The 112,862-nt window shown below is 57.4% G+C and carries 115 protein-coding genes, 1 tRNA gene and 1 pseudogene (1 of these 117 running past the window's edge); 57 read left to right on the top strand and 60 right to left on the bottom strand.

Annotated elements, in window-relative coordinates; genetic code table 11:
• Positions 1–136, bottom strand: partial view of a L,D-transpeptidase gene (locus tag CU102_RS00590; RefSeq protein WP_106709410.1) — the start only. 578 nt of this gene lie to the left of the window's left edge; the window shows 136 of its 714 coding nt (coding positions 1–136); the start codon lies at positions 134–136; the stop codon falls past the left edge of the window.
• Between the two features lie 463 nt (positions 137–599).
• Here CU102_RS00590 and CU102_RS00585 point away from each other — a divergent pair, with 463 nt between their 5' ends.
• Together CU102_RS00585 and CU102_RS00580 are read left to right on the top strand one after the other, a co-directional pair.
• Entirely contained in the window at positions 600–1,478 is an 879-nt protein-coding gene (locus CU102_RS00585) for a branched-chain amino acid aminotransferase (RefSeq protein WP_106709027.1), read from the top strand.
• A 164-nt stretch (positions 1,479–1,642) separates the two neighbouring features.
• The gene (locus CU102_RS00580) at positions 1,643–2,242 is read left to right on the top strand and encodes a superoxide dismutase (RefSeq protein WP_106709026.1); all 600 of its coding nucleotides are present in this window, start codon (positions 1,643–1,645) and stop codon (positions 2,240–2,242) included.
• Between the two features lie 182 nt (positions 2,243–2,424).
• On the opposite strand, the gene CU102_RS00575 is transcribed toward CU102_RS00580, so the two are convergent.
• From CU102_RS00575 to CU102_RS30185, 5 genes are all read right to left on the bottom strand, one after another.
• Positions 2,425–2,778, bottom strand: a complete 354-nt coding sequence (locus tag CU102_RS00575; RefSeq protein WP_133624371.1) for a hypothetical protein — start codon at positions 2,776–2,778, stop codon at positions 2,425–2,427.
• Positions 2,779–2,789: 11 nt separating this feature from the next.
• Entirely contained in the window at positions 2,790–3,506 is a 717-nt protein-coding gene (locus CU102_RS00570) for a hypothetical protein (protein ID WP_106709024.1), read from the bottom strand.
• Complete coding sequence (locus tag CU102_RS00565; RefSeq protein WP_133624373.1) at positions 3,503–3,934, bottom strand: hypothetical protein; 432 nt, start codon at positions 3,932–3,934, stop codon at positions 3,503–3,505. The genes CU102_RS00570 and CU102_RS00565 overlap by 4 nt, the downstream gene beginning before the upstream one ends.
• 299 nt (positions 3,935–4,233) lie before the next feature.
• Positions 4,234–4,551, bottom strand: coding sequence for a GNAT family N-acetyltransferase (locus CU102_RS00560; RefSeq protein ID WP_245425086.1), 318 nt, complete (start codon positions 4,549–4,551; stop codon positions 4,234–4,236).
• A complete protein-coding gene (locus tag CU102_RS30185; protein ID WP_245425085.1) occupies positions 4,517–4,657 on the bottom strand; it encodes a hypothetical protein in 141 nt (46 codons plus the stop codon). Before CU102_RS30185 ends, CU102_RS00560 begins: the two co-directional genes overlap by 35 nt.
• Positions 4,658–4,894: 237 nt before the next feature.
• Between CU102_RS30185 and CU102_RS00555 the strand changes: the two genes are divergently transcribed.
• The 5 genes from CU102_RS00555 (at position 4,895) to CU102_RS00530 (ending at position 9,219) form a co-directional block, all read left to right on the top strand.
• Positions 4,895–5,344, top strand: coding sequence for an SRPBCC family protein (locus CU102_RS00555; protein WP_106709409.1), 450 nt, complete (start codon positions 4,895–4,897; stop codon positions 5,342–5,344).
• Between the two features lie 778 nt (positions 5,345–6,122).
• Positions 6,123–6,503: a hypothetical protein gene (locus CU102_RS00545; RefSeq protein ID WP_106709021.1), complete on the top strand. Its 381-nt coding sequence runs from the start codon at positions 6,123–6,125 to the stop codon at positions 6,501–6,503.
• Between the two features lie 169 nt (positions 6,504–6,672).
• Positions 6,673–7,125: a c-type cytochrome gene (locus CU102_RS00540; protein WP_106709020.1), complete on the top strand. Its 453-nt coding sequence runs from the start codon at positions 6,673–6,675 to the stop codon at positions 7,123–7,125.
• A gap of 48 nt (positions 7,126–7,173) precedes the next feature.
• Positions 7,174–8,100, top strand: a complete 927-nt coding sequence (locus CU102_RS00535; protein ID WP_106709019.1) for a c-type cytochrome — start codon at positions 7,174–7,176, stop codon at positions 8,098–8,100.
• Between the two features lie 150 nt (positions 8,101–8,250).
• Positions 8,251–9,219, top strand: a complete 969-nt coding sequence (locus CU102_RS00530; RefSeq protein WP_106709408.1) for an aliphatic sulfonate ABC transporter substrate-binding protein — start codon at positions 8,251–8,253, stop codon at positions 9,217–9,219.
• Between the two features lie 84 nt (positions 9,220–9,303).
• Here the strand turns inward: CU102_RS00530 and CU102_RS00525 are convergent, their stop codons facing one another.
• The 3 genes from CU102_RS00525 to msrB all read right to left on the bottom strand — a co-directional run bounded on the left by CU102_RS00525 (position 9,304) and on the right by msrB (position 12,662).
• Positions 9,304–9,642, bottom strand: coding sequence for a metallophosphoesterase (locus CU102_RS00525; protein ID WP_106709018.1), 339 nt, complete (start codon positions 9,640–9,642; stop codon positions 9,304–9,306).
• Positions 9,643–9,906: 264 nt separating this feature from the next.
• Positions 9,907–11,994, bottom strand: a complete 2,088-nt coding sequence (locus CU102_RS00520) for a S9 family peptidase (protein ID WP_106709407.1) — start codon at positions 11,992–11,994, stop codon at positions 9,907–9,909.
• Between the two features lie 263 nt (positions 11,995–12,257).
• The gene (gene msrB, locus CU102_RS00515; RefSeq protein WP_106709017.1) at positions 12,258–12,662 is read right to left on the bottom strand and encodes a peptide-methionine (R)-S-oxide reductase MsrB; all 405 of its coding nucleotides are present in this window, start codon (positions 12,660–12,662) and stop codon (positions 12,258–12,260) included.
• 395 nt (positions 12,663–13,057) lie between these two features.
• Here msrB and CU102_RS00510 point away from each other — a divergent pair, with 395 nt between their 5' ends.
• Entirely contained in the window at positions 13,058–13,495 is a 438-nt protein-coding gene (locus CU102_RS00510; protein WP_106709016.1) for a Ros/MucR family transcriptional regulator, read from the top strand.
• A 46-nt stretch (positions 13,496–13,541) separates the two neighbouring features.
• Here CU102_RS00510 and CU102_RS00505 read toward each other — a convergent pair whose 3' ends face one another.
• Positions 13,542–13,850 carry a cytoplasmic protein gene (locus tag CU102_RS00505; protein ID WP_106709015.1) on the bottom strand — a complete coding sequence of 103 codons (309 nt, stop codon included), beginning with the start codon at positions 13,848–13,850 and terminating at the stop codon, positions 13,542–13,544.
• Between the two features lie 66 nt (positions 13,851–13,916).
• Between CU102_RS00505 and CU102_RS00500 the strand changes: the two genes are divergently transcribed.
• Entirely contained in the window at positions 13,917–14,246 is a 330-nt protein-coding gene (locus tag CU102_RS00500; RefSeq protein WP_106709014.1) for a helix-turn-helix domain-containing protein, read from the top strand.
• The gene (locus tag CU102_RS00495) at positions 14,243–15,055 is read left to right on the top strand and encodes a DUF6456 domain-containing protein (RefSeq protein ID WP_106709013.1); all 813 of its coding nucleotides are present in this window, start codon (positions 14,243–14,245) and stop codon (positions 15,053–15,055) included. The genes CU102_RS00500 and CU102_RS00495 overlap by 4 nt, the downstream gene beginning before the upstream one ends.
• Here CU102_RS00495 and CU102_RS00490 read toward each other — a convergent pair.
• Both CU102_RS00490 and CU102_RS00485 read right to left on the bottom strand, forming a co-directional pair.
• The gene (locus tag CU102_RS00490) at positions 15,052–15,492 is read right to left on the bottom strand and encodes a SufE family protein (RefSeq protein WP_106709012.1); all 441 of its coding nucleotides are present in this window, start codon (positions 15,490–15,492) and stop codon (positions 15,052–15,054) included. The two genes, CU102_RS00495 and CU102_RS00490, sit on opposite strands and share 4 nt — an antisense overlap.
• Before the next feature lie 97 nt (positions 15,493–15,589).
• Complete coding sequence (locus tag CU102_RS00485; protein ID WP_133624375.1) at positions 15,590–16,072, bottom strand: DUF5330 domain-containing protein; 483 nt, start codon at positions 16,070–16,072, stop codon at positions 15,590–15,592.
• A gap of 382 nt (positions 16,073–16,454) precedes the next feature.
• On the opposite strand from CU102_RS00485, the gene CU102_RS00480 reads away from it, so the two are divergent.
• The 3 genes from CU102_RS00480 to CU102_RS00470 all read left to right on the top strand — a co-directional run bounded on the left by CU102_RS00480 (position 16,455) and on the right by CU102_RS00470 (position 19,589).
• The gene (locus CU102_RS00480; protein WP_133624377.1) at positions 16,455–18,266 is read left to right on the top strand and encodes a sensor histidine kinase; all 1,812 of its coding nucleotides are present in this window, start codon (positions 16,455–16,457) and stop codon (positions 18,264–18,266) included.
• Positions 18,241–19,098 (top strand): peptidoglycan-binding domain-containing protein, encoded by an 858-nt coding sequence (locus CU102_RS00475; protein WP_106709009.1) that lies wholly within the window; start codon positions 18,241–18,243, stop codon positions 19,096–19,098. The genes CU102_RS00480 and CU102_RS00475 overlap by 26 nt, the downstream gene beginning before the upstream one ends.
• A gap of 143 nt (positions 19,099–19,241) precedes the next feature.
• Positions 19,242–19,589 (top strand): DUF1491 family protein, encoded by a 348-nt coding sequence (locus tag CU102_RS00470; protein WP_106709008.1) that lies wholly within the window; start codon positions 19,242–19,244, stop codon positions 19,587–19,589.
• A gap of 11 nt (positions 19,590–19,600) precedes the next feature.
• On the opposite strand, the gene CU102_RS00465 is transcribed toward CU102_RS00470, so the two are convergent.
• On the bottom strand, positions 19,601–20,560 hold the full coding sequence (locus CU102_RS00465) for a DUF2336 domain-containing protein (RefSeq protein ID WP_133624379.1): 960 nt from the start codon (positions 20,558–20,560) through the stop codon (positions 19,601–19,603).
• Between the two features lie 460 nt (positions 20,561–21,020).
• On the opposite strand from CU102_RS00465, the gene CU102_RS00460 reads away from it, so the two are divergent.
• Together CU102_RS00460 and CU102_RS00455 are read left to right on the top strand one after the other, a co-directional pair.
• Positions 21,021–21,212: a hypothetical protein gene (locus CU102_RS00460; protein WP_133624381.1), complete on the top strand. Its 192-nt coding sequence runs from the start codon at positions 21,021–21,023 to the stop codon at positions 21,210–21,212.
• A gap of 58 nt (positions 21,213–21,270) precedes the next feature.
• Entirely contained in the window at positions 21,271–21,558 is a 288-nt protein-coding gene (locus tag CU102_RS00455; protein ID WP_106709005.1) for a YciI family protein, read from the top strand.
• Here CU102_RS00455 and CU102_RS00450 read toward each other — a convergent pair.
• The 3 genes from CU102_RS00450 to CU102_RS00440 are packed head-to-tail and all read right to left on the bottom strand — an operon-like array spanning position 21,555 to position 24,867.
• On the bottom strand, positions 21,555–22,100 hold the full coding sequence (locus tag CU102_RS00450) for a DUF1254 domain-containing protein (protein ID WP_106709004.1): 546 nt from the start codon (positions 22,098–22,100) through the stop codon (positions 21,555–21,557). The genes CU102_RS00455 and CU102_RS00450 overlap by 4 nt on opposite strands.
• The gene (locus CU102_RS00445; protein ID WP_106709003.1) at positions 22,093–22,677 is read right to left on the bottom strand and encodes a DUF1214 domain-containing protein; all 585 of its coding nucleotides are present in this window, start codon (positions 22,675–22,677) and stop codon (positions 22,093–22,095) included. The genes CU102_RS00450 and CU102_RS00445 overlap by 8 nt, the downstream gene beginning before the upstream one ends.
• Before the next feature lie 36 nt (positions 22,678–22,713).
• Positions 22,714–24,867, bottom strand: coding sequence for a transglycosylase domain-containing protein (locus CU102_RS00440; protein ID WP_106709002.1), 2,154 nt, complete (start codon positions 24,865–24,867; stop codon positions 22,714–22,716).
• A gap of 268 nt (positions 24,868–25,135) precedes the next feature.
• Here CU102_RS00440 and CU102_RS00430 point away from each other — a divergent pair, with 268 nt between their 5' ends.
• The 5 genes from CU102_RS00430 (at position 25,136) to CU102_RS00410 (ending at position 29,925) form a co-directional block, all read left to right on the top strand.
• The gene (locus tag CU102_RS00430) at positions 25,136–25,768 is read left to right on the top strand and encodes a LysE family translocator (protein WP_106709000.1); all 633 of its coding nucleotides are present in this window, start codon (positions 25,136–25,138) and stop codon (positions 25,766–25,768) included.
• A gap of 326 nt (positions 25,769–26,094) precedes the next feature.
• Positions 26,095–26,448 (top strand): hypothetical protein, encoded by a 354-nt coding sequence (locus CU102_RS29600; RefSeq protein ID WP_166648300.1) that lies wholly within the window; start codon positions 26,095–26,097, stop codon positions 26,446–26,448.
• Complete coding sequence (locus CU102_RS00425) at positions 26,369–28,525, top strand: baseplate multidomain protein megatron (protein WP_245425083.1); 2,157 nt, start codon at positions 26,369–26,371, stop codon at positions 28,523–28,525. The genes CU102_RS29600 and CU102_RS00425 overlap by 80 nt, the downstream gene beginning before the upstream one ends.
• Positions 28,526–28,927: 402 nt before the next feature.
• Positions 28,928–29,314 carry an excalibur calcium-binding domain-containing protein gene (locus tag CU102_RS31040; protein WP_106709406.1) on the top strand — a complete coding sequence of 129 codons (387 nt, stop codon included), beginning with the start codon at positions 28,928–28,930 and terminating at the stop codon, positions 29,312–29,314.
• A gap of 269 nt (positions 29,315–29,583) precedes the next feature.
• Positions 29,584–29,925, top strand: coding sequence for a hypothetical protein (locus CU102_RS00410; protein ID WP_106708997.1), 342 nt, complete (start codon positions 29,584–29,586; stop codon positions 29,923–29,925).
• A 173-nt stretch (positions 29,926–30,098) separates the two neighbouring features.
• Here CU102_RS00410 and CU102_RS00405 read toward each other — a convergent pair whose 3' ends face one another.
• Positions 30,099–30,338, bottom strand: coding sequence for a hypothetical protein (locus CU102_RS00405; RefSeq protein WP_133624383.1), 240 nt, complete (start codon positions 30,336–30,338; stop codon positions 30,099–30,101).
• Between the two features lie 353 nt (positions 30,339–30,691).
• Here CU102_RS00405 and CU102_RS00400 point away from each other — a divergent pair, with 353 nt between their 5' ends.
• The 10 genes from CU102_RS00400 (at position 30,692) to CU102_RS00355 (ending at position 39,549) form a co-directional block, all read left to right on the top strand.
• Complete coding sequence (locus CU102_RS00400) at positions 30,692–30,946, top strand: hypothetical protein (RefSeq protein WP_425351500.1); 255 nt, start codon at positions 30,692–30,694, stop codon at positions 30,944–30,946.
• A 305-nt stretch (positions 30,947–31,251) separates the two neighbouring features.
• Positions 31,252–31,923, top strand: coding sequence for a response regulator transcription factor (locus CU102_RS00395; RefSeq protein WP_106708995.1), 672 nt, complete (start codon positions 31,252–31,254; stop codon positions 31,921–31,923).
• Between the two features lie 262 nt (positions 31,924–32,185).
• Positions 32,186–33,487, top strand: coding sequence for an ATP-binding protein (locus CU102_RS00390; RefSeq protein WP_106709404.1), 1,302 nt, complete (start codon positions 32,186–32,188; stop codon positions 33,485–33,487).
• Between the two features lie 84 nt (positions 33,488–33,571).
• Positions 33,572–34,000, top strand: coding sequence for an RT0821/Lpp0805 family surface protein (locus CU102_RS00385; protein WP_106709403.1), 429 nt, complete (start codon positions 33,572–33,574; stop codon positions 33,998–34,000).
• A gap of 115 nt (positions 34,001–34,115) precedes the next feature.
• A complete protein-coding gene (locus tag CU102_RS00380; RefSeq protein WP_106708994.1) occupies positions 34,116–34,838 on the top strand; it encodes a hypothetical protein in 723 nt (240 codons plus the stop codon).
• A 72-nt stretch (positions 34,839–34,910) separates the two neighbouring features.
• The gene (locus CU102_RS29305) at positions 34,911–35,183 is read left to right on the top strand and encodes a hypothetical protein (protein ID WP_133624385.1); all 273 of its coding nucleotides are present in this window, start codon (positions 34,911–34,913) and stop codon (positions 35,181–35,183) included.
• 301 nt (positions 35,184–35,484) lie between these two features.
• The gene (ccmI, locus tag CU102_RS00370) at positions 35,485–36,654 is read left to right on the top strand and encodes a c-type cytochrome biogenesis protein CcmI (RefSeq protein WP_106708992.1); all 1,170 of its coding nucleotides are present in this window, start codon (positions 35,485–35,487) and stop codon (positions 36,652–36,654) included.
• A complete protein-coding gene (gene ccmE, locus CU102_RS00365; protein ID WP_106708991.1) occupies positions 36,654–37,097 on the top strand; it encodes a cytochrome c maturation protein CcmE in 444 nt (147 codons plus the stop codon). The genes ccmI and ccmE overlap by 1 nt, the downstream gene beginning before the upstream one ends.
• Positions 37,094–39,076, top strand: a complete 1,983-nt coding sequence (locus tag CU102_RS00360; RefSeq protein ID WP_106708990.1) for a heme lyase CcmF/NrfE family subunit — start codon at positions 37,094–37,096, stop codon at positions 39,074–39,076. The genes ccmE and CU102_RS00360 overlap by 4 nt, the downstream gene beginning before the upstream one ends.
• On the top strand, positions 39,073–39,549 hold the full coding sequence (locus CU102_RS00355) for a cytochrome c-type biogenesis protein (RefSeq protein ID WP_106708989.1): 477 nt from the start codon (positions 39,073–39,075) through the stop codon (positions 39,547–39,549). Before CU102_RS00360 ends, CU102_RS00355 begins: the two co-directional genes overlap by 4 nt.
• Before the next feature lie 3 nt (positions 39,550–39,552).
• Here CU102_RS00355 and CU102_RS00350 read toward each other — a convergent pair whose 3' ends face one another.
• Entirely contained in the window at positions 39,553–40,446 is an 894-nt protein-coding gene (locus CU102_RS00350; protein WP_342588729.1) for an MBL fold metallo-hydrolase, read from the bottom strand.
• 602 nt (positions 40,447–41,048) lie between these two features.
• On the opposite strand from CU102_RS00350, the gene CU102_RS00345 reads away from it, so the two are divergent.
• The 5 genes from CU102_RS00345 to CU102_RS00325 all read left to right on the top strand — a co-directional run bounded on the left by CU102_RS00345 (position 41,049) and on the right by CU102_RS00325 (position 48,511).
• Positions 41,049–41,630, top strand: coding sequence for an invasion associated locus B family protein (locus CU102_RS00345; protein WP_106708988.1), 582 nt, complete (start codon positions 41,049–41,051; stop codon positions 41,628–41,630).
• Positions 41,631–41,758: 128 nt separating this feature from the next.
• The gene (locus CU102_RS00340) at positions 41,759–43,291 is read left to right on the top strand and encodes a Do family serine endopeptidase (protein WP_106708987.1); all 1,533 of its coding nucleotides are present in this window, start codon (positions 41,759–41,761) and stop codon (positions 43,289–43,291) included.
• A 161-nt stretch (positions 43,292–43,452) separates the two neighbouring features.
• The gene (locus tag CU102_RS00335) at positions 43,453–44,145 is read left to right on the top strand and encodes a response regulator transcription factor (protein WP_106708986.1); all 693 of its coding nucleotides are present in this window, start codon (positions 43,453–43,455) and stop codon (positions 44,143–44,145) included.
• Complete coding sequence (locus tag CU102_RS00330; protein ID WP_106708985.1) at positions 44,142–45,542, top strand: sensor histidine kinase; 1,401 nt, start codon at positions 44,142–44,144, stop codon at positions 45,540–45,542. Before CU102_RS00335 ends, CU102_RS00330 begins: the two co-directional genes overlap by 4 nt.
• Positions 45,539–48,511 (top strand): bifunctional [glutamine synthetase] adenylyltransferase/[glutamine synthetase]-adenylyl-L-tyrosine phosphorylase, encoded by a 2,973-nt coding sequence (locus tag CU102_RS00325; protein ID WP_106708984.1) that lies wholly within the window; start codon positions 45,539–45,541, stop codon positions 48,509–48,511. The genes CU102_RS00330 and CU102_RS00325 overlap by 4 nt, the downstream gene beginning before the upstream one ends.
• 6 nt (positions 48,512–48,517) lie before the next feature.
• On the opposite strand, the gene CU102_RS00320 is transcribed toward CU102_RS00325, so the two are convergent.
• Positions 48,518–50,872, bottom strand: coding sequence for a PAS domain-containing sensor histidine kinase (locus tag CU102_RS00320; protein ID WP_106708983.1), 2,355 nt, complete (start codon positions 50,870–50,872; stop codon positions 48,518–48,520).
• 250 nt (positions 50,873–51,122) lie between these two features.
• Positions 51,123–53,771 (bottom strand): aminopeptidase N, encoded by a 2,649-nt coding sequence (gene pepN / locus CU102_RS00315; protein WP_106708982.1) that lies wholly within the window; start codon positions 53,769–53,771, stop codon positions 51,123–51,125.
• A 212-nt stretch (positions 53,772–53,983) separates the two neighbouring features.
• Between pepN and CU102_RS00310 the strand changes: the two genes are divergently transcribed.
• Complete coding sequence (locus tag CU102_RS00310) at positions 53,984–54,280, top strand: hypothetical protein (protein WP_133624387.1); 297 nt, start codon at positions 53,984–53,986, stop codon at positions 54,278–54,280.
• Between the two features lie 163 nt (positions 54,281–54,443).
• A complete protein-coding gene (locus CU102_RS00305; RefSeq protein WP_166648312.1) occupies positions 54,444–55,358 on the top strand; it encodes a DMT family transporter in 915 nt (304 codons plus the stop codon).
• 26 nt (positions 55,359–55,384) lie between these two features.
• Here the strand turns inward: CU102_RS00305 and CU102_RS00300 are convergent, their stop codons facing one another.
• The 3 genes from CU102_RS00300 to CU102_RS00290 all read right to left on the bottom strand — a co-directional run bounded on the left by CU102_RS00300 (position 55,385) and on the right by CU102_RS00290 (position 58,515).
• The gene (locus CU102_RS00300) at positions 55,385–56,632 is read right to left on the bottom strand and encodes an MFS transporter (RefSeq protein ID WP_106708979.1); all 1,248 of its coding nucleotides are present in this window, start codon (positions 56,630–56,632) and stop codon (positions 55,385–55,387) included.
• Between the two features lie 390 nt (positions 56,633–57,022).
• The gene (locus CU102_RS00295; RefSeq protein ID WP_106708978.1) at positions 57,023–57,847 is read right to left on the bottom strand and encodes a uracil-DNA glycosylase; all 825 of its coding nucleotides are present in this window, start codon (positions 57,845–57,847) and stop codon (positions 57,023–57,025) included.
• A 56-nt stretch (positions 57,848–57,903) separates the two neighbouring features.
• Positions 57,904–58,515, bottom strand: coding sequence for a hypothetical protein (locus CU102_RS00290; RefSeq protein WP_245425081.1), 612 nt, complete (start codon positions 58,513–58,515; stop codon positions 57,904–57,906).
• A gap of 296 nt (positions 58,516–58,811) precedes the next feature.
• Here CU102_RS00290 and CU102_RS00285 point away from each other — a divergent pair, with 296 nt between their 5' ends.
• Positions 58,812–60,479, top strand: coding sequence for an electron transfer flavoprotein-ubiquinone oxidoreductase (locus tag CU102_RS00285; protein WP_106709400.1), 1,668 nt, complete (start codon positions 58,812–58,814; stop codon positions 60,477–60,479).
• A gap of 328 nt (positions 60,480–60,807) precedes the next feature.
• Here CU102_RS00285 and CU102_RS00275 read toward each other — a convergent pair whose 3' ends face one another.
• Entirely contained in the window at positions 60,808–61,815 is a 1,008-nt protein-coding gene (locus tag CU102_RS00275; RefSeq protein WP_106708976.1) for an endonuclease/exonuclease/phosphatase family protein, read from the bottom strand.
• 165 nt (positions 61,816–61,980) lie between these two features.
• Complete coding sequence (locus tag CU102_RS00270; RefSeq protein ID WP_106708975.1) at positions 61,981–62,427, bottom strand: MarR family winged helix-turn-helix transcriptional regulator; 447 nt, start codon at positions 62,425–62,427, stop codon at positions 61,981–61,983.
• Positions 62,428–62,516: 89 nt separating this feature from the next.
• On the opposite strand from CU102_RS00270, the gene CU102_RS00265 reads away from it, so the two are divergent.
• Positions 62,517–63,284, top strand: a complete 768-nt coding sequence (locus CU102_RS00265) for a VOC family protein (protein WP_106708974.1) — start codon at positions 62,517–62,519, stop codon at positions 63,282–63,284.
• 70 nt (positions 63,285–63,354) lie between these two features.
• On the opposite strand, the gene CU102_RS00260 is transcribed toward CU102_RS00265, so the two are convergent.
• On the bottom strand, positions 63,355–64,863 hold the full coding sequence (locus CU102_RS00260; protein ID WP_106708973.1) for an AMP nucleosidase: 1,509 nt from the start codon (positions 64,861–64,863) through the stop codon (positions 63,355–63,357).
• A gap of 45 nt (positions 64,864–64,908) precedes the next feature.
• Entirely contained in the window at positions 64,909–65,073 is a 165-nt protein-coding gene (locus tag CU102_RS29595; protein ID WP_166648301.1) for a hypothetical protein, read from the bottom strand.
• A gap of 188 nt (positions 65,074–65,261) precedes the next feature.
• Here CU102_RS29595 and CU102_RS00255 point away from each other — a divergent pair, with 188 nt between their 5' ends.
• Entirely contained in the window at positions 65,262–65,963 is a 702-nt protein-coding gene (locus CU102_RS00255) for a glutathione S-transferase N-terminal domain-containing protein (protein ID WP_106709399.1), read from the top strand.
• Between the two features lie 551 nt (positions 65,964–66,514).
• Here CU102_RS00255 and chrA read toward each other — a convergent pair.
• From chrA to CU102_RS00235, 4 genes are all read right to left on the bottom strand, one after another.
• Positions 66,515–67,924, bottom strand: coding sequence for a chromate efflux transporter (gene chrA / locus CU102_RS00250; protein WP_106708972.1), 1,410 nt, complete (start codon positions 67,922–67,924; stop codon positions 66,515–66,517).
• 1 nt (position 67,925) lies between these two features.
• Positions 67,926–68,744 (bottom strand): chromate resistance protein ChrB domain-containing protein, encoded by an 819-nt coding sequence (locus CU102_RS00245; RefSeq protein WP_106708971.1) that lies wholly within the window; start codon positions 68,742–68,744, stop codon positions 67,926–67,928.
• A gap of 258 nt (positions 68,745–69,002) precedes the next feature.
• On the bottom strand, positions 69,003–69,476 hold the full coding sequence (locus CU102_RS00240) for an NUDIX hydrolase (RefSeq protein WP_106709398.1): 474 nt from the start codon (positions 69,474–69,476) through the stop codon (positions 69,003–69,005).
• Between the two features lie 522 nt (positions 69,477–69,998).
• On the bottom strand, positions 69,999–70,406 hold the full coding sequence (locus CU102_RS00235; RefSeq protein ID WP_425351499.1) for a GFA family protein: 408 nt from the start codon (positions 70,404–70,406) through the stop codon (positions 69,999–70,001).
• A 222-nt stretch (positions 70,407–70,628) separates the two neighbouring features.
• Between CU102_RS00235 and bla the strand changes: the two genes are divergently transcribed.
• Complete coding sequence (bla, locus tag CU102_RS00230; RefSeq protein WP_245425079.1) at positions 70,629–71,516, top strand: class A beta-lactamase; 888 nt, start codon at positions 70,629–70,631, stop codon at positions 71,514–71,516.
• 399 nt (positions 71,517–71,915) lie between these two features.
• Here the strand turns inward: bla and CU102_RS00225 are convergent, their stop codons facing one another.
• Positions 71,916–72,263, bottom strand: a complete 348-nt coding sequence (locus CU102_RS00225; RefSeq protein ID WP_106708970.1) for a DUF2147 domain-containing protein — start codon at positions 72,261–72,263, stop codon at positions 71,916–71,918.
• 455 nt (positions 72,264–72,718) lie between these two features.
• Here CU102_RS00225 and CU102_RS00220 point away from each other — a divergent pair, with 455 nt between their 5' ends.
• Complete coding sequence (locus tag CU102_RS00220) at positions 72,719–72,985, top strand: SEL1-like repeat protein (RefSeq protein ID WP_099999652.1); 267 nt, start codon at positions 72,719–72,721, stop codon at positions 72,983–72,985.
• 4 nt (positions 72,986–72,989) lie between these two features.
• Here CU102_RS00220 and CU102_RS00215 read toward each other — a convergent pair whose 3' ends face one another.
• Together CU102_RS00215 and CU102_RS29300 are read right to left on the bottom strand one after the other, a co-directional pair.
• A complete protein-coding gene (locus tag CU102_RS00215; protein ID WP_106708969.1) occupies positions 72,990–73,862 on the bottom strand; it encodes a LysR family transcriptional regulator in 873 nt (290 codons plus the stop codon).
• Positions 73,863–73,939: 77 nt separating this feature from the next.
• Entirely contained in the window at positions 73,940–74,134 is a 195-nt protein-coding gene (locus CU102_RS29300; protein WP_133624389.1) for a hypothetical protein, read from the bottom strand.
• Between the two features lie 416 nt (positions 74,135–74,550).
• Between CU102_RS29300 and CU102_RS00205 the strand changes: the two genes are divergently transcribed.
• A complete protein-coding gene (locus tag CU102_RS00205; protein WP_106708967.1) occupies positions 74,551–74,787 on the top strand; it encodes a hypothetical protein in 237 nt (78 codons plus the stop codon).
• Positions 74,788–74,835: 48 nt separating this feature from the next.
• Here the strand turns inward: CU102_RS00205 and CU102_RS00200 are convergent, their stop codons facing one another.
• The 5 genes from CU102_RS00200 to CU102_RS00180 all read right to left on the bottom strand — a co-directional run bounded on the left by CU102_RS00200 (position 74,836) and on the right by CU102_RS00180 (position 81,099).
• Entirely contained in the window at positions 74,836–75,363 is a 528-nt protein-coding gene (locus CU102_RS00200) for a Dps family protein (RefSeq protein WP_106708966.1), read from the bottom strand.
• Between the two features lie 105 nt (positions 75,364–75,468).
• Positions 75,469–77,466 (bottom strand): acetyl-CoA carboxylase biotin carboxylase subunit, encoded by a 1,998-nt coding sequence (locus tag CU102_RS00195; RefSeq protein WP_106709395.1) that lies wholly within the window; start codon positions 77,464–77,466, stop codon positions 75,469–75,471.
• 33 nt (positions 77,467–77,499) lie between these two features.
• On the bottom strand, positions 77,500–79,107 hold the full coding sequence (locus CU102_RS00190; protein WP_106708965.1) for a carboxyl transferase domain-containing protein: 1,608 nt from the start codon (positions 79,105–79,107) through the stop codon (positions 77,500–77,502).
• A 206-nt stretch (positions 79,108–79,313) separates the two neighbouring features.
• Positions 79,314–80,477, bottom strand: coding sequence for an isovaleryl-CoA dehydrogenase (locus tag CU102_RS00185; protein WP_106708964.1), 1,164 nt, complete (start codon positions 80,475–80,477; stop codon positions 79,314–79,316).
• Positions 80,443–81,099 (bottom strand): TetR/AcrR family transcriptional regulator, encoded by a 657-nt coding sequence (locus CU102_RS00180; RefSeq protein ID WP_106708963.1) that lies wholly within the window; start codon positions 81,097–81,099, stop codon positions 80,443–80,445. Before CU102_RS00180 ends, CU102_RS00185 begins: the two co-directional genes overlap by 35 nt.
• 141 nt (positions 81,100–81,240) lie before the next feature.
• Between CU102_RS00180 and CU102_RS00175 the strand changes: the two genes are divergently transcribed.
• Both CU102_RS00175 and CU102_RS00170 read left to right on the top strand, forming a co-directional pair.
• Positions 81,241–81,744: a hypothetical protein gene (locus CU102_RS00175; RefSeq protein ID WP_106708962.1), complete on the top strand. Its 504-nt coding sequence runs from the start codon at positions 81,241–81,243 to the stop codon at positions 81,742–81,744.
• 14 nt (positions 81,745–81,758) lie between these two features.
• Positions 81,759–82,214 carry a hypothetical protein gene (locus CU102_RS00170; protein WP_106708961.1) on the top strand — a complete coding sequence of 152 codons (456 nt, stop codon included), beginning with the start codon at positions 81,759–81,761 and terminating at the stop codon, positions 82,212–82,214.
• A gap of 15 nt (positions 82,215–82,229) precedes the next feature.
• On the opposite strand, the gene CU102_RS00165 is transcribed toward CU102_RS00170, so the two are convergent.
• The 3 genes from CU102_RS00165 to CU102_RS00155 are packed head-to-tail and all read right to left on the bottom strand — an operon-like array spanning position 82,230 to position 84,618.
• Positions 82,230–82,589 (bottom strand): DUF423 domain-containing protein, encoded by a 360-nt coding sequence (locus CU102_RS00165; RefSeq protein ID WP_245425077.1) that lies wholly within the window; start codon positions 82,587–82,589, stop codon positions 82,230–82,232.
• 14 nt (positions 82,590–82,603) lie between these two features.
• On the bottom strand, positions 82,604–83,713 hold the full coding sequence (locus tag CU102_RS00160; RefSeq protein WP_106708959.1) for a pyridoxal phosphate-dependent aminotransferase: 1,110 nt from the start codon (positions 83,711–83,713) through the stop codon (positions 82,604–82,606).
• 50 nt (positions 83,714–83,763) lie between these two features.
• Positions 83,764–84,618, bottom strand: coding sequence for a protein-methionine-sulfoxide reductase heme-binding subunit MsrQ (locus CU102_RS00155; RefSeq protein ID WP_133624391.1), 855 nt, complete (start codon positions 84,616–84,618; stop codon positions 83,764–83,766).
• Positions 84,619–84,823: 205 nt separating this feature from the next.
• Here CU102_RS00155 and CU102_RS00150 point away from each other — a divergent pair, with 205 nt between their 5' ends.
• Positions 84,824–85,330: a DUF1236 domain-containing protein gene (locus tag CU102_RS00150; RefSeq protein ID WP_106708957.1), complete on the top strand. Its 507-nt coding sequence runs from the start codon at positions 84,824–84,826 to the stop codon at positions 85,328–85,330.
• Positions 85,331–85,398: 68 nt separating this feature from the next.
• On the opposite strand, the gene CU102_RS00145 is transcribed toward CU102_RS00150, so the two are convergent.
• The 4 genes from CU102_RS00145 to CU102_RS00135 form a co-directional block, all read right to left on the bottom strand.
• Entirely contained in the window at positions 85,399–85,647 is a 249-nt protein-coding gene (locus tag CU102_RS00145; RefSeq protein WP_106708956.1) for a hypothetical protein, read from the bottom strand.
• 589 nt (positions 85,648–86,236) lie between these two features.
• Positions 86,237–86,362, bottom strand: a complete 126-nt coding sequence (locus tag CU102_RS30760) for a hypothetical protein (protein ID WP_280951857.1) — start codon at positions 86,360–86,362, stop codon at positions 86,237–86,239.
• Between the two features lie 248 nt (positions 86,363–86,610).
• The gene (locus CU102_RS00140; RefSeq protein WP_106708955.1) at positions 86,611–89,832 is read right to left on the bottom strand and encodes an efflux RND transporter permease subunit; all 3,222 of its coding nucleotides are present in this window, start codon (positions 89,830–89,832) and stop codon (positions 86,611–86,613) included.
• Positions 89,833–89,868: 36 nt separating this feature from the next.
• Complete coding sequence (locus CU102_RS00135; RefSeq protein ID WP_106709394.1) at positions 89,869–91,092, bottom strand: efflux RND transporter periplasmic adaptor subunit; 1,224 nt, start codon at positions 91,090–91,092, stop codon at positions 89,869–89,871.
• Between the two features lie 169 nt (positions 91,093–91,261).
• On the opposite strand from CU102_RS00135, the gene CU102_RS00130 reads away from it, so the two are divergent.
• From CU102_RS00130 to CU102_RS00120, 3 genes are all read left to right on the top strand, one after another.
• A complete protein-coding gene (locus tag CU102_RS00130; RefSeq protein WP_106708954.1) occupies positions 91,262–91,849 on the top strand; it encodes a TetR/AcrR family transcriptional regulator in 588 nt (195 codons plus the stop codon).
• Between the two features lie 137 nt (positions 91,850–91,986).
• Positions 91,987–93,726, top strand: coding sequence for a SulP family inorganic anion transporter (locus CU102_RS00125; protein WP_106708953.1), 1,740 nt, complete (start codon positions 91,987–91,989; stop codon positions 93,724–93,726).
• A gap of 450 nt (positions 93,727–94,176) precedes the next feature.
• Positions 94,177–94,680 carry a hypothetical protein gene (locus tag CU102_RS00120; protein ID WP_106708952.1) on the top strand — a complete coding sequence of 168 codons (504 nt, stop codon included), beginning with the start codon at positions 94,177–94,179 and terminating at the stop codon, positions 94,678–94,680.
• A 130-nt stretch (positions 94,681–94,810) separates the two neighbouring features.
• Here CU102_RS00120 and CU102_RS00115 read toward each other — a convergent pair whose 3' ends face one another.
• Genes CU102_RS00115 through CU102_RS00100 form a run of 4 tightly spaced genes read right to left on the bottom strand, consistent with a single transcriptional unit; the run spans position 94,811 to position 99,876 of the window.
• On the bottom strand, positions 94,811–95,932 hold the full coding sequence (locus tag CU102_RS00115) for an ABC transporter permease (RefSeq protein ID WP_106708951.1): 1,122 nt from the start codon (positions 95,930–95,932) through the stop codon (positions 94,811–94,813).
• Between the two features lie 7 nt (positions 95,933–95,939).
• Positions 95,940–97,085 (bottom strand): ABC transporter permease, encoded by a 1,146-nt coding sequence (locus CU102_RS00110; RefSeq protein WP_106708950.1) that lies wholly within the window; start codon positions 97,083–97,085, stop codon positions 95,940–95,942.
• On the bottom strand, positions 97,082–98,836 hold the full coding sequence (locus CU102_RS00105) for an ATP-binding cassette domain-containing protein (protein WP_106708949.1): 1,755 nt from the start codon (positions 98,834–98,836) through the stop codon (positions 97,082–97,084). Before CU102_RS00105 ends, CU102_RS00110 begins: the two co-directional genes overlap by 4 nt.
• Positions 98,833–99,876, bottom strand: a complete 1,044-nt coding sequence (locus tag CU102_RS00100) for an HlyD family secretion protein (protein WP_106709393.1) — start codon at positions 99,874–99,876, stop codon at positions 98,833–98,835. The genes CU102_RS00105 and CU102_RS00100 overlap by 4 nt, the downstream gene beginning before the upstream one ends.
• A 92-nt stretch (positions 99,877–99,968) precedes the next feature.
• Here CU102_RS00100 and CU102_RS00095 point away from each other — a divergent pair, with 92 nt between their 5' ends.
• Positions 99,969–100,652: a CerR family C-terminal domain-containing protein gene (locus tag CU102_RS00095; RefSeq protein ID WP_166648302.1), complete on the top strand. Its 684-nt coding sequence runs from the start codon at positions 99,969–99,971 to the stop codon at positions 100,650–100,652.
• Here the strand turns inward: CU102_RS00095 and CU102_RS29590 are convergent.
• Both CU102_RS29590 and CU102_RS00085 read right to left on the bottom strand, forming a co-directional pair.
• Entirely contained in the window at positions 100,646–100,813 is a 168-nt protein-coding gene (locus CU102_RS29590; protein ID WP_166648303.1) for a hypothetical protein, read from the bottom strand. The two genes, CU102_RS00095 and CU102_RS29590, sit on opposite strands and share 7 nt — an antisense overlap.
• A 212-nt stretch (positions 100,814–101,025) precedes the next feature.
• On the bottom strand, positions 101,026–101,397 hold the full coding sequence (locus CU102_RS00085; RefSeq protein WP_106708946.1) for a hypothetical protein: 372 nt from the start codon (positions 101,395–101,397) through the stop codon (positions 101,026–101,028).
• Between the two features lie 199 nt (positions 101,398–101,596).
• Between CU102_RS00085 and CU102_RS00080 the strand changes: the two genes are divergently transcribed.
• The 5 genes and pseudogenes from CU102_RS00080 (at position 101,597) to CU102_RS00060 (ending at position 106,164) form a co-directional block, all read left to right on the top strand.
• Positions 101,597–101,687 (top strand) — tRNA-Ser (locus tag CU102_RS00080).
• Between the two features lie 97 nt (positions 101,688–101,784).
• Positions 101,785–102,220 (top strand): annotated as a pseudogene (locus CU102_RS00075) (transposase); the annotation flags it as partial.
• Between the two features lie 305 nt (positions 102,221–102,525).
• The gene (locus CU102_RS00070; RefSeq protein WP_106708945.1) at positions 102,526–103,671 is read left to right on the top strand and encodes a TRAP transporter substrate-binding protein; all 1,146 of its coding nucleotides are present in this window, start codon (positions 102,526–102,528) and stop codon (positions 103,669–103,671) included.
• 106 nt (positions 103,672–103,777) lie between these two features.
• Complete coding sequence (locus CU102_RS00065; RefSeq protein WP_166648304.1) at positions 103,778–104,422, top strand: TRAP transporter small permease subunit; 645 nt, start codon at positions 103,778–103,780, stop codon at positions 104,420–104,422.
• A complete protein-coding gene (locus CU102_RS00060; RefSeq protein ID WP_106708943.1) occupies positions 104,419–106,164 on the top strand; it encodes a TRAP transporter large permease in 1,746 nt (581 codons plus the stop codon). The genes CU102_RS00065 and CU102_RS00060 overlap by 4 nt, the downstream gene beginning before the upstream one ends.
• A 159-nt stretch (positions 106,165–106,323) precedes the next feature.
• Here the strand turns inward: CU102_RS00060 and CU102_RS00055 are convergent, their stop codons facing one another.
• Positions 106,324–107,118 carry a DUF1194 domain-containing protein gene (locus CU102_RS00055; protein ID WP_106708942.1) on the bottom strand — a complete coding sequence of 265 codons (795 nt, stop codon included), beginning with the start codon at positions 107,116–107,118 and terminating at the stop codon, positions 106,324–106,326.
• Positions 107,119–107,322: 204 nt separating this feature from the next.
• On the opposite strand from CU102_RS00055, the gene CU102_RS00050 reads away from it, so the two are divergent.
• A complete protein-coding gene (locus CU102_RS00050) occupies positions 107,323–107,835 on the top strand; it encodes an OsmC family protein (RefSeq protein WP_106708941.1) in 513 nt (170 codons plus the stop codon).
• 206 nt (positions 107,836–108,041) lie between these two features.
• Here CU102_RS00050 and CU102_RS00045 read toward each other — a convergent pair whose 3' ends face one another.
• From CU102_RS00045 to CU102_RS00015, 7 genes are all read right to left on the bottom strand, one after another.
• Entirely contained in the window at positions 108,042–109,091 is a 1,050-nt protein-coding gene (locus CU102_RS00045) for a calcium-binding protein (RefSeq protein WP_106708940.1), read from the bottom strand.
• Between the two features lie 356 nt (positions 109,092–109,447).
• Positions 109,448–109,774: a hypothetical protein gene (locus CU102_RS00040; RefSeq protein ID WP_106708939.1), complete on the bottom strand. Its 327-nt coding sequence runs from the start codon at positions 109,772–109,774 to the stop codon at positions 109,448–109,450.
• Between the two features lie 151 nt (positions 109,775–109,925).
• Positions 109,926–110,165, bottom strand: a complete 240-nt coding sequence (locus CU102_RS00035) for a hypothetical protein (RefSeq protein ID WP_106708938.1) — start codon at positions 110,163–110,165, stop codon at positions 109,926–109,928.
• Between the two features lie 10 nt (positions 110,166–110,175).
• Positions 110,176–110,502 (bottom strand): hypothetical protein, encoded by a 327-nt coding sequence (locus CU102_RS00030; protein WP_106708937.1) that lies wholly within the window; start codon positions 110,500–110,502, stop codon positions 110,176–110,178.
• A 62-nt stretch (positions 110,503–110,564) separates the two neighbouring features.
• A complete protein-coding gene (locus CU102_RS30180; protein ID WP_106709392.1) occupies positions 110,565–110,768 on the bottom strand; it encodes a hypothetical protein in 204 nt (67 codons plus the stop codon).
• 341 nt (positions 110,769–111,109) lie between these two features.
• Positions 111,110–111,424, bottom strand: coding sequence for a DUF982 domain-containing protein (locus tag CU102_RS00020; RefSeq protein ID WP_106708936.1), 315 nt, complete (start codon positions 111,422–111,424; stop codon positions 111,110–111,112).
• Between the two features lie 110 nt (positions 111,425–111,534).
• A complete protein-coding gene (locus CU102_RS00015) occupies positions 111,535–111,780 on the bottom strand; it encodes a YMGG-like glycine zipper-containing protein (RefSeq protein WP_106708935.1) in 246 nt (81 codons plus the stop codon).
• A gap of 422 nt (positions 111,781–112,202) precedes the next feature.
• On the opposite strand from CU102_RS00015, the gene CU102_RS00010 reads away from it, so the two are divergent.
• Positions 112,203–112,589 carry a hypothetical protein gene (locus tag CU102_RS00010; protein ID WP_106708934.1) on the top strand — a complete coding sequence of 129 codons (387 nt, stop codon included), beginning with the start codon at positions 112,203–112,205 and terminating at the stop codon, positions 112,587–112,589.
• Positions 112,590–112,862 lie beyond the last annotated feature (273 nt).

The following is a 112,862-nucleotide window of genomic DNA, read 5'->3' as shown; positions in this document are numbered from 1 at the left end:
GCCTGAGCGGATTGCCGTAATCGTCGACCTGGATCACCGGCAAATCGCCGGGGATCTGGGCGCAGCCTGCGAGACCGGCTGCCGCTGTAGCAGCCATTGCAGCAAGAAAGCCGCGGCGGGAGATTGTGTTTTGCATCATTGAACCAAATTCGTGGCGGAGAGGACTGCGGAAATTGACGAGCCCTAATCGCACAATGCATATGGCGGCTAACCGTTTACAATAGGGCTCAAACAAGGCGGGGCGGCGACTGTTGCACCGCAGCAACAGAAAGCCGGGGTGCAAGCGATTATGCCCGTTCAACTGCGGATAAACACTTTGTGAGGCAGCATATTGCGGATCGCTGCAGCCTGCCGAAAGCAGAATCAGGTTAGTCGAATCGACAGAGGCCATTGACCTAGCCGTCGAATGGTCTTTCGATAAGAGTCCGTCTTGAAAGTCTACTGCGGTGGCCATCTGACGCAATTTTCTGTGCTTCCGGTGCTCGCGTACTTTGAGTACGCTATGCTCCGGTTCTCGAAAATCACGTCATCTGCTTCACCGCAGCGCCTTTCCAAACGGGCTCTTAGGAACAACGGCAAGCAGAAACGGAATCAAGATCATGGCGGTCAATACTCAAGCCCAGACGCTGACGTGGACCTATGTCGATGGTGACTGGTATGAAGGGAATATTCCCCTGATCGGCCCGCGCAGCCACGCGATGTGGCTCGCCTCGACCGTATTTGACGGTGCACGCTGGTTCGAGGGCGTTGCGCCCGATCTCGATCGTCACGCGGCCCGCGTCAATACATCGGCGATCGCGCTTGGCCTCAATCCGACCATGAGCACCGAGGAGATTGTCGGCCTGACCCATGACGGGTTGAAGAAGTTCGACGGCAATACGGCGGTCTATATCCGGCCGATGTACTGGGCCGAGCATGGCGGCTACATGGGCGTGCCCTCCGATCCGGCCTCGACGCGGTTCTGCCTGTGCCTCTACGAAGCGCCGATGATCGCCCCGAGCGGTTTTTCGATCAGCGTTTCGCCGTTCCGCCGTCCGACCTTCGAGACCATGCCGACTGATGCCAAGGCAGGATGTCTCTATCCCAACAATGGCCGCGCCATCCTTGAAGCCAAGTCGCGCGGCTTCGACAATGCACTGGTGCTCGACATGCTCGGCAATGTCGCCGAGACGGGAACTTCAAACATTTTCCTAGTCAAGGACGGGCATATTTTCACGCCCGCGCCCAATGGAACTTTTCTCTCCGGCATCACCCGCAAGCGCACCATCGATGTGCTTGCGGATTATGGCTTCCGCACCACACAAACGACGCTGAGCGTGCAGGATTTCCTGAACGCCGACGAGATTTTCTCGACTGGGAACCATTCGAAGGTCGTTCCCGTTACCCGTATTGAAGATCGCGATCTCCAGCCGGGTCCGATCGCCAAGAAGGCGAGGGAGCTTTATTGGGAGTTTGCGCACTCGACGCCGAAAATTTAACCCTCAAACAAGGCGAGGTGGAAATATTGATCCGTTTCGCATTGCTCCAAAAGCAATTGGGACCTATGTAACCAACGCAGGTTTTGTCAGGATTGGCAACCATCCCAAACCGGAGCCCATTCGGGCCGCCAATCCGGTCACAGTTTATCGAAGAGGAGACTTCCATGGCTTTCGAATTGCCCGCACTGCCGTATGATTACGATGCGCTCACTCCCTACATGTCGCGTGAAACGCTGGAATATCATCACGACAAGCACCACAAGGCTTACGTTGACAACGGCAACAAACTGGCTGCCGAAGCCGGTCTCGAGAACCTTTCGCTCGAAGAAATCGTCAAGCAGTCCTATGGCAAGAATGCCGGCCTCTTCAACAATGCCGGCCAGCATTACAACCACCTGCATTTCTGGCATTGGCTGAAGAAGGGTGGCGGCGGCAACAAGCTGCCTGGCGCGCTCGAAAAAGTAGTTGAATCGGACCTCGGCGGCTATGACAAGTTCCGTGCCGATTTCATCAATGCCGGCACCACGCAGTTCGGCTCCGGCTGGGCCTGGCTCTCGGTCAAGGACGGCAAGCTGGAAATCTCCAAGACCCCGAACGGAGAAAACCCGCTGGTTCATGGCGCAACGCCGATCCTCGGCGTCGATGTCTGGGAGCACTCCTATTACATCGACTACCGCAATGCCCGCCCGAAATATCTCGAGGCCTTCGTCGATAACCTGATCAACTGGGATTATGTTCTGGAACTCTACGAAAAGGCCAAATAGAAACTCTACTGCGGCGGTCATCTGACGCGATTTTCTGCGCTCACCCAGGCTCACGTACTTTACGTACGCTGCGCTCCGGTTCTCGAAAACCACGCCATATGCCTCGCCGCAGCGAGTTTCCAACGGTCCAACATCTGAACAAGCGCAACGGCCCCGTCACAAACAGGGCCGTTTTTGTTGAATCAGATCAAATAGGTGATCCGCACTGAAGTGCCCCTGCCGGGCGCGGAACTGAGTTGCGCACGCCTGAGCAGGCGCGGTCGCACGCTGGCCTTGATCGAGATGGCCGGTTCGGTCTGGGCTGCAACGGCGTTGATGGCGTTGCCAAGCAGTTCGTCGATCACCAGATGAAACTGCGAAGTGGGGACGGTAACCGTACGCGCCTCGCTGTCGGCCTCGACGATGATACGGAGTTTGCAGGTTCTGGCGATCGCATCAATCAGCGTACCGAGTGGTGCGAGTTGCGTTTCCGAGCGGGCATGGCCAATTGTCATCAGCGCTTCGGTAATCGAATTGAGCTCCAGAATTGTATGCAAGGCGGCCTCGGTCATTTCGGGCGGCGGCAGCGAGTTGTCATCGAGATAGCCAAGGAACAGTCGCAGGGCGGTGATGCGCGTCCGGTCATGTGAGCAAAGAGCATCGAGAATGACCGAATATGCTCCTTCGTGCGGCTCATTCTGGTGAATTGAGCGAAAGCAACTGTGCTCATGAGGAGTACTGAAAGTGCGCCGAAGAAAACGAGCCGGTTGAATGCAGCATCGATTGCCACATGCGCCGTCGCGCTCAATGCCTGGCTATAGTCGATCGTTGCGCCATTCACTCGGGCGAGGTTGCAGTCGATGATCCCGATGGATTGCAGCGCGGTTTGATAATCTTCGGGGGCAAAAGCCGCTGGCGCGATCTTGGTATCGAGCAATAGAATGGCTTGCTGGAGGCTGGCCATGTTGCGGGCATCGACAAAGCTGGGAACGTAGGACAGTTGCGTTAGCAAATTCAGGTTGAAACGCAGAAGCTGGACGTTCTGCCACAAGGCGGGGTTCCTTTCGCCTGTCTTCGAGGCTAGTTCCAGGTATCCGCTGATGCGGACTGCGTATTCTTTTGACTGGGATACACGCCACCGGATTTCTGCCGCCTGGCTGAGGATGAGATCGGTTTCCTGCCGGTAAGTATCGGTGCGCAGCAGCGACCAGACACCCAGGAAGACGGACATGAAGAGACATGCATAGAGACCGATAGCGATCAGTCGATGGAGGATGCGTGTCATGGGGACGGACGTACAGCCACAACGAACCACACCCAAATCGACTTGCGCCCAAACACGTAAGTTGAAGGCAAGTCTTTTAGCCGCCAGATCAGATAGAAAGGGCCACCATCTTCGATCGTCAGCGGCCTGTATGTCTGGCTCGCCTTGCAAAGCCCGTTTGTTCTGTCTTCCTCGTCACATTCCTGTTCGATCGCCACAATAGGCGAATAGGCATCAATTTCCTCGCCGGTGATGATGCTGATGAAACCATTGAAGGCGCTAATCTCGAATGTCCTGGCGCCTGCAATATCGCTTCTGGCCAGGATGTCCTTGAGCAGGGGCCCGCGATAACTCTTTGTCTGGCCATCGCCCCATGGCGTAGCTGTCGTGCGTTCCTGAAGGGGGAACACATGACGCAATTGATCGGCGTCATAGGTCCGTAATGCCAAACCCGCCTTCTGCTCTATGGTCAGAATGTGCGGATCTGGCAGGGCCGAGCTTGTTGTCGAAAGGATTGGCAAAAAAACAGCTATAAGAGCGTTCTCAAAACAATCATCATTATATCCAGGCAGCAATCGCGATCCGCACCTTCGCCGGCTAAGCTTATCGCCGCTTGACGTGGGCATGGCGAGCCTGCTGAATAAGCATCGCCAATTCTCACAACTATCCAGGTGGCACTATCGCTAGTCGTGCACACGGCCCCGTTCTTGACGGGGCCGTTTTGCATTCATTGGCGGACTGCACCGGTTTAGCGGCGACTGGATTGAGGAGCTGTCAACGGCTTGACCAGGAAAAGGCAAGGGTGGCTCTTGGCCCAGAGCGTCTGGAATATCTCGGCCGGCAGAAAGCCATTGCTGCGATAGAAAGCGCGCGTCCTGTCGAGATGCGGTTCGTCCACATCCCGCGGAGCGAGTGTTTTGACCGTAAGCAGACGGCAACCATTCTGGATAGCGTAATCCTCGGCGGCTTGCAGCAGCTGTCGACCGATCCCCTTGCCATGACTGGCCTTGTGGGTGGCAATGATGAAGATCTCAATGGATATGGGCGGATAGCGCGATGAAGCCATTTGCCCGTCCATTCAGCGACGCCGCGAACATGGGCATCGATCTCACCGCCTTGGCGCAGGCGATGATTCCCTCCGGCGCTTCGAACCACTCGGTCAGGCCTTTCATGATTTCCCTGCAAAGATTGCTCTTGTCCTCCGCTGAATGAATTTCGCCTATCGTCTTGCCTTCCTGCTGCTCGAATATCGCGGGGTGTCATCCAACAGAACCAGTGTGATGGCTCTCAAACTGAAAGACGTTTTCAGCGTGAAAAAATTACTTAAGAGATTTCTTAAGTATCCATTACTGATCGCGAACAGCTGTGATACTTAAGCGGTATCTTAATTAATCATGCAGGAGGAGATCATGACTGAACGTTCTGTCCAGCACGCAACCATTGTGGTGGAGCGTACCTATGCCGCTTCGCCGGCCCGCGTCTTTGCCGCCTGGTCCGACAAGGATGCTTTGTTGCGCTGGGGTAATCCGGGAGAGACATGGTTCATGGCCTATGACCATTTCGATTTCCGCGTTGGCGGCGGCGATGTCAGCCGTTTTGGCCCGCGTGGCGGAGAGACCTATCAGGATATCGTGCAGGATGAGCGGATCATTTCAGCGGGAACCATGGACCGCGACGGCACGCGAATTTTCAGCGGATTGATGACGGTGGAATTCAAACCCTCCGGTAAGGGCTGCCATCTGGTGATGACGGAGCAGGCGGCCTTCCTCGATGGCGGTGACGTGCCCGAAAATCACCATGCGGGCTGGAGTGAGATGCTGGCCAATCTGGATAACGAATTGAAGCGCGAAATGGCCTGAGGCACGGCTAATCCCCTTCGCTAAACGACTGTCCGACGGCCCGCGCGTTACCCCGCGCGGGCCTGACCAATTTGACGGGTCATTTGCCACCCAGGCGCGATGGCATTTGGCTAACTTATTAAAATATATATCAAATTTTATTTAACCACCGCCGCCGGCATTAACAATAACAGGCAGTTTGATTCGACAACGCGCGAAGACCATGTTCATCTCTGTGGCAGGGCAATGAATGCCCGTGGCCGCCTATTGGCCAAGGGCTATGTTCGATCCGATGCCCTAGCAAATCACAATACTTTAGTATAACGTATCGGCGTTAACATATTGAAATTCTTGCTGAATGCTGGAATTTCACTGGAGTGGCTATGGGAAAATTTGCTTCCGTCGTTTGTCTCTTCGTCCTCACTGCAACATTTTTTGGGATCACCGCGGCGGGTGCCCAGACACTGAATGTCGGGCTGACAATTGTGCCCGCAAATGGTGCCGCTCGCGCGACCCCGGCCCGGAGCCCCAACACCAAACTTAATGGCAATGTCCGCATTATCGAATATGCCTCCCCGGGCTATGCAACCGTTTCAAAGCCCCGGAAACAGGCATCCCCGCTTGCTTTGAGATAACGAATCTCAGCTGACTGATTCGATAAGTGATCGGCGGGCGTGCATCCTTTGGTCCGAAATAGTGATTGTTCATCTCTCGTTCATGGCGTTAGACTTAAGTCTAAAGATCTAGGGACGTTAACGTGTTGAAGGCCCTTCCCAAGCGGGCATTCACTGGAGGAACAATGAGAAAGTTGATTTCAGCCATATGCGCCGTTTTCATTTCAATTGGCACCCTTGGATCGGTCGAAGTGGCAAATGCAGCACCGATGACCTTCCAGAAGCCGGTTGAAGCGGCCACCAACAATCCAAACATCGAAAAGGTGCGGCACCGCGACCGCTGGGACCGCAGGTGGGATCGCCGCTACTATCGCCGGCATAATCGCTGGGACCGCGGCCGGCACTATGGATGGGACCGCAGGTACTATAATCGCAGGTGGGACCGGAGATGGGATCGCCGCTACTATCGCCGTTATGATCGCCCCCGCTACTATCGCAGTTACGACGGGTACTACGGGAACCCATACTATCGTCGGAGCGGTGTCAGCGTGATATTTGACTTTTGATGTATGACGGACCCCGGCCAAAGGCCGGGGTTTTTCTATTTTGAACACGGCGAACATACGAAAATGTGATCATGCCGTCCGGGTGCTTTTCCCGATCTTTAATCTAGAGTGCGAACCGGAAACCCTTGAAGCCAAACTATCTTTAGCCACAAGAGTTGGGAGACACTCCATGCACAGACTGATTTCCTTTGCGGCAGCACCCTTGCTCGCCATCGCTTTGTTGTCGGTATCCGCCAATGCCGACCCGATCAAAGACCGCCAGGCAATCATGAAGGATCAGGGCAAGACCGTGGGCAGCATCACACCCATCATCAAGGGCGAAAAGCCATTCGATGCGGCAGCAGTCATTGCAGCGCTCAAGCACCTCAATGAGGACGCCCAGATGATCGATGCGGCGAAGCTGTTTCCGGCTGGCTCGGACAAGGGTGCCGAAACAACCGCGTCGCCAAAGATCTGGGAAGACAATGCCGGCTTTGTCGCTGCGCTGGCCAAATACAAGAAGGACGCCGCAGAGGTTGCCGCTGCAGAGCCGAAGGACCTCGAAAGCTTCAAGGTCGCCTTCAATCAGGTGACCGAGAATTGCGCAGCCTGCCATAAGGCTTTCCGTATCAAGAAGGATTGACCCGCAGCGACTTCCCGAACGAACTCTGAAAAACTCTGGGTGCCTCGAATGATGCGCAAGTTTGGACTGCTCGTCCTCCTGCTGGCGCTTGTTGGCGGCACCGGCTTCTGGTTCCTCACGACTCCATCCCATCTCGATCCGGCGCGGCTAGCGGCGACAGCTCCGGGTGATCCGCAGCGCGGAATGAGCATCTTCTGGCAGGGCGGTTGCGCTTCCTGCCACGCCGCGCCCGGCGCCAAGGGCGAAGCAAGGCTTGTGCTCGCTGGCGGCCGCAATCTCGTTACGCCGTTCGGCACATTCGTGGCGCCCAATATTTCCCCGTCAAAGCAGGGTATTGGCGACTGGTCCTTCGAAAACCTCGCCAACGCCATGATGGAGGGGGTCTCTCCAGGTGGCAGGCACTACTATCCGGCATTTCCCTACACCTCATACGCCCGCATGCAGGTGCAGGATATCGCTGACCTTTATGCCTACCTGAAGACATTGCCGCCTTCCGAGAATGTAGCCGGGCCGCACAAGCTGAGCTTCCCGTTCAATGTCCGGCGCGGGCTTGGCCTGTGGAAACGGCTCTACCTCTTCCCGGAGCCAGTTCTGACGATTGCCAATGCGAGCGATGCGGTCAGGCGCGGGCAATATCTCGTCGAAGGACCCGGCCATTGCGGCGAATGCCACACACCGCGCAATGCCATTGGCGGCATGGACAAGGCACAATGGCTGGCGGGCGCGACGGCGGCGGAAGGCAAGGGCGTCGTCCCGAATATTACCGGCGGCGAAGGCGGTATCGATAGCTGGTCCGCCCAAGACATTGCCTATGCGCTGGAAAGCGGCTTTACACCGGATTTCGACTCACTCGGCTCTTCGATGGCCGATGTGGTGCTCAACACGGCACATCTCGACGCGGCAGATCGCGACGCTATTTCCGCGTATCTCAAGGCTGTGCCGGCGCATCCGAATGGGTATCCCGCCGCGAAGTGATTTCACCGCGGCCATGTGCACCGGGCATGATTTTCCCCGCATCTGCCATTGTTCGATAATTCCAACGTCGATGGAACCGGCCGTTTGCGCCATGCTTTCAGGCAAGGCGCCAGCGTGGGCGGCGCCAAGGCCATGGAAAGGGATGCTCCAATGTTCAACCGCAGACAAACACTCGCACTTTTGGGTGGCGCCGCCACCGCTGCAGCCTTGCCATTCTCCGCTCGCGCGGCTTCGGAGCCGTTGAAGACATTGCGTATCGGCTGGCAGAAGAACGGAGTGCTGGCTCTGGCAAAGGGGCAAGGAGCACTGGAGCGACGCTTCAAGGAGCGTGGTGTCGAGGTAAGCTGGGCGGAATTCTCCTCCGGGCCGCCGCTCCTCGAAGCGCTTGGAGCAGGCGCCATCGATTTTGGACCGACGGGCGACGTGCCGCCGCTTTTCGCGCAGGCCGCGGGCGGAAACCTTGTCTATGCAGGAACCTACAGAGGATCACCGGCCGGATCGGCGATCCTGGTCCGCAAGGATTCACCCATCCAGTCGATTGCTGATCTCAAGGGCAAGCGCGTCGCCTTCAAGCGCGGATCGAGCGCCCATAATTTCACAGTCAAGGCGTTGCGCTCGGCTGGTCTCGCCATCACGGACGTCAACGCGTCCGACCTTTCGCCGTCCGATGCGGCCGCGGCCTTCACGGCCGGGCAGATCGATGCCTGGGCAATCTGGGATCCCTTCTTCGCCGTGGCTGAAAAGCGGCCGGAAACGCGGGTGCTGGCGACGGCCGAAGGGATCGTCGATTCCTGGTCGTATTTCCTCAGCAATGGCGATTTCACGGCGGCGCATGGCGATGTGCTGGCCGGGGTTCTCGACGAATTGGCAATCGTGGGCAAAGGAGCGCAGGATAATCTCGACGAGACGATCAGGACCCTGTCAAAGATCACCGGCGTGCCGGAAGACATTCAGAGAGTTGTCCTGACACGCAAGGGCGCTGATCTCGGCCGTGTAGCGGCGGTATCGCCTGAAGCGGTGGCCTATCAGCAGGCGCTTGCAGACGAGTTCTTCGACCTGAAGATCCTGCCGAAGAAACTCGATGTCAGCCAGATCGTCTGGAACGGCCGGCCCGCTTAGACCGCAGCGACTTTCCAAACAGGCTCTTCAAGCAGGCAGAGGGTTGGCAGCTTGTCGAACCACGCACAATGAACATGCCATAACTCAGCGCCGTTCGCAGGCGATCGTATTGGATGTCGAGGCGATGTATTTGCTCTGCATCGTGTAGAGCCAGCCCCGGCATTCGTCGAAGGAACGGAAGCAGCGGTAGGCCGAGACGGGCCAGCGCGAATCGCCGTTGGAAATGATCGGGGAGTCCATATAACCCTGGAAACGCCCGATGATCACTCCGCTGCCGCGTGGCGGCGGGTTGCAGCGCTGGCCGGCATATTCGCTGACATTCTTGCGAACAGCGGCCTGGACCTCGCCGGCATCCACAAGGGTGAGGACAGGTTGGGCCAGGAAACCAAGACCGAGCATCAGGACAAGTGTGCTGCTTTTCATCTCAAATTCTCCGAAATCCTGAGCCCGTTTGGAAACTCTGCTACGGCGGCCGTCTGACGCGATTTTCTGCGCTTCCGGTGCTCTCGTACTTTAAATACGCTCTGCTCCGGTTCTCGAAAACCACGCCATATGCCTCGCCGCCGCGAGTTTCGAGACGGGCTCTTAGGGGCCGATCATACCGAAATTGCCGCGAAATTGCGTCTGAATTCCAGTGATCGGGCGTAGCTACGGAGCGGAAAGGCTTCAAGTTTCCGCCCGGGCCGATCACATTTGCGTTTTTCCGGTGAGCTTCAGCGCATAAGCATAGACATAGGCGACTTCCTCGAGCCTCGAGAAACGGCCGGATGCGCCGGCGTGACCTGCGTCCATATTGATACGGAACAGCACCGGATTGTCGTCCGTCTTGATCTCGCGCAGCTTCGCTACCCACTTCGCTGGTTCCCAATAGGTGACACGCGGGTCGGTAAGGCCTGCAACCGCCAGGATCGGCGGATAGTCCTGTGCAGCGACATTGTCGTAGGGCGAATAGGAAGACATGGTCGCATAGTCGGTTGCCGAGGTAATCGGATTACCCCATTCTGTCCACTCCGGCGGGGTGAGGGGCAAGGTGTCGTCAAGCATCGTACTGATGACATCAACGAACGGCACTTCCGCGATGATGCCGCCGAAATTACCCGGCGCCATATTGGCGATGGCGCCCATGAGCATGCCGCCGGCGGAGCCGCCCTGCGCAACGATGCGGTCATGGCTGGTGAACCCTTGTTCAGCGAGATGGCGGGAGGCGGCGATGAAGTCGGTAAACGTGTTCATCTTCTTCAGGCGCTTGCCGTTCTCGTACCAGTCATAGCCCTTGTCCTTGCCGCCGCGGATATGGGCGATGGCATAGATGAAGCCGCGATCGGCCAATGACAGGCAATTGGTGTTGAAACTCGCCGGGATGGTGATGCCATAAGACCCATAGCCATAAAGCAGGCATGGCGCAGTACCGTCGATCTTCGTGTCACGGTGGTAGAGGATTGAAATGGGAACAATTTCGCCATCCGGTGCAGGAGCGAGCAGGCGGCGCGTCACATAGTCGTCGGGGTTGTGGCCGGACGGGACCTCCTGCGTCTTCAACAATGTCCGCTCACGCGTGCGCATATTGTAGTCGTAGAGTTGCGACGGGGTGGTCATCGAGGAATAGGAGAAGCGGATGACTTCCGTGTCATATTCTGCGCAGCCCTGCAGACCGAGCGCATAGGCCTCCTCGTCGAAGGCGATGGAATGTTCCTCGCTGGACGTCCGGTCGCGAATAACGATACGTGGCAGGCCATTTTCGCGTTCGAGCCACACGAGGTGGTTGGTATAGGCGGAATGTCCGAGCAGCAGCCGCCCGGATTTGTGGGCGACGACTTCGGTCCAGTTGGCTGGTCCCGGCGCGGTTACCGGCGCGCTCATGATCTTGAAATCCTTGGCGCCGTCGGCATTGGTCAGGATGTAGAAGACATCCCCGCCTTCCGTCAGGCTATATTCAACACCCGTCTGCCGTTCGGCCACGAGCTTGGGCTCTGCGGGCGCGTCATTGGCAGGAAGGAGCCAGATTTCCGAGGTTTCGTGGTCGTGCATGTCAACGAAGATGAAGTCGTTCAACGTACTGCCGCCAACGCCGAGGAAGAAGCCCGGATCCTTTTCCTCGTGGATCAGCCGGTCCTCGCTCTCGGGCTCGCCAAGCTGGTGGTAGAACAGCCGCGACGGCCGGTGGTTGGCATCGACCCGCGTGTAGTAGAAGCCGTTCGACTGGGCGTTCCATACACCGCCGCCGGTCGTATCGCTGACTGTGTCAGCCGCATCCTGCAACGTTCCAAGATCGCGGACCCTGAGCGTGAAGAACTCCGACCCCTTGTCATCGAATCCCCAGATCATCTTGTTGTGATCGGGGGAGTGATCGGCCGAGGCGAGGCGGAAATAGGCCTTGCCTTCTCCCTCGAAATCGCCGTCAAGGAGCATCGTTTCCGGCCCGCCATCGCGTGGTGTCCGGAAAAACCGCGGCTGCTGGCCGCCGGTCTTGTAGGATGTGCCGTACGCATAGGGACCATCCTTTGAGGGGACAGAGGAATCATCTTCCTTGATGCGTCCCTTCATTTCATCGAAGAGCTTGCCCTGGAGTTCCTTGGTGTCGGCCATCAAGGCGGCCTGATAGCTGTTTTCATGATCGAGATGCGCACGAATTGCCGGATCAAGTGTGGACGGATCCCTGAAGACATCCTGCCAGTTTTCCGCACGCATCCAGGCATAGTTATCGATGCGGGTTATGCCATGACGCGTATCGGAAACCGGTCTTTTCTCCGATTGCGGGGTGGAAATGCTGCTCATAAAACGCTGCGTGCTGGTCATGGAAAGACTTTCAATGATTGGGAGCCTGTGTGGAAACTCTACTGCGGCGGTCATCTGACGCGACTTTCTGCGCTTCGGTGCTTACGTACCTTAAGTACGCTGTGCTCCGGTTCTCTAAAACCACGCCATATGCCTCACCACAGCGATTTTCCAAACAGGCTATGAGCCGACCGACACGAACTGGCGGCCTGGCAAGCAATGTGATGTGTTCAAAAAGACGTGTAGGGAAAGTTATCCTCGCGTCAATCCCTATCAAAGACCAAGGCGTTTCCATTCATGCAATAGCGTAGGCCGGTCGGAGGAGGGCCATCCGGAAAAACATGACCCAAATGCGCGTCGCAATCGGCACATTTGATCTCCGTGCGAACCATGCCATAGGAGCGATCGACCACTGCGTTGACGGCGTCTGGTTCGATGGGGGCATAGAAGCTCGGCCAACCGGTACCCGACTCGTATTCGGTCTCAGACCGGTAGAGCGGGCGATCGCAACAGACGCACTTGTAGAGGCCCTGGAGCTTGCTGTCGAAATTGGGGCTTGAGAACGCCCGTTCCGTCCCGTGGTTGCGGGTGATCTGATATTGCTCCGGCGTAAGCTGCTCACGCCATTCTGCATCTGTTTTTACGATTCTGAACGTTTTTGTGTTCATTGCACTGTCCTCTTTCCGGGATTTAAGCAGGAACACTGCTTGCCGCAATATCTGTTATTATAGAATGCTTGTAGTTCGCGGATTCGTTCCTCATTTTTGCCATTTTTTGTCTTAGTGGTATGCCGCTCGCGCTTAGGTGTGCATTTGCATGTTATCGTAGATGCAGCCGAGCTCCGACTTTCTTGCGTCTATCTCCGGGTGCTAACTGATAAGCTCTGTTGTTGTGGATTTTCAAACCATTTCTTGTGTAAACAAAGTATTGATTTGACAAATTCATTCTATTCCGCAATAGAGTAATATCAAAGGCGTTGGGGACCCCGCGTGTTTTCGACTTTATATTGGTGATTTTTCACTCCCTGCCCGGATTTCAAATTAGACGAAGGAATTGGACTTAGATGACCACATTCGAGAATTCAAACACAACTGCCAGTGACGTTCTGCTTGAACTCACGGCTGAATTGGTTGCTGCTTATGTTAGCAACAATTCGGTGCCTGCTGGCGATTTGCCAACACTGATTGCCGATGTCCACGCTGCTCTTGGCCGTGTTGGCGGTGCATCAGAAGCGGTTGTTGCAGTTCAGGAAAAGCCGAAACCGGCAATCAATCCGAAGAAGTCTGTCGCGGACGACTATATTGTCTGCCTTGAAGACGGCAAGAAGTTCAAGTCATTGAAGCGCCATCTGATGACACACTATAGCCTGACACCGGAACAGTATCGTGAGAAGTGGGATCTTGATCCGAGCTATCCGATGGTTGCTCCGAATTATGCCGCTGTCCGTTCGCGCCTGGCAAAGAACATGGGCCTTGGCCGCAAGCGCAAGAAGGCCGCATAATTAGCCCTACGATATTTAGTAAGAACGGCGCCGGAAGGCGCCGTTTTTATTTGGCAGATGGCAGCCCTGTTTTGGACGCGGAAGCTTTCAGACTGTTCAGCGCCTGTTTCAATCCGATATGGCGGTTCAGATCATAGCTCCAGTGTCCCTTGACGCCCTTGAGCCGTTCCCGTTCGATCAGGCGTTTGAGGCGCCTGCACATATGTGCCTTGTTTTCCCCATCCTGCATTGAGATCGCATCGAGGTCCACGCCGCAAAGGATCTGCAGGGCTCCCCGTTGCCTGGCAAGGTTCCGTTCGTTGTCCTTGGTGGCGAGAAACGCATCCCGCTGGTTTTTCCATTCAATCGCTGACATGCACCCGTTCCTTGCTTGGTAAAGGAACGTAGTATGGACGACGAGCGCGGTGCGTAGGACGCGCCGATGGACGAGCGCCTTTTTCAGGTCTGCGATGGCGTTCTCGACGTTCTTTCAGCATTTTTCAACATCAGCGGCCGGGAATTGCGGTCGCATTCGCGTTGCGAGCGTCCGGTGGCGCGGGTGCGGCAGATCGGTATGCATGTTGCGCATGTGACGCTCGCCTTGACGATGGCTGAGGTGGGGCGGGCGTTCGGCCGCGACCGGAGCACGGTCAACCACGCCTGCCACCTGATCGAGGATATGCGCGAGGAGCTTGAATTCGACCGGATCATCCAGACGCTCGAAAGCATTGTCAAAACCGCCTTCATGCGCAACGGGACTGCGCGCCGATGACCGTTCCGGCGCAGGGCAAAGCCGCCGGTAATGGGGTTCTGCGCCTGCTGCGCTTCATCGCCAAGGGTGCAGTCGAAATCGTCGAATCGCCGCACCGCAACAAGCTGACGCTGGAGAGCGGAACGTACGGCACGATTTCCGTTGAAAGGGATGCTGTAAAATCCGCATTGAGCCAGGGCCTTGCGACCGTCGTAAAGACAAGGCTCGCCATCTGCGATGCGGGGCGTGCCCGGCTCCGCCGCCATGAATGCACGGACGATCCGTTTGCCGGCCAGCATCGCCGGGAAGAAACCATCGTGACGACCGACGGGAACGGGGCGACCACGCCGTTGCGTGGCAATGCGGCGGAATCGCCGCTGGCAATGTTGCGGCAACGCCGGGATGCGTTCGGCGCGCCACTGGTCGGAGAGGAAGCCTTCAAGGCCGGCGAGCGATTGCGTGCGGATTTCACGATCGGCAATATGATGCCGTCGATTGGAGTCAACTGGGACGTCACCGGGTCCGGGTCACGTTGCAATGGGATGCTGGAGATCACCGATGCCGCACTCGCCGCACGTCAGCGGGCGGAACGGGCGCTGGAGGCCGTCGGCCCGGAATTGTCCGGCGTGCTGATCGATGTCTTTTGTTTTCTGAAGGGACTGGAGGCAGTCGAGCGCGAACGGCGCTGGCCGGTGCGGTCGGCCAAGCTTATCCTGAAGACGGCGCTAGCGGCACTCGACCGTCATTATTATCCGGCGCCGCCGTCACGGTCGAGTCCGAGGATCATTCATTGGGGAACCAAGGATTACCGGCCGGAGGTCCGGCGTTAGTGCTGCGTGACCTCGGCTGTGGCGAGCACTGCCTGTGCCTCGTTGCGGATGCGGCCAATCATGGCACGCAGACCGTTCGAACGCTGCGGGGTGAGGTGTTCGTCAAGGCCGAGCTTCTTCAGGATCGCCTCGGGATTGATTGCGAGAATCTCGGATGCTCTCTTGCCGGAATAAAGCACCATCATGATTGCAACGAGGCCGCGCACGATATGCGCATCGGAATCGCCGACATAATCGATGACGGGATCGGCGTCGTCGCTGAGCGTGCTTTTCAGCCAAACCTGGCTGACGCATCCCCGGACCTTGTGCAAGGCATCCCGCGCTGAGTCCGGATAGGACTTCAGGTCGCGTCCGAGGTCGATGACATAGCGGTAACGATCTTCCCAATCGTCGAGGAAGTCGAAATCAGCAATGATGTCGTCAATTGTCTGTGCCATGCAAAATTCCTTTTCATGGCATATATAGTGAGGCGGGCGTCAAACGTCACGGTTTAATGTAAAACTCCGTTTTGAAGTCTACCGAGACGCGGGTGTCTTATTTCTTCGCAACGGTCCCCGTCTGCGTCTTGTTGTCCACCTCATTCGCCTGTTCGCGCTGGCGCATCGCCGCTTCCAGGATCTCACGCAAGGCCATCTCACGCAGCTTCGCCTTGATTGCATCGCCGGCGTCGGTTTCCGAGGCTGCCTTTAAGCCGGAATGGGCCGCAGCGACCGCTGCATCCGGGTCCCCGGCATTCTTGCCGAATTGGGTATCGAGATATTCATATCCGACCTTGGCCACTTCGCTGGCCCGGACGCCGGCGCTGGAAAGCGCGGCCTTTCCGGTTTCGCAGGCCTGGGGCTTGCGCGTGCAGAAATCGCTGAGATCGCTGATTGTCTCGCGTGCGGCGAAAAAGGCTTCGATCGGGCCGGGCTGGCCGGCGCCCTGAAGATTGTCCTTCGAGTCCACCGGAATGAACAAGGAGATCAACATCATCCAGAAGCAGAACTTGATCGCAAACCTGATCAGAAAGAACATTTCCGTTTCCTTTGCCGCAACGAAAACCGCCGTGGGGGGCGGTTCATGAGCAGACATTGACACAGATCCGGCAAAAACCCGTTGAAACGCATTTCAGCATTTGAGCAATCATAGAAACGAAGGATTAAGAATTTTTAGGCGGAAAAACCGTGTTTTTCGATTCGTTCGGTAAAGCCCGCTCAAGGGGAAACCCTTCATTTACCATGCCTGTCACAATCGCCCGAAACGGGGTGTGAGCTGCCTCGATATTCCCGGTTTTATCCTTTCCTTAAAGCCTCGTCTGCAAGGTTAACGGCGACAAGAGTGTTGCGAATAACATTCGGGAATTGACCGCGAACTATCTGGCGTCTGCCGGATTTTGCGGAAAGCAGGAAAAAAACTGGTGCCGATCCATTCCGTCACACGATCCAGGATTGCCGAGGCCTACGGGCGTTTGTGCAGGCGCTGGGTAAGTCCGTCCGTCGCTGGCGTTGCCAAACGCGACCGCGATGCACGCATGGCAGGCAGCTTTTTCGCCATGCCGCTGCTGCTTGCCGCCGCCATGATCACCAGTCACGTGATGATAGGTGAAGTTGCCGGCGTCGTCAGCCTGGCCGTCGGCGTTCTGGCGCTTCCGATGATTTTCTGCGGTGCGCTTTCGCTGTCGAAAGATAGTGCGGTGGTCGGCGCCAGCGCGCTCGGCGTGTACGGCCTTGCCATCGCAGCGATTGGCGCCGGCGCGTCGTCAGCCAATCTCCTCTTGTGGATCATGGCCGCTGCCATTCCGCTTGAAGCGTGGTTCATATACCGGTCCGAAAAATCCATTCGTTTGTCAGGCGTCGCCGCCGCAATTGTGCTGGCCGCATTGCTGATCGTTTCGATCCGGGGCGAAATTGGCGTATCACTCTCGCCGCTGACACTGCTCGCATCATTCGGCTACCTGGCGACGCTGCTGGCCAGAACCGTGAAGGCCCTTGCTGCCCATGCCAATGCTGCTCGCCGCGATGACCGGATCGCCGATCTCGAAAGCGCTGTCGAAGGTGTTGTATTAAGCCTCGGCACCAACGGGCTGATCCTTTCCCTGTCCGCCAAGGCGCAGGACCAGTTCGGCATCGCCCGCAATCTCCTAATCGGCACACCGTTGCTGGAGCGCGTCCACGTGTCGGATCGCGTGCAGTACCTCGCTTTCCTTGCCGATATGAAGGGCGGGGCTGCGAGTGCAACTGTCGAACTCAAGCTGCGCTGCGTCGCGCCTGGCGAGACGTTGAAGCATGCTCATAGCGTGCGTTTCGCCACCTACCGGTTGCGCGCGGTGCCGCATAGCCAGGGCAATGGGTTCGTCGTCGTCGCAACCGATGTGTCGCAGGCCGTTAGCGATCGTAATGCGCTGGTCATTGCGCGGCGGGAAGTGGAAACGGCGGAAATCGCCAAGAGCCGGTTCCTCGCGTCGGTCAGCCACGAACTGCGCACGCCGCTCAACTCGATCATTGGCTTTTCCGATGTTCTGCTGCAGGAGATATGCGGCAAGCTGCCGGATAGCCGCCAGCGCGAATATGTCGAGTTGGTACACCGTTCGGGAAATCACCTCCTATCGGTCGTGAACGCTATCCTTGACGTATCCAAAATCGAGGCAGGCACCTATCCGATCTTTGCAGAAAGCTTCGCCTTCAAGGAGGCGGTGACGATGGTGCACGATATGCTGGCGCACCAGGCTTCGCAGAAGGGCGTAACACTGTGCGACCGCGTCAGTCCGCGTATCGGCAATGTGGTTGCCGATAGCCGTGCGATCCATCAGGTGCTGATCAATCTTGTATCGAATGCCGTCAAGTTCACCGAAAGCGGCGGTGTCGTCACAATCGACGCATTGATCGAGGATGACATGCTGGCCTTCTCCGTCAGCGATACCGGAATCGGTATTGCCGAAGCGGATCTGAAAACCCTCGGCCAGCCTTTCCGCCAGGTGCAGAACGATTACACGCGCAATCATGAGGGCACGGGCCTTGGCCTTGCCACCGTCAAAGGGCTCGTCGGCCTGCATGGCGGTGATCTCAGGATCAGGAGCACACCAGGACAAGGGACGGTGGTGGACGTACGTATTCCACTGGATGGGCCCGTCGTGGCGCTTGTTCAGGAAGAGTCTGCGAACGTCGTCGAATTCTACGCGACCAGCGATATGAAGGGAGGTTCCCATGGGGAAGCCCGTAAATCGGCCTAAGCGCCGTGCTCCCAAAAGGGGACGGATCGCTGTGGCCATCATGGCAACAGGCGCGCTCATCGCCAGCAATCCGGCGATTGCCGGGGGCACGACAGCCTTTCTCGTAACACTGGGGTTCATCTCCGCCAATGCGCTCTGGTATCAGCCGGAAGGCCATGACGGTGTGTTCTTCCGCACCCGTCCGGATCTGGTGTTCAAGCCGATCAAGCAGGAAAACGGCTTGCCCGGTAGTGCGTCGCAGAACAAGACCTCGGTAGATGCGCCCATCCGCAAGGTGAAATCGGTGCCAGTGCCGAAGAGCCAGGATCCCATCGCCGCCGCAATCAACGGCGAACCCGTGCTGGCGCCCGGTGGCGATCCGGAAGTGGCAGCGCTGCAGCAGAAACTGCTGGCGCTCGGGTTCTACACGGGCACTGTTGATGGCATTTCGGGCAAGGGCACTCGTGCCGCCATCGATGCCTATCGCAAGGCGACAGCCGACATGGGTATCGAGCCGACGGTCGATAATGCCGACGAAACCACGGCAAGCATTGCGGTTCCGGCGAAGAAGCCGGAGCAGACCGAGGAAAAGGCCACGGTTCAAAAAGTGTCAGTGAGCGCCGAACACGACGCCGCCGCGACCGGTGGTGGCGGATTGACGCCAGCCGAAATCGTGCGGATCCAGGCCGGCCTGCGGGCATTCGGCAATGACAAGGTCGAGATCGACGGCAAGATCGGCGCCTCCACACAGGATGCCGTCAGCGAATTCCAGAAGCTGTTCCGACTGCCGGTCACCGGTGAACCGGACGAAAAGCTACTTGCCAAGATGCAGGAAATCGGCCTCATCAATTGAAATTCGCCTCACGATGGCCTGCAAATGGCGTTTTTCTGTGCTCCGGTGCTCATGAACCCAAAAGTTCACTGCGCTCCGGTGCTCTAAATCCACCATTTCCGGCTCATCATGACCCAAAATTTCCACCACCAAGGATTTGACCCATGCGCCTGACGTCTGAGTTCTGGGTTGCCGCGCTGGTGCGACGGATCAACAACAGTGGTGCATTCGCGGCGCTCAGCCACAAGGGGGCGGCGGAAGCAGGCGCAATCTTCATCAAGTTTCGCAACACCGACGGCACCTATGATCTTTTCGGCCCTGCGCCGCAAATGGTCTATGACGAGACAAAACCCAATGAGCGTCTGTTCACGCCGTTGAAGGCCAGCGTTGCCGAAGCGGACATCAACGACGATCTGGATAAGCAGAAGCGTTGGGATCGCGATCTGTGGATCGTTGAGATCGAGGATTATCGCGGTGATCGCACGGATCTTTTTCCGGTCGCGGAAGGCTAGACCAATCTTGTCTAGGAAACCCGGCGCGAACCGTCTTCGTAATCCTGCGCCATCTCCCGCAATTTCTGGCGCAGCTTTTGTGAGTTCTCGGCGGTCTTCCAGCGTTCGACCGTCATCTGGGCTTTGTCCTGGTCGATCTGGCGATAGGATTGCACGAACAGCCGCAGCGAGTGCAGGTCCTTGTGAACGAGGCCAAAGAGCCCTGTCAGGATGAGGTGCGCGGCTTCGGAAGACAGGCCAAGTGCCGCGAGTGCTATGGTCAGTTCCGCGTTGAGGCCCTGGCCGATGATGCGTCTGGCGCCATCCGGATCGAGGCCCAATGCTTTGGCGAACGCGTCTTCGAAAAATGTCGTATGGTCGAGAAGTGCTGCGTCAATCAGATGGTTGGCGAGTTCCTGATCGCTGGAGAAGCCCATATTGCTATCGCGCATCAAAGCCTTCAGTGCCTCGCGGGTTTCGCGCAGGCGCGGCGATTCCGGCGCGGTTGGCGTCCCTGGCGTCTCGATGCCGTCGCCATTGTCGAAATGCGCCTGGATTTCCAGTGCACGCTCAATCGCGGGATCGTTGAAGCCCTTGAGCACCCGCAGGAGTTCCGGATCGGCGATACGCCGCCGCGCAATGGCGCGAGCATGGCTGATGCCTTTGTGCGTGATGATGTCAATGAGGTCCGAGGGCTGCAGCAGCGGCGAGCGCAGGAGCAGGGGGGCTGAGATATCGACCTCGTCCTCCGCAAGGGCAAGGATAAGCCGCTTCGGCGCATGCGGAAGTTCGGAGAGGGCAGCAGCGGCATGGCGGCGTACGCGCGGCGATGCGAGAGCAAGAAGGGGAACGGCGAGATCCTCAAGCTGCTGCGCATCGCTCTTGGCCGGTCTCGCGACGCAGCAGAAAGCGGTGATAGATGCGGTCAGGAGATCGTCAGCCTTGCTGCCGCCATTGCGGTCTTCAAGCGCCCGAAACTCAGGATACTTCACGAACACACTCCACTGGACGATGCACAACGCAGGTAAACCATGGCTAGAGACTGCTCGATAACTTTACCCCGATGGCCATCTGATGCGGTTTTCTGCGCTTCCGGTGATCATGGACGAAAATGTCCACTGCGCTCCGGTTCTCGAAAACAACACCAGCTGACTCATCAGGCTGAGTTCTCTAACAGTCCCTAAAATTAGCCGCGAAGCGTTAGCAACCCGTTAACCATCGGCATGTCTAATGAAATTATGGCGCAAATCATGCGCGCGTATGCATCGGAGTAGGGTGTGTCGATATTCACGCCATGGCGGTCTGCAAACGGCGCTTTTCTGCGCTTCCGGTGCTCATGGACTTAATGTCCACTGCGCAACGGTTCTCGAAAACCACCGTTTTCGCCGCGCCATGAACGCGAATCCCTACGCACCCTGATTGAGGAGAGCAACAACAATACGGATGGGCCAAATGGGGTTTGTCATCGCATTTCCAGGCAGCACAGCAAAACGCCGCTCCACCGCAGATACGAAACGTCCGGCAACAGCCGAAATCATGATCTTCCCCGGCGTACGCTATGAACGCTACACGCCAGAAGCGCCAAAGCGCACCAAGCCAAAACCTCCGCGCAGATTTTTCGATACGATGCCCCAGCCGGGTTGAGAATTCCGGCCAATGTCACAACATATAGGCGTGGATTTGCACATCAGGAGCGAAGCAGATGTTTATCGTTTCCTTGACCTATGTTGTGCCGCTGGACGATGTCGATGCGGCCATTCCCGCCCATGTTGCGTTCCTTGAAAAGCACTATGCCACGGGGACGTTTCTTGCATCCGGCGCCAAGGTTCCGAGAATCGGCGGCGTCATCCTCGCAAAGGCGTCGAGCGGAGAGGCCTTGCAGGAGATATTGGCAGAGGACCCGTTTCATCAGAAGAAAATCGCCTATTACGATGTGCAGGAGTTCACACCGTCACGGACAGCAGCGGGACTGGAAGGCTTACTCGTTTAGAGCAGCGGCGTGCAGCTGGTGCTTTTGAGGAAGGCGTTCACCTGCGATCTCCACGAGTCATCCGGCACAAAGCTGCGCACGACGACGAAGCCTTCGTCCATGTCCGCTTCGATCAGCACCGAATTCTCTGCCGCGGCAGGCTTGGTCTTGTTGAGCTCGATCATCTGCAGGGGCGTCGCCACAACCAGATCGAGCTGATCAGCAATCGCGGTCCTGTCATTGATCGAATAGATGTTTTCGCCCTGACGATTGTAGATCGAAATCGACCAGTAGGGCGTCGTGCCGACACCGGTGATGTGGGCGGGCAGATCGGTTATGTCGAAGCGGCATGCGGCAGCCTGAAACAATGGGTCGATGGCCAAAGGCACATTACCGGGCGTACCTTCGCGCGCAACGGTATGAAACTGCCAGTCGCCGCCATAGGCCGATATACGTGACCACGCATTGCGGTCCGAATAATAGGGTACCAGCAGCACCACCGCGATATGGACGAGGCCGGCACCGACGAGACTGAAGAGCAAGGCGCGAAGTAGTTTACCCATCGCAGCTGATCCTCGTGACAGCCGGGAACTTCATGTCGACGAGACCGGAATTGCTACCGACTGGCGTGTCGTAGAGCGTCATGACCAGCACCATGCGACCGGTGCCTGTGGTGGCGAGCCAGTTGCCCGGCTGGGCCTTCGGCGAGACACTCACCATGAATGCGCCATCCTCCTTGCGGAATATCTGCCGCGAGTGAATTGCCGGGAGCCGATCGGTCCCGGGCGACAGCGCGGTCAACCGGCGATCAGTCGCATAGAGCGTCCAGAAGCGCGAGTTCGGGCTGTTGCCCTCAATCTTGTACGAACACTGCCGGTCAAGTGTCCTGCCCTGATCGTCATTGTAGGCATAGAAGGCCAGACCCTCGGTACTGCCAAGCGGGAAGGCGCCCTCACGTGCAGCGCGCGCCTTCGCATAGGGGTCGGAAAAAGGCGTGCCGGCTTCGGGATGAGAGGTCCATTGACCGATACTGAGGGCGCCAAAACCATCGAAACGGGTCACCACATACCATGCGCTCAGCGTTCCGCCGCCGAAGGCAATCACAAGCGTGATGAGGGCAAGAAAGACATTTCGAAGCATGGAATCAGAAGTACACGGGAGCGTTGGGACACGCAATCAAAGCGCGGAGACTTTTGCTGGAGGAACTGGCGGTTTCAGCCGCGGCGCGTCCTTCAATGCCTGGCCGATCTCCCGGACGGCTGCCGCGGTAGCATTGGAGAGAACTCGTGGCCGCTCCTCGGCCTTCAGCGCGTCGGTATCCTCTTCGACGGCCTCCTCCTCTGCCGCAGCGACTTTTTCCTGCTTGGGCAGGGTCGGGTCGATCCCGGGAATGGCCTTGAGATCGATGTTCTGATGGGCGTAGTTCATCAGCCGCTGCCAGGTCATGGCCGGTAGGATGCCACCCGTCAATTCTTTGGTCGGCGTGAAGTTGTCGTTGCCGAACCAGACTGCGGCCGTGTAATTGCCGGTGAAGCCGCAGAACCATGCATCGCGATAGCTTTGCGTCGTGCCGGTCTTGCCCGCTGCGCGTGTCATTGGCAGCGCGGCCCGCCGGCCGGTACCCCATTCGGGCACCTGCGCCAGCATGAAGTTCATGTTGTTGGCCGCTGTCTCCGAAAGTACCCGGTGCGGTTTCACGCCGTCCTTCTTCCAGTCCCACAATACGTCGCCGTTCTGGTTCAGGATCTGCGTGAAGGGGTGGCGCATGCCGGCGATCCCGCCTGTCGCGAACACATTGTAGCCGGTTGCTTGATCCAAGACCGTCATGCCCGACGTTCCAAGCACCATCGTCTTGTGCGAGCTGATCGGCGATTCAACGCCAAAGGCCTTGGTCAGTGCCACGATCGGCGCTGTGGTCAAATAATCCTTGGCGAGGCGTACCGGCACGGTATTGATGGATTTCACGAGGGCAGTGGTGAGGTCGATCTTGCCCAGATACTGGCGCGAGTAGTTCTGCGGTGACCAGTTGCCCCAGGAAACCGCTCCGCCCGAAACCAGGGTCTTCGGGGTCAAACCCTTTTCCATGGCAGCAGCATAAACATAGGGCTTGAATGATGAGCCGGCCTGGCGCAGGGCGGCCGTGGCGCGGTTGAACTGGCTTTCGCCATAATCGCGCCCGCCAACAATCGCCCGGACGGCGCCGTTGTTTTCCAGAACAACGATAGCGGCCTGCGCCACGTTATATTCCTTGCCGAACTTGCGCAGGTGGAATTCAGCGGACTCTTCGGCCGCCTTCTGGATGCCGGTATCAAGCGTGGTGCGAACAACGAGCGTATGGGTCGGCATTTTCTGCGCGACTTTGCGCACCTCATCGAATGTCCAGTCGAGGAAGTAATCCGGACTGTCGGACCGGCCACGATCAACAACCGTTGCCGGATTGCGGCGGGCGCCAACGACCTGACCTTCGGTCATCAACCCGCCCTGGACGAGGTTGCTCAGCACCACATTGGCGCGGGCACGGGCGGCAGGTAGGTTCACATGCGGGGCATATTTGGCGGGTGCCTTGAACAAACCTGCCAGCATGGCAGCTTCGGCGAGATTGACGTCCTTGACGCTCTTGCCGAAGTAGAATTGCGAAGCCGCTGCGATGCCGAATGTGCCGCCGCCCATATAGGCGCGGTCGAGATAGGTCTGCAGGATTTCCTTCTTGCTCAGATTGGATTCGAGCCAGACCGCGAGGAAGGCCTCCTTGATCTTGCGGTCTATGCTGCGCTCATTGGTCAGGAACAGGTTCTTCGCCAACTGTTGCGTGATTGTCGAGCCGCCCTGAACCACGGAATTGGCCCGCAGGTTTTCGGTCATGGCGCGGGAAAGGCCGAGAAAATCAATGCCGAAATGATCGAAGAAACGGCGGTCTTCCGTGGCAAGAACGGCCTTGATGACGTGATCGGGTAGCTCATCGATCGGAACGGCGCTACGATGCAGGATGCCGCGCTGGCCGATCTCGTTGCCGTAACGATCGAGGAACGTCACGGCGAAGTCGTCGCGGGTGCGCCAATTCTTTTCTGTCTCGTGAAAAGCCGGTATCGCAAGTGTCAGCATGACCACCGAGCCGACCGTGCCCCAGGTGAAGGCCTCGCCGAGAACCTCGAAGATCGCGCGCCGCCAGCCGGTCACATGGAAGCGGCGGAAAAAGATGGTTGTATCTTCCCAGAATTCCGCCAGGCGAAAACGCGTTTCATAAAGGGTTGAATCGATCCAGGCATCAAGTCCGAGCAGCGGCGAGACCTTGAATCGCTTTGGTTCCTTGCCTGGCCTGGGCTCTTCCATCAAATTTCGTGCCTGCCCTGTGCTCAGCCATATCTTCCCTGAAGGCATATGGTGTAGCGTATATCACTTAACAGCTTCTTGAGGCGGCTGTTTAAGTGCTAATATGGTCATTTCATCCCGCAAAAAGAATACCGCCTTTTTAACTAGTGCCACAAGGCCAAGCGCTCCCGATATGGAGTTTTGAAAGGCGACTGTTGCCGAAAAGTTTCCACTTGCAATTGCGAAGATCCGATGGATTGGTGTGATTTTTCCACGTGGGAGCAAGAGCATGTCCATTGAGCATTGGCTGGCATTCGTTGCTGCATCGGCGGTTCTTCTCGCCATCCCGGGTCCAACGATCCTTCTCGTCATTTCCTATGCGCTTGGCCATGGCCGCCGCTTCGCAGCCGCAACAGTGGCAGGCGTTGCGCTTGGCGATTTCACTGCGATGACCGCGTCCATGCTTGGACTTGGCGCCTTGCTCGCGGCGTCAGCAGCTATTTTCACCGTGCTGAAGTGGGTCGGTGCCGCCTACCTCATCTACCTTGGCATCAAGCTTTGGCGTGCCCCCGTCGCCAATCCAGACACAGGGGAAATGCCGGCGAAGAACGAGAAGGCGATGCGCATTTTCCTCCACGCCTACGTGGTGACTGCTCTCAACCCCAAAAGCATTATCTTCTTCGTGGCCTTCCTGCCGCAGTTCCTCGATACGACCCGCCCGATCTTCACACAGATGGTGATCTTCGAAACGACCTTCCTCGTACTCGCAACGCTGAATGCCGGAACCTACGCCGTGATGGCATCGATGGCGCGCCAGACCATCCGCAAGCCCAAGGTCCAGCGCATCGTCAACCGGACAGGCGGATCGCTGATGATCGGGGCAGGGTTGCTGGCTCTCGGCTGGAAAAAGGCGGCAGTGTGATATTCACGTCAGGACGGGCCTGCAAATGGCGCTTTTCTGCGATCCGGTGCTCACGCACCTTAAAGTACGCTGCGCTCCGGTTCTCGAAAACCGCCATTTTCGGCGCGCCCTGACCTGATTCTCTCAAACATCGACGTAAATAAGAAAAATATCATAAGTAGGAAAATAATCCTTGACTGCGTGACGGTTGCGCTGTAGGTTCTAGTCATCGTCGGAATTGTGAGATCGCGCCTGTGCTCGGCTTGGACGAGCAGCAGTTCCTGCGCGCGCTAGAGCGTGACGGGCTGTCGCACACTGAGATGCGGTAGGGAAACCGCCAGCTGCGCGTGACGCAGCGGATCATGGAATTGCTGCGCAAGGAACTGGATACGCTCTCGGCTCTAGAGGAAGAAACGTCGAGCAAGGTGCGTCTCGATGCCCTTGCTCTGCTCGCTCGCACGATAGAGCGTGTCAGCGATCTGCAGGAGCGTTTCGCCAGCGAACGGGCGCGAACTGCCGGCGGGCTGACTGCGGACGAGCTTCGCGCGGCCCTCAAACGCATTGATGAAAGGATCGATGAACTTGCCGACATCCGAGCGAGAGATTTGGTCCGAAAGGAACTTGGACGACAGGGAAACGCAGGCGGTCGAACCGGAGTGGATGTTCCGGGGCAGGACGGCGCAGCAGCCGCCGCGAGCTGATTGGCAGACATGGCTGATCCTCGGCGGCAGAGGCCCCGGCAAGACCCGGATGGGTGCGGAATGGGTCAACGGTGTGGTGCAGGCCTACCGGCCATTCTCAGATGCCAGATCTTGCAATGTCGCGCTGGTCGGTGAAACTCTGGCGGATGCGCGCGAAGTCATGATCGACGGCCCATCGGGGATCATGGCGGTCTCGCGGGCCGGGCGTCCGCGTTATGAGATGGCGCGGTGGCGACTGCTTTGGACCAACGGAGCCACCGCGGCGATGTTTTCCTCGGAAGACCCGGACAGTTTGCGCGGACCGCAATTTGACGCCGCGTGGTGCGACGGAAGCGTAGCCCGTGATTTGAAGGCGGTCGCGCTTATCCCCGGGGCGACAGAATTCGGGCTCTCGCCGCAACTGGTCACCGATGAGCCCTCCAAAGGTGAGACAAGGAGGCTCAATCGCAATTGCCTGCGCGATCAAAGCGACTGGCAGGCATCGATGGACGAGTTGCAGGCGTTATCGCCGTTGCTGAAGCATGTTGCGATTGTCGTTCCCTGGTTTGGCACGGATTTGCGGGCGGGGCAGTGCCTTATCAAGCCCGGAGTCATGGACCGGGCAGGTCACAAAGAAAGCAGCAACTGGAGAGGAGGCATTTCGCGCGATGACGCACACCTGATCTCGCGCGCCGGAAACGGTGCCGCCTATGGAGGAACGCCTTCGGACCAGAGTGTCATCGCTGCGATCCGAGACGCCAAGGCGAGGGGTTTGAGCGTCATGTTCTATCCGTTCGTGACGATGGACATTCGAGCCGACAATCAGTTGCCCGATCCCTATGGCGGTACCCGGCAAGCCGCCTATCCGTGGCGCGGACGCATCACATGCCACCCGGCGCCGTACCGCCCCGGTAGTGTCAACGGCACGGCAGCTGCTGCTGGCCAGGTGGCCGCATTTCTGGGCGGCGTCAACAGGCGTGCCTTTTTCAGATCAAGAATGGTCGACTCATTTACAGCGGGACGAAAAAAAGACTGGGGCTATCGGCGGATGGTCCTGCATCTCGCGCATCTGGCCGTTATCGCCGGGGGCGTTGATAGTTTCCTCCTCGGCTCGGAGCTTTGCAGCCTGACGATGATCAGGGACCAGAGCAATGGCTTTCCTTTTGTCAATGCGCTCTGCGATCTGGCGTCCGAACTGCGCGATGTCCTCGGTGGAGCCTGCAAACTGACCTATGGCGCCGACTGGACGGAGTATTTCGGCCATCATCCGCAAGACGGGTCGGGCGATGTCTATTTTCATCTTGATCCGTTGTGGGCGCATCCCGCCATCGATGCGGTTGGCATCGACAATTATATGCCGCTGAGCGATTGGCGCGACGAGGACTACAGCATTCCCAATCCTGATGGTTTTGCGACGCCCTATGACCTGAACGGATTGCTGGGACAGATTGCATCTGGCGAGGGTTTTGATTGGTATTACACTTCGGACAACGCGCGATCGTCGCGCACCCGCACGCCAATTGCCGATGGATCCGGTAAGCCGTGGGTCTACCGATACAAGGACCTTGCCGGCTGGGGGCAGAATGCCCACTACAATCGTGTGGGCGGCGTCGAGAGTGCTGTGCCGACCGAGTGGCAGCCGAGCGGTAAGCCGATCTGGTTTACGGAACTTGGATGTCCTGCGACCGACAAGGGGCCGAACCAGCCGAACGTCTTTCCCGATATGAAGTCGTCGGAAGGCGCATTTCCTTATTTCTCGGATCACGGACGCTGCGATCTTGCGCAGAACCGGTTCCTCCGCGCGCATTTCGGCCATTGGAACGCGGGGAACGGCGCTGGGATGCTCGACAGCGACCGCATCTATGTCTGGGCGTGGGAAACACGGCCGTTTCCGGAGTTTCCCCTGAGAAAGTCACTGTGGTCCGATGGCGACAACTGGACGTCGGGACACTGGCTAAACGGGCGCCTGTCCGGCGTTGCGCTTGACGAATTGATGGCCGCACTTGCTGCCGATTTCGGCGCCATGAACGTCGATGCCAACCACGGCACAGAAGTCATGATGATGTGCTTCGCCACCGATAATCGTGCGTGCCATTGAAGCTGATAGGTCATGGCAGAAGGATAGAGCGACTCGCTTAAATTCTCACTGCGGCATATTTTCCTTTATAGGGAAAAGTTTCCTTGACAGTCATTTTCGAGACAGTTTGATCATTTGTTTTAATCGTCCCGCAAATTGTTGCCTCTATCGTGGTGAGAAAAATACGGGGGCGCGCGTGAGCAACAAGCAAACACCGAAATGGAAACAAGAACGCGATGAACGCTTACGGAAGCTGGGCCTTGGTATGCAACAACCCGGGTCTGCAATCGAGTGCGTCCATTGTCACCGATTGTTCAAGCCGTGGCAGTCGACCGCAGGCGGAGATGGTCTGTGCGGTTATTGCCTGCACAATGATTGATTGACAGGCGTCCTCCAAAGAAAGCGCAGCCAAGGGCAAGGTCCATGTTACCCAAACGAAAGAAGTCACCTTGGCAGATCGAACACAACGGTGTCCTCTATCGTCGCGTGCAGCATTTGGATGAAGGTTTTGTGTCGCAGTGGGGTCGATATCTCCGACGGCTGCTCACAACTCCCTTGGTCGTGGTGACGGGGCTTTTTGCGGCCCTGTTTCTGTTACATCACCTTACTGTCGGTAACCCAAACGCTTGGCGCGCCAGTAACGCTTTCCAATCCGCACCGCGAACTTTCCAAGCCGCACCGCGAAATTGTGCGACCGCCCGCGCGCTCGGCCTTGATAACGCTCGGCCCGGTCAGGCGGGCTACGCTTCCCACCTCGACGCTGATGGCGACGGTGTTGCCTGCGAGCCGTACTTTGGAAAAAGACGCTAGTAGGTTTCTCCGGTATCGAGGTCGTAAACGAATGCTCGCCTTTTTGTTATGCTTTGTTCTGGGCTTCCATTTCGCTAGCAGCGAGGGCGGGTTTTACGACTATGAAAAGTTTCGCTGGACCGTTAACAGCACCAATTGGAAGGGTTTCGTCCTCTGGTACCTTATCTGCGCACTTGTATACGCCTGCCTCCTGCGTGAGTGGTTCGGGTGGTGGTGACTATTTCGTCGGTATGGAATTCAAGTATGGCAACGCAAAAGGGGACTGACCTATGGCTACGGACGACGCTGAAGCGCAGATTGACGATGAGCTCGAGATAGACTTGGCCGGATGCGCAGAATTTGTCGCAGCTTTACAAGATGATCATATGATGTGGATGGCCTACCACTTGCTAATTGATTTGGACTGGATTCGCGCTGGCGGCTCCGTAAAGCGCCATTGGAGTTCCAACGGTCATGTTGCCGGGTTTATTGCCGACCTGCGTGGCAGGGGGAAACGTACTTGGATATCCAATGTTATGCGGACGATGGCGCTCCTTTTGATCAAGGACAAATGCGGGGCTACACAGATGTGTTCAAGAAATGGTTCTCACAGCTTGGCTGGTACCCCATGAATCGCGAGCCGCAATTTGTGATCAGAGAGGTCGGTCCTAGAGGCTAGTTCACCATCGGACGGACGACGGTATAGGCAAGGATGATGGCCGTCGCGACGATGAGCACATAGAGGGTTTTGTCGGTGCGCTTCTGGAATGCAGCATGCTTTGCATAAGATCGGCAAGGTCGAGCTTCATTTCCATGACATCGCGTCTCGTGCGAATGATGAAACCGGGCTCGCGGTGTGGCCATTCCGGGTCCTGCCGAACAGAATGCGCTCAAATTCGTCGTCAGTGCGTTCGAAATAGCCGGTCTCGAACATGACCTCGCTCTCGGCAACGGCGGCGTTATAGGGAATGCCGTCGTCAAGCATCTGCTTGAGATGCTGCTGCTTGCGTTCGAACTGATCACCGATTGAGGTTCGCTCTGCCACGTCCTTGATCCTTGAACGGATATCGTGATCCAACAGCATTGCAGGGAAGGGTTGAGAAGGGGTTAGCGCGGGTGAAGTATGAAATGACGGACCGGGGAAAGAATCGCGACGAAATTACCCACAAATTTATTGTTCACGCCTACCCTGAACTCCGACCCTGAGCATTTTCGTGATCGAAAAGCGTCGTCAGAGCCGCTCATAAAGCATTGAGATAACAATATTTTTACCAGTCATCGCCGATGATATCGCCAATGTAGAATTATGATGTTAAAAGGCGTTACCTGTGGCAATTCTGCCCGCCGCAACCCAACTGTTCATGCATCGTTCAGACAGCAATTGATAAACATGACGCCATGATGAAACGCTCATATATCTCTCTGCCCCTTGCGGGCCTGATCTCAGCTTCTGGCGTATTCTACGCCGGGGCAGCCCTGGCGGCGGACTGCACGTCAGTCGGACAACAGGTGGCGGATTCGCAGGGTGGTACCCTTGCGCGCGCCACCTCTGTCACGCAGAACGGACGGGAAGTGTGCGTCGTTGTGGTTCTCATTCCAGGCAAGGACGGTGAACGTCCGCGCCGCGTCGAGGTGGCCGTGCCTGCCAACTGATCGGCATCCGCAACGCTAGAGCAAGTTTTTTCTATTCAGAGCCAATTCTGTTTCCGCGTGGATGGCGAGACCATCCACGCGGAAGGAGGCGAGGTCGATGTGGTTGCATCGTACGAAGACGCCTGACAAAGTGGGTGTCCGCCAGCCGGAAACCCGAACGGCCGGGTGAATTTGGCCCAATTCCTTCGGGCTTCGGCTTCGTCCGATGTACACACATCGGCCTTGCCAAACCCCTTGAACTTGTACCAAATTCCCTCCGGCAGAACGACTCTGAATAGACAAAACTTGCTCCAGGGACATCCTTTATGAGAATACTCGTCGTCGAAGATGATCGTGACCTCAATCGCCAATTGGTCGAGGCCATGACCGATGCCGGCTATGTGGTCGACAAGGCTTTCGACGGTGAGGAGGGGCATTTTCTAGGTGATACCGAGCCCTATGATGCGGTTGTGCTCGATATTGGCCTCCCTCAGATGGACGGGCTCACAGTTCTTGAAAAATGGCGCCGTGACGGACGTATCATGCCGGTACTGCTGCTGACGGCGCGTGACCGCTGGAGCGATAAGGTTGCGGGGATCGATGCCGGTGCGGACGATTACGTCGCCAAACCTTTCCATATTGAAGAAGTGCTGGCGCGGCTGCGCGCGCTCATCCGCCGTGCTGCGGGGCACGCCTCATCGGAAATCAGCTGCGGACGACTGCGTCTCGATACGAAGACATCGAAGGCCACGGTCGACGGAACTGCCTTAAAACTGACATCGCACGAGTTCCGGCTTTTGTCCTATCTCATGCATCACATGGACGAGGTCGTTTCGCGCACAGAACTGGTCGAACATCTGTATGATCAGGATTTCGACCGGGATTCCAATACGATCGAGGTTTTTGTCGGACGTTTGCGCAAGAAGATGGGTATGGACCTGATCGAAACCATCCGTGGCATGGGGTATCGGATCAAATCGCAGGACTCCAAGGTTTAGAGTCCGTTTTAAAGTCTGCTGCGGCGGTCATCTGACGCGGTTTTCTGCGCTTCCGGTGCACACGTACTTCAAGTACGCTGCGCTCCGGTTCTCAAAAACCACGCCATCTGCCTCACCGCAGCGACTTTCCAAACGGGCTCTCAGGCAGCCAAACACCTCAAGGAAGGGCAGACAACGCGTGAAAATCCCGCTGACCGGCTATCTTCCCAGTTTGCGCTCCTTGTCCCTGCGCGTCATCATGCTCTCGACGCTGTGGACCATCATCTCCTTCTTCGCCATCGCAACCATTATTTCCGCCTTGTATGGCGATGCCCGCCTGAAGAGCTTCCAGCAGCTGCTCTCGGCCCATCTGTTCAGCGTGATCGCCTCGGTCAGTGTCAATGACGGCGCACTTGCGGGGCGGCCCGACCCGGGCGAAGTGCGCTATTCGAGCCCGCTTTCCGGCTGGTACTGGTCAGTCGAGCCGGTTGCCGACAATCTGAAGGGCTCACTGCGATCGGTGTCGCTTGGCGACAAGATGATTGACGCACCTTCAACCCTGAATGTGCCGTTTGATACATCGTTTCAACGGACTTACACCGTACCCGGTCCGAACGGTCAGCAGCTATCGGTTGTCGAGACGGAAGTGGTGCTGGATGCCGAAAATCGCGTCGCCCGGTTTCGCGTCATGGGGAATTTGAGCGAGGTGGAACGCGAGATCGCCGGTTTCCGCAACACACTCTACTTCTATCTCGGTATATTCGCACTCGGCGGAACACTGATCAACGCTGCAGTGATTCTGTTTGGCCTGCGTCCGCTCGACCGGGTTCGCCGCTCGCTGGCCGAAATTCGCGAAGGCAAGGTCTCACGCTTGAATGAGAACCTCCCGCTTGAGATTGCGCCGCTCGCGCGTGAGATGAATGCGCTGATTGAAAACAATCGTCGCATCATGGAACGCTCGCGCACACAGGTCGGCAATCTGGCCCATTCCTTGAAAACGCCTTTGTCGGTACTCGTCAACGAAAGCCGGACCATCGGAGGTACCGAAGGCCGTATCATCGCTGAACAGAGCGCCGCCATGCAGGTTCAGGTGCAGCATTATCTGCAGCGTGCGCGCGTCGCGGCGCAGCGCGACAGCGTCGTGTTCCGGGCACCGGTTACGCCGATCCTTGCCCGGCTGGCGCGGGTGACGGCAAAGCTCAATCCCAATATGGATGTCCAGTTCGTCAACCACATGGACGAGGCCATTTTTGCCGGGGAGAGAGAAGATCTGGAGGAAATCGTCGGTAACCTGCTGGAAAACGCCGGGAAATGGGGGCGGAGTATCATCAGGCTCACCCTTGCCGAGTCGGATGACGGGCTGGAGATCAGCGTTGCGGACGATGGCGCCGGACTTGCTCCGGAACAGATCAAGGATGCGTTGATGCGCGGCAGGCGGCTGGATGAAACCAAGCCGGGAACAGGGCTTGGCCTGTCCATCGTGCACGATACTGTACGCGAATATGGCGGAACGCTGCGGCTTGAGCGCAGTGCCGATCTGGGCGGTCTGAACGCGAGGCTGACACTTCCGGTCGCCGGAAACTGAATGGTGCTTGCAAGCAGATGATTACTCAGGCCATAAAAGGGCTGTTAGCACCGCCGTACTGTAGATTGTAAAAACGGACCGATGATGAAATTCCAGATTGCCATTTCCCTTCTTGCCGTTGCTGTTCTTGCCGGCTGCTCGACGACTTCCGGCTCCAAATCCAATGGTGGTCCATTCAGTAGCCTGACCGGTTCAAAACCAGCCAGCTCGGATGTATTGGCTGCGCTGGGCAATGGCCTCATCGGAAACAAGGCGTCGCTGGACACCTCCGACCGCAAGCGCGCCCTTCAGGCCGAGTATCAGGCGCTGGAATATTCACCTGCCGGCAAGAGCATTGAATGGAAAAATGCCAGCGGCAGCCGTTCGGGCGAAGTGGTCGCGGCACAGCCCTATCAAGTCGGTTCGCAAAACTGCCGCCAGTACACCCATACCGTGCGCGTTGAAGGGACACCGCAATCGGCACGTGGCACAGCCTGCCGCAACGAGGACGGGAGCTGGACGCCGCTGACGTAAGGTCCGGACGCCCGTAGTCAATCTCTTTTAATCGGACGAAATCAGCCGCGAGCAACCCTCGCGGCTGATTGCATTTATTCGATCTTTTTTCTCGGTCATTTCAGGATTTCATTTCATGGCTGGTTCGGCATTGAACAGGTATTCCGATCAACTCCGCATATTATCGAACATCAAGGCGAATGAGGTTTTGCTTGCTGCCTTGAAGCTGGCAAATCCAAGCGGGGACAACCGGCGATCGATAGCACATCTGGAGGCGGAAAATCGTGAGCTGAAATCCTGGTCGACGCTTTATGAGCCGTTCCAGCTTTGGTTTGCATTGAAGTATCGCCCGGAAATTCGCAACAACGAGCGCATAACCCGCGAAGCGGAATACCGGATGATGGAGCTTGGGCGCGGTGCACAACCGGTTTACGAATGGACACCCTATGGCTTTCGCACTGCGCAGAACTATACGGGATTCCGCCAAAGTATAAGAGACGGCCTTCGCGATGCGGGCTATAAGGATGTGCATGTTTTCATCCGCAGGAGTGCCGTGACGGGTCGAACCTTTAAACAGAACTCACCTTTCGATGGCGCCAAGCCGAGCGATTACGATCTCGCGCTGGTCAGCCCATCAATGTGGCGGAGGTTGAACGATTTGGCGACACCAATGCGGAATAATCGAACACGTACTGGAGAACTCGAAGATGATTTAGTGAAGGCACTTGGTATAGACAGTCTGCAGCGTTCTTTAGGCGCACAGACAGGGCGAAAGGTGACGTTCATGATCTATCGTTCAGAGCAGGACATCGCGAACCGACCGGGCGAATACGTACGAATAGAGCTTAGGATCAAATGACAGGAAGGGTCGATGAGAACAGATATATTATTTGGCATACCGTCTAAAGACATCGAAGAGGTAAGATAGCTCTTGGAAGATATTCTTGGCAGGGAGCTTGAAGCGCGTGAAAGTCTTCACAAAGGTGAGTACTATTGTTTGGGTGTATTTGAGAATTTTTTGTTTCTGCAGGATAACGAAAATATTGAAGATGGGGAGATAGTTGAGGACGAGTTCCCCGAATATCCTCTCATTCTTTATATCAATGATGCAGATGAGTATCCACATTATCGTGATGCAATTCAGGCCAGGTCGGACATTTTCGTCAAATTGCAAACAAAGCAATGGCAACCACGTGGAGAATAGAAAGCAACGGAATCTACCATTTCATAGTGTCAGATTATGACCTCGCGCTGGTCAGGCCATCCATGTGGCGGCGACTGAACGATATGGGGCGCCGATGCGTACTGGGCGAACAGGGAGCGAGATCAGTTTCCTTTACACTAGGATATCGCGCCGTGATTGGGCAAAGCCTCCAAGATAAAACACATCTGGGAGCCCACGCCGTTCCCGCTGGAATTATGAGCGCCTGCAACCTTTGCGGCGAATTGACCTATCAATTTAAATCCATTTGGATTTTACGCGGGGGTAGGGGTATGTCTCAGCCATGGTTTTCTGGATTTCCGCTGCACTTCTGACTGTTGGTGCGACTTTGCTCGTGCTGTTGCCATTGACGCGCCGCGTCAATGCTCCCGAGTCGGACAATCAATACGATGTTGAAGTTTATCGCGACCAGCTGATGGAGCTGGAGGCAGACGAAAAGCGCGGCCTGATCGATCATGAGAGCGGCGAGCATGCCCGCGCCGAAATTGGCCGCCGCCTCTTGAAGTCCGCCAAGGCGGCACAAGCCGATGAGGCGGTGGTTCATCCGCAGAAAAGTGCAACGCGCGAATGGCTGACACTCGCAACCGTTCTGGCTATCCCGCTGATTTCGTGGAGCATTTATGCCAAGCTCGGCTCGCCGGAATTGCCAGCCCAGCCACTGGCGGAGCGGCTTTCCCGCCCGCCCGACCAGAGTACGCCTGCTGAACTGATTGCACGCGCGGAAGCGCATCTGACACTCAATCCCGATGATGGCCAGGGCTGGGAAGTGCTGGCGCCGATCTATCTGCGGCTTGGCCGTCCGGCCGACGCTGTCACTGCCTATCGGAACGCCATACGCCTCAATGGCGATAGCGCCGCCCGCCAGCTCGGACTTGGCGAAGCGATCGCGGCCGCCGCAAACGGCAAGATCACGCCTGAAGCCGAAGCCGTTTTCAGGCACGCACAGGAGCTCGATCCAAAAGACATGCGGCCGCAATTTTATATCATCGACGGCTGGATGCAGCAGGGGCGTCTGGCCGAGGCGCGGGACCTGATCAGGAAATTGCTCGTCGAGGCGCCGGCCGATGTACCCTGGCGCGATCAGGCGCAAGCCGCGCTGACCCGCCTTGATCAGGAGATATCGGGTGACGCACCCGATGTCAGCGACATTGAGCGGACTGGCCCGGACGCTTCACAGGTTGAAGCCGCCGCGGGCATGGACAGTCAGGCTCGCGCCGAAATGATCGAGGGTATGGTTGCGGGCCTTGCCGAAAAATTGAAGCAATCGCCTGATGATGTGGATGGCTGGGAACGTCTTGTCCGTTCCTATGTGGTCCTGAACCGGCCCAATGACGCGATCGAAGCATTGGGACGGGCGAAGAAATTATTGAGTGCGGACAAGGTCGCACGGCTTGATGCTGTCGCTGCGGATCTCGGTCTTGCGGACGAGCCAAGCGACGCGGAGAAGAACTGATGACGCGCAAGCAAAAACGGCTTTCGGTGATTGGCGGTGGCTTGCTGGTATTGGCAGTTGCGGCGGCTCTTGTGCTGTTTGCTCTCCAGCAGAAGATCGCTTTCTTCCGCATGCCGTCCGATATCCAGACAGCCGACATGGAGTCGGAATCGCGGTTCCGCCTTGGCGGTCTCGTTGAGAAGGGCACCGTCGTGCGCGGCGAGGGCACGAAGATCAGCTTCTCCGTTACCGATCATGTGAAAAGCGTCCCGGTCACCTATGACGGCATTCTGCCAGACCTTTTCCGCGAGGATCAGGGCGTGGTCATCGAGGGCAGGTTCATGCCCGGTGGGGCATTTGTGGCTGACAGCGTTCTCGCCAAGCATGATGAGAACTACATGCCGAAAGAAGTCGCCGACAGTCTGAAGGCCAAGGGCGTCTGGCAAGGGGAAAACAAGCAATGACCGTCGAGCTTGGACATTTCGCGCTGGTCCTCGCACTGGCCCTTTCGATCGTCCAGGCGGTGCTGCCCGTGCTTGGCGCCCGGCGCGGCGATGACCGGATGATGGCCGTTGCCGTGCCTGCTGCGTTCACGGTGTTTGCATTGATCGCCCTGGCTTTCGCTGCGTTGACGGCGGCTTACGTTCTTTCCGATTTCTCGGTGCAGAACGTCTGGGAGAACTCGCATTCGCAGAAGCCGCTTCTCTACAAATTCACCGGTGTCTGGGGCAATCACGAAGGCTCGATGCTGCTCTGGGTATTGATCCTCAGCTTCTTCACCGCGCTTGTCGCGTTTTTTGGCAACAACCTCCCGCCAGCCCTGAAGGCCAATGTGCTGGGCGTGCAGGCATGGATTGGCACGGCATTCCTGCTTTTCATTGTGGCCACGTCCAACCCGTTCGCCCGTATGAATCCGGCACCGATCGAAGGGCAGGATCTCAATCCGATCCTGCAGGACATCGGCCTCGCGGTTCATCCGCCCATGCTCTACCTCGGCTATGTCGGATTTTCCGTGTGCTTCTCCTTCGCGGTTGCCGCACTGATCGACGGACGTATCGATGCGGCCTGGGCGCGCTGGGTGCGTCCCTGGACGCTGACGGCCTGGATATTCCTGACCGGCGGCATCGCGATGGGTTCCTATTGGGCCTATTACGAGCTCGGCTGGGGCGGCTGGTGGTTCTGGGATCCGGTCGAGAACGCGTCGTTCATGCCGTGGCTTGCCGGAACAGCCCTCTTGCATTCAGCGCTGGTCATGGAGAAGCGCTCGGCGCTGAAGATCTGGACCATACTCCTTGCCATCCTGACGTTCTCGCTGTCGCTGCTCGGCACATTCCTCGTGCGTTCAGGCGTGTTGACCTCGGTGCACACATTCGCGACAGACCCCGGACGCGGCCTGTTCATCCTTGCCATTCTCGTGCTGTTTATCGGCGGGTCGCTGGCACTCTTCGCCTGGCGTGCGCAGACGCTGGCACCGGGCGGGCTTTTCCAGCCGATTTCGCGCGAGGGAGCACTTGTCTTCAACAACCTGTTCCTCACAACGGCGGCAGCAACCGTATTGATTGGCACGCTTTATCCGCTGCTGCTGGAATCGCTGACCGGCGAGAAGATTTCCGTCGGCGCGCCGTTCTTCAACCTGACCTTTGGCCCGTTGATGATCCCGCTGCTCGCCGCCGTGCCCTTTGGGCCGCTGCTGGCCTGGAAGCGCGGGGATATTCTTGCAGTGGCGCAACGCCTCATGACGGCCTTCTTCATCGCGTTGCTGGTGGTGGCGATCGTGCTCTTTCGCACGTCCGCTTCGGGTGTTCTCGCCGCCTTTGGCATCGGGATTGCCGTCTGGCTCATGATGGGTGCGCTGACCGATCTTGCACTCAAGGCGGGGATCGGCAAGGCGTCTCTCGGCACCATGCTCCAACGCGTCGCTGGTCTGCCTCGTTCGGTCTTCGGCACCGCCCTGGCGCATTTTGGCCTCGGTGTCACTTTGCTCGGGATCGTCTCGGTCTCGACATTCGCAACCGAGAGTGTCTTGGTGATGAAATCGGGCGATGGCATCAGGGCAGGTGGATATACGCTGCGGTTTGACAGTATCGATCCGTTCAAGACCTCGAATTACACGGAAGACCAAGGGAAGTTTACCGTTCTCAACGATGAAGGTGAACCCGTGACTGAACTCGTTTCGTCAAAGCGCTTCTTCCCGGTACGCAAGATGCAGACGACCGAAGCGGGTATCAAGACATTCCTGTTCAGCCAGCTCTATGTCTCCCTGGGCGATGCCGCCAAGGACGGCGGTGTGGTCGTGCGGATCTGGTGGAAGCCGTTTGTGACGCTGATCTGGCTCGGGGCATTGGTCATGATGGCGGGCGGCAGCATGTCATTGCTCGACCGGCGCCTGCGCGTCGGCGCACCCGCCAAGTCAAAGGTACTAAAACCCAGAGCGGCGACATGAGACGTTTCCTCGTCAGGGTGGTCTTTGGCTTCGCCTTGGCTCTTGCGGCGACGGGCGCACAGGCTGTTGCGCCCGATGAAATGCTGAGCAATCCGGCGCTGGAGAAGCGGGCGCGGACCATTTCGGCAGAATTGCGCTGCATGGTCTGCCAGAATGAGTCGATCGACGATTCCAATGCGGATCTTGCCAAGGATCTAAGGCTGCTGGTGCGGGAGCGGCTGGTGGCCGGCGACACTGACGAGCAGGTGCTGGAATTTCTTGTCGCGCGCTACGGCGAATTCGTCCTTCTCAAGCCACGCCTGCAGACCAGCACTTTGCTGCTGTGGGGCTTTCCCATTGCTGCGCTGATCGCCGGCGGCGTGGCGATTGTTGTGGCAATCCGGCGCCGGCGGACCGCGGCCGTTGAAATAGCGCCGCTTTCCGAAAGCGAAAAGCAACAGCTGAAGAAGCTGTTCACAGCGTCCAGGGATTGAGGCCTACTCGTCGGTGTGGCCAGTCAGCACGGCTTTAATGTTGTCCCTATGCACCGCTTCGTAGGGCGCAAAATATTGGATGGCGCCTGAGCGCAGGTCGTCGGCAACGAATGTCCTGAGATCCTGCCCTGCGAGGGCAGGTTCTTTGCGCAGGCGCAGGAGTTTTGTCACGTACTTGCGTGTTGCCCCGATCAAGTCCGGCCCATAGCCGCCGGACACGATCCTCTCCTCAGCACCGTGGTTGGGCAAAATCTTTTCGAAGTCCCAGGTTGCAATGCGATCGAGATCGCGCAAATGGTGTTCAAGCCGCTTTGGTTCGTCGACATAGGTGATCGGATCTTCGAGCGTGTCACCGGCGAACATCAGCTTGAGGTGCGGCAGGATCATCACCGTCCCGTCATGGCTGTGAATGTCCGCAGGGCGCAACTCCACATCGATCTCCCCAACCTTTAAATGCAGTTCCCCGTGGAAAATCCGGTTCGGCATGATCAGCGGTCGGATCGGCGGGCTTCGGTTTTCAAGATTGGTGCGGTTGTCACGCATGGCCTGTTCAGTCAGATCATTGGCAATGATCTCGCAATCGGCGAAGACCTCGTTTCCGGCGATGTGGTCGGTGTGCCAGTGGCTGAGTACGACCCGGATCTGGCTGACCCCGGCATCTTCCAGCCTCTTGCGGATAATCCGCGCATGGGGCAGCGAAATGCTCGTGTCGTACACGAGTGCCTCCTTCCCCGACACGATTGCATAGGAACATAGGCCAAGCGAGTAGGCGCCGTCATCGAGCCAATTCCGCTCGTCAGAGTAGGCCCGCACCCCGTCGATCCGGCCGTCATAGAAGGCCAGAACCCCCGGATAAGGCTGGTGGACGCGCAAAGTCGATCCGAGCGGCGGCATCATGGTTGAACTCCAAAAGGTGACGATAACGAATCGAACATTCCAGTGAAAGGCGAAGAATTCAACCTACAATAGTCGGTGTGGTGCAACAACGTGTAAGGATTGGCAGTAACTGTATATCATCACTTGGAAAAAATAAAAATTACGCATGTAAAATTAATTTTGCCATTGCGTCATATATCTGACTGCTATATTTGGGCGGCATAGAATTTTAAACATTACATGAAGAATCAGAGCAGCTGCGCGACAAATTTGCAGCTCGTATCATATTTTGAAGCATAAACACCGATATCTGCGTCTTATAGTTACAGTATATTTCGGAAGCACACTATTTACGAGCACAAGTTGCTCATAATATCTATTTAGAGAGAGCGATAATGAGAAATTTGATACTAATAATAAATTCATTGACGAAGTCATACTGGGGGCAATCAGCAAATATTGAAAGGGAACGGCGCCACCGTTCGGAGCGTCGACGCCTGATGGCGATCTTGCGCGCCTGGCGCGTCCTTGGCCCGAAGCGCAAAAGGGTCTCGGTCTTCCGGGTTTTGCGGCAGCTGCCGCATTGGCATTGAGTATTGGGCCACGCTGAACTGAGGTTCGTCATGATCAGGCAAGCATTGAAACGCCCCATTTCCCTGGCTTGCCTGCTCCTGTCCGGTTTGTTGTCCCCGCCCGCTGCCGGACACGAGCTCTCAAACTCGGGTTACAGCATCAAGCCTTCCGAGGTGAGCGTGCCGCAAGGCGCCGAGATCGGCCGCTTTCGCCGCATGATCCAGCCGTTTGAGAACTGGACATTGATCTGCGACGAAAATCTCAAGACGATGAAAAAGGTCTGCAATATCACGCAAACAATTTTGGACGGCGAAGGGCAGTTCGCCTTCTCCTGGTCGCTGGCGGCCACCGAGGGCGGCAAACCGATGATGATCCTGCGAACCCGTCCAAACCTTGGCCAGAACAAGCCGGTGACCTTGAAATTTCCCGGCTGCGAGACGCCAGTGACCGCCGCAACCCACGCTTGCGACGCGAGCGTGTGCATTGCCCTTTTTCCAGTTGGGCCAGTCTTGCGCGAACAGATCGCCAAAGCGGTAACGGCACAAATCTCCTATGAAGCCGATCCCGAAGCGGCGCTTGCCTTCGGTGCGCCGTTGGACGGCTTGGCGGAAGCACTTGCGGCGATCAAGTGATGCCGGCAGTTCGCCGCAACCTTACAAATTTGTCATGTTGCGGAAATGGCTGGGTAACGTTCTTATCTGTATCACTGTTGGTATATAGCGATCGCAATGTCGATCGAACGCCTCAAGGAGATACATTTATGTCAAACAAGTCCTCATCCTACCGCAAGGGCATTGCAGCCGCCCTGTTGTCCTCAGCGCTCGTCGGGGGCTTCCTGGCAACCGGTCCGCTGAGCGCTATCGTTCCGGCGCAAGCCGAGGCTGTGCGCGTCGATTCGGCCCAGCAGCCCGGTTTTGCCGATGTCGTTGAAAAGGTCAGCCCCGCAGTTGTGAGTGTTCGCGTCAAGAGCGCTGTCGCCCAGGCATCCGATGATGGTTCGGGTTTCCCTGGCATGGATCAGCTGCCGGACGATCATCCGCTTAAGCGCTTCTTCTATGATTTCGGTGGCCCCGGCCAGCGTCCTGGCCAGCGCGGCATGGAACCGCGCAAGTCGCCTCGTGACCAGCACCGGCCTGACCGCGTCCGTCCGACAGCTCAGGGCTCCGGCTTCTTCATCTCCGAGGATGGCTATCTCGTTACCAACAACCATGTCGTCGAGGATGGCAGTGCCTATACTGTCGTTCTGAACGATGGCACCGAGCTCGATGCCAAGCTGATCGGCAAGGACAAGCGTACCGATCTCGCAGTGCTCAAGGTCGATGATAAGCGCAAGTTCACTTATGTTTCCTTCGGCGATGATAATCAGATCCGCGTTGGACAATGGGTGGTTGCGGTTGGCAATCCATTCGGTCTCGGTGGCACTGTGACGGCCGGTATCGTTTCGGCGCGTGGCCGTGATATCGGTGCAGGCCCCTACGATGACTTCCTGCAGATCGATGCTGCAGTTAATCGCGGCAATTCCGGTGGTCCGGCCTTTAACCTGAACGGCGAAGTGGTGGGCATCAATACGGCGATCTTCTCTCCATCGGGTGGCAGTGTTGGTATTGCGTTCGCCATCCCGGCGACGACCGCCAAGAATGTTGTCGACCAGCTGATCAAGACAGGCACGGTTTCGCGCGGCTGGATCGGCGTGCAAATTCAGCCGGTGAACAAGGAAATCGCTGAATCGCTCGGCTTGTCTGAAGAAAAGGGTGCCCTCGTTGCCGAGCCGCAGGCTGATGGTCCTGCTGCCAAGGCTGGCATCGTTGCTGGCGATGTGATCACCGCCGTCAATGGCGAAACAGTCGCCGATCCACGTGACCTCGCCAAGAAGATTGCGGCGATCAGTGCGGGCAAGGATGCCGAGCTGACAGTCTGGCACAAGGGTGAAGCCAAATCGATCAATGTTGCGATCAAGCCTTATCCGCAGGACGACAGCCAAGCGTCGAATGCACCACAGCAGGAGGACCAGTCGAAGGAGTCTGCGCTCGACAACTACGGTTTGACAGTCATGCCTTCCGATGACGGCAAGGGTGTTGTGGTGACGGATGTGGATCGTCAGGGCGATGCGGCCGACAAGGGCATCACGACGGGCGACATCATCGTCTCGGTCAACAACAAGCCCGTGAAGAACGGCGGTGACATCGACGCGGCGATTGCCGAGGCGACCAAGACTGGCCGCAAGGCGGTGCTCCTGCAGGTGCAGACCAACGACCAGTCACGGTTCGTTGCACTGCCTATCAACCAGGGCTAACCCGCAACGGGCAAGAGTTGCTGCGGCGCTGCACACCCAGCCCCGCTAGCGCCAAAGCATACGGGCGGCAGATCCTTCGATAATCTGCCGCCCACTTTTCTTTTCGACCCGTTCGGGCGTTGCCCTTAACTCACTCAGTAAAACTGGCTTAGTATTGTGCCATGAAGATTCTCGTTATTGAAGATGACCGCGAAGCGGCACGCTATCTGGAGAAGGCTTTCGCCGAGGCGGGTCATTCCGCCGATGTCGCAGGCGATGGCGAAACTGGCTATACCCTGGCGGAGCAGGGGAGTTACGACGCTCTTATCGTCGACCGTATGCTGCCGCGCCGGGATGGTCTTTCGGTGGTCGCGGCCCTTCGCGCCCAGGGAAACGATACCCCGGCGCTGATTCTCTCGGCGCTCGGTCAGGTGGATGATCGTGTGACGGGCCTGCGCGCCGGCGGCGACGATTACCTGACCAAACCCTATGCCTTTTCTGAATTGCTTGCCCGGATCGAAGTGTTGCAAAGGCGATCCAGCCCGAAGGAGGCGGAGACGATCTACCGGGTCGGCGATCTCGAACTCGACAGGCTGTCCCATACGGCGAGACGTGCCGGGCAAAACATTGTGCTGCAACCGCGTGAATTCCGGCTGCTCGAATATCTGATGCGCCATGCGGGGCAGGTCGTCACTCGAACCATGCTTCTCGAACATGTCTGGGATTATCATTTCGACCCGCAGACCAATGTCATCGACGTGCACGTCTCGCGGCTTCGCGGCAAGATCGAGAAGGGTTTCGACACCCCGCTGCTTCATACCGTACGCGGAGCCGGCTACATGCTGAAAGCATCCCCCACTGGGACCAATGCATGAGCCGTTTCCGTGCCATGATGAAAATGACGGCGGTGCGGCTGTCAGCGCTCTATCTGCTTCTGTTCACGGTGTGCGCACTTGTCCTCGTTTTCTACATGACCAGCCTTTCGGTTCGGCTGCTGACGACGCAGACCGAAACGGCCGTCAATGAAGAAATAGAGAGCATCGGCCAGGCCTACGAACGTGGCGGCATTGCCGGTCTCGTCCGCTCGATCGACCGGCGCGGCCGCCAGCCTGGAGCTTACCTTTATCTTGTTGCTGATCCGGCAGGCCGGATCGTCGCCGGCAATGTCCAGAGCATCGAGATCGGCGTGCTGCAGAATGAAGGCTGGATAGAGCGTCCTATCACCTATGAGCGGTATGGCGAAGGAAACGATCCGCAAATGCACACCGCCATCGCGCGCGTGATTGTCATGCCCAACGGCATCCGGGTCATGGTCGGCCGCGATCTTGGCGAGCCCGAGCAGGTCCGCCTGGTCGTGCGCCGGGCGCTCATGGCGGCGCTCGGCATCATGGGCGTTGGCGCATTCCTGATCTGGTTCTTCGTTGGCCGGCGCGCCTTGCAACGGATCGATGAAGTTTCAGTGGCGTCGCAGCGTATCATGGGTGGTGATCTGGCCGGACGGCTTCCGGTAAGCGGGTCCGGCGATGAATTTGACCGCCTGGCGGAAAACCTCAATGGCATGCTCGCACGCATTCAGGAATTGAACGAGGGCGTAAGGCACGTCTCCGATAATATTGCCCACGACCTGAAAACGCCGCTGACACGCATGCATAATCGCGCCGAGTCGGCACTTTCGAATGCCAAGACCACCAAAGCGTGGCGCGCTGCCATGGAAGGCATGATCAGCGACTCGGACCAGCTGATCCGCACCTTCAACGCCATCCTGATGATTTCCCGGCTGGAATCCGGCTATTCGACCGAAACGATGGAGCAAATACCATTGTCGACCATCGTTGGGGATGTGTTCGAGCTCTATGAACCCTTGGCTGAGGACGCGGGCGTCAAACTTGTCCTGGGCACGATGGATCAAAATCAGGTCAAGGCGAACCGCGAACTGGTCGGCCAGACCATTTCCAATTTGGTCGACAACGCGATCAAATATGCCGGCGGCGGGGAGAACCCTGTCGAGGTCACACTCTCAGTCGAAAAAGAGGGCGGCAAGGTCAAGGTGACGGTCGCGGACAACGGGCCGGGAATACCGGAAGACCAGGTGACGCGCGCGACGGAACGGTTTGTGCGTCTGGAGGAAAGCCGCTCGCAGCCGGGCTCAGGGCTCGGCCTCAGTCTTGCCAAGGCCGTTATGAAATTGCACGGTGGCACATTGGAGTTGACTGACAATGCGCCGGGGCTGCGGGCCGTCCTCGTTTTTCCGGTAGGAGAGGAGAATGCATGAGTTCCGGAGCGGCAACTGACGCGCCATTCTTTGCGCAAGCCTTGCGCGATCTGGAACCTTTGGACAAACAGAACGCCGAGACCCTGCTCCATGAATTTCTTAAGCGCGCGGCGGAAAAGGAATGTTCCGGCACCGGTACACTGACAGCCAACAAGCCCGCCGCCGCCTTTGTTGCAGCAGTCCTCGACCTCTCCCCCTACCTACGCGCCATTCTGTTGCGTCGCCCGCAAATCATTGAACCGCTTTTCGAAATACCCCTGTCCAGGCGACTTGAGGCGTTGATGCTGGAAATCGCAGCGACGAGCGAGGGCGACGATGTTACCGAAGCCGGCCTGATGACTGCGCTTCGGCAATCAAAGCTCAAAGGCCATGTGCTCATTGCATTGGGCGATCTGTCTGGTCAATTTGTGACCTCGGAGGCGACGTTCTGGCTGTCTCGGCTCGCCGAAGAGTGTCTTGGCGCCGCAGTGCGTTTTCTGCTGCGTGACGCGCATGAGGCCGGCAAGCTCAAGCTCCCTGATCTCAAACATCCGGATAAGAACTCCGGTTGGATCATTCTCGCGATGGGGAAATTCGGCGCCTTCGAACTGAATTATTCTTCGGATATCGATTTGATTGTCTTCATCGACGAGCATAGCCCGGCCATCACTGATCCATACGAATGTGTGGAAACTTTCTCGCGGCTGACGCGGCGTCTCGTTCGCATCCTGCAGGACCGTACCGCCGACGGCTATGTCTTTCGCACCGACTTGCGGTTGCGGCCCGATCCGGGTTCAACCCCGCTCGCCATCCCCGTTGGCGCCGCCATCAACTATTACGAGGGACGTGGCCAGAACTGGGAGCGTGCGGCCATGATCAAGGCGCGGCCGGTTGCAGGCGATATTGATGCCGGAAAGCGTGTGGTTGCAGAGCTTGCTCCCTACGTCTGGCGCAAATATCTCGACTATGCGGCAATTGCCGACGTCCACTCCATCAAGCGGCAGATCCATGTGCACAAGGGGCATGGCGAGATTGCCGTGCGCGGTCACAATGTGAAGCTTGGCCGGGGCGGTATCCGCGAGATCGAGTTTTTTGTGCAAACGCAGCAATTGATCGCCGGTGGCCGTTTTCCGAAACTGCGTGGTTCCCGCACAGTCGAGATGTTGGGTGCGCTGCATGGCCTCGGCTGGATCAGCGAGGAGGCACGCGACACGCTGGCGGAGAAATATGGGTTCTTGCGCGATGTCGAACACCGGATCCAGATGATTGCCGACGAGCAGACCCATATGCTGCCGGAAGACGACGAGAATTTTCTGCGTGTCGCCCACATGATGGGCTACCGCGATGGCGAGACCTTTGCCGATGATTTTCGCGCGGCGCTGAAGACTGTCGAAACCCACTACGCTGCGCTGTTCGAGCAGGCGCAGGATTTGACGGGCGAAGCGGGCAATCTGGTGTTCACCGGTGACGTCGACGATCCCGATACGTTGAAGACGCTGGCGAAATTCGGCTTTGAGCGTCCGAGCGATATCTGCCGGGTGATCCGCACCTGGCATTTCGGCCGCTACCGCGCGACGCAATCGGCGGAGGCACGCGAGCGCCTGACCGAGTTGACGCCGGTGCTGCTGAAAGCCTTCGGCGCTACCAGCCGCGCCGACGAGGCGTTGATGCGTTTCGACGGGATGATCAAAGGACTGCCGGCAGGCATCCAGCTGTTCAGCCTGCTGCAATCCAATCCGCGCCTGCTCGACCTCCTGGTCTTGATCATGGGCGCTGCGCCACGGCTCGCCGACATCATCACCCGCAAGCCGCATATTTTTGACGGCATGCTCGATCCGGCGATCTTTGCCGATGTACCGACGCGCGCCTATCTCGCCGAACGGCTGGAAGGTTTCCTCGGCCCGTGCAAAGTCTACGAGGACATCCTTGACCGCCTGCGCATCTTTGCGGCCGAGCATCGCTTTCTTATTGGTATCCGGCTGTTGACCGGTGCGATCAGCGGTGGACGGGCGGGCAAGGCCTTCTCGCATCTGGCCGATCTTGTCATCGATAGGGCCCTCAAAGCTGTCATGGACGAATTTGCCAGCAAACATGGCAGGATCAGTGGCGGGCGCATTGCCATTCTTGGCATGGGAAAACTTGGCAGCCGGGAGCTGACGGCCGGATCCGATATCGATCTCATCCTGCTCTATGACCATGATGAGCACGCCGAGGAGTCGGATGGGCAAAAGGGGCTCGCGCCATCGCAGTATTATATGCGCCTGACCCAGCGACTGATCGCGGCGCTGTCGGCGCCCACGTCGGAAGGCGTCCTTTACGAGGTCGACTTCCGCCTGCGCCCATCCGGCAACAAGGGGCCGGTCGCCACGCACATCGACGCCTTTCGCAAGTACCAGCGAACTGACGCATGGACCTGGGAGCATATGGCGCTGACCCGCGCCCGCCCAGTTGCCGGAGATGGGACGTTCTTTGACGAAATCGAAAAGGATGTCAGCGATATCCTTGGCTTGCCGCGCGATCCGGCGAAGATCGCCAAGGATGTCGCGGAAATGCGCGCGATGATCGAGGCTGAGAAGCCGCCGAGCGACGCGTGGGATTTGAAGCTCGTTGCCGGGGGCATCATCGACATCGAATTCATTGCCCAGTTTGCCGTGCTGACGGGAAATGTCGACGGGCCAGGGAATGGCCAACCCACGGCCGAGGTTCTGGCCAAGCTGAAACCGGACTTCGCCGATCCAGCCGTGACCGACAGCCTCGTCGAAGCGGCCCATCTCTATACGGGCATCACCCAGATCATTCGCCTGTGCCTGAACGGCGACGTGAAGCGCGAGGATTTCCCGCCAGGACTATCCGAACTGCTCTGTCGCGCCTGCGACCTGCCCGATCTGGAGCGCGTTGAGAGCCAGCTTGCGGAGACCGCGCAATGGGTGCGGAAGACCTTCGATACCCTGCTCAAGGATGCACGCAATCAGGCGAAATCGTCAAAGTAAGGGGCCTCAGACGTTCTCTGTTGCCCGCGTCGGGATGCGTACCGATACAATGGTGCCGACACCCTCTTGTGAGCGGATTTTTAGAGCTCCGCCATGCAGCTCTGTCAGCGAACGCGAGATCGCGAGGCCGAGCCCGGACCCTGCGTGCGACTTGGTGAACTGGTTGGCGACCTGTTCGAAAGGCTGGCCGATTTTCTTCAACGCCGATTTCGGAATACCGCAGCCCGTGTCCTCGATGGTAAAGACAAGAGCGCCCGACACCTTGCGTGCGCGGACCGAGATCCGTCCGCCCGTATCGGTGAACTTGACCGCATTCGACAGGAGGTTGAGCAGGATTTGCTTGATGGCACGCCGGTCGGCATTGAGCGTAACGCTTTCCGCAATCCGAGTCTCGACCTTCACTTCCTTCTCCTGAGCCTGCAGAGAGACCACGCGCACGGTCTCGTGGATCAGCGGGCAGAGGTCGATTTCTTCGCGATCCAGGGAGAAATGCCCGGCCTCAATCTTCGACATGTCGAGAATGTCGTTGATGACGTTGAGAAGGTAATTGCCGCTGGTATGGATGTCGTGAACGTACTCCACATAACGGTCAGAACCGAGGGCGCCGAAAGTGCCCGAATGCATGATCTCGGAGAAGCCGATAATGGCGTTGAGCGGCGTGCGCAATTCATGCGACATGTTGGCGAGGAATTCGGACTTCGCGCGGTTGGCCGCTTCTGCACGCTCTTTCTCGACGGCATATTTGCTGTTGAGTTCGGTAAGCTCCAACGTACGCTCGATCTCGGACTTGCGAGCAAGGCTCAGGTCATGAATGGTTGCCATCAACCGACGTTCGCTGTCGACCAGCCTTTCCTCATGCACTTTCAGCTGGGTAATGTCAGTACCAACGGAGACGAGACCGCCGTCCTGCGTGCGCCGCTCGTTGACCTGCAGCCAGCGGCCATCGGCCAATTGCCGTTCGAAGGTCAGTGCGCCGTTGCGACCGTGTTCGTTCGCCATGCGCTTCTCGAACGCCACCGCCCGTATGCGAGGCTCGAGTTCTTCGCGGCTGATCCCCGGCAGGAGACATTCATTGGCAAGTCCTGAATATTCGTTGAACTTGCTATTGGACATGACCAGGCGGTTGTCCGCATCCCACAGAACGAAGGTTTCGGAAATGCTCTCGATCGCTTCACGGATGCGCTGGTCGGCCTGCGCCGTTGCCTGGACAAACCGGTGCTGTTCGCTGACATCGACCGCAACGCCGACGAGATGCAGATCGCCCATGTTTGCGTCCGCCACCTGCGCCCGTACCCGCATCCACACCCAGTGACCTTCCGCATGGCGCATGCGGAATACACGGTCCATCTGCGTGATATCACCGGCGGCAACCTGCGCTGCCACACTGTAGAGCTTGTCGTCGTCGGGGTGGATGATCGAGGAGATGTCGCCGAGCGACAGAATGGCATCATGGGCTTCGTAGCCGAGCATCTCATACATTGATCGCGACCAGTAGACCCGCCCGCGCGCCATGTCCCAATCCCACAACCCGCAACGGCCGCGCGCCAGTGCCGTATCGACCCGCGCCTGCGTGTGCTGATAGAGTTCGTCCGCATCCTGGGCGCGTGCTGCCTGGCTGAAATAGGCGCATAGCACGATTAGCATGATCGTCGCCGTGCCGGCAAACATCGTGACATTGATCGAGACTACTCGGCGCCAATCAGCGAAGATTGTCTCGACCGGCTGGGTGACGAAAACCGCATAAGTACCTTGGCCAGCGTCGCCGCTTGTGCGGCTGAAAGCAGCGAGGGCCGCGGTGCCGTCTACCTTTACAGGCATCGCCCCAGCCCTTGTGCCGAAGAGAAACAGCGGTTGCCCTTCCGTGACGAAGGTTTCGAGGTTCCTGGTGCGCCAGCGGTCAAGGCCATCGGACGAAACGATGATGTCGCTGTCGCCGTCTGCAACGGCAAACCACATGCCCTCCGGGATCAGTTCACTCGAGCGCATCTCGCTGATGATATTCTGCAGATCTCCTGTATCGAGCTTCTGGCCGCCGTTCGGGGCCAACGAATTCAGTCGATTGTCGATGACGCTGGCAACATGGCTCGCAGCCATCGACAGGGTTGCACGCGCTGTACGTTCCGTATCATCGCGCCATGCGAGCAATGACATGGATCGGACGACAGCGAGCACGAGCAGGAAAACGATGATGAGCGGCGGAATTGCGCGGCGCAGATACGGCTCCGCGGCAAGGAGCTTGCCGTAGGCGGGGTCAGCGAGAAGTTTGACGTGGCCGGAAAGCCGGTTGCGCCCCCGCGCATCACCCCGGTTTTTGGCGTAAGTCTTCCCTGTCGGCGCGTGATACGCGTCCGCATTTGCCATCGAATGGCCCCCTCATTTTGCCTTTATAATCAGTGATTTGCTTCCGCACGCCGCACATCCGAAGCACCTATAGTGAATCAAAACTGATTCTGCGTGTCTAGTCCCTTTGTTAAATATTTATCAATACTTAAGGCGTGCGAAACTAGTGATGAAAGGACGAGTCATAACGTCTTGAAATGACTCAAATTACCCTCGGATCTCTCCGAGGGTAATTGGAAAATCGGGCGGTGGATAACCCTCCGGTGCGGCTTTAGGCAAGCGTCCGCTCGACAATATCCCGCACATCGGACGACAGTCCGGTGACCGTTGCGATGGTGGCAAGCGCTTCGCGCGCATGTTCACGGCGTACCGGCTCGAAGGAGCGCCAGGATCGCATGGCCGTCAAAAGCCGCGCAGCAAGCTGGGGATTTTTCTTGTCGATCGTCAGCACGGTCTCGGCAAAGAACTTGTAGCCGTGACCGTCGGCCCGGTTGAAACCGGTCTGATTGCCGCTGGAAAATGAACCGATCAGCGCACGCGTGCGGTTCGGATTGTCGAGCGAGAAAAGCTTGTGTGCCATTAGTCCGCGTACCTTCCCCAAGGCTTCATCCCCCGGCTGCATGGCCTGCACAATGAACCACTTATCCATGACAAGCGGATCATTGCCGAACCGTTCTTCGAACGCCCGCAGTGCCTCGCATGTTGCCTGGCTGCCGCCAAAACGCTGGACGAGGACACCGAGTGCAGCGACCCTGTCTGTCATATTGTCCGCATGCTTGAACTGGGCGGCGGCCAGTTTGGGATTACCCTCGGCGACGCTGAGATAGTCCAGCAACACGTTGCGCAAAGACCGGCGCCCGGCACTGGCCGCATCCGGCTGGAACGGGCCGTTGTGATCGAGACCGTCATAGAGCTCGGCAAATTTTCCGGCATGGCCTTCTGCCACAGCACTGATCAGCGCGTTGCGGCTGCCGAGGATAGCATCCGGATCGATATTGGTACCAAGCTCGCGCGCAATATCGCTCTCGGATGGAATGCTCAGGCAAAGCGCACGAAACGCCTCATCCAGTGCCGGGTTGAAGGCGATTTCGCCAAGGAGCTTGATCGAGGAGTTTTCGATGGTCGCCGGTTTGCCGCCGCGAACCCGCTTCGAATTGCTTGTCAGTTTGGCATTCAGAAGCTGGGTGAGAGCTTGCCACCGAGTAACCTCGTCGCCATCATTGCGGGCGAGGAAAACGAGGTCTGATCGCGTCAATTCGCTGGTCAATGTCACAGGGGCGGAAAAGCCGCGCAACAGCGATGGCACCGGCCTTTCCAAAATTCCGGAAAAGCTGAACCGTTCCTTGCGCTTGCGCAAATGCATCACGTCGTGTTTGACCAGTCCACCCTTTGCCGACCGGGGCTTGAGCTCGCGCCCCTTGGCGCCGAGCAATCCGAACTGCACGGGAATGTGCATTGGCTTCTTGGAAGGCTGGCCCGGTGTTGGCTTCAGCGACTGCTCGATCTCGATCTCGAAGGTCTTGGTCGCCGGGTCGTAATCATAGGTGATAGCGAGGTTGGGTGTTCCGGCCTGGTCGTACCACAGGGCGAACTGGCTCAGGTCTTCGCCGGAAGCGTCCTCGAATACCTTGATGAAGTCCTCGATGGTTGCCGCATCGCCGTCGTGGCGCTCGAAATAGAGGTCCATGCCTTGGCGGAAAAGATCCGGCCCGAGGATCGTGCGGATCATGCGGACGACTTCTGAACCCTTTTCGTAGACTGTCGAGGTGTAGAAGTTATTGATCTCCCGGAACTGGCGCGGGCGGACCGGGTGGGCGAGGGGACCGGCATCTTCAGGGAACTGGTGCGCCTTGAGGCCCTTCACTTCGGCGATCCGTTTGACCGGCCGCGAGCGCATGTCGGCGGAGAACTCATGGTCGCGGTAGACGGTCAACCCTTCTTTCAGGCAAAGCTGGAACCAATCACGACAAGTAATTCTGTTTCCTGTCCAATTATGGAAATACTCGTGGGCGATAACTGCCTCGATGCCTGCGTAATCCGTATCCGTTGCGGTCTCGGGATCGGCAAGGACATACTTGTCATTGAAGACGTTGAGACCCTTGTTCTCCATCGCGCCCATGTTGAAATCGGAAACGGCCACAACGTTGAACACGTTGAGATCATATTCGCGGCCGAAGACATCCTCATCCCATTTCATCGAGCGCTTCAGCGCATCCATGGCGTAGAGCGCGCGCGGCTCCTTGCCATGCTCGACATAGATACCGAGGTCGACATGGCGACCGGAGGCGGTAGTGAACGTATCGTGGATTACCCCAAGATCGCCGGCGACGAGCGCGAACAGATAGGCGGGCTTCGGGTGCGGATCGTGCCAGACCGCAAAGTGCCGGCCGTTGGTGAGCGTGCCCTTGTCTTTGGGATTGCCATTCGACAGGAGCAGAGGTGCCTCCTTGCGGTCGGCTTCGATGCGCACGGTATAGATTGAGAGCAGGTCAGGGCGATCGAGGAAATAAGTGATACGGCGGAAGCCTTCGGCCTCGCATTGGGTGCAATAAACGTTGCTCGACCGGTAGAGGCCGGTCAACTGGCGGTTGGTGGTCGGATTAACCTCGGTGGTGATTTCGAGCGTGAACCTACCGCTTGCCGGCAGGCCGCGAATCTCCAAACGGTCGGGTGTTGCCAGAAAGGTATTGTCGCCAAGAGGGGCGGCGCCATCGATGCGGATATCGACGAGCTTGAGTTCGTCTCCGTCCAGAATGAGCGGCACGTCGGCGGGGGTGCCCGGCCTGCGCTCGATTTGCAATGTCGACTTGACGACAGTGCGCTCAGGATGAAGCGCAAAGTCCAGATGGGTTTCGGGAATGAGAAAATCGGTTGGCTTGTAATCATCCAGATGAAAAACTTGGCCGGTATCGGTACGCATTGTTCTAACTGTCCTTTATGTGGTGCCGGAACCTAGCCGTGTTTTCGGCAAGGCACAATGATGGGGTATTCAGTAGAAGCGGCGTAAAGCTCGCGATGATAATCTGCGACTTGGAAAGAGTGCAGGAATCCTGATATAGTGATCTTGGAGTAGAGGATGAGCTTTCGCCCACCCTCCCTTCCCTATCTGTGAAATTGAACCCGGAAACAGACTTGCCAGCCAGTCCGGGTTCTTTTCACGATAAGGTGACGCTAAACGGCGTGCACCGCATAGTTCACCTCCAAGTTGAAGGCATGGCTGATGCCGCAGTTGGAGTAGCCTATCTTCCCCAATACACCGCTGGCCCGGTGTTGCTGCTTTCGCCTTCAATCGGCATTCACTCAGAATTTGATTGGTCCCTGAGTTTTGCGCAGCACGCAACAAACGTCAGGTTGAATGGTGTCAACGCAAAGCAGATCTGGTTGCGTTCACCTGAATATTTGCCGCAAAAATGCAACGTGATCGATTAATCTCTGGCGCGGCGTTTTAAACGAGCCTAAAGATATATCAGTTTGAATTTCCAAACCGGCACGTCAAATTCTCGCTCCTCAAGGATTCCCAACCGTGACTACCATCGTTCACCCGCAGGATGGTGAACCGCCTGTTGCAGATAAAGTGCGTACTACCAATGTCATGCTTGGAATTGGTCTGAAGGTCGCTTCCGTCTGCGTCTTTGTGTGCATGTCGAGCCTGCTGAAGGCATCAGACGGCGTACCTGCGGGACAGCTTGTTTTTTTCCGCTCATTCTTCGCTATTTTCCCGGTTATCGCCTTCATCGCCTGGCAAGGTCAGATGGCGGTTGCGTTCAAAACAAACGAACCCTTCAGTCATTTCTGGCGCGGCTTCGTCGGCGTGAGCGCCATGAGCCTCACGTTTTTCGGTCTGACGAAGCTGCCTCTGCCGGAGTCGATCGCCATCAGCTACGCCGCCCCACTGCTGACGGTGGTGCTCAGCGCCGTATTTCTCCGCGAGACAGTGCGGCTTCATCGGTGGTCTGCCGTTTGCTTCGGACTGGTCGGCGTGCTGATCATTCTGTGGCCGCGCCTGTCATTCTTTACTGGCGAAACGGAATTCGGTGGCGACCAGGCCATCGGCGCGCTTGCCACATTGGGCGGTGCTGGCCTCGCTGCGGTCGCCATGCTGCTGGTACGCAGGCTTGTACAGAGCGAGCGCACGCCGACGATCGTCGTGTATTTTTCCATTACCTCGAGCTTGATTGCGCTCGTCAGCTTTCCGTTCGGCTGGGTCTGGCCGACACTATTTCAGGCGACCTGCCTCATCATGGCGGGAATTGCTGGAGGGGTAGCGCAGATCCTCTTGACGGAAAGCTATCGCCACGCAGACATATCGGCGATTGCGCCGTTCGAATACACTTCCATGCTGCTGGGGCTGGCCCTCGGTTATCTGCTGTTTGGAGACATACCGACAGTCGAAATGATCCTGGGCGCGGTCATCGTCATTAGCGCCGGAATTTTCATCATCTATCGTGAGCACCAGCTGGGTCTGGCGCGGGCGAGGGCGCGCAAGGTTTCAACCCCGCAGGGTTAGAGCATTTCGCACTTCTCCTTCGGGTTCTATTCTTCTTGTGCTGCTTCGCTCAAAGGATGGAGCTGAAGCGTTTCCGGTGTTTGTGGCCTGTCATGGGGCCGAATGGCAAAGTCGGGCCGGGCCGAAGGCGCCTGCGATGCACGGCGGAGGCTTCGCCAGAATGCGTAGGAGCCGTAAGCCGCATAGCTGACCGCCATGGTGACGAAGAAACCGGTTGGCCCGTTCAGGTCCATCAGCCGCCCGGCGATCTGCGGCCCGATCATGCTGCCAACGCCATAGACGATCAGCAGCCCGCTGGAAATCTTGACGAATTCACTCGGCTCGGCGAAATCGTTGGCGTGCGCGACGTTGAGTGAATAGATCGGGAACAGCACGGTGCCGAACGCGAACATCAGCGTGTAGATTACCCATGGCGTGGTGGGCTGCACCATGATCATCGTCAATGAAATCGCAACGCCGCCGACTCCGGCAACGACCATCACATAGCGGCGGTCGACAAAATCCGAGGCGCGGCCGATCGGGTACTGGAAGATTGCACCGCCGATCATGGAACTGGCGATCATCGTCGCAATGCCGAAGGTCGACAGGCCGATGTCCCGGCCATAAACGGCAGACAGGAAGTTCCATGCCCCGGCGATGATCCCAGCCAGCAGCGAGCCGATCAGCGCGGCCGGCGATTTGCGGTAAAGCCCGGGAAGATCGAGCGACACCTGGGTCAGCGGGCGGGGCGACTGCGCATTGGAAAGGCCGGTCGGCACCAGGGCAGAGGCATAGATCAGTGCGCCGATCATGAACAGCACCTGCGTCGCGGGATTGCCGAAGGGCAGGATGTATTGGCCGACAAGAAGACCGATCATGGAAACGATCATGTAGATCGAGAAAACCATGCCACGTGTCGAATTGGTGACGCGCTCGTTCAGCCAGCTTTCGATGACCATGTAGCTGCCGGCCAAGGAAAAGCCAGCGAGGGCGCGAAACAACGTCCAGGCCCATGGATTGATGATCAGCCCGTGCATCAACATTGACATGCTCAATAGCGTAAGGAGAACGGCAAAGACGCGAATATGACCGACGCGGCGGACAAGCCGCGGAACGATGATGCAGCCGCCGGTGAATGCGAGCGCGTAACCGGTGCCGAGCCAGCCGATCGTGGTGGGTGACCAGCCCTCCATTCCGGCCCGCAGAGGCAGCAGGATACCTGCCAGGCCCCCTGCCGTCAGCATCAGGAACGTGCTGGTCAATAGTGCCGTGATCGGCAAGAGTTGGCGAAACATTCGTGTATCCTGTGTTTCAATCTGAAACTACAGGTTTCAATAGGCCCGCAAGCCAGAGATTACGACACTGCCATTCCAGTTTTGCGCCAAGAACTGGCCCATTCCGGAGCGTAGAGCCTTTCTTGTTTGGATAGAAGCGGTTCTGTTTCACGGATGGCGAGACAATCCACTAGGAAGGTGGCGAGGCCGATGTTCATCCATCGGACGATGCCGCCTGACAAAGTGGGTGTCCGCCAGCCGGAAATCCGAAGGGCCGGAGTGAATTTGGCTCAAATCCTTCGGGCTTTGGCTTCGACCGATGCACACACATCGGCCTCGACAGATACCTCGACCTTGAACCAAATTCACTCCGGCAGAACACCTCTATCTACGCAAGAAAGGCTGTCTGGATCATTCCGTCAGTGCACGCAACCGCAATTTGACACTGACGAAATCGCGCCAGGCGAAGCGCTTCTGGGCCGGATTTCGCAGGAGATAGGCAGGATGCAGTGTGGGCATGACCGGGATCTCAATCCCCGATGTCGTGATATGGCTCTTCCAGTTGCCGCGCAGTCGTAGAATGCCTTCGGATGCGTTGGTCAGCGCCTTGGCTGCCGGACCGCCAAGCGCCACCAGCAGTTTCGGGTTCGCGAGTTCGATCTGACGCTCGAAGAAGGGCCGGCAAATCTCGGTTTCCAATGGCGTCGGCGTGCGGTTACCAGGTGGGCGCCAGGGGATCGTGTTGGCGATATAAACACTGGTGCGATCAAGGCCGATCGCCGCAAACATGCGGTCGAGCAATTGTCCGGAACGGCCAATGAATGGAACACCTTCCAGGTCTTCTTCACGTCCCGGCGCCTCGCCAATGAACATGATCGATGCCTGTGGGTTTCCATCGGCGAAAACGAGGTTCTTGGCCGTGAACTTGAGATTGCATCCCTCGAAGGAGGCAAGCTGCGAACGCAACTCGTCCAGCGTTACAGCACTTGACGCAAGCTGGCGAGCCAGTCCGATCTTAGCATCGTCGGGAACGGAAGCCTTGCTGAGCGCTGACGGCGGGAGAGTGGTTTCCTGCCGTGGCTGGGGTTGCGGCATGGGCGCGCGTGCCGCTGCGGGCGGCGCTGCTGCCGGGCGTTTGACGTCGGCCTGCGCAAACCGGTTGACCGGCGCATCTTCGAGCGGCGTGTCGACGCCCGCCTCGGCATAGAAGTGCAGCAGTTCGCGCAGGTTCGGCACTGATCAATCCTTAAGAGCTGCAACTGAAGTTGCAAATTGTACGCTTGATTGCAAGGTCACGATGATGGAATGCGCGGATCCTGCACCAGATAAAACAGGCGCTTGGGCGTAAAGTCGGCAACGGGGAACTCAAAAGTCGCGTTCGCGCGGGGGTCGACCTGGCCGCCACGGAAGACCATCCGGTCGTAGGGTTCGAAATCGTCGCTGTATTCCTTGAAACCATTTGAATGGATCATGCCTGTCTTGTCGCCGGGTTGGTAGAAAGACAGGCCGTCACCATAATCGCTCGGTACGTGCAACTGTTCCTGAAGCTCGAACGCAAACTCGATCCAGGGATGGCCGCTGCCATTGATGGCCCGGACACGCAGATAAAACAGGATGCCCACGTCCTCGCTGGGATTTGCCAGCGCGATCCGCTCGGTGCGAATGACAAGGGTCGTCGGTGTTGCGGAATCAAACTCCTCGACGATGACGATCGGATCGTCGATTGTACCCTTGCCGCTGATCGAGCGAATGGTGAAGCCGCCAAGTTCATCGGAAAAAGTGTAGGGACCGGCCGTCCACAGCTCTGGCTCCTCGGCCGCTACCCCTTCGGAAGCCAATACGGTGAAAAGCATGCAGATGGCGAGACAGCCATTGAGCATCCATATCACTCGGGGCAGTTTCATCCGGTCTCCAATCGGTTTTTGATGGCCACCAGCAGTCATACAACGCAACGAATTCGATAGCCGGAGTATGAACGAATTGTACGAAGGCGCAACTCTCGGACGCGCATCAGGCAGCGATCAAAATATTGACGTTTACGTCAAGGTAAACTATGAAATCCATCGATGGTCGTAGGATGAGGGCAATTGGCCGCATCTGGAATGCGCAACTCCCGCTGTCATACGGCTATTGTTAGGCTACAAATCGGAAAAACACGGGAACAATCGTGTTGCGGGGCATGCATACTCAGGAGGAAATGATGAGCGAGACAACCGAACTTCCAGAGCGCGAGAGCATGGAGTTTGATGTCGTGATCGTGGGAGGAGGACCCTCGGGTCTGTCCGCTGCCATCAGGCTCAAACAGATCAATCCTGAACTCTCGGTCGTCGTGCTGGAAAAGGGCGGCGAAATCGGTGCGCATATCCTGTCGGGCGCGGTGGTCGATCCGATCGGCGTTGACAAGCTCCTGCCGGGTTGGCGCGAAGAGGAGGGGCATCCTTTCAAAACGCCTGTAACGGCAGATCATTTTCTCGTTCTTGGACATTCAGGCTCGATCCGCTTGCCCAACTTCGCCATGCCGCCGCTGATGAACAATCACGGTAACTTCATCGTATCGCTCGGCAATGTCTGCCGCTGGCTCGGCACCAAAGCGGAAGAACTCGGCGTTGAAATCTATCCGGGCTTTGCCGGTTCGGAAGTACTCTATGACGATAAGGGCGCCGTCATCGGGGTCGCGACCGGCGACATGGGCATCGAAAAGGACGGGTCGCATGGACCGGCCTATACGCGCGGCATGGCGCTCCTCGGCAAGTATGTATTGATCGCAGAGGGCGCGCGCGGCTCGCTTGCCAAGCAGTTGATCCACACTTTCAAGCTCGACGAGGGCAAGGAGCCTGCCAAATATGGTATCGGCCTGAAGGAGCTCTGGCAGGTAGACCCGGCCAAGCACAAGCTCGGGCTGGTGCAGCATACCTTTGGCTGGCCGCTCGACATGAAGACAGGCGGTGGTTCGTTCCTCTACCATCTTGAGGACAATACCGTTGCTGTTGGGTTCGTCATGCACCTCAACTACAAGAATCCCTATCTGTCGCCGTTCGAAGAATTCCAGCGCTTCAAAACGCATCCTGCCATTCGCGGCACGTTCGAGGGCGGCAAGCGTCTTTCCTATGGCGCACGTGCGATCACCGAAGGCGGCTGGCAGTCGGTGCCGAAGCTATCCTTCCCGGGTGGCGCGCTCATTGGCTGTTCGGCCGGCTTCGTCAATGTGCCGCGCATCAAGGGGTCGCACAATGCCATGCTCTCCGGCATGCTTGCCGCCGAACATGTGGCCGAAGCAATTGCAGCGGGCCGGGCCAACGACGAGCTCGTCGCTTACGAAAACGCCTGGCGCTCAAGCGAGATCGGCAAGGATTTGAAGCGCGTGCGCAACGTCAAACCGATGTGGTCGAAGCTCGGCACCATTGGCGGCGTCATGCTCGGCGGGCTCGACATGTGGCTCAACACGATTTTCGGCGGCTGGTCGCCCTTTGGAACGTGGAAGCATGGCAAGACCGACGCGGCGTCGCTCGAACCTGCCAGCAAACACGCCCCGATTGCTTATCCGAAGCCGGATGGGGTTCTTACGTTCGACCGCCTGTCGTCGGTCTTCCTGTCGAATACCAATCATGAGGAAAACGAGCCGGTTCACCTGATCGTCAAGGATTCGGCGCTGCAGAAGACATCCGAGCACGATGTCTATGCAGGCCTGTCGACCCGCTATTGCCCGGCCGGCGTCTATGAGTGGGTTGAAGAACCCACTGGGCCCAAGTTCGTGATCAACGCGCAGAACTGCGTTCACTGCAAGACCTGCGATATCAAGGATCCCAACCAGAACATCAACTGGGTGCCGCCACAGGGTGGCGAGGGACCGGTCTATACCAGCATGTGACACCGCATCGGCCCGGCATTGCCGGGCCGATGCTGTCATTTCGGATAGTCTTCCGGAAGCCAATCTTCCGCAATCAAGCCATCCACTCGCGTAAACTCACGCAGATTGCCTGTGATTACCGCCAGGCCAGCACTCCGCGCATGCCCAGCGGTCAGTAAGTTGTAACCGCCTATCGGCAGCCCATTTCGCTCCAATGCCGCACGGATACTTGCCGCATGGGCCGCAGCGGCCTCGTCAAACGGCAATACACCCAGACGGGCAGCAAAGTTCTATACAATTCGTATATACAAATTCACGCAGGTATTACCGGCGTTTTTGCTGCACTCGATCAGTCGTGCAGCATCACGGTCTGCTGATCGGGTCCGGCATTATCTACCCCGCCGATTGAGAAGCGCAGGAGCATTGGCAAGTGATCGGACCCTGCCTTAGGCAGGGTCTCAACCCGCGGATTGACGATTTTATCCGAGGTCAGGATGTGATCGAGGGGCAGACCGATCCACTGTGTCACAAAATCCGGCATGCCGATTGCGAACCAGCTCGGACGCAGCCCCTCCACTGACTGGGTCTTGCTTGCTGCCGCGATGTTCCTGACTGTCTGGCTCCATGAAGCGGCGTTGAAGTCGCCAGCGATAATAATTGGTCCCTGCAGTCGCTCAAAATACGGCACGATCATCTTGACGTTGCGGGGTTGCGAATAGGGCCACGGCCAGTCGAGATGAAGAGCGGTGATGATCGCGCTGCGCCCGCCGAAATCAATGCGGGCGAGGCCGATGAGACTGCCCACACACTGCGGTGTGGTACCGAGTGCGAATGGCCGTCGCGACAGAATTGCGACGCCGCCGATATGGCTCCGATTGGGACAGTAGAGAGTATAAGGATAGCGTGCCTCGATGGCCTTCAGCCTGGGCCGCCAATCATTGGAGACCTCCTGCAGCGTCATCACATCCGGCGCTTGGCGCGCAATCAGCCGGATCACCTCGCCCGGACTGCGGTTGTCATAGCGCAAATTAAGCTGCAAAAGCTTGTATTCGGGATGGCTGGCCGGAACAGCCGCCGCCGCTCCAGCCTCGGCGGAGGGTGCCGGGGAGGGTACGAGAATGGTCGCAAGTGCTGTCAAAGCCAGCACGATTGCCATCAGTCCCTCCCGCCAAAGACCAAAAAACAGGGCGGGGATGGCGGAGACGACCATCAGCACTGCGAGGTGCAAGCGAAAATGCGCAAAAGCATCGAGTGCCGGGTGGAATGATCCAAAAAATCCGAGCACGAGGGGTACCGAGAACAGGATCGGTAGCAGTACCGAGGCGAGTTTCAGCCAGGAGCGTTGGTCGGTCGTCATGACCTCGCATTAAACCCGCAATTGCGCCGCAATCAAGATGCCGAATTGCGCAAGGATGAATCGTCGCAAGACAACCCGGCAGCGGGCTCGCTGAAAAGCTGCAACCCTGCATTCGTCGCTGCGAAGAATAATTCCAGCCATGCGTCGCACGCATCCAGGCCGAAATTACAGGACCTTCTTCAAGCTGCTCAGGAGACGATCATGCTCGCCATCCCCGAGCAGTCGTTCCAGTTCCTTATGAGTGTTCGTCCAGATTGGCGTCACATCCGCGAGCAGGTGCATGCCCCTTTGCGTCAAGACCATCAGTCGGCTGCGCTTATCTGCCGGATCGGGCGCCACCACTACGAGCCCCCGACGTTCCAACGGTTTGAGCGCGGCAGTAAGCGTGGTGCGATCCATCGCGAGCAGTGACGCCACGGAACTGAGATTGGGGGGCTTTGGCCGGTTGAGGGACGTCAGCAACGAGAATTGACCATTGGTTAAATCGAATGGCCGCATTGCATCGTCAAACCGCCGCGCCAGGGCACGCGCTGCCCTCTGGACGGCAAGGCACATGCAGGTATCGCGAACATGAATGGTGGTTTCGTAGGGTACTGAGATCGGCTTTGACATGACCTATATATGTTGATATCAACGTAATTGTCAACATATAATCACCAGCTTTCGTTATAGTCCGGTACTCACGAAGAGGAGGAGCCATCATGAGCAATCCCGGTAATTTCATTTGGTACGAGCTGCTGACCAGCGATGCGCAAGCGGCGGAACGATTCTACAGCGACGTTATTGGCTGGAATGCCCAGGACTCGGGCAATCCGGACATGAAATATACGCTTTTGACCGTGAACCAGGCACCGGTGGCCGGGCTTATGGCCCTATCTGAAGCCGGTGGCGATCCCGAAATGAAGCCAGCATGGTCGGGCGTTATCTGGACAGACGATATCGATGCGAAAGCGGCACAGGTGAAAGAATTGGGCGGCAAGGTCCTGCGCGATCTTGGCGAAATTCCCAATATCGGCAAGTTTGCAGTCGTCGCTGATCCGCAAGGCGCAGCGTTCCAGCTGTTCCAGCCATCAGGCGAACAACCCGATAGCCCTAAACCGCCGACGCCGGGGACGATCGGCTGGCACGAGCTTCATTCGAGCAACTGGGAAAACGCCTTCACCTTCTATTCCAAGCTGTTTGGCTGGACCAAGGATCAGGCGATGGACATGGGACCGATGGGCACCTATCAGCTCTTTGCTGCCGGTGGCGATGCAATTGGCGGCATGATGAACAGCCAGGAGCCTTCAACGCCACCGAATTGGCAATTTTACGTCTGCGTGGACAATATCACCGCAGCAGAAGATCGCGTGAAGAGCAAGGACGGCCAAATCCTGTTTGGCCCGCAGGAAGTGCCCGGAGGAGCATGGATTCTGCAATGTCTCGATCCGCAGGGTGCCAAGTTCTGTCTGGTTGGTCCTCGCGCCTGAGGTAAATGCCTGTAGTCAAGTACGGCCACGGTCCGGGGCCGTACTTGGAGCCGATCAAACGGGATAGATTCTATTGGAATGCCATCTCGAAGAAGCTGCGCAACTTGCGTGAATGCAGCTTCTCGGGTGGCATTTCGGCGAGCTTTTCCAGCGCCCGAATGCCGATCTGCAGGTGCTGCGCCACCTGGCGCTTGTAGAATTCGGTTGCCATGCCAGGCAGTTTCAGTTCGCCATGCAGCGGCTTGTCGGAAACGCACAGCAGCGTTCCGTAGGGGACGCGGAAGCGGAAACCATTCGCCGCGATCGTCGCCGATTCCATGTCGAGCGCGATGGCGCGCGATTGCGACAGCCGCTTTACCGGCCCACGCTGGTCGCGCAATTCCCAATTGCGGTTATCGATCGTCGCAACCGTGCCGGTCCGCATGATGCGCTTCAAATCATAGCCTTCGAGCCCGGTTATCTCGGCAACGGCCAGCTCGAGTGCTACCTGCACTTCGGCCAGCGCCGGTATCGGCACCCAGACCGGCAGGTCGTCATCCAACACGTGGTCTTCGCGCACATAGGCGTGAGCTAGAACATAGTCGCCGAGCGCCTGAGTGTTTCGCAGACCGGCGCAATGGCCGAGCATCAGCCAGGCATGCGGCCGCAAAACAGCGATATGGTCGGTGATCGTCTTCGCATTCGAAGGGCCGACACCGATATTGACCATGGTGATGCCCGAACTATCGCTGCGTGCAAGGTGGTAGGCGGGCATTTGCGGCAGGCGCCCAAGCGGTACGCCGGAGGAGGGTTTGTCATCACCTGCTTCTGTTACCAGATTGCCCGGTTCGATGAAGCGTTCGTAGCCACCACCGCCTTCAGCCATCAGCTTGCGGGCAAGGGCGCAGAACTCGTCGATGTAGAACTGGTAATTCGTGAACAGCACATAATTCTGGAAATGCATCGGCCGCGTCGCGGTGTAATGCGACAACCGGTGCAGTGAGTAATCCACCCGCTGGGCGGTGAAGGGCGACAGCGGCATGATACCGTCAATGTCGTCGGTCTCGTATTCGCCGTTGACAATGCGATCGTCCGTAGCGTTGAGATCCGGCACGTCGAACAGATCACGCAGTGGCCGTGTGAACGCATCGGCGACGGACGATTCCACATAGGTTCCTTCGAGGAAGGCGAAATGGATGGGGATCGGCGTCGTCGATTCCTGAACAGTGATCGGGTGGCCATGGTTGCGGATCAGGAGCCTGATCTGTTCTTCGAGATAATTGCCGAAGAGATCGGGTCGCGTGATCGTTGCGGCGTATTGGCCAGGCGACGACACGTGGCCGAAGGCAAGGCGTGAATCGATCTGCGCATAGCTGGACGTCGACAGCCGGATCTCCGGATAGAAAGCGCGAAAATGCGTCGTGTCGAGAGCTTCGCCCTTGGCGACCTTGTCGAAGGCATCGCGTAGAAACTGCGTATTACGCTCATAAAGCGCGCTCAAGGCTTCAACGGCGGCTTTGGCGTCTGTGAATTCTTCGGGCTCAACATGGCGCGGCATGCTGATCGTGACGGGTTTCTTGGTTCCGATTCGTTTATCCATACCCCAATATAGTGATTCAACGTGACAGTTGAAAAGCACCGGATGTCAAACTCTTTGAAGGCTCACGAGCAGGACGAGACCAATTCCGCCATTGGAGGGGCTCCGGCCTTCGTAGCTTGCGGCAAACGCAACGACAGGACCAACGAGGATAGCCGAGAAAATCAACGCTCGCAGGAAAAGCAGCGATAGATTTGCGGTTGATTGTAACATGGTCCCCTTCGCTTTCTTTGCCGTGATCGGGTTCTGCGTTGCTGATGCACGGACAATAGGCGAGGCGCGCTGAACGAAAGCTGAGATGCTTGTTCATCTGTTGTTCAACAATTGACGTTGCGGCACTTGTCGTCCGCAGTCGGCGACCTATGTTCTCCAAGCTATCCCCCGCTCTCATGGAGACCCTCATGACAATCCAGACGAAGCCGATCGAACTCTATTATTGGCCGACGCCCAATGGCTGGAAAATATCCATCATGTTGGAAGAACTTGGCGTTCCTTACGTGCTGAAGCTGGTCAATATCGGCAAGGGCGATCAGTTTGAGCCGTCGTTCCTGAAAATCGCCCCGAACAATCGCATGCCAGCCATCGTCGACCCGGAAGGACCAGATGGAGAGCCGATCTCGGTGTTCGAATCCGGCGCGATCCTGCAATATCTCGGCCGGAAGTTCGGCAAATTTTATCCGCAGGATGAACGCTCTCGTGTTGCCGTCGAGGAATGGTTGTTCTGGCAGGTCGGCGGCCTCGGCCCTATGGCGGGGCAAGCCCACCATTTCCGCCAATATGCACCGGAACAGATCGAATATGGCATCAACCGCTATACGAACGAGGTCAACCGCCTCTATGGCGTGATGAACCGCCGACTCGACGGTCCTGAATATCTGGCCGGCCGCTATTCCATCGCTGACATGGCCTCCTTCGGATGGGTCGTGCCACATGCCAACCAGGGTCAGGATCTCAACGAATTTCCCAATCTGAAGCGCTGGTTCGAAACGATGGGCGCTCGCCCGGCGGTGCAGCGCGGTCTCGAACTCGGCAAGGAGGAGCGGCGCAATATCGCCAATGACGAAGAGGCGATGAAGATCCTCTTCGGGCAGCGGGCGCGCTGAAGTAAAAGCAATGCACGACGAGGAGCGAGAGCTTCCGCCTGCTGAAAAGGGCGGAAGTCAAGCTTGGTTGTTCAGATAGAATTTAATCCGCGGCTCCGGGACGCACATGAAGCGCTTGATAGATCGTTTCGGATGCCCTTCTGCCCATTTTGCTATGATGCGGGGCGCGAGTACCAAACACTGGAATAGTTGGAGATCAATGGCTTCTATGTGAGAATTACAGCCGGCACTGCCAGCCCCGCTTCCTGACACAACGCAAGACACAGTAATAAGGACGAAGGCCATGTTTCCACCACATGCCGTTCGTCGTACCACCATAGTTAAATTGGTTGGTGCGACAATTCTCCGCTATCCTGACGAATAAAACCCAGTCAAAGTCCTACGCCACTGCTTTATCCGCAAGTAATAAAATTCAGCTCGATATAATATACTTTCAGTATTATAACACATATTAACGCGATGCCTAAATAAATCCCAATTACAAGTTCGATAAATAATATTGGTTGCTATAAAATATGATTTATAATGTATTATATGGACTTAACTGCGCGTCAGGGTAATCCAATTCCCAAGTGCCAGGCAACGCCGGCGAGGGAACAGGCCAGCAGCGTCTGGATCATCCCCGTATTGAACCGGAAAATGGCAAGAACAGCGGCAAGTGTCAGCGCGAGGGATGCAATGTTGATCGATGACACAACAGGGATGTCCAGTGTGATCCCATAACCTTGCCACTGCACGACTTCGCCGAAGATCACATGCAGGGCGAACCACACGGCGAGGTTCATGATCACGCCGACCACTGCTGCGGTGATCGCCGACATCGCGCCGGTCAGTGCGCGATTGTTGCGAAGCCTTTCGATGAATGGCGCGCCCAGGAATATCCAGAGGAAGCACGGCACGAAGGTAACCCACGTCGTCAGGACAGAGGCCAATACGGCGGCTGTGAGTGGTGACAGAGAACCGGGATTACCGAACGCCCCCATGAAGCCGACGAACTGGACGACCATGATCAGTGGTCCAGGTGTCGTCTCCGCCATGCCCAGCCCATCAAGCATTTGGCCGGGCTGAAGCCATCCGTAATTCTCAACAGCCTGCTGTGCCACATAGGAAAGCACCGCGTAGGCGCCGCCGAAGGTCACCATCGCCATCTTGCTGAAGAAGATGCCGATCTGGCTGAACACGCTTTCAGGTCCCATGGCGAAATAGATCGCTGCTACCGGCGCCAGCCAAAGGAAGAGAAAAATCGCCGATACCTTCAAGGACCAGTAGAGATTTGGCCGGGCATGAACCGGCGTTTCCTCCCCGAGCGCTGAATCCCGATCGGCGAGCCCAGGGCCCGAAGCGCCGTGGCCGCCGCCGACTTGGAACAGCGGCGAACCTGCCTTGCCTCCCGCATAGCCAATGATGGCCGCAGTCAGGATAATCAACGGAAACGGCACATGGAAGCCGAAGATCGCAATGAAAGCCGCAACGGCGATCAGCATCATCACGTTGTTCTTAAGCGCCCGCTTGCCGATCCTCACGACCGCCTGCAGGACGACCGCGAGAACGGCAGCCTTCAGCCCGAAGAACAGTCCCTCCACGACCCCGACATTGCCAAACTGGACGTAGATATAGCTCAGCGCCAGTATCGCCAGAAATCCGGGAAGAACGAACAGGGTACCTGCAACGAGCCCGCCCTTGGTCTTGTGCAGGAGCCAGCCGATATAGATGGCCAGCTGCTGTGCCTCTGGTCCGGGCAGCAGCATGCAATAGTTCAATGCATGCAGAAACCTGTTCTCGCCGATCCAGCGTTTCTCGTCGACCAGGATGCGGTGCATGACAGCAATCTGCCCCGCGGGACCGCCGAAGCTCAGCGAGGCGATGCGCACCCACACGCGCAGCGCCTCACCGAAGGATATGCTGTGTCCATCACGGGCTATCTTCGTATCCCCGATTTCACGGCTAGCAATGTCGGACATGTCACGCTCCGGGTTTCCGGTTTGGCCAGTTGTGTGTCTCGTCCGTAGCATCGCGGCACCATCGATAGAATGCGTCATACAGTGTCATGCCCGCTTCAAGCTGTTCGAGATCATCCGCGAACATCCGTGACAGACCGAGCGACGCCGCTAATAGGCCCGGTGCCTCGGGTGCAAGGTCGGGCCGAGCCGTATCGGCACCCCGCACGATCGTAGCGAGCCTGGAAAGCGGCTCGGAAGCCAGGCCAAATTCCTCGATCATCACGTCGAATGTGCAAAGTTCACCGCGATGGCTCCAGAACACATTCTCGATATCGAAAGCTGCGCCGTTGAACCGGTCCGCCACGGCTTCCACCTCGGCCGGTGTCACGAACAGGAAAACTGCTGCCGGATCGACGAACCGGCGGATGAGCCACGGGCAGGCTATCCTGTCGATCTTCGGGCGTGCGCGGGTCACCCAGACCGTCCGGCCCTTCTGGTCGAGGGCTGGCAGGCGCGACACCGGAACCAGGGGCAAGCTGGCCGCCACCCAGGCTTCATACCCTCCGTCGAGGGTTTCCGCCGGTATGCCATTGTAGCGCAAAAGGGCCGCCGTTCCTTCGCTCAGTTTCTTGCCTTGCTGGCAGATGATGATTGCCCGCTTGCCTGAAAGTTCCGGCATCCAGGTCTCAATGTCCTTGTGGGAACGTCTGCGCGAGCCGGGGATCAGTCGCGGATCCAAAGTGTAATCCTCGTCTATGCGTACATCGATAAGAACCGGGCATGCGGGTGTTCCCACCAGCCGTGCCAATTTGTCGTGTGAAATGGTCGTGGTCGAAGACATGTCGCGTCCCTCCGTTAACGTCGGTTGTTGGAACGCGATGCTTGGGCATGACGCCTCGTGGGGAGATCGCAATCCCCATGACCATAAGATTGGCACGAAACGGAATTATGTCAAGCAAGCCGCTCTAAGCAGGAATCTTGCCGAGGAAGTCGCGCATCACTCGGAGACTTGGCAGGATACCCTTTGACCGGCGCGAGCCAAGCGGTCTTGGTTCGCGGCGCTGTGATGCAAACTAGTCGTTTTCCCGGCGTTTGGGCATCACCTTGCGGCACGGATTTCCAGCAACGGATTCGGCCTTCTGTCGGCAAACTCCCTCTTGATGTGCTCAAGAGTGGATCGCTGCCCGGAGAATGGAAGCAAGTTCGCCGCTTCTTCAAACGTCATCCAACGGAATTCGCTGTGTTCGTCATTGAGTCGAACTCGGCAATCCGGTGCAGCATAAGCGACGAAGACTGGTGTGAGGGTGATCGCATCACGGTCTGCTTCATAGAATTGCTCACAAATATCGGCAGAATATAGCGTGTTCAGCGTAAGCCCGGTTTCCTCGTAAGCCTCGCGCAGTGCCGCTTGCCAAGCGGTTTCTCCATGCTCGATTCCACCTGCGACCTGGCACCACTCATCGGCGAGAGTGCTACCTCTCCGGCGCATCAAAATAACTTCGAAAGTGTCAGCACGCGCTCTGAGAATGAACAGGGAAATTGCAAAACTTTTAATGGGAATTTCGCGCTTCAAGCCTGCTCTCCTGTCAAGTCTGATCAAGTTCCGCTCAAATGACGGCATCACGTGCATCCTGTCGTGGAACAGTGAGCAACCCAACTCATACGCAACTTAAGAGCGCGCCACCATTCCTTTGAGGGCAATAAAAAGGCAGCCATGGCGGGACTACCATGGCTGCCTGTTCTCTTGCCCGTAACCAGCGAAGGATCTGTTCGGGCATATGGGTCCTGCTGCGTTGCCTGGCCCAGACAAAAGATCGTCCGGGTAAAGCCTCAGAAATCAAAGCGGTTGCGCGCTTTCACCCCTGACCTCCCGGAACTACACGTCAGACTTTGTGTGCGGGAGGGTGGGCACACAAACGACCGGTTACTACAGATACGCAACAACAGCAGGATAAAAGCTTTCAGTATTTTGCATCTCAAAAACGACTTCACGCTGAAAGCTGATAAATACGCGAAAACGCCCAAGGCCACAATTAGACCTTAGTCTAATCGATTGAATTGCGCTTTTTCGCGCGACCAATGGATGGAGTGGCAGTCACAAATGCCGCGCTTCTTCGGGTATCCGCTCCCAGTGATCATGTTTTCCGTCCTGGTATTCCAAAGGCGCGGCCAGCAATTCCTCAGGTGTCAGATCATCGAGACAGGCAAGATTGATGCCATAGAATACTCCCGTATTCTCCATTTCGCCGCGGCCAAACGGCTTTACGCCGCATGTTTGGCAGAAGAAATGCGTGATTGCCTTGCGGCCGAACTGGTATTCGGTCAGACGGCCATTCCCGGCGATCATCCGCATGGCATCCGCACCAACGATGGCTTTCCAGAAACGCCCTTTGGCGCAGGATGAGCAGTTGCATTTGCTTGTCCCCTGATCGAGGTCGATATCGGCTTCGAAGCGTACCGCGCCACAATGGCAACTCCCGTGAAATGTCTTTTTCAACTTCATCTCCATTGTTGGTTACAAGTTGCTCGTCAGACCATGGGTGTTCTTCAGAATGGATAACTGTTAGGTTAAATAACCTTCTGGTTTAGTACGAAATTCGCCTCATCAAGTCAAGTTGTGGTGACACGCTTTTTGGTCACAAATTTTCCATGGAAACTGCCATTTCAGATATCAGCCTGCGTCGGCGAGAATCCTCGCTGTTATCCTCGGAGATGGAGATGAGATATGGGTGGTCATATCACGCGCCGCGGCGCCTTGATTGGATCGATGCTCGCTATTCCGGCATTGTCCTTGCCGATGAGATCAACGGAGGCGGCACCAAACCGGGTGGATCTTTCGGCCGCCTTCAAGTCGCTGGAGGAGAAAACCGGTGCGCGCCTTGGAGTCTCGGCACACGATACAGGCAGCGATAATCGCATCGGCTACCGTGAGAATGAGCGCTTTGCCATGTGCAGTACGTTCAAATTCCTGGCATCAGCCGCCGTTCTGGCACGTGTCGACCGCAAGGAGGACAAGCTTGACCGGATGATCCTGGTCAAGAAAAGCGACATCCTGCCCAATTCACCGGCAACGGAGAAAAATGCCGGCAAGAGCATGTCACTAGCGGCACTTTGCGAGGCTGCAATCACCCTCAGCGACAACACGGCGGGCAACCTCATCCTCGATAGTCTGGGTGGTCCGAAGGGGCTCACCGAATACGCACGAGGTCTTGGCGATGCAACGTTCCGGCTGGACAGGTGGGAAACTGAACTCAATGAAGCGAAGCCAGGCGACCCGCGCGATACGATCACGCCGGTAGCGATCCTGAAAGACATGCAAAAGATCGTGCTTGGTGACGCACTGTCGAAATCGTCCCGTGATCAACTGATTGAATGGCTGCTTGCCAACAAAACCGGAGGTAAGCGCCTGCGGGCAGGGCTGCCGGAGGATTGGAGCGTCGGTGACAAGACGGGCACAAGTGACAGCGGCATGGCGAATGATATCGCCGTGATCTGGCCGCCGGATCGCAAGCCAATCCTTCTCGCCGTTTATCTCTACGATCCGAAGGGCACGGCAGACAGCCGCAACACCATTCACAAGAAAGTCGCCGCACTGGTGGCGGAGAACATCTGAGACCGGTCGACAACCTCGCACACTTAAAATGCGAGCCCTATTCAACTCTGCGTTCGTTGCCGGACAAGGCGAAGCAAGCAATGAATTGGCTGTTTCGCGGGAAAAGCAGCGAGCACCGAGCCAGCCGGCGCATTGAGGAGGATGGGCCACCTCGACCATGGCAAAGGCCTTGCCGTGAAACCTGGAGGTGACACATGTGGTATCTACCACTTCGCGTCACCCTAGAAGATGAATTGAACCCGGACCAGCTGGTCACTGATCATCCGGGTTCAATTCATCTTCTAGGAAAGAGGGGCGGGCGAAAGCCCGTTCCTCGCTCCAGAAATATAGCAGCTTTCGGCCTCTTGCCAAGCTGCCCTATGGCGTCAAATTCGCCGCCATCGGCACCAAACCAACGCTTTATTGACGGGTCAGGCTCTCGCTCTTGCAGATAAGGCCACCCATGACGCAACCCGATAATGAAAGCGTACTGCCCTTGACGCTTGCCTTGCCATTGTAGGTCTTGCCCTCGTCGAGCTTGTTGACCTTACCCTTGTAGGCGCCGTCCTTGCCCGACATCGAACCGATGGATTTACCTTTGTATTCGCCTGTCATTACGGTGCCGCAATAGGTGTCGCTGCCGCAAGATGTATATTGAATGATGGTGCCGTTTGGCCGCTTCCAGGAACCGACGATCGGCTCTTCCGCCAGGGCAGGGCCCGCGAACAGGACAAAGCCGGTGCATGCCAGCAACAATTTGCGTTTCATATATTCCTCCCGAATGGGGCGATCTCTCCTTGATCATCGCCTGTCTTACGCAAACGTAAACGTAATTGAAAAGCAGGTGGAATGAAAGAGGGTATGCACCTTGCAATATGTTGTCTGCAAATGGCGTCGCAGCCCGTGTTCGAAACGATGATGCCAATCATAAACCTGTTCTTTGGTTATCAAAGGCTTGAAATCCTACGACTGCATTTTACGAGAATTTTCGCCAAATGCCCGCAAATGCTGGAGGATTATATTTAATGAATTCCGAAGTTTACGAGTTGTTTTTGTTTTGTTGGGCTTAGGTTAAGCATGCCCTTTAACAGCAATTTCAAGCCTCTGCGTCATTCTCGAAAGCATCGAAAGAGCACGCCAAAACAAACAAATCAGGCGGTTCTCAGAAGTCTAACAGGGCTTTCGTAGGTAGCGAATTTTGGTTCAACAAGGGGTTTGGCACAATGGCACGCTTTGATCTTCAGCATATCGATTCTGGTCATGTCGGCGGTTCGGCGCAGACGGACATTCTCTTCGAAATGGGTATCATGTATGCGACCGGCCGCGATTGCGCTGTCGATCTCGTAGCTGCGCACAAATGGTTCAACATTGCTGCAATCAAGGGCAGCGACCGGGCCGCTGAACTGCGGGCGGAGCTCGCGCAATCAATGTCCAAGTCCGATCTCGCTACGGCTCTTCGCGAAGCACGCGAGTGGATGACATCGCATTGATAGCTTATGCCGCTGCAGGAGTAATGGGCCGAAATGCGTCGCGGATCACTTTGGCCATACCGTCAATTGCGGCACTCTTCATACGCGGATTGCGTCTCAAGACGACGTTCGATGAATCAATCAGCGGAAATCCATCCGCTTCCGTCAGGGCACGGCAGCCGGCTGGAATATTGCTCCGTGCGAGCGGTGCAATCGCCAGTCCCGAGACAACCGCGATCTTGAGCCCTCCGCTGGTATCGCAGCTGTAGGCGACGCGGTAATCAACCCTGCTGTTTTCCAGCGATCCGATAGCGAATTTCTTGCACCAGCTTGATCGCTCGTAGATTGCGATCGGTATTGGTGCATTTTCATGGACGCAGTGCACTTCGGATGTCACCCAGACTGTCGGGTCGACGAACAGCACTTCTCCGCTTGTCGGCTGTTCCCAATCAAAAATCACGGCGAGGTCGAGTTCGTCCGCGTCGATTGCTGCAAGCTGCGCCGCCGAATAACCGCACTTTACCGTAACTTCCACCTGTGGGTGCTGATTGGCAAAGGCAGCCAGCGCACGCGGCAAGACCGTGTAGCCGTATTCTTCCGGGATACCGATCCGAACCGGCCCGCCAAGCGGTTTGGCCCGGATCGTCGCTGCGGTTTCGTCAAGCAGCGCGATGATCCTGTTGGCGCTGACCAGCAGGACCTTTCCCTGCGGCGTCAGCGTGACACCGCGAGATCCGCGCTCAAACAGGCTCTCCCCCAGCGTTTCCTCGAGTCGTTTGATTTGAATACTCACCGCGGATTGCGTTCGACCAACCTTATCCGCTGCTCGTGTTACATTGCCCGCAGATGCCACAGCCAGGAAGGTTCGGAGCAAATCACTGTCGAGCGGGATATTCATGTGTGCCACTCCATGAAAATTTCGAATGGCTGACATAATTTCTATTTGTTTGATCTATGTCAACAATTGGCAAAACATCAAGTTGCATCCAACTTGGAGCCGCTGACATGTTTACCGCCCCATATTTCCTGACGAAGCTCGTGCAAGCCTGGCGTGCCGCCAGACACGAGCAAGAGCTCTTGCTGACACTCCTGAACAAACCCAGCGATCATTTGCTGCGCGATGCGGGCATGACCAGAGAAGACGCTTTGAAAATCGTTGGCGGATATCATCTGCGATCCGCGATGCTGTCCTGCGTTGTTGGAGAAAACCGCCCCATCTCTGATCACCAAAATTCAGCATTGTGGATGCAATCACAGCTAGATGCTTTGATTTGATACAACCAAAGGTATATGTGCTCGCCAACTTCGTCTATTGTGTGTGAATCGATGCGCCGGTTGAAGGCGCAGCGCACGCTCACGAGGTAGTCCCTATGACGTGTGAGGTATGTGTTTCGGATGGCGGGAAGCATGATTTCAAATAGTTTAGCATTTTACCGAGTTTGCTGCGACGAGCTAGGCTGCTTGGTCGCAGGAGAGATAAGCTTCCCAAGCGAATAGAACTTATCGTTGTAACATCGTTGTGCTTTGTCAAATTTCGGGTTTGCGAGCGGAAAGATATCCATTAAATAAACAATTGATAAAATCGCATGATTCTTGATGAAGGCGGGAAAAAGATGCTGGACGATCTTGAAGAATTGCTGTCGCGATTAACGGACGCTCAGAAGCAGCTGGTACTATTGTCTGCCAGGACAAAAGCATTCCCGGACAACAATACATTGAAGAAAATTGCTACCTTGGCTTTGAACATTTCCGCCGTCGAAGCGGTGATCACGGATGCTCAGACTGTTGATCAGAAGACCAGAATGACCAAAGCCAACGATTGAACAACTGGAACCCCATCTGAGTTCAGCTGGAGTTCCATTTGCTCTCAGCTATACGCTGGCCGGACCGACACGAGTGGCCTCGAACAAGAACCAGTGCCGGCGCTCTGATTCATCAATGTAATTCTCAATTATACTGGTCGTGGCGCTGTCGCGATACTCACTGCACAGCTCATGCACCTGGCGCAGATAGCCGATGAAGCTCTTGGTATCGTCGCGCAGTTCGGCGAGCATGTCTTCTGGCGTTACGAAATTGGCGTCATTATCCAATATTCGTTGCTGCGCCGAAATCTGCCCGATTGACTTCAGCGTCGTGCCGCCAATCTTGCGCACTCTCTCGGCCAATACGTCGGTCATTGCGAAAATCTGTTCGCCCTGTTCGTCCAGCAACAGATGGAAATCGCGAAAATGCGGACCGCTCATGTGCCAATGGAAATTCTTTGTCTTCATGTAGAGGGCGAATGTGTCGGCGAGTAACGCGTTTACTGCTGCCGCGATGTCTTTCGATGCTTGGGCACCGAGGTCGGTGGGAGTGGCTGTCGGTCCGCGTTTGATTGTTTGCAGGGATTTTTCAGGCATGGTCGATCTCCTCGATTACGGGAATTCCTTCGACTGCGGCGCCCGGAAGGATGGGCGCCGCATATTCCTACCACAGCCTGTAAAATACTTATCTCGATTCTTGGGTTAATCGAGCACGGCGGCTTCCTCGAAGCGCACTAGCGCTGCGTTCTCCTTGACCTGAGCGTTCTCGACAACGATCTCCGCGATCTTGCCATCATGTGGCGCGGTGATGGAGTGCTCCATTTTCATGGCTTCGAGCACGAGCAGGATCTGACCCTTCTTGACCAGGTCACCTGTCGCAACGCGAACCGATTTCACCAAGCCGGGCATCGGGGCAGTCAGGCGATCGCCCGCATTGCCCGCCGCTTCAGCCAGCAGAAACGGGTCGGCAACAGTGAACGTCGTGGCCGCGCCCCTGGACAGTACTGCGACGCCATGCGGCAGTGTTATGGCCTTTGCTCTCAGATTGATCCCTTTGCCGGTGACATGCCAGCTCGCCGGTTCGTGCCGCACGCGCAATTCAGCGGCCGTGTCAGGTCCACTGATGCCGTAGCGTTCGTCGCCAAGAACGGTGACGCTATAGCGAACGGTCTTGCCAGCCTCTTCAAGAACCACCGGATAGGCGAGATTGCTGTTGTGGCTATAGCCGCGCAAGGCGGTCCATGGATCGACGGTCAAGGGTTTCCGCAAGAGACCGCTTGCGAACAGAATGGCCAGTTCCTTGGCGCCTGCATCGACCGCCGCTGGAACAGTGAGTTCCGCAAGATTGCGATCGATCAGACCGGTATCGACATCGCCCGTGGCAAATCCTTCGTCTCGGATCAGCGCCGCAAGGAAGCGTGCATTGGTCGTCGTCCCGGCAATCTCGGTGTCGTTGAAGGCGCTTTCCATGGCGGCAAGCGCGCTCCCGCGATCGGCGCCATGTACAACCAGTTTGGCAATCATCGGATCGTAATAGGGCGAGATGGTATCGCCAGTTCGCACACCAGTCTCGATGCGGACCGTGCCATCCTTCACGGATGCGGGAAACGCCAGATGGTGCAGCGTACCGATCGCCGGCAGGAAGCTCTTCGAGGGATCTTCCGCATAAAGCCGCGCCTCGACCGCGTGGCCGTTGAGCGGGATCTGCTTCTGTGCGAGTGGCAGTTTTTCGCCGGCCGCAACGCGCAATTGCCACTCGACCAGGTCAAGGCCGGTAATCATCTCCGTTACGGGATGCTCGACCTGCAGCCGCGTGTTCATCTCCATGAACCAGAAGCGGTCCGGCTTCAGACCTTCCGTGGCATCGACAATGAATTCGATCGTGCCGGCACCGGAATAGTTGATCGCCTGAGCCGCCTTCACCGCGGCGCCCGTCATGGCCGCGCGCACCTCGAGCGTGATGCCAGGAGCAGGGGCTTCCTCGATGACCTTCTGGTGACGGCGCTGCAGCGAGCAGTCGCGTTCGTAGAGATGCACAACATTGCCGTGATTGTCGCCAAACACCTGCACCTCGATATGGCGTGGCTTGGCGATGTATTTCTCCACCAGCACCCGGTCGTCGCCGAAGGCGCTCTTCGCCTCGCGGCGTGCACTGCCCAGCGCTTCGGCGAAATCATCCGGTTTGTCGACCTTGCGCATGCCTTTGCCGCCGCCGCCGGCACGGGCCTTGATCAGCACGGGGTACCCGATCTCGCGTGCCTTCGAAGCCAGCACAACCAGTTCCTGCGCCTCGCCATGATAACCTGGCACAACCGGAACGCCGGCCTTCTCCATCAGGCGCTTCGCCGCGTCCTTCAGACCCATGGCGCGGATCGAATCCGCCGAAGGGCCGATGAACACGAGCCCCGCCTTGACCACTGCATCGACAAACCCCGGATTTTCCGAGAGAAAGCCGTAGCCAGGATGAATGGCTTCTGCGCCGGTCTGGAGCGCAGCCGCGATGATATGATCGGCACGCAGATAACTGTCCGTGACAGGTGATGGTCCGATATAGACGGCTTCATCGGCCATTGCCACGTGCATCGAATGCGCATCCGCATCCGAATAGACCGCAACCGTACTGATGCCCATCTTCTGCGCCGTGCGCATGACGCGGCACGCGATTTCGCCGCGATTGGCGATCAGGATTCTGGAGAACATTTTTGTCATCATCTACTCCTTACATCCTGCCCATTACATCCTGAACGTGCCAAAGCGCGTTTCCTCCACCGGCGCGTTGAGCGCGGCGGAAAGTGAAAGCGCCAGAACATCACGACTCTTTGCGGGATCAATGATACCGTCGTCCCAGAGCCGCGCCGAAGAATAAAGGGGATGCCCCTCGCGTTCGTATTTCTCGAGGATCGGTGCTCGAAACGCAGCTTCTTCGGAGGCCGTCCATTGTCCGCCCTTGCGCTCAATACCTTCGCGCTTGACCAGTGCCAGCACGGTTGCAGCCTGTTCGCCGCCCATGACCGAGATGCGAGCATTTGGCCACATCCACAGGAAGCGCGGCGAGAAGGCGCGACCGCACATGCCGTAATTGCCCGCGCCGAACGAGCCGCCAACGATCATTGTCACTTTCGGAACCCGTGCCGTGGCCACAGCCGTGACGAGCTTGGCACCGTCCTTGGCAATGCCGCGGGCCTCATACGAACGTCCGACCATGAACCCGGTGATGTTCTGCAGGAAGACGAGCGGGATGCCGCGCTGCGTGCATAATTCGATGAAATGCGTGCCCTTCAGCGCGCTCTCGGAAAACAGCACGCCATTATTGGCAATGATGCCGACCGGCATGCCGTAGAGATGGGCGAAGCCAGTCACCAGCGTTGTGCCATAATTCTGCTTGAACTCGTCGAACTCCGAACCGTCGACGACACGGGCGATCAGTTCGCGCACGTCATAAGGCTGGCGCAGGTCGGTCGGGACGATCCCATAGAGTTCACGTGGATCGTAAAGCGGCGGAATCACTTTGCGAAGGTCGAGGTCTATCTCTTTCTTTCGATTGAGGTTAGCGACGATACGGCGGGCTATTGCCAGCGCGTGGGAATCGTCCACCGCATAGTGATCGGCAACGCCGGACTCGCGCGTGTGTACCTCGGCACCGCCCAGATCCTCGGCCGAAACCTCCTCACCCGTTGCTGCTTTTACCAAGGGAGGGCCGGCGAGAAAGATCGTCGCCTGTCCCTTCACCATGATTGTCTCTTCCGACATTGCAGGGACGTAGGCGCCGCCCGCCGTACAAGATCCCATGACCACGGCGATCTGCGGGATGCCCGCCGCCGACATGTTTGCCTGATTGTAGAAGATGCGGCCGAAGTGCTCGCGGTCGGGAAACACTTCGTCCTGGTTGGGAAGGTTCGCGCCGCCGGAATCGACAAGATACAGGCAGGGCAGGTTGTTCTGCAGTGCGATCTCTTGAGCCCGCAGATGCTTTTTCACCGTGAGCGGATAGTAGGTGCCGCCTTTCACCGTCGCATCATTGACGACGATCATCACTTCCTTGCCGGACACCCGGCCGATCCCGGCGATCAGACCGGCGGACGAGATGTTGTCGTCATACATGCCCCAGGCCGCGAATTGCCCGATCTCGAGGAACGGCGAGCCTGCGTCGAGAAGCTGCGCCAGCCGGTCGCGGGGCAAGAGCTTGCCGCGCGAGGTATGGCGTTCCCGTGCCTCGTCGGTGCCACCCTTGATGACCGCGGCGGCCTTCGCCTCGATGTCGCCGACCAGTGCCCGCATCCGTTCCGTGTTGGCGGTGAATGTCTCCGAAGCCGTACTGATCTGGGATGTGAGGATGGTCATGCGGTCTCCTATCGGATCACTTCGATTTTGCAGCCAACGTGGAGATCGGCCCAGGAACGGTCAGCAGCAAAAACGTAGCAGTATTTACGAATCACAAGGACGCTGGGCAGTGCTCATTAGATTCAATAACCACGATCCGCGGCGACAATGAACAATTTATGGCAGCAGCTTAAGACGTCGCGCGGCGCAGGATCGTCTTCAGACGATCATGCACTTTCCGCGAACATCTCCCGGCCGATCAGCATGCGCCGGATTTCACTCGTTCCTGCGCCGATTTCATAGAGCTTGGCGTCGCGCAGCAGCCGTCCGGTTGGATAATCGTTGATATAACCATTGCCGCCCAGGGCTTGAATTGCTTCCAGTGCGCACCAAGTCGCCTTTTCAGCGGCATAGAGAACGCAGCCGGCAGCATCCTTGCGTGTCGTCTCGCCGCGGTCGCATGCTGCAGCAACCGCATAGACATAGGCCCGGCACGCATTGGCCGTCGTATACATGTCGGCGAGCTTGCCCTGCATCAGCTGGAATTCGCCGATAGGCTGCCCGAATTGCTTGCGCTCGTGCACATAAGGAACCACGACATCCAGACAGGCGTCCATCACCCCCAGCGGTCCTCCGGCAAGCACGACCCGTTCATAGTCTAGCCCCGACATCAGGATCTTGACACCTTGCCCCTCTTCGCCAAGCACGTTTTCGAACGGGACCTCACAATCCTCGAACACGAGCTCGCAGGTGTTCGAACCGCGCATGCCCAGCTTGTCCAGTTTTTGTGCCGTGGAGAATCCCTGAAACTCCTTCTCGATCAGGAATGCCGTCATCCCGCGCGAACCGGCGTTCGGATCTGTCTTGGCATAGACGACCAGCGTGCTGGCGTCGGGACCGTTGGTGATCCACATCTTGTTGCCGTTGAGGACATAGCGATCATTCTTCTTGTCGGCGCGCAGCTTCATCGAAACGACGTCCGATCCTGCTCCGGGTTCTGACATGGCGAGGGCGCCGACGTGCTCTCCCGAGCAAAGCTTTGGCAGGTATTTGGCTTTCTGCTCATCAGTGCCCCAGCGATTGATCTGGTTAACGCAGAGATTGGAGTGGGCGCCATAGGAAAGGCCGACAGAAGCGGAGGCACGGGAAATCTCCTCAACCGCAATCGTGTGCGCCAGGTATCCAAGCCCGGAACCGCCAAATTCCGGGTCAGCGGTCATACCAAGCAGACCCAGTTCACCCATTTGTCGCCAGAGATGCATGGGAAATTGATTGGTCCTGTCGGTCTCCGCCGCCAGCGGCGCGATCTCCGCTTGCGCAAAGCGATGCACCGTTTCCCGCAACGCCTCTACTTCTTCAGAAAGTCCGAATCTTAGGCCCGACTGATACATTCCGTCCTCCCGTCTTAGCTGTCTCGATCTTCTTGGCGCCAACGAGGCGCAGTCCCATCTGGACGTACTTTTCTGCGACTTCCGCAACAGTAAGCCTGTCATCCGCGCGGAACCAGACATTTACGCCGGTCGTCATCGCAATAATGGCGCGCGTCGTCAGGGCGATATCCTCGATCATGAATTCACGCGCCGCCAGGCCGTCATCCAGGATGTCGCGCAGACTGTTTTCGTAGCGCGCACGCAGCTCGACAATGAAGGCCCGGTTATCAGGCGCGAGGCTGCGCAATTCCATATTGCCGATGTGCACGTCGTCGCGGCGTTCGATATGATAGTGGATGTGAAACCGGATGAAAGCGGCAAGCCTTTCAAACGGCGCGTGAACTTTACGGCTTTCATACGCCCACGCATCAAGCAGACGATCCATGTGATCATGCATGAGGGCGAAAAGCAGTTCCTGCTTGTTGGGGTAATAGCGGTAGAAGGCTGCCGGCTGCACGCCCACTTCATCGGCAAGATGGCGCATCGACATCGCCTCATAGCCGATTTGAGCGATCAAGCGTTTTGCCGCCGCGTCAATTGCGCTGCGAGTCTTCCCGCCATCTGATCCTGTTGTACGTGCCATAGCGACTTAATAAAACGAACGTTCAATTAATTCAAGGTCGAACCTGTTCCTAGACGAAGGTATGCATGGATGCGGCGTCTTGATGCATGTAGGATCAGGCAATTATCGCCGGTTTCATTATTCATTTTCAGGATTGATTTCATGTCTGACAGACGACTTTTCCGTCATACGATTCCGTTTCTTGCAAGTGCGCTGGTGTCGCTGATATTGGCGCTTCCTGCGCATGCTTTAAGCATGAAAGAGTGCAGCGTGAAGTTCAAGGCGGCGCAGGACGCAGGGCAGGCCGAGGGCATTTCATGGAGCGAATTCCGGAAAACCCAGTGCGCCAGACCGGAGGGAGCTGCCATAGAATCCGCCACTACCGAGCCAACAGAGGCGAAACAGCCCATGCCCGCAGAAAACAAGCGGGAAAAAGTGGCGAAGAAGTCAGACACAGCACCCAAAGCTGCATCAGGAAAGACAACCTTTCCTTCGTCGGTCGCAGCCAAATTTGCCGCTGAAAAGCCTGCGAAGGCGCGCATGCATACATGCCTCGAGCAGTATCATGCCAACAAGAAGGCCGGCACGCTTGGTGACATGCGCTGGATTGACAAGGGCGGTGGATATTACAAGCTGTGCAATGCGAGGCTGAAGGGTGACGGTTAGGGAATTTCGTACCGATGGCTCAAAAGCTTACGAGGGTCGATAGCTTGAAATCAGGTGGCGGTGGTGCCAAATTTGATCCTATGGAGCAGCGCGTCGCATTCTTGGAAAAATCATTTGAGAAGATGGATGGCAAGCTTGCTTTGCTCGCCAGCGACGTTTCATTCCTGAAGCAGGACGTGTCCTCCTTGAAAGGCGACTTCTCCTCTTTGAAAGAGGATACGGCCTACTTGAAGGGACGGATGGAGGATATTTCCTATATCAAGGGAAGAATGGAAGACTTCTCCTCTTTAAAGGAGGATACCGCCTACTTGAAGGGAAGAATGGAGGATATTTCCTACATCAAGGCAAAAATGGACGACTTGTCTTATCTGAAGGGAAAGGTCGACACTCTGCCGACTACCCTCCACCTGCTTGGATTTGTTATGGCGGTCTTGGCCATGGCGGGTTTGGCCAAATACTTTACTCCGTGATGTCAGGACCGATCGCTATTTGCGATAATCCAGTATACGAAATGCCGTGGCTGCGACGACAAGCCAGCCGAGGATGAGCAGCGTTCCGCCAAGCGGCGCGGCGAAGGCAAATAACCGGTCGCCCGCAAAATCACGCGAAACGAGATCGCCGATGAAAAATAGCAAGCCCAATACCAGTATGAGACCGCCGGAATGGGCCGCACGGCTGAGTTTCGCCAATGGCGACAGAACCAAAAACGCCGGCGCGTGGATGAACAGAATCGGCGCGATCGTCGCCATATGGCCGTTGGCACTATGGGCGGCGGCGGCATAGGCGGCAATGCCAGCCGCTCCGAACAGGCCGCCAAGGCCGGCAAAAGGTCGGTTGATCTCCAATTGGGTCTCCATCTTCAGCTAGTCTCTTCCGCCGCGGCGAGGGCTTGGGGAAGCTGTTGCTCGAAAGTGTCGAGTTCCTCGTCAAGACCCACGCTGACCCTGATGCAGCGATCCAACACCGGAGCCATAGGCTTGCGCACGAAAATATCGCGATCGATCAGCGCATTGAGGACGGCCAACGCATATGGCCCATCGCGTCCGCAATCGATCGTGACGAAATTGGTTGCAGAGGGAATCGCCTTCAATCCATTTGCCGCGGCGATCAGCGCGATACGTTCGCGAGCAGCAATGATGCGGCTGGTCACGGCCTTGAGATAGTTCTGGTCGTGCAGCGCGTTCAGCGCAGCAATCTGCGTCAGCTTGTTCATGCCGAAATGATTGCGGATCTTGTCGAAGGCGTTGATTTGCTTCTCGGCGCCTACGGCATAACCACAGCGCATGCCGGCGAGGCCATAGGCCTTGGAGAATGTGCGCATACGCAAGACATTCGGGCGCGAGACATCGAGTGGCGGCAAAGCCGTTATGGGCGCCGTTTCACCGTAAGCCTCGTCAAGTACCAGCATGGTGCTGGCGGGCAAGGCATCAATGAAGCGTTCGATCTCGCCAGCTTCCCACCATGTTCCCATGGGATTGTCCGGGTTGGAGAAATAGACCAGCGGCGCCTGTTCCCGCTTTACGGCCGCGAGCAGCGCGTCAAGGTCCTCGCGATCGTCGCGGTATGGAACCGTCACCAGCCGCCCGCCAAATCCAGCCACGTGAAAATTGAAGGTCGGATAGGCACCGAGGGAGGTGACGACCGGCGTACCTTCGCGCACATACTGCCGCACAACGAGCCCGAGCAGGGTGTCGATGCCCTCACCAACGACCACATTGCCCGGCGTAACGCCGAGATGCGTGGCAAGTGCCTGCTTCAGGTCATAATTCTCTGGATCGGCATATTTCCAGACATCGCCCGCATGATCCTGCATGGCGGCGATGACGGATGGCGCTGGACCGAAGCCGTTTTCATTGGCGCCTAGCCTGGCACGGAACGGCCGGCCGCGCTTGCGTTCGAGCGCTTCAGGTCCGACGAAAGGCACAGTTGAGGGCAGCGAGTCGATGAGCGAGGTAAACAGGGGTTCCATACGCAAATCGATAGCAGTTTTTGTGCCGGTGAAAAGCAAAACTTCGGTTTCTATTTCACCGATACGGGATTGAGTTTCCGGCTTTCCCGATCCATCGCCGATTTTATGCTAACCCATATCGCCGGGACCAAGGCAGCTCCCAGGACCCACCACATTGGCCGTATCGAATAACCGAACGACAGATTGGCCAAAAGGACGCGCGTTGGCGGTATCTTGGTCGCCAGCGCAAACCACGCATATTCAACCAGCGCTGTACCCAACGCCGCAAGGATGGCAATGCCCATGAGCGTCCAGACCGACGAGAGCCTGAAATCACGCGCATGAGCGGCGCGGTAGAGCAAGAGCGCAATCAGGAAACCCGCCATCAGTGTCGCCTCCGTTACATCCGCCTTGGATTGCATGAAGAAATGCAGCACCCCAAGTGCGGCCAGCGGGTAGGCGAGCCTGTGCAATCTGTTCCAGTTCTTGCCCATGCGGCGGATCATGGCGTCCGTCGAAGTCACGCCGAGCGCCGTCAGTCCCAGCAGGGTGATGAAGCCGATCAGCAGATAGATCCGCAACCAGATCTCGCTGGCGACGCGCAACAGATTGAAGTTCTGGTCAAGGATATAAAGCGAAAAATGCAGTGTTGCATAGGCGAGGGCCGTCAAGCCGAGAATGCGCCGTATCAGGACAAGCTTCGTCCAGCGTGTGATATTGCGCAGCGGTGTCACCGCCAGTGAGATCAGGAAAAAGCGGATGGCCCAGTCACCCGTCTCGTGTATGGCCTGCGTGATGGGCCGCGGTCCAAGAATGTTGGCCTTGTAACCAATGACGATCAGGATGAGCGGTATAAAGCCAGCGATCAGGGCCGCGATCTTGATAGCCGATAATTTGCCGGCGCGGTCGTTCCATGGATACTTCATCGCATTGCTCGTTTTGTCCTGATTGTACAGCACCTTACGGCCACAGCTTGCGTCTGGTTTCAACACAACAAGCCGTGAAAGCGTCCAATTTCATGTTTCAACCGGTAGCATGACGTGTGCCGCGCACGCATGTTTGCCGGAACCAAACCATTGTCCGCCGGGTTTCCCTTTCACTCGGACGTAGAAGCAACAGAGAGGCAAGGTAATGAATAAGGTTCTAACACTGACGGCCGCGGCGCTGCTCGCCACATCCGGTCTGGCGATCGCGCAGGACAGCGTCATCGTCGAAGTCCCTCAGCGTACACGGGATTATGTCATCGCGCATCCGGCTGATCCGGTTGTGATCGAGGGCGAACTGTCTCGGGGCTATGTCGTTCCACGGAATATCGTTGTTCGTCCAATTCCTGAAAGTCCTGGTTACGGCTACATCTATGTTGATGGCCGGCCAGTGATCGTGTCCATGGATAATCGCCAAGTCGTCTATCTTGACGAACCTTCTGGAGGTGTGCCGGACGAGGTCATTACCTATGTCGAGCGTAACCCTGTTGACGCAGTGATCGTCGACGGCCCGGTCGACGCCGGAACAGTGATTCCTGAGGATGTTCCTCTGGTCGCGGTTCCTGATCAGCCACGTTATTCCTACGTCTATCTCGACAACGGCCGGCCCGCGCTGGTCGATAACGGCACACGCAGGGTCGTCTGGGTGCGCTAAAGTACAGCTTGCGAATGAAGCTGGCCGTCAGATTGGCGGTCAGTTTCTGCACAACCGCCCTGAAGCTCTTACCAGCCGCGGTAACGGCCATCGTAAACGATAACCGGCGTATTGAACTGTTCGAATTGCGCGCGGCGGTCGGCACGCCGGTCTAGTTCCAGATCAAGCAAGCAGGTGGAAAATGCGGTCGTCCCGCGCTTGAAGCCGAAGGACGCACAGCTTTGAGCGTCGATGGCCCGCCGCTCCTCAGGCGTCAGTGTCTTGCATCCTGCAAAGATTAGTATCAGCAAAAACAACAAACCCGTCAGGAGCTTCATCCGTTCTTCCTTGCCACGCTCTCGCGTGTGTTCTGTATGGTCTTGTCAGCCCAAACAATGCGAGACCAAAAATCTCCTCGCCCTATTGAGCAGGCTTGAGATTGTTGTGCGTGTGGTCGCGAGCCTCGCGCTCGTGCCCATGGCGCTCAAGTGGCAATGAACTCATTGGCGGCAAAATACGCATAACCGACCGTGAGTGTGCCAAGGACGAGGGATGTTATCAGATACGCCAATTCCATCAATTGAGGCCCCTGATCAAAACAATTCTCCCAATAAAATGTAGTGCAAAAGCATTCACCAGCCAATAGATGCCAACCGCAACTACCAATCCCCAATGCAGAAAATCAATCGGCACCAGTGTGCCTGGATCGTTTAGCAAAGCAGTAACTGGCCCGGCCAGAATGGAGTCCGCACTATCCCAATTACTCGGGATATTGAACAGCCAGACTTTCGTTGAATGGGACTGCGGGAAACGTACGAGCAAAGTGACCTTCAGGTCACATGAGGAAAGGGCCGACAATCATTAAAAGCACGACGGCTCCTGCCAGAAACGGCAGGATGGAAATGCCCGAAGAGGTGGGCGGAGGTCTCAATACCAATTTGGCAACGTCAGCAGCACGGTCGCTGCGATCTCGGTGAATATCACAAAGACAACGAACGGAATAAATCCGTCGCTGATCTTTCTGTTGTCATTGGCTGCGGCAAAGCTTGTCACAGGCTGCTCCCGATTTAACGACCCTCGCAAACGCGAAACAGGTCATGATCGTCAGTGCCGAATTTCGGCTTGGTCACGCAACTGTAACAGTTTGAAACCTTTTGTCACCCAAAAAGTGCTTTTCCCTGTTCAAGCTGGCTGCGGATGGCCTTTTCGGCGTTCAGGCAATGCAAGAAAACAGTTTTGTTTCAGTGCTTTATTCCAAGCGGTACACACGTTGTGAAACATGTGCACCGCCTGGATTTTCGTTACTCCGCAGGCGTTGGCGAAGGCAGAATCGCGTCGGAATTGTGGCCGGGTTCGCCTTCGAAATGGCTGCCATGGGTGGCGTGCCGGAGCGGACGGTTGCCGCTGATCGCACGCACCAGCACATAGAAGACCGGCGTCATGAACAGGCCGAAGAATGTCACGCCAATCATGCCGGCAAACACCGCAACACCCATGGCTGCACGCATTTCCGCACCCGCACCGGTCGATGTGACGAGTGGCACCACGCCCATGATGAAGGCCAGCGACGTCATCAGGATCGGCCGCAACCGCAGACGGCTTGCCTCGACCACCGCCTTGAACGGTGTTGCCCCCGCGAACTCCAGCTCTCGCGCGAACTCGACGATGAGGATGGCGTTCTTGGCGGAGAGGCCGACAAGCACGATCAACCCGATCTGCGTGAAGACGTTGTTGTCCCCGGCTGTCAGCCAGACTCCGGTAAGCGCGGCCAGCAGACCGAGCGGCACGATCATGATGATCGCGAGCGGCAGGGCCAGGCTTTCATATTGAGCCGACAGGACGAGGAACACCAACAGGATCGACAGCGGGAAGATCAGATAGGCCGAGTTACCTGCAATAATCTCCTGATAGGTCAGTTCCGTCCACTCGAACCCGATACCGGCAGGCAGCGTTTCGGCGGCGATGTTCTCTACTGCAGCCCTAGCCTGGCCGGAGGAGTAGCCCGGAGCGGCATTGCCGTTCACATCGGCTGCAAGGAAGCCGTTGTAACGCATGGCGCGATCCGGCCCCGCGGTGGAGGTAACCTTGAGGAGGGCCGACAGCGGGATCATTTCGCCCGAGCCGGAGCGTACTTTCAGGTCGCCAATGTCTTCAGCTTTGGCCCGGAAACTCGACTCCGCCTGCATGCGGACGGAATAGGTGCGACCGAACTTGTTGAAGTCGTTGACGTAGACCGAGCCGAGATAGATCTGCAGCGTGTTGAAGATCTCAGGCAGCGACACGTTGAGCTGGCGTGCCTTGGCACGATCCACGTCGGCGTAAAGCTGCGGAACATTGATCTGATAGCTGGAGAACAGCCCGGTCAGTTCCGGCGCGGTTGCTGCCTTGGCCAGGAAGGCCTTCGTTGCATCGTCGAGGGCCTGATAGCCAAGGCCATTGCGATCCTCGATCTGCAACTTGAACCCGCCGATCGCACCAAGACCCTGGACCGGGGGAGGCGGGAAGACGGCGCTGAATGATTCCTGGATGCCGAACAACTGCTGGTTGAGTTGCATCGCAATCGCTCCGGCACTGAGCTCCGGCGTCTTGCGTTCTTCGAACGGCTTGAGCGACACGAAGACAATACCGGCATTCGCGCTGTTGGTGAAACCGTTGATCGAAAGACCCGGGAAAGCGATAGTGCTTTGAACGCCCGGGATCTTCAGGGCAATATCACCGATGCGGCGCACAACCGCCTCCGTCCGGTCAAGCGTCGCGCCATCCGGCAGCTGGGTGAAGCCGACCAGATATTGCTTGTCCTGCGGCGGCACGAAACCGCCTGGCACGCTCTTGAACATGAAGGCCGTCGCGCCGATGAGCAGGAGGTAGATGCCCATCATCAGGGTCTTGCGCGAGATGACACCACGCACGCCCCTGCTGTAGCCATTGGCGCCGCGCGTGAATACGGCATTGAACCCGCGGAACAGCCAACCCAGTGTCTTATCCATGAACCGGGTCAGCCCATCCTTCGGCGCATCGTGTCCCTTCAGGAGCAATGCGGCGAGGGCGGGCGACAGGGTCAGCGAGTTGAACGCGGAAATGACCGTCGAGATTGCAATCGTCAGCGCGAACTGGCGATAGAACTGTCCGGTCAGGCCGGTGATAAAGGCCAGCGGTACGAACACCGCCACCAGCACCAGTGCAATCGCGATGATCGGTCCTGACACTTCACGCATGGCCTGGATGGTGGCCGCGCGCGGGGCGAGCCCGTTCTCGATATTTCGTTCGACGTTTTCGACCACGACGATCGCATCGTCGACGACGATACCGATAGCGAGGACGAGGCCGAAAAGGCTGAGCGCGTTGACGGAAAATCCGAAGAGATGCATCACCGCGAACGTGCCGATAATCGAGACTGGCACTGCGATCAACGGAATGATTGAGGCACGCCAGGTCTGCAGGAACAGGATGACCACGAGCACGACGAGGACGACCGCTTCAAGCAGCGTATGAACTACGGCCTCGATCGATGCACGCACGAACTGTGTCGTATCGTAGACGATCTCGTAGTCTACGCCTTCCGGCATGGTCAGCTTCATTTCTTCCATGACGCTGCGAACCTGGTCGGCGATCTGGATCGCGTTGGAGCCCGGTGCCTGGAAGACCGGGACAGCGACGGCCGGCTTGTTGTCGAGCAGCGAGCGCAACGAATATTGTGCGGCACCAAGCTCGATCCGTGCAATGTCGCTCAAACGCGTGATTGCCCCGTTTGGAGCGGTCTTGACGATGATCTGGCCGAACTCTTCTTCGGTCTGCAGCCGTCCTTGCGCGTTGACCGACAATTGCAGGTTGACGTCATTCGGGCTGGGCGAGGCGCCAATGACACCGGCCGCAGCCTGCACGTTCTGTGCGCGGATTTCGTTGAGGACGTCAGTTGCCGACAGGCCGAGTTCTGCTGTCTTCTGCGGGTCGAGCCAGATGCGCATCGAGTAGTCGCCCGAACCGAACAGCTGGACATCGCCAACACCATCGATACGTGCGAGCCTGTCCTTGATGTTGATCAAGGCATAGTTGCGCAGATAGGTGATGTCGTAGCGATCGTTAGGCGAAATGAGATTGACCACAAGCATCAGGTCCGGCGAACTCTTCACCGTGGTGATGCCGAGGCTGCGTACTTCTTCCGGCAGACGCGGTTCCGCCTGCGAGACGCGGTTCTGCACCAACTGCTGGGCCTTGTCCGGGTCGGTGCCGAGAGCAAAGGTAACAGTCAGCGTCATCTGGCCGTCGGCGGTTGCCTGACTGCCCATATAGAGCATGTCTTCGACGCCGTTGATCGATTCCTCGATAGGCGTGGCCACGGTTTCGGCGATGACCTTCGGATTCGCGCCCGGATACTGGGCGCGTACCACGATGGATGGCGGCACGACGTCCGGATATTCCGAAACAGGCATTGCCGTCAGCGCGATCAGACCGCCAAGGAAGATCACGAAAGAAAGAACGCCCGCGAAAATCGGGCGATCAATGAAGAAATTGGAGATATTCATTTCAGGTTCCAAACCTGCCCCTTGCGGGGCTCTCAATTATTGCTTTGCCTTGGCCTGATCCGCCAGCGCCTGCTGATTGGGAGCCTGGCCACCCATCGCCACCATTTCAGGTGCGACGAGCGAGCCCGGACGGACACGCTGCAGGCCATTGACCACGATCTTCTCGTCCGCCTGGAGGCCGGCCGTGACGATCCTCAGGCCATCGGCCCTGGCACCAAGGCTGATCTCGCGGTACTCGACGATGTTCTGCGGATTGACGACCATCACAAACTTCTTGTTCTGGTCCGTTCCAACAGCCTTTTCGTCGACCAGCAATTCCTGCCGTTCGGTGGCCCGGCCCATGCGAACCTTGGCGAACTGCCCCGGCATCAAGCTGCCATTGGCATTGTCGAACACTGCGCGCACCTTGACTGTGCCGCTGGCCACGTCGACGCTGTTGTTGATCAGCTGCAACTTGCCCGTAACGCCGTACTTGCCCTGGACATCCATCTGGACGGGGATGCGGTCAACGAAATCGCGGCTGTTGAGACCCTCGGGAAGGTCGGCCAACGCGTTGGCGACGACGTTTTCATCGGCCTCGAAGCTTGCGTAGATCGGGCTGATCGAAACAAGCGACGTCAGGAGCGGCGAGCTCGGACCCGCAGCAATGAGATTGCCGGGGGTGATCTCGATGCGTCCAACCCGGCCGGTGATCGGCGCGCGGATATCGGTGTAGCCGAGGTTCAGCGTCGCTGTCTGCAGAACGGCCTTTGCTGCCAGGAGGTCAGCCTCGGCGCTCGTCTGGACATTGAGACGCTGATCGTAGTCGCTTTGCGAAACCGTGCGGGAATCGACAAGGCGCCGGCCGCGCTCGAGCTCATTCTTGGCAAATGCCAGCTTGGCCTCCGCTGCGCTGACCTGGGCTCGGGCCCGGGCCACTTCGGCCTCATAGGGGGCAGGATCGATCTTGACCAGGAGGTCGCCCTGCTTGACGATCGCGCCTTCCTTGAAGGCGATCGACTGCACCGCGCCGACAACGCGCGAACGCACCTCGACGGCATCGATGGCCTCGAGACGGCCGGAAAATTCGCTCCACTGGGTCACGAGCTTCGGCTGGACCACGGCAACCGAGACCGGCATGGCCTGCGCAGGGGCGGCCTGCTGCTTTTCGCCTTCCGCGTGGCTCTGGGTCAGTTCGAAAAAATGGTTGCCGCCGACTGCCGCGAGCGCCAAAACAATACCGCTGACATAAAGACTTTTCTTGAAAGTGCTGATTGACATCGTGGTCATCCTGCTTTGAAGTTTATGCCATTGGGAGGATGGCAAATCGGGAACTCGATCATTGACGTTCCATACCGGTCGGTATAGAACGGGTGATATAAGGCTGCGGCACAGCAGCTGTCAACCGATTTTATACCGACCGGTATAATTCTTTTAGGGAGTCTTGTCCATGGGACGGCCGAGGGAATTTGATGCGGACGATGCCTTGCAGACGGCTTTGGAGCTGTTCTGGCGAAAGGGCTACGAAGGTACGTCCATCACTGACCTGACCGACGGCATGGGCATCACCAAACCCAGTCTCTACGGCACTTTCGGCAATAAGGAAGAGCTCTTCCGCATGGCGCTCGAACGTTACGAGCAGAATTACATGGCCTTCTTCTGGAGCGCGCTTGAACAGCCGGACGCGCGCACCGTCGCTTTTGACATTCTGCGCGGCTTCGTCAATGCCCAGACGGAAGAGTGTAATCCCGGCGGCTGCCTGGTGGTCAATGCGGCGAGGGCCTGCAGTGATGCTGCACTGGAGATCCACAAGACCATTGTCGAACGAATCCAGGTGGGACAGAAGGCCTTGGCCCGCCGCTTCGAGCGCGCGAAGCGGGAAGGTGATCTGCCCCCCGACAGCAATCCCGAAGACCTCGCACGCTTCATTATGACCGTCGCGCAGGGCACGGCTGTCCAGGCGTCGAGCGGCGCCGGCCGCGACGAGGTCTACCGCCTCGTCGATATCGCCATGAAATCATTTCCCGGCTCGAACTAGCGACCCGCGGCAACTGTTGATTAATGCTGGGGGCTATATAGTGTCTGCCGGACGATCCTTGCGTCCGTGTCGCGACGACGACCGCCGACGTTGAAATGCCGACGATCCCGCCGCTCTCCTATCAGAGAGGGTTTTAGTTGGACGCAGCCGATCGATCGCACCAGCACCAACATCAGCCAACACCAAGCGTCATCGAGCTTTTTACCCCCAAGCTCGTCACGGTCCTGCGTGATGGCTACGATAGGACAAAACTTCAGGCTGACATTATCGCCGGGCTGACGGTCGCGATTGTTGCGCTACCGTTGTCGATGGCGATCGCCATCGCCTCGGGTGTCAGCCCGGACAAAGGACTATTCACCGCCATCGTCGGCGGGTTCATCGTCTCTGCGCTTGGTGGCAGCCGATTCCAGATCGGCGGGCCTGCCGGCGCGTTCATCGTGCTGGTCGCCGCGACCGTGGCCCGCCATGGCGTCGATGGTCTGATCCTTGCGACGATGATGTCAGGCGCCTTTCTGATCGTGACCGGCTACCTGCGGCTGGGGACCTACATTAAATTCATTCCCTATCCGGTCACGGTTGGCTTTACCTCGGGCATAGCCGTCATCATCTTTGCGAGCCAGCTGAAGGAATTGTTCGGCCTTAGCCTCGCTGGCAAGGAGCCGGGGGACCTGTTGCCCAAGCTTGCCGCATTAGGCGCGGCTGCCGGTACTGTCAATCTCGCCGCAGTTGTCATCTCGCTCCTGACTGTCGGCTCGATCATTGCAATCAGACGCTGGCGGCCATCGTTGCCGGGCATGCTGATCGCGGTGTGTCTTGCCTCGCTCGCTGCAGCGCTGCTCGGTCTGCCCGTGGAGACACTAGGCACGCGATTTGGTGGTATACCGCGCACTTTGCCCGTGCCATCGCTCCCCGCCTTCACGCCGGAACTTGCAATCGCGGTGCTTCCAGATGCTGTCAGTTTTGCGCTGCTCGGGGCCATTGAATCTTTGCTTTCGGCGGTTGTGGCCGACGGGATGACCGGCCGGCGGCATCGCTCGAACTGTGAACTTGTGGCGCAGGGCTTTGCCAATATCGGATCGGCACTGTTCGGCGGTATCTGCGTCACCGGAACAATTGCGCGTACGGCGACAAATGTTCGGGCAGGCGCCTACAGTCCGATTTCCGGCATGCTGCATTCGGCGTTCCTGCTGGTCTTCATGCTCGTTGCGGCGCCCCTTGCAAGCTATATCCCGCTCGCCGCGCTTGCCGGTGTCCTTGCCGTGGTTTCGTACAACATGGTCGAGAAAGAGGCGTTCCGTGCGCTGATACGCTCCTCGCGCGGCGACGCAGTTGTGCTGCTCGTCACGTTTGCGCTGGTGATCTTCCGCGACCTTACGGAAGGTATCGTTGTCGGTTTCGCCCTCGGCGCCATCCTGTTCATTGATCGCATGGCGAAGAACGTCGCGCTCGAAATGCATGATCCTTTCGCGGTCGATGACGTGGCAGACACAGCCGATGGGGATCACGCCGATTACAACGTCCGTAGCGGAACCGATCCCGATACAGTTGTTTACCGCCTGACTGGCGCCTTCTTTTTCGGCGCAGCCTCGACCGTCGGCACCATCCTCGATCGTATCGCCGACCAACGGCGCAATTTCATTCTCGACTGCTCAGCTGTGCCGTTGCTGGATTCCACGGCGGCGAATGTGATTGAGGCCACGGCGCGCAAGGCGGAACAGGCAGGCGTCCGGTTTTTCATTGCCGGCGCCTCACCCAGTGTCAGGCGCATGCTGCCCAACCATGGAGTGCGACCGCCGCACGTTGCCTATGCAGCCACCATTGCCGACGCGAAGGCACTGCTACGCTCTCCTGCCGTGAAAAAAGCCCGGCAGCGATAGTTTCCCTGAATCAGGCCAACGCCCCCCGGTACCCTTAGACGTTGGAATAATTGACGCGATTCCTGCTCAGGATAAGTCTCGTCAATTCTGGAGGATGGATGCGAAGAGGGGGGAGCCTTGTGCGCGACAGGAAATAGACACCGCCCTGAACCGGCATTGCAACTGCATGCACGGTGCAGCGGCATGACGAAAGCGCTCGCTTGAGCCGGCCTGCATCAAGCCCGTCAAACCAAACACTTTGATACGAGGAACCTGAAACCAACTTGAGCACGACCGCGTATTAAATCGATTGAAATAGCGCAATACCCTTTTCTCAAAAGCATACTTTATTCATTCGGGAGGAACCCATGACAATCAAAAAGACGCTACTCGCCGGGCTCATCGGCTGCACGATGCTCGCCGGCTGCAGAGCACTGTCGCGATGCAAACCGAAGCAATGGAAATGCCGCAATGCGGCGCTTCCAGCGCTTGGTCAGCTTTTCGCTGACTTATCCGATTGAAACAGCACGCCCCTTTTTCTCAAACCATACTTTATTCATTCGGGAGGAATTCATCAAAAAGACGCTACTCGCCGGTCTCATCGGCTGCACCATACTCGAGAAAGCGGTGATGTGGCAGGGCGACAAGCGTCTGATGACGATCAAGGCTGAGAATCCCGGCAAGACCTATGTCCAGAGTCTTAAAGTCGACGGCAAGGCGCATGACAGCACCTGGCAGCCCATCGATCCATCAGCAGAGAATGTGAAGCTTGATTTCACCCTTGGCGACAAACCAAGCTGCTGGGGTTCGAAGCCGACAGCGAACATTCCGCCATCCTTCGGTCCAGATGGCACGGATACCGCGCTTCTGACACCGGCGCAGCTTTGCGATGCATTGTCGCTGGAGGCGAAAAACATCGATGTCAAGACAAACCGCCGGTGGAACCGGTTGCGCCAGTTGTCAAACCAGACGTGAAACCCGAGCCTGAAACCAAGCCGGTTTGCGTTCCTGCAAAGGGCAAGAAGTGCCCGTGACGGGTTTCACGTCAAACTGATTGCACGACCAACAGGAGGGGCTGCGCATGCGGCCCCTTCGTCCTGCGAGCTCACGTCAGCCTGTTCCGGAACAGCCAGGCCGAGAAGGGCAGGGTGACCGCGGCGATCGCGACGAGCGCCAGCATTTCCGGCAACAGCTGCCGCACGCCGGCACCTTCCAGATAAACCTGGTGCGTGATGCTGATGGCATAGCGCAGCGGATTGATCATGGTCATGTACTGCAGCACATCCGGCATATTGCCGATCGGCGCTGTCAGCCCCGACAGCAGCATGAACGGCATCAGCAGGACGAATGAATAGATCATCGCCTGCTGCATATTGGCGGCCAGCGACGAGATGAACAGCCCGATCCCGACAGCTGCCGCCAGGAACAGCACCAGCCCCAGATAGAGAATGAAATAAGAGCCCGCGAACGGTATCTGGAACCACAATTGCGCGACGAGAAGAATGGTGGTCGCTTGGGAGAGGCCCACCAGCATCGAGGGAAGCGCCTTGCCGACCATGATTTCCGACGGCCGGAACGGCGTAACCAGCAGCTGGTCGAATGTGCCGGCCTCGCGCTCGCGAGCCACCGACATGGCAGTCAGCATCAGCGTCATCATCATGGTGATGGTGCCGATCAGCGAAGGGATCATGTACCAGCGCGTTTCGAGGCTCGGATTGTACCAGGCGCGTGTCGTCACCTTGATTCCGCCGACCGCACTCTGGCCGTTCTCCTCGCGCCATCGTGCCGCGAAGTCCGCTGCAATGGCATTGACATAGCTTTGCGCCGTGCCGGCCGTATTGGAATTGCGGCCGTCAGCAATGATCTGCAACTTGGCAGGCATCCCGGCCATCAGGCGTTTCTCGAAATCCTGATCGATGACCACGACAAGCAGCACGCGCGTGTCGTTGATGAATGCGGCGATGTCGGACGTCCGCTGCAGTGTGGCCACCCGCGTAAACGTGCCGGATCCATCCAGCTTGGAGATGAGTGCGATCGAGGCTGCGCTGTGGTCATGATCGAGAACCGCATAGGGGACGTTGTTGAGGTCATAGCTCGCCGCATAGCCGAAGATCAGACATTGCAGGATCGGCGGCAGGACCAGCACGATGCGGCTCTTCGGATCCTTGAACATCGCCAGCAATTCCTTGCGTATCAGCGCGATTATCCGGAAGAAGGTCTCTTTCATGGCAGTCCTACCCGAGCTTCTTGCGTGTGGCGAAGACGGAGGCCGTCATCAACACAGTGGCCATGATCGCGAGAACTGCAGCATTGGGGAGGATGACGGCCCAGATGTCGCCCGCAAGAAACAGCGTCTGCAGCACGCTGACAAAATAGCGCGCCGGAAAGATGTGCGTGATGACCTGGATTGCCAGCGGCATGCTCCGGATGTCGAACATGAATCCCGACAGCATCATGGCGGGGAGAAACGTGATGATGAGGGTAATCTGGCTGGCGACGAACTGGTTCTTGGTCAGGGAAGAAATCAACAGGCCGATGCCCAGCGCCACCAGCAAATAAAGCATCGACACCAGAACCAGGATCCACAGCGACCCTCGCAGCGGAACGCCGAACAGCACCTGGCTGCCGACAACCGAGAGTGCAAGCCCGAGCATGCCAAGGACGAAATAGGGCACGGTCTTGCCGAGCAGGATCTCGCCGGGCCGGGCGGGGGTAACGAACAGTGCCTCGAATGTGCCGCGCTCCCACTCCCGCGCAATCACCAGTGCCGTCAGCAGCGCACCGATTAGCGTCATCACCAGAACAATCAGCCCCGGCACCAGGAAATAGGTACTATCGTTGGCTTCGTTGAACCAGAGTCGCGTCTGCAGGTCGATCGATGCGCCGGTGTTGAGGACCTGGCCGGCCGCCGCCTCGCGCGCCAGCCATGTTGCGACGGCGCCTTGCGCATAGCCAAGCGCAATACGCGCCGTGTTGGCGTCGCTGCCATTGACGACAACCTGTATTTCCGCCGTACCCGCCTGCACATCACGGGCGAACTGCATCGGTATGCGCACAATGCCGTCGACCGTCTTGTTCATCAGCAGCCGCTCTGCTTCCGCCATTGTCTTGACCTGATGCGTCTGGAAATAGTCCGAAAGCTCAAAGCCTGAGACTGCCCCGCGCGCTTCGGCAGACGATTCTTCCATCAGCAGCGCAACTGGCAGGTTCTTCAGGTCGAATGAGAGGCCGTAGCCGAACAGCACCAGCAGGACCATCGGCATGACGATGCCGACGGCAATGCTGCTCGGATCGCGCACCACCTGCCAGGATTCCTTGCGCACCAGGGCGAGGATGCGCCGCAAACTGCCTTGGCCAAGCCTTGAGGAGGAGGTCGTCATGCCGCTTTCTCCCTGGTCTCGCGCCGGGATTCCTCGACAATGGCGATGAAGGCGTCCTCCATATTGGGTTCCTCGCCATTTTTGGGCTTGGCATGGGCGCGGATTTCGGCGGGCGTTCCTTCAGCAAGGTTGCGCCCGGCATCGAGAATGATGATGCGGTCGCAATATTCGGCCTCTTCCATGAAATGCGTGGTGACGATCACGGTCACGCCCTGTTCGGATAGGGCGGTGATCCGCCCCCAGAACTCACGCCGCGCCAAAGGGTCGGCGCCGCTCGTCGCTTCATCGAGGAAAAGGATATCCGGTTCATGCAGCAGCGCTGCCGCCATGGCGAGACGCTGCTTGAATCCGCCCGGCAACTGACCGCTCGGCAATGTCGCAAGGTCGCCGAGCTCAAACTGGTCCTTTGACCAGGCGATGCGCTCGCGCTTTCTTTGCCCGCGCAGGCCGTAGGCGCTGGCGAAGAAGTCGAGATTTTCATCGACGGATAGGTCGCCATAGAGCGAGAATTTCTGTGCGACATAGCCGAGCTTCTGCCGGGCTTCCGCGCGCGAGGTGCGCAGGTCCGCACCCGCAACGCGCAGCGTACCATGGGTCGCCGGCATCAACCCGCACAGCATACGGAAAGTCGTGCTCTTGCCGGCACCATTCGGGCCGAGCAGCCCGTAAATCTCGCCGCGCTTCACCTGGAAGCTGACGTGATTGACTGCGGTGAAATCGCCGAAAGTCCGTACCAGATCATGGACTTCCACCGAGATTTCAGCACCGCCTGCTGGTTTCGGCTTGTCCAGCGCCACGTCGCTGGAGTGGCTCTTCGTTGCCACTGCGCTGAACAGCACCATGAATCCGTCTTCGAATCGCGCCTGCACCGGCTCCAGTTTGACAGGCTCGCCATCGATGCGGATATCTCCCGCATGGTCAGGCTGCTTCACGACGCGCACTTTTCCGGCCTCCGGCACCGCATCGGCAACGCCCTCCTGCCGGAACAGCCGCGCCTGCAGCGAACGGGCATTCATGCCATTGCCGGGCGTTACGATGAAGACGTTGTCTTTGGCTTTGGCGGTGATCTCGCCGGGTTTTCCCTGGGCCAGAACCTTGCCGAGATGCATCACCACGGCATGGTCGCACAGTTCCGCTTCGTCGAGATAGGAGGTGCTGACAACGACTGTAAGCTGGTCTTCGTGCACGAGCTTGGTGACGATGTCCCAGAGTTCCCGCCGAGACAGTGGATCGACGCCCACCGTCGGTTCGTCAAGCAGCAACAGCTCCGGTGAGCGGACAAGGGTGCAGGCAAGGCCGAGCTTCTGCTTCATGCCGCCGGATAGCTTGCCTGCGAGCCGCTGGGTAAACCGTCCGAGGTCGGTCATTTCCATCAGCCGCGGGTAGATTTCCCTGCGCTGATCCCGGGAGATGCCATGCAGATCGGCATAGAGGTCGAGATTCTGTTGGACGCTCAAATCCTCGTAGAGCCCGAACTTCTGCGGCATATAGCCGATGCGGTTCTGGATGTTCTGCGGATCAGCCGCGACATCGACATCGAGCACGCTGAGCTCTCCGCTGTCGGCCGTCATCAAGCCGGCAATGAGGCGGAGCAGCGTCGTCTTGCCGGCGCCGTCAGGTCCAACCAACGCGGTCAAAGTACCTTGTCTGGCCTCGAAGGAAACGCCTTCGAGCGCCTTGACGATTTCGCCTGTGTCACGGCGGAAACTCTTGTGGATGGATCGCGCCGCGATGGGAGAGGCGGTAGTCATGGTTTTGCCTTGGCATCCACGCTCTTGCCATTCTGGGGCAGGGGCTTTGGCGCAGCATCGGGCAGCAGCGTAACTGTGGACGGCATGCCGAGCCGCAACATGTCGTCCGGATCCTCGACGAAAACCCGCACCTCATAAACCAGGCTGGTACGCAATTCCGGTGTCTCGACAGTCTTCGGCGTGAACTCCGCTACCGGCGAAATGAAGCCGATCCAGCCGTTGAGTCGACGATCCGGAAAGCTGTCGGTCGTCACCTTGGCTCGCATGCCCGGGCGGACATGCCCGAGATTTGTCTCCGAAACATAGGCGCGAACCCATTTCGTCCCGATGGTTGCCAGTGAAAACACCGGCTTTGTCGGCGCCGCCATTTCGCCAGGCTCCATCAGGCGTGAGCGAATGACCGCATCGAAAGGCGCAACGAGCTCGGCATCGGCCAGTTGCTGGCGTATCAGCTCGAGCTGCGCCTCGCTGCCGCGCAGCTGTGCCTCGGCCTGTAGCAGTTCCTCGGCGCGCGGCCCGGCAATGGCTAGCTCAAGCTCGCTTTGCGCCATTTCGACCTTGGCATCAGCCATTGCCGCGGCTGCCTTCGTCGTATCGAGCTCCTGCTTGCTGATCGTGGAGTTCACCGTCAACGCGACCCGCCGCTCCAATTGTATGTTGGCGTTGGCTGCATCAGCCTTGGCGGAAGCGAGATTGGCGCGTGCCTGCGTAATTTCCTCCGGGCGGCTCCCATTGCGCAATTTCAGCACCATGGCGCGTTGGGAAGCCACCGTAGCGTCGGCTTCGCGAACCTGCGGAGCGAGGCGGCTGGTATCGAGACGGGCCAGCACCTGGCCCTTTTTCACGATGTCGCCTTCCTCGACCAGAACCCCGGCAATACGCTCCGAGCCATTGAAGGCGAGCGAGGCCTGCCGGAAGTCAACATTGCCGTAAAGCGTCAAATCTCCGTCGCCGGCCGGCCGGTGCGTGTACCACCAGGCGCCACCGCCGATGGCGGCGAGGACGAGCAGGAGAATGAATATTCGAAAGGGTTTGCTCATAAGCGTAACCATAACCGAACATGGTGAATATGTCAAATTTGAATTTCAATTTTAACTTTCAAAAAGCTCGAATCACGTGTAGACTGCTTTCCATGGTACGGAAAACACCACGAAAACTTCCCGGCCGCCGCGAAGACGGCGCCACGACGAAAGCCCAGATTCTCGAGGCTGCAGGTGCGGTTTTTGCTGAAAAAGGCTTTGACCGTGCGACCGGCAAGGAGATTGCGGAGCGGGCAGGGAGCAACTCGGCGGCAGTCAACTATTATTATGGCGGTATCGAAGGTCTTTATGCCGAAGTGCTGGTGGAGGCGCACCGCCGCCTCTTGACCTATGACAGGCTCATCGCACTGGCCGAAGGGCCGGGGGAACCGATGCAAAAGCTGAAGACGTTGATCGGTCTCATTGCGCGCACGATTACCGGCCCGGCGACGGCGTCGTGGGCATTGGGCGTGCTCGGTCGCGAGATCCTTTCGCCGTCGCCGGCCTTCGCAGTTTTGCTCAAGCGGGAGATACTACCGAAGAAACTGGTGATCACCAGTATTGTCGGGCAAATTCTGGGATTGGAGCACAATGATCCAGTCGTCACCCGCTGTGCGCTCAACATCATCGCGCCGTTCGCCATGCTCATCCTTGGCAACAGGCAGATATTCACCGAGGTTCTGCCGGGCCTCAACCCGGCGGAACCCGGCGCACAGGACGCGATAGTCGAGCATTTTCAGCGCTTTGCCCTTGCGGGTCTTGATGCAACAGCCAAGGCGCTGCGTTCAGATCATTGATGCTTGTGTTTGAAATCCCATTGTGGCCGGTCCTGGGGAATTTCGATTTTCTTCTTTGCTTCCTTGTCGGATTTTTGAGTCTTGGCAATCGCTTCCCGCAATACCTGCCATTCTCTTTCGTGGCGCTGATAGACATCCTGCGGAACAGTTGGTGTTGGCATTCTGCGTTCTCCATGATGGGAATTCGTGCACCCGATAACGATCAAATAGGACGTCAGTTCCGCCGGTTCCATTCAAGATTTGCAACGGCCATTTACAGATGTGAGACACCGCCTGGTTGCGCGCAAGCCATACCTCGCAGCCGATGTGTTGAGCATCGAAAGTGCAGAAAATCGCATCGGATGGCCTCCGCAGTCGAACTCCTGAACGGGTTTTAACTGCGCGCTTTCAACGCCTCGTAGCCAATGCGGACCTTCTCCGCCAAGGTCAACAGCCGGTCCTTGCAGGTCTTCGCGTCGAGGTCCGAGGGCTGCTTCGGTCCTGCTATCACGTCCTTGAGCCAGCCGCGCACAGTCCGGTCCGCATCATCGGGCGATCTGCCGAGTGTTTTTAGGATGGTTTCGCTGCTGTCGATTGCCGAATAATGCGGCTCGCGGCCGAGTGCATCCTGACATTGATACGAGATAATGACGAGGCCCTTGGCGTCCGCAATCACCTGGCTCTCGCTTGCGCCCTTGCTGCCGCTTGTCGAACACGCCGAAACCGCGATAGCCATCGCCGCGCCTGCCAAAACTGAAAATCGCATCCTGTCCCCCCAATCCCTCGACTCAAGGCTATTCAACCCTTGCGCCGGTGTCGAGAGGGGAACGCCGCACGCGAAATTGCCATCATTCCGCGGCGCCCGCAAAACGTTTGCCGGGTAGCATCCGGCGAACTTGCATTTTTTGCGGGAAGCTGAACAAAATCCTTGCCAACGATAGGTTTCATCTTTAGTCAGCGTCCTCGGAGAGGTGGCCGAGTGGTCGAAGGCGCTCCCCTGCTAAGGGAGTAGGGCTCAAAAGGCTCTCGAGGGTTCGAATCCCTTCTTCTCCGCCAGTTGAAGCGTTACCGGGCTACCTGGCCAGCACTTCGCCGCAGTCGCGGATTGATGTCCTCATGTGCGAAAATGACATTCTGGGCGGCCGGTGCGATGGATGTTCAACTCAATCTCGCCTACCGTTTGTTCTGCCGGTTGGACTGGACGGCAAGGTACCGGACCATTCCAGCTTCTCTAAAAACCGCCATGGGCGTTCCGGCAAAGCAATATCCTTCGGCATCTGTTCGAGACGGTGGTCGAACGCTGCCTGGCACAGGGGCTCGTTGGTGCTGAGGGCTTTGCCGTCGATGCCAGCTTGATTGCTGCCGATGCCAACAAACAACGGTCGGTACCTGGCATGGAATGGAGTGTCCAGGAGGCGAAGGACAATGCCGGGCGCTCCGTACAGGAATATCTGGCGGTACTCGATGATACGGCCTTCGGAGCGGCCTCGCCAATGACGCCGAAGTTCATTTCCCCGTCAGACCCGGCAGCTCAGTGGACCGGCGCACATAAAGGCCACGTCATTCTCGATGTTGAAGCCACCCGTGCACCGACAGGAGGCTAGTACGAGAGTTGCAAATCAGTCAATAGCGGCGTGTTACCGTGTGTTCGCAATGGCCGTCTGCGCCATTTCTGACCGCCTGTACCCTTCGGGAAAGCAGTCATTCAATGGCTCGGCTACCCCTCGTAAAAGAGGGGTCACAATTCACAAGTCCAGCAATATTGAATTGCAGTATTTGTATGCGGTCGACCTTTAATCTTTGCTTTGGCCCTCATCGAGTAGTCTTTGCTTGTGCAGTCATTGAGTAGTATCGTCTGAGGTGGGCGCAAGGCCCGGGCTTCTGGGAGGAACCAATGAGCAAATCAAAGACCCAATCATGGGACAAGACCTCGCGCCGCAAGTTCCTGGGCGGGGCGGCCGTGGCCGGCGCTGCGATCATCGCTGCACCAAGCGTCGTCAAGGCGCAAGGGCCAGTCAACATGCGCTGGCAGAGTACATGGCCATCCAAGGACATCTTTCACGAGTTCGCGCTGGATTTTGCCAAGAAGGTCAATGACATGACTGGCGGAGACCTCAAGATCGAAGTGCTGCCGGCGGGCGCAGTGGTACCTGCATTTGGCCTGCTTGACGCGGTGTCACAAGGAACGCTTGACGGCGGCCACGGCGTGGTCGTCTACCACTACGGCAAACAGGCGGCGCTGGCGCTATGGGGCTCGGGGCCGGGCTTTTCCATGGATGCCAACATGCTGCTGGCGTGGCACAAATATGGCGGCGGGAAGGAGCTCCTCGCAAAGCTCTATGAATCGATCGGTGCCAATGTCGTTTCGTTCCTCTATGGACCGATGCCGACACAGCCGCTCGGCTGGTTCAAGAAGCCCGTGGCCAAGGTCGAGGATCTCCAGGGACTGAAGTTCCGTACCGTTGGCATCTCCATTGATGTCTTCACCGGTCTGGGTGCTGCGGTCAACGCGCTGCCGGGCGGTGAAATCGTCTCGGCATTGGACCGTGGACTGCTCGACGCGGCTGAATTCAACAACGCCTCGTCTGACCGGGTGCTTGGTTTTCCCGACGTGTCCAAGATTTGCATGCTCCAGAGCTATCACCAGAATGCGGAGCAGTTCGAGATCCTGTTCAACAAAGCGAAATACGACGCACTGCCTGAACAAATGAAGGCCATCATCTCCAACGCCGCGGAGGCCGCTTCGCAGGACATGCACTGGAAGGCGATCGACCGCTATTCGAGAGACTACGTAGAGATGCAGACCACCGACAAGGTCAAGTTCTACAGGACGCCGGAAGCGATCCTCAAAAAGCAACTGGAGGTCTACGACGAGGTCGTGAAGAAGAAGGCGGCGGAAAACCCACTGTTCAAGGAAGTCATCCAGTCCCAAATCGCCTTTGCGGAGCGGGCAACGCGATGGGAACAGGACACCGTCGTCAACCGCCGAATGGCCTTCGATCACTATTTCGGAGAGAACGCGGCGGCGAAGAAGATCTGACGCGCAGCTCGAACAAGGCATCGTTGGGAACGTGATCGGGGATGCTTTGTTCGGCTAAAATATCTCGCCATCGGGGGCACGCGTGAACGTTCAACATTTTCTGCATATGATCGATGCAATCAGCGTGTGGGTTGGAAAGGCCGCGGCGTGGCTCATCGTCGGGCTGATGATGCTCGTCTGCGTCGAGGTCTTTAAGCGCTACATCATGAACATGCCGACGGCGTGGATATTCGATGCCAGCAGCATGTTTTACGGCACGTTGTTCATGCTCGCCGGCGCATATACGTTGGCGCAGAACGCCCATGTGCGCGGCGACTTTCTTTATAGTTCGATGCGGCCAAGGACGCAGGCAGGGCTTGATCTGGTCTTGTACATCGTCTTTTTCCTGCCGGGGATCGCCGCCCTCGTTTACGCGGGCTATGACTACGCAGCACTGTCCTGGCGGATCGGCGAGCACTCAACCGTGACGGCGGAGGGCCCACCGATCTACTACTTCAAATCAGTCATTCCGCTGGCGGGCGCCCTCGTGATGCTTCAGGGCCTGGCCGAGATCGTGCGTTGTCTCGTCTGCCTCAAGACGGGGGAATGGCCCGGACGGCTCAAGGATGTAGCTGAGATCGACGTGGTCGAGGAGCAACTCGCGCACAGCGAGCACGTGGATGAGGAAACGCGCAAAGTCGCGATCGAGCGCGCACAGCAAATTGACGAGACGGCGCGTAAACGTGGTTCGGGGGGAGATTTGCAAACGTGACCGATCCAATTCTCGGAATCACGATGCTCATGCTCATCGTGGTCGTTATCATCATGGGATTTCCGACGGCCTTCACCCTGATGGGCCTCGGCATGTTTTTCGGGTTCTACGCGTTCTACAACCCTGCGGAACATTGGATCGACAATCGCGTCTTCGATCTGATGGTCCAGCGCACCTATGGCGCCATGACCAACGACGTTCTGATATCCATCCCGCTGTTCGTACTCATGGGTTACGTGATGGAACGCGGAGCATTAGTCGACAAGATGTTCTACAGCATCCAGCTTTCGTTCCGGCGTGTGCCGGCGTCGTTGGCCGTTGCGACACTCATCGTCTGCACGTTCTGGGGTATCGCCAGCGGTCTCGTTGGGGCGGTGGTAGTCTTGATGGGAGTGATTGCATTCAACCCGATGCTGCGGGCAGGATACGATGTCAAGCTCGCTTCCGGCGTGATCACGGCGGGTGGCACACTGGGTATCCTGATCCCACCTTCGGTCATGATCATCGTCTATGCGGCAGTCGCGGGGCAGTCCGTCGTTAAGCTCTATGCCGCCGCCATGTTCCCCGGTTTTTTCCTGGCTTTCCTTTATCTCGTCTACATTCTCGCCTGGGCGACCATCAATCCCAGGATCGCTCCGCCCTTGCCGGAGGAACAAACCAAGGTACCGGTGCCAGCCTGGATGCGAAGCTTTCAGACGATCTACTCACGTAACATGTTGGTTGGACTTTTTTCGGCGTTGGTCTCGCCGGCAAGGGCGATGGCACTCACGGCGGAGAACGGACCGCTGACTTATGGGAAGCTGCTCAAGAATTTCTGTGCTGCGCTGATACCCTTCGCGCTGACAGCGGGCACCTTGTTGCTGGTGTGGTGGTATGTCGTGATCCATCAGCAAGCATCGGCCGATGCCGAAGCACCGGCAGGCCTGGAGCAGCTGGGCTCGCCGGTGACGGAGGCCGGACCGGTCGCGGCTGCTGGGCCTGCGACAGGTTTCTACGTCTCGTTCGCTATCATCGCGGCAATCGCTGCTGTGATACTCGTCCGTTATTATCGGAATATGGACGCCTCCCGGCTTGAGGTCGTGAAGCTTCTGACCGCCTCCGTCATGCCGCTTGGCATTCTCACCGCGGTCGTGCTCGCCGTCATCTTGTTTGGAATCACGACGGCTACCGAGTCGGCTGCCGTGGGGGCCGCGGGTGCATTTCTGTTGGCGTTCCAGGCCCGAACGCTTAATTGGAAGCGCACCAAGGAGGCGGTGTTTCTGACCGCGAAGACCACGGCCATGGTGTGCTGGCTTTTTGTTGGATCGGCACTGTTCTCGGCTGTTTTCGCAATTCTCGGCGGTCAGGCGCTGCTCGAGCAATGGGTCCTGTCGCTTGACCTGTCACCCATACAGTTCATGATCTTGTCGCAAGCAATCATATTCATTCTCGGCTGGCCGCTCGAATGGACCGAGATCATCATCATCTTCGTGCCAATCTTTCTACCGATGTTGAAGCATTTCAACATCGACCCGGTTCTTTGGGGAGTGCTGGTCTTCGTGAATTTGCAGGCCGCATTCCTGTCACCCCCCGTCGCAATGTCGGCCTTCTATCTAAAGGGTGTCTCCCCACCGCATGTCACACTCAATCAGATATTCGCAGGCATGATGCCTTACATGCTGATCGTCATCGTTTGCATGATCATCATGTACGTCTGGCCCGGCATAACGCTGTGGCTTCCGAACTACCTTTATGGCGGTTGAGGAAGCCCACCCTTCCTCGGACGCGTTCCCGACTGTACTTGTTAGCATAGCGCCGGCATCTTCTCCGCCATTGACTTGGACAATCGGCGCCAGCGGCCTGTTCAATCGACCCATTCGAAGTCGCCTTCTGCCAACCATTTTCTCGTTGGATACGCGCACCTACTTTCCGATCGACTGTTCCTGAAGTTCTTCGCCCACAAGGCAGTTGTATGGTTCCGTGTATTGCACGCGCTGCAATCCCAATTGCGGAACGCCGCTTAACTTGAGCCCTGAAATCTCTCTCACGAGCTTGTGGCGAATTGCCTCCGGAAAGTGGCGGATATCCGTAGCTCTCAATACAAATGCTCCGTCCCCGCCGATGACGCATTTTTCGTAATAGACATCGATATCCGGAATCGACGCCGAATCCGGTGCTTTCTCCAACATGATCGGCAGACCGTCGATGACGATCCCCTCGGCGATGGACGCATTGCGGGCGACCGACACCGGAGCTCCAGCATTGTTGGGTCCGTCGCCGGACACATCAATGACACGGCGACTCGCTTGATATCTGTTGGATCGAATAAGTTCTCTCGCGAACGCCAAAGCATTTGAGATGGATGTAAAGGATATCCGCCTCATCGGCTGTCGGCGCAACTCCTCGGCAAATCGAGCCGCAGATGCTGCACTGTCAATGGGGGTCCACGGAACGACCTGAATGGCCGAGCCACCCCACTCAACATAGGTCACCGCAATTTTGCCGAGTGCTCCGCCGCGCAAGGCCCTGACGATTTCGGGGCTTAGGAACGCCGCCGCATAGCCTGCACGTTGAACTCGCTGCTCTTCGATACCCATCGAATAGGAGACGTCAACGGCAATAACCAGTTCGAGATCTACGGCCATTGGATACTGTTCGGCAGAACTACTCCCGCCCAGGGCTAAAAAGGAGGCAATAACCGCCCATTGCAGTCTCATTACCTTGTCCCCAGTCACCTCATTGAGTTATCCGGCTGAGCCGCAAGTCTCAACGAGCGGCGAGTACCACGACTATACCGGCAATTGATGTTGCTGCCAGCTCGGTTGTCGCCCACCATGGCACGCGATCCGGAAAGATATCGCTTGATAATATGCTGATGCAGGACAATCGTGAGACACTCAGAGTGCGGAAAGGGTACCACGATGGAAGCTACCGTGCTGCGCGCAATTCAGGCTCCGATCAAGGAACGCTATAAAGCCAATCCGGAAGACGCATACATCACGTTGAAAGCCCGCGGTACACTCGACGATCAGAACATCGCGTGCAAAGTGGAAACTGGAAGGCTCCTTGCGGTCGCGGGGCTCCATCCGGCGACCGGCGGAACCGGTCTCGAACTGTGCTCCGGTGACATGTTGCTCGAAGCGCTTGTTGCCTGCGCCGGCGTTACTTTGAAGGCCGTGGCGACGGCGCTCGATATCCCGCTTAAATCCGGTGTCGTCTCTGCGGAAGGGGACCTCGATTTCCGGGGCACGCTCGGCGTTTCCAAGGATGTGCCGGTTGGTTTTGCGCAGATTCGGCTGGTCTTCGACATCGAAACAGAGGCCTCGCAAGAAGAGCTTGCCCAACTCGTCAAACTCACTGAGCGCTACTGCGTCGTCTACCAGACCATCAGCAGCGGCACGCCCGTTGCGCTCAAGCTACGGCGTACCGAATGATCCGCTCGACTGGACAGAGCCATGTTGAGTCTGTCTGCAATGTTTTCGATTAATGGCACTGCCGAGTTGCTGCTCTTCGGCTGGTGACTGTACTCGGTTGGCATGTCTTGGCGGCCGTCGAATTTGACCCAGCGTATCGTCGCCAGCCGCGTTTTTATCGAGCCCTGACCAGATTAAGCAATTCTCAAGACTCACATGCCCTTGCGTCACGTAATGAAATCGTCGGCCGATATGTCGTGGTCCTGGCTCGCATGGACTTCGAGCAAGAAATCAGCGATCCCGTCGCCATTGATATCCGCTTCAACTGTCCAATGATTGTTCGACGATGCAGCTTGATCAGACATTGCAGCCGGCGCCCTGAACATTTGGAGTGAAGGCTCGCCTTCGCCGTGCGCGCCTGCAAAAAGCGCTGACAGATCGATCCGGTCACCTTCGCTCGAACTGAAATCAGTTATCGTATCGACTCCAGGTGATTGGCTGGAAAAACGAAAGGTATCCGCGCCGTTGCCGCCAGTCATCGTGTCGGCGCCATCACCTCCATCTATGACATTATCGGCATCATTCCCGACGATTGTATCATTGAAGCGGCTGCCGACGTAATTTTCCACATCGAGCACGAAATCACGTCCCACGCCATCCGGGTCGGTGGCTTGCGAATAGTCCAGCGTGTCGATGCCGTCTCCGCCAGAGATTACATTACCACCGCCGTTGCTGACGATCGTGTCGTTACCCGCGCCGCCCACGATAACATCCTGGCCAGGACCGCCAACGAGGAGATCGTTTCCATCCCCACCCCAGAGAAGGTCGGGTCCCCAACCGCCCTCGAGCATATCGTCGCCGGCGCCGCCGCTCAGCCAATCTTCTCCATCACCACCAGCGATGAAATCGTCGTCGTTACCCCCGCTGATTTTATCATCGCCATTGCCACCACCAATGCGGTCAATTCCATCGTCGCCATTGATGCGGTCGTCGCCGTCTCCTCCAGAGAGCCAGTCCTCACCGGACCCCCCATCCAAACTGTCATTTCCACGGTTTCCGACGAGGTGATCGTTGCCATCCCAGCCCGCGATCAGGTTATCCTCCGCGCCACCAGTGAGCCAGTCGTCCGCCTGCGTGCCGTGCAGCGCGCCACTCGGAGCGGCCAATGAAATGGCGGGATTCCCGTCGTTTTCTCCTTGATCCGGGAAGAAAAGCCGAGTTAAACGTTCGAACTCTGACGTGTAAAACTCAGAATGGCTATCTGTGAATTGACTCATTTGATATTCCTCCTCAATAAGTAATAATATAAGAGTTTAAGTCGATGATAGTAACATTTTGATGAAGAGCAGTTACATTATTGTTTCGTAAAACGATGTAGTTTTGAAGTAATTTTGAATGATGAGTTGCTGTAGAAAATCGAAAAACAATGGCGCGTTATTGTATTTTCTATGGATGCAGATCGCAATAATCAGCAGGTCGGTTCGAATTCAACCTGATGCGGTGCACAGTGTCAGCCGTGACTGGGGGGCTGCTGCAGAAAGGAGAGGGAGTGTTCGCTGAGCCCATGAGCCCGGCGTCATGAATTCCTGCTATGGAAATCCTTCACAAAGGTCAGTCCCAAATTGCGATTACCTCATGCCCTTGGTCCACTGCCAAGCCGCAATTGCCCGAAGATCGTAGTCGCCAACCACGCCCTGACAGCGGCAGGGGAGACTTTCAAGGATCCGTCCTCCACGCTCGACGTCGCATCGATGATAGCGCCGCGGAAATCCTCCAATCCACGGATGCCTTTCAGGTCCTCTTCGGTAAGGTTCATCTGATACTTGGGGGCAGGCAACGCTTCATCATCATCCAGGATGTGTCTCTCGATACCTTGATACTTCCCGGGGGGCAGTAGGACACCGTCGACTTCAGTTTCAGATTTGGCGACGAACGTCACTTTCCGAATCTTTGCTGCCATCTGAATCTCCTCGTTGACTGGAGTTTGGCGTAACCGTACAGCTGGAGGCGGCAACCTTCGGCTGCCGCTAATAGTTTGGACCGTGATGCTCCTGCTTTCAATCCTCGAAACACATTTTCGTGGCATTTGACGCGGATCGGTCCCTCAAAACTCAACTTCGCGCACGTCTCGTAAGACGCCAAATCAGATAGAGAGCGCCGGAATAGATGGCGCTTCCCGCAAGCGGAATGCCGTAGACGGCGCCGGTCAATTGGCGGTCATGCTCATAGAAATCTGGATGCAGGTCGTCCGCAAACAAAAGCGGAGCAAACAGATAACCAATGAAGTATCCGAGAAGGGCGCACACCGGAACAAGAACGATTGCGATCCCCAACACGTAGATGTAGCGCATCGTGAAGATCCTACTGATATGACGGAACAGTGAAGGGCGGGAAGCGAAGTGAATCCTTCTCGCATTTGTGCCATTGCATATCGGCGTTCGATTGCCCGTCTTTACCAAGGCAAACGCCGCGCTCGTTTAGCGCCGCGCCATAGATCGAGCGTGAAAGACAACCGACGGCCACACGCACATCTTCGCTGTTTCGATGTTTGCAAGCGTTGTCGGCAGCCCGCCAGAGATCGGTCAATTGCTCATTGGTCTCGGTTGCATTGGGAAATTGAGGTGCCGTATCAGCGTAAACAACGGAAGCAATCGTGCTTACAATCGCTGCGTGAACAAGTGCCCGCATGAGATCCTCCCAGCCACCCGTGCAGACAGGCAAACGCTCTGACAAATTCAAGGATTAGCTGATCAAGCCGGTGAGGCGATGGCCAGAATGATGGCAATTACCAGCAATAGCGGTCCCATCCATCTGAAATGGTTTACGAGGTTTCCAAGCCAGGCGTTCTGGGCACCTTGACCTGGGGTGGGAAACGAAAGATAGCCGAAACCTACGGCTGTCATCCATAGTCCGGCGCAAAACATAATGAACTCATCTATGTAAGCTGCAATCACGGCTGCTCTCCCTCGCTCAATGTTGCGCGCACGGCATAGGAAGTTCGCCCAGACTATCGCCAAAGGCAAGGGCGTAACGGATGCACTGGTTGATACCGGCCAAAGGCAGAACGCCGCTCGATTGAAGACAGGACTTTGCTGCACCTTTCGAAGCTCAGTCAGCTCATGAGCGCATGGAAGCCCATCGCAAGAGCAACTGAAGCGACGACAAAGGCCAATAGAATGAAGTCCGCTTTATCCAACTGCGGCATGTGGTGGTGACGAGGAACTTTACTAAACTTCAAGATGAGTGCTCCATCAAAACGGCCGAGAATTATAGCATATTCCGGGAGCCTCGATGTTCAACGTTTCGCGATCCGCGCCTTCGCTCTATGCCAGTGCTGAGGCCTTCCTGTCGCTGCCGGCCGCGATTGAGTCTCCAGGAAGATGCGCGCTTCTTTCGCCGCTTCGACGAATGCCACGCGGGCAACAGCAGCCGAGCATTCACCGGCCAGGCATTTCAACAGGATAGCCTTGGCTGTCGTCAGTTTTGGCCCACTTTCGTCCTGCGGCCAATTCTCCAATATGTATTTCGCAGCATCATAGGCAGAGGTGATGCCTATGGCCTTGCCGTCGCGCAGGACAGAGACGATTTTGAACAGTTTGTAATCTTCCATGGTTCAAACGGTATCAGAATGCCTGCGCTCCGGCAGTAGCCTGTTCGGACTAACGAGCGGCGCCGATTTGCAGCCCCACACCCTATCATTTTGCACTCCGGATGCTGCGTTTATCGGCAGCGTGCCGTGTAGATGCGGCCGTTCCGGTCCCGGTATTGGCAGTACCCGTTCCGGAGGTTGCGGACCAGCAGACCGGTAAGCGCGCCGGCTCCGGCGCCAATCAAAGCACCTTCTCCGCCGTCTGCAATGCCGCCAATGATGGCGCCGGCAGCGGCGCCCACGGAGACGTCTTTTTCGGTTGTTGTGCAGCCGGCCAGAGCCGCGACGGTGGCGACTGTTATCATTAGCTTTCGCATTGGGTATACGTTTCGCGCAATACGATTGTTCGCGACCGGATTCATGGCTTGTCCTCCTATTTCGTATGGTTACACAACTGGATCGCGCGCCCGATGGGCGCATACTAGAAGAGCAATGCCATCCCTTTGGAACTGCATTCGCCAGACTCAAAGTGTATGTTGGCGTGTGGCAACTTCAAGCGAAATTATCGTTTGCCAGGTTATCATCTCACGCTTGTCAAGGATTGACGTGTCCTTTGCCTTTGCATAGGCATTTAAGACGGGCCATAATGCGACCAATCATGACGACTTCGGTATTAGCAGCAAAGTCGCCGGCCACAGCGTCTGTGCCGATCATGGTTTTGTTCCATGTAGTTCCCACGCGCACGGTATGATCCGTGGCAGGCTCTCTTGCAAGCTCGGGCTGATTGGAGGAGCGATCAATGACAGCAGCTATCAATACGCGACTTGCGTTGTTTGGAATCGGCATGTTTGCGGCCCTTTCAGGCAGCTCTCATGCTGCAAGTTATGCTGAATACCTGTTTGGGGAAAAGTTTGAAGCACATATCCGTGAGATGGTCGCAGACGGCATCACACGTAAGGATGCAGGCTACATCGCATACGCTGCCTTGGCCCGTGGTTCGTACGAACTATGCGGCGATCACTTGTTTCCGAAGAGTTTGGCTTATGGCAGCTATCTGCAATCGCTCAAAGAGACATCGCTGCCGCAGCCGGTTGTCGATCGGCATATGCGCGCTTTCGAGAACATCATGAAGGCAGAGTTTCAAAATGAGCGGGAACTCATGCGCTATTGCGGATCACGGCCGTAAGTCCGGGTGCCGGACACGATCGGCCGGCCTTGCGGGGAGGGGCTCCTACTCCACGATTTTCCAGTATGAATCCTTGCGGGTGACCTTGCCGTCGCGAAATGTGTAGAAGTCACAACCCTGGACCTACTTTCTCGTCCCATCGAGGCTAGAGCGGATCATTGCTTGTCGGAATCGCACCGGGATTCCCAAATCAGTTGATATGTGATTCATCATGGATGCTGGGATTGGAGGCCAGCATCCATGACGCGACCCTATTCCAATGATCTTCGTGAG

This window comes from Phyllobacterium brassicacearum, from assembly GCF_003010955.1.
GTDB lineage: Bacteria > Pseudomonadota > Alphaproteobacteria > Rhizobiales > Rhizobiaceae > Phyllobacterium > Phyllobacterium brassicacearum.
The sequence above is the reverse complement of the archived record's forward strand: the minus strand, read 5'-3'. Positions and strand labels throughout refer to the sequence as shown.

Excerpts from the sequence above, each read along its gene's own strand:
- chrA (WP_106708972.1), bottom strand. The coding sequence starts at position 67,924 with ATGTCCGACATTGCTAGCCGTGAAATCGGGGATACGAAGATAGCCCGT.
- CU102_RS00470 (WP_106709008.1), top strand. The coding sequence starts at position 19,242 with ATGCGCCTGACGTCTGAGTTCTGGGTTGCCGCGCTGGTGCGACGGATC.
- CU102_RS00195 (WP_106709395.1), bottom strand. The coding sequence starts at position 77,466 with ATGTTCTCCAGAATCCTGATCGCCAATCGCGGCGAAATCGCGTGCCGC.
- CU102_RS00325 (WP_106708984.1), top strand. The coding sequence starts at position 45,539 with ATGAGTTCCGGAGCGGCAACTGACGCGCCATTCTTTGCGCAAGCCTTG.
- CU102_RS00175 (WP_106708962.1), top strand. The coding sequence starts at position 81,241 with ATGTCTGACAGACGACTTTTCCGTCATACGATTCCGTTTCTTGCAAGT.
- CU102_RS00235 (WP_425351499.1), bottom strand. The coding sequence starts at position 70,406 with ATGAAGTTGAAAAAGACATTTCACGGGAGTTGCCATTGTGGCGCGGTA.
- CU102_RS30185 (WP_245425085.1), bottom strand. The coding sequence starts at position 4,657 with ATGAAAGGCCTGACCGAGTGGTTCGAAGCGCCGGAGGGAATCATCGCC.
- ccmE (WP_106708991.1), top strand. The coding sequence starts at position 36,654 with ATGACGCGCAAGCAAAAACGGCTTTCGGTGATTGGCGGTGGCTTGCTG.
- CU102_RS00045 (WP_106708940.1), bottom strand. The coding sequence starts at position 109,091 with ATGAGTCAATTCACAGATAGCCATTCTGAGTTTTACACGTCAGAGTTC.
- CU102_RS00380 (WP_106708994.1), top strand. The coding sequence starts at position 34,116 with ATGGCTGGTTCGGCATTGAACAGGTATTCCGATCAACTCCGCATATTA.
- CU102_RS00180 (WP_106708963.1), bottom strand. The coding sequence starts at position 81,099 with ATGGCACGTACAACAGGATCAGATGGCGGGAAGACTCGCAGCGCAATT.
- CU102_RS29300 (WP_133624389.1), bottom strand. The coding sequence starts at position 74,134 with ATGATATCCGCCAACGATTTTCAAAGCGTCTTCTCTGGTCATGCCCGC.
- CU102_RS00150 (WP_106708957.1), top strand. The coding sequence starts at position 84,824 with ATGAATAAGGTTCTAACACTGACGGCCGCGGCGCTGCTCGCCACATCC.
- CU102_RS00255 (WP_106709399.1), top strand. The coding sequence starts at position 65,262 with ATGACAATCCAGACGAAGCCGATCGAACTCTATTATTGGCCGACGCCC.
- CU102_RS00510 (WP_106709016.1), top strand. The coding sequence starts at position 13,058 with ATGACCACATTCGAGAATTCAAACACAACTGCCAGTGACGTTCTGCTT.
- CU102_RS00400 (WP_425351500.1), top strand. The coding sequence starts at position 30,692 with ATGATGAAACGCTCATATATCTCTCTGCCCCTTGCGGGCCTGATCTCA.
- bla (WP_245425079.1), top strand. The coding sequence starts at position 70,629 with ATGGGTGGTCATATCACGCGCCGCGGCGCCTTGATTGGATCGATGCTC.
- CU102_RS00490 (WP_106709012.1), bottom strand. The coding sequence starts at position 15,492 with ATGGCACAGACAATTGACGACATCATTGCTGATTTCGACTTCCTCGAC.
- CU102_RS00040 (WP_106708939.1), bottom strand. The coding sequence starts at position 109,774 with ATGGCAGCAAAGATTCGGAAAGTGACGTTCGTCGCCAAATCTGAAACT.
- CU102_RS00010 (WP_106708934.1), top strand. The coding sequence starts at position 112,203 with ATGACAGCAGCTATCAATACGCGACTTGCGTTGTTTGGAATCGGCATG.
- CU102_RS00360 (WP_106708990.1), top strand. The coding sequence starts at position 37,094 with ATGACCGTCGAGCTTGGACATTTCGCGCTGGTCCTCGCACTGGCCCTT.
- CU102_RS00350 (WP_342588729.1), bottom strand. The coding sequence starts at position 40,446 with ATGATGCCGCCGCTCGGATCGACTTTGCGCGTCCACCAGCCTTATCCG.
- CU102_RS00030 (WP_106708937.1), bottom strand. The coding sequence starts at position 110,502 with ATGCGGGCACTTGTTCACGCAGCGATTGTAAGCACGATTGCTTCCGTT.
- CU102_RS00115 (WP_106708951.1), bottom strand. The coding sequence starts at position 95,932 with ATGAAAGAGACCTTCTTCCGGATAATCGCGCTGATACGCAAGGAATTG.
- CU102_RS00320 (WP_106708983.1), bottom strand. The coding sequence starts at position 50,872 with ATGGCAAATGCGGACGCGTATCACGCGCCGACAGGGAAGACTTACGCC.
- CU102_RS00430 (WP_106709000.1), top strand. The coding sequence starts at position 25,136 with ATGTCCATTGAGCATTGGCTGGCATTCGTTGCTGCATCGGCGGTTCTT.
- CU102_RS00560 (WP_245425086.1), bottom strand. The coding sequence starts at position 4,551 with ATGGCTTCATCGCGCTATCCGCCCATATCCATTGAGATCTTCATCATT.
- CU102_RS29595 (WP_166648301.1), bottom strand. The coding sequence starts at position 65,073 with ATGTTACAATCAACCGCAAATCTATCGCTGCTTTTCCTGCGAGCGTTG.
- CU102_RS00170 (WP_106708961.1), top strand. The coding sequence starts at position 81,759 with ATGGCTCAAAAGCTTACGAGGGTCGATAGCTTGAAATCAGGTGGCGGT.
- CU102_RS00070 (WP_106708945.1), top strand. The coding sequence starts at position 102,526 with ATGAGCAAATCAAAGACCCAATCATGGGACAAGACCTCGCGCCGCAAG.
- CU102_RS00460 (WP_133624381.1), top strand. The coding sequence starts at position 21,021 with ATGGGGTTTGTCATCGCATTTCCAGGCAGCACAGCAAAACGCCGCTCC.
- CU102_RS00290 (WP_245425081.1), bottom strand. The coding sequence starts at position 58,515 with ATGAAACTGCCCCGAGTGATATGGATGCTCAATGGCTGTCTCGCCATC.
- CU102_RS00485 (WP_133624375.1), bottom strand. The coding sequence starts at position 16,072 with ATGTTCTTTCTGATCAGGTTTGCGATCAAGTTCTGCTTCTGGATGATG.
- CU102_RS00120 (WP_106708952.1), top strand. The coding sequence starts at position 94,177 with ATGCGGCGCTTCCAGCGCTTGGTCAGCTTTTCGCTGACTTATCCGATT.
- CU102_RS00340 (WP_106708987.1), top strand. The coding sequence starts at position 41,759 with ATGTCAAACAAGTCCTCATCCTACCGCAAGGGCATTGCAGCCGCCCTG.
- CU102_RS00335 (WP_106708986.1), top strand. The coding sequence starts at position 43,453 with ATGAAGATTCTCGTTATTGAAGATGACCGCGAAGCGGCACGCTATCTG.
- CU102_RS00535 (WP_106709019.1), top strand. The coding sequence starts at position 7,174 with ATGATGCGCAAGTTTGGACTGCTCGTCCTCCTGCTGGCGCTTGTTGGC.
- CU102_RS00385 (WP_106709403.1), top strand. The coding sequence starts at position 33,572 with ATGAAATTCCAGATTGCCATTTCCCTTCTTGCCGTTGCTGTTCTTGCC.
- CU102_RS00095 (WP_166648302.1), top strand. The coding sequence starts at position 99,969 with ATGGTACGGAAAACACCACGAAAACTTCCCGGCCGCCGCGAAGACGGC.
- CU102_RS00265 (WP_106708974.1), top strand. The coding sequence starts at position 62,517 with ATGAGCAATCCCGGTAATTTCATTTGGTACGAGCTGCTGACCAGCGAT.
- CU102_RS00345 (WP_106708988.1), top strand. The coding sequence starts at position 41,049 with ATGATCAGGCAAGCATTGAAACGCCCCATTTCCCTGGCTTGCCTGCTC.
- CU102_RS00495 (WP_106709013.1), top strand. The coding sequence starts at position 14,243 with ATGACCGTTCCGGCGCAGGGCAAAGCCGCCGGTAATGGGGTTCTGCGC.
- CU102_RS00200 (WP_106708966.1), bottom strand. The coding sequence starts at position 75,363 with ATGCCTGAAAAATCCCTGCAAACAATCAAACGCGGACCGACAGCCACT.
- CU102_RS00220 (WP_099999652.1), top strand. The coding sequence starts at position 72,719 with ATGGCACGCTTTGATCTTCAGCATATCGATTCTGGTCATGTCGGCGGT.
- CU102_RS00580 (WP_106709026.1), top strand. The coding sequence starts at position 1,643 with ATGGCTTTCGAATTGCCCGCACTGCCGTATGATTACGATGCGCTCACT.
- CU102_RS00300 (WP_106708979.1), bottom strand. The coding sequence starts at position 56,632 with ATGTTTCGCCAACTCTTGCCGATCACGGCACTATTGACCAGCACGTTC.
- CU102_RS00500 (WP_106709014.1), top strand. The coding sequence starts at position 13,917 with ATGGACGAGCGCCTTTTTCAGGTCTGCGATGGCGTTCTCGACGTTCTT.
- CU102_RS00585 (WP_106709027.1), top strand. The coding sequence starts at position 600 with ATGGCGGTCAATACTCAAGCCCAGACGCTGACGTGGACCTATGTCGAT.
- CU102_RS00085 (WP_106708946.1), bottom strand. The coding sequence starts at position 101,397 with ATGCGATTTTCAGTTTTGGCAGGCGCGGCGATGGCTATCGCGGTTTCG.
- CU102_RS00190 (WP_106708965.1), bottom strand. The coding sequence starts at position 79,107 with ATGACCATCCTCACATCCCAGATCAGTACGGCTTCGGAGACATTCACC.
- CU102_RS00215 (WP_106708969.1), bottom strand. The coding sequence starts at position 73,862 with ATGAATATCCCGCTCGACAGTGATTTGCTCCGAACCTTCCTGGCTGTG.
- CU102_RS00135 (WP_106709394.1), bottom strand. The coding sequence starts at position 91,092 with ATGTCAATCAGCACTTTCAAGAAAAGTCTTTATGTCAGCGGTATTGTT.
- CU102_RS00455 (WP_106709005.1), top strand. The coding sequence starts at position 21,271 with ATGTTTATCGTTTCCTTGACCTATGTTGTGCCGCTGGACGATGTCGAT.
- CU102_RS00205 (WP_106708967.1), top strand. The coding sequence starts at position 74,551 with ATGATTCTTGATGAAGGCGGGAAAAAGATGCTGGACGATCTTGAAGAA.
- CU102_RS00035 (WP_106708938.1), bottom strand. The coding sequence starts at position 110,165 with ATGCGCTACATCTACGTGTTGGGGATCGCAATCGTTCTTGTTCCGGTG.
- CU102_RS00525 (WP_106709018.1), bottom strand. The coding sequence starts at position 9,642 with ATGAAAAGCAGCACACTTGTCCTGATGCTCGGTCTTGGTTTCCTGGCC.
- CU102_RS00140 (WP_106708955.1), bottom strand. The coding sequence starts at position 89,832 with ATGAATATCTCCAATTTCTTCATTGATCGCCCGATTTTCGCGGGCGTT.
- CU102_RS00355 (WP_106708989.1), top strand. The coding sequence starts at position 39,073 with ATGAGACGTTTCCTCGTCAGGGTGGTCTTTGGCTTCGCCTTGGCTCTT.
- CU102_RS00305 (WP_166648312.1), top strand. The coding sequence starts at position 54,444 with ATGCTTGGAATTGGTCTGAAGGTCGCTTCCGTCTGCGTCTTTGTGTGC.
- CU102_RS00245 (WP_106708971.1), bottom strand. The coding sequence starts at position 68,744 with ATGTCTTCGACCACGACCATTTCACACGACAAATTGGCACGGCTGGTG.
- CU102_RS00225 (WP_106708970.1), bottom strand. The coding sequence starts at position 72,263 with ATGAAACGCAAATTGTTGCTGGCATGCACCGGCTTTGTCCTGTTCGCG.
- CU102_RS00155 (WP_133624391.1), bottom strand. The coding sequence starts at position 84,618 with ATGAAGTATCCATGGAACGACCGCGCCGGCAAATTATCGGCTATCAAG.
- CU102_RS00065 (WP_166648304.1), top strand. The coding sequence starts at position 103,778 with ATGATCGATGCAATCAGCGTGTGGGTTGGAAAGGCCGCGGCGTGGCTC.
- CU102_RS00330 (WP_106708985.1), top strand. The coding sequence starts at position 44,142 with ATGAGCCGTTTCCGTGCCATGATGAAAATGACGGCGGTGCGGCTGTCA.
- CU102_RS00520 (WP_106709407.1), bottom strand. The coding sequence starts at position 11,994 with ATGAGCAGCATTTCCACCCCGCAATCGGAGAAAAGACCGGTTTCCGAT.
- CU102_RS00020 (WP_106708936.1), bottom strand. The coding sequence starts at position 111,424 with ATGGAAGATTACAAACTGTTCAAAATCGTCTCTGTCCTGCGCGACGGC.
- msrB (WP_106709017.1), bottom strand. The coding sequence starts at position 12,662 with ATGAACACAAAAACGTTCAGAATCGTAAAAACAGATGCAGAATGGCGT.
- CU102_RS00055 (WP_106708942.1), bottom strand. The coding sequence starts at position 107,118 with ATGAGACTGCAATGGGCGGTTATTGCCTCCTTTTTAGCCCTGGGCGGG.
- CU102_RS00545 (WP_106709021.1), top strand. The coding sequence starts at position 6,123 with ATGAGAAAGTTGATTTCAGCCATATGCGCCGTTTTCATTTCAATTGGC.
- CU102_RS31040 (WP_106709406.1), top strand. The coding sequence starts at position 28,928 with ATGTTACCCAAACGAAAGAAGTCACCTTGGCAGATCGAACACAACGGT.
- CU102_RS00555 (WP_106709409.1), top strand. The coding sequence starts at position 4,895 with ATGACTGAACGTTCTGTCCAGCACGCAACCATTGTGGTGGAGCGTACC.
- CU102_RS00130 (WP_106708954.1), top strand. The coding sequence starts at position 91,262 with ATGGGACGGCCGAGGGAATTTGATGCGGACGATGCCTTGCAGACGGCT.
- CU102_RS00275 (WP_106708976.1), bottom strand. The coding sequence starts at position 61,815 with ATGACGACCGACCAACGCTCCTGGCTGAAACTCGCCTCGGTACTGCTA.
- CU102_RS00050 (WP_106708941.1), top strand. The coding sequence starts at position 107,323 with ATGGAAGCTACCGTGCTGCGCGCAATTCAGGCTCCGATCAAGGAACGC.
- CU102_RS00505 (WP_106709015.1), bottom strand. The coding sequence starts at position 13,850 with ATGTCAGCGATTGAATGGAAAAACCAGCGGGATGCGTTTCTCGCCACC.
- CU102_RS00450 (WP_106709004.1), bottom strand. The coding sequence starts at position 22,100 with ATGGGTAAACTACTTCGCGCCTTGCTCTTCAGTCTCGTCGGTGCCGGC.
- CU102_RS00285 (WP_106709400.1), top strand. The coding sequence starts at position 58,812 with ATGAGCGAGACAACCGAACTTCCAGAGCGCGAGAGCATGGAGTTTGAT.
- CU102_RS29590 (WP_166648303.1), bottom strand. The coding sequence starts at position 100,813 with ATGCCAACACCAACTGTTCCGCAGGATGTCTATCAGCGCCACGAAAGA.
- CU102_RS00570 (WP_106709024.1), bottom strand. The coding sequence starts at position 3,506 with ATGACACGCATCCTCCATCGACTGATCGCTATCGGTCTCTATGCATGT.
- CU102_RS00185 (WP_106708964.1), bottom strand. The coding sequence starts at position 80,477 with ATGTATCAGTCGGGCCTAAGATTCGGACTTTCTGAAGAAGTAGAGGCG.
- pepN (WP_106708982.1), bottom strand. The coding sequence starts at position 53,771 with ATGCGTACCGATACCGGCCAAGTTTTTCATCTGGATGATTACAAGCCA.
- CU102_RS00475 (WP_106709009.1), top strand. The coding sequence starts at position 18,241 with ATGGGGAAGCCCGTAAATCGGCCTAAGCGCCGTGCTCCCAAAAGGGGA.
- CU102_RS00100 (WP_106709393.1), bottom strand. The coding sequence starts at position 99,876 with ATGAGCAAACCCTTTCGAATATTCATTCTCCTGCTCGTCCTCGCCGCC.
- CU102_RS00445 (WP_106709003.1), bottom strand. The coding sequence starts at position 22,677 with ATGCTTCGAAATGTCTTTCTTGCCCTCATCACGCTTGTGATTGCCTTC.
- CU102_RS00540 (WP_106709020.1), top strand. The coding sequence starts at position 6,673 with ATGCACAGACTGATTTCCTTTGCGGCAGCACCCTTGCTCGCCATCGCT.
- CU102_RS00110 (WP_106708950.1), bottom strand. The coding sequence starts at position 97,085 with ATGACGACCTCCTCCTCAAGGCTTGGCCAAGGCAGTTTGCGGCGCATC.
- CU102_RS00160 (WP_106708959.1), bottom strand. The coding sequence starts at position 83,713 with ATGGAACCCCTGTTTACCTCGCTCATCGACTCGCTGCCCTCAACTGTG.
- CU102_RS00270 (WP_106708975.1), bottom strand. The coding sequence starts at position 62,427 with ATGTCAAAGCCGATCTCAGTACCCTACGAAACCACCATTCATGTTCGC.
- CU102_RS00260 (WP_106708973.1), bottom strand. The coding sequence starts at position 64,863 with ATGGATAAACGAATCGGAACCAAGAAACCCGTCACGATCAGCATGCCG.
- CU102_RS00410 (WP_106708997.1), top strand. The coding sequence starts at position 29,584 with ATGGCTACGGACGACGCTGAAGCGCAGATTGACGATGAGCTCGAGATA.
- CU102_RS00440 (WP_106709002.1), bottom strand. The coding sequence starts at position 24,867 with ATGGAAGAGCCCAGGCCAGGCAAGGAACCAAAGCGATTCAAGGTCTCG.
- CU102_RS00145 (WP_106708956.1), bottom strand. The coding sequence starts at position 85,647 with ATGAAGCTCCTGACGGGTTTGTTGTTTTTGCTGATACTAATCTTTGCA.
- CU102_RS00015 (WP_106708935.1), bottom strand. The coding sequence starts at position 111,780 with ATGCGAAAGCTAATGATAACAGTCGCCACCGTCGCGGCTCTGGCCGGC.
- CU102_RS00395 (WP_106708995.1), top strand. The coding sequence starts at position 31,252 with ATGAGAATACTCGTCGTCGAAGATGATCGTGACCTCAATCGCCAATTG.
- CU102_RS00530 (WP_106709408.1), top strand. The coding sequence starts at position 8,251 with ATGTTCAACCGCAGACAAACACTCGCACTTTTGGGTGGCGCCGCCACC.
- CU102_RS00105 (WP_106708949.1), bottom strand. The coding sequence starts at position 98,836 with ATGACTACCGCCTCTCCCATCGCGGCGCGATCCATCCACAAGAGTTTC.
- ccmI (WP_106708992.1), top strand. The coding sequence starts at position 35,485 with ATGGTTTTCTGGATTTCCGCTGCACTTCTGACTGTTGGTGCGACTTTG.